Origin of the sequence: Thalassobaculum sp. (genome assembly GCF_040219615.1) — a bacterium.
Taxonomy (GTDB): Bacteria; Pseudomonadota; Alphaproteobacteria; order Thalassobaculales; family Thalassobaculaceae; genus Thalassobaculum_A.
The window spans coordinates 1-115,343 of the sequence record NZ_JAVJSE010000029.1; the positions used below are offsets into that span (position 1 = coordinate 1).

General features: G+C 71.2%; 92 protein-coding genes (1 of these 92 running past the window's edge). 45 read left to right on the plus strand and 47 right to left on the minus strand.

Translation table 11 applies throughout. The features are described from left to right. The 4 genes from RIC31_RS15095 to RIC31_RS15110 form a co-directional block, all read right to left on the minus strand. On the minus strand, positions 1-795 hold a 795-nt coding region (locus RIC31_RS15095; protein WP_350109161.1), incomplete at its 3' end, for a transposase. A gap of 209 nt (positions 796-1,004) precedes the next feature. Next, a complete protein-coding gene (locus tag RIC31_RS15100) occupies positions 1,005-1,172 on the minus strand; it encodes a YdcH family protein (RefSeq protein WP_350109164.1) in 168 nt (55 codons plus the stop codon). A 136-nt stretch (positions 1,173-1,308) separates the two neighbouring features. Next, a complete protein-coding gene (locus RIC31_RS15105) occupies positions 1,309-2,664 on the minus strand; it encodes an amidase (protein WP_350109167.1) in 1,356 nt (451 codons plus the stop codon). Beyond that, complete coding sequence (locus RIC31_RS15110) at positions 2,664-3,332, minus strand: DUF2848 domain-containing protein (protein ID WP_350109170.1); 669 nt, start codon at positions 3,330-3,332, stop codon at positions 2,664-2,666. The genes RIC31_RS15105 and RIC31_RS15110 overlap by 1 nt, the downstream gene beginning before the upstream one ends. 166 nt (positions 3,333-3,498) lie before the next feature. On the opposite strand from RIC31_RS15110, the gene RIC31_RS15115 reads away from it, so the two are divergent. From RIC31_RS15115 to RIC31_RS15135, 5 genes are read left to right on the plus strand one after another with little or no spacing between them, the layout of a single operon-like run. Continuing rightward, complete coding sequence (locus tag RIC31_RS15115) at positions 3,499-4,167, plus strand: haloacid dehalogenase type II (RefSeq protein ID WP_350109173.1); 669 nt, start codon at positions 3,499-3,501, stop codon at positions 4,165-4,167. 5 nt (positions 4,168-4,172) lie between these two features. Next, a complete protein-coding gene (locus tag RIC31_RS15120; protein WP_350109176.1) occupies positions 4,173-4,874 on the plus strand; it encodes a GntR family transcriptional regulator in 702 nt (233 codons plus the stop codon). After that, complete coding sequence (locus RIC31_RS15125) at positions 4,871-5,701, plus strand: GNAT family N-acetyltransferase (RefSeq protein WP_350109179.1); 831 nt, start codon at positions 4,871-4,873, stop codon at positions 5,699-5,701. Before RIC31_RS15120 ends, RIC31_RS15125 begins: the two co-directional genes overlap by 4 nt. A 12-nt stretch (positions 5,702-5,713) precedes the next feature. Further along, positions 5,714-6,880: an NAD(P)/FAD-dependent oxidoreductase gene (locus RIC31_RS15130; RefSeq protein ID WP_350109182.1), complete on the plus strand. Its 1,167-nt coding sequence runs from the start codon at positions 5,714-5,716 to the stop codon at positions 6,878-6,880. A 57-nt stretch (positions 6,881-6,937) separates the two neighbouring features. Continuing rightward, positions 6,938-7,951 carry an alpha/beta fold hydrolase gene (locus tag RIC31_RS15135; RefSeq protein ID WP_350109185.1) on the plus strand — a complete coding sequence of 338 codons (1,014 nt, stop codon included), beginning with the start codon at positions 6,938-6,940 and terminating at the stop codon, positions 7,949-7,951. 15 nt (positions 7,952-7,966) lie between these two features. Here RIC31_RS15135 and RIC31_RS15140 read toward each other — a convergent pair whose 3' ends face one another. From RIC31_RS15140 to RIC31_RS15150, 3 genes are all read right to left on the minus strand, one after another. After that, positions 7,967-8,803, minus strand: coding sequence for an alpha/beta fold hydrolase (locus RIC31_RS15140; RefSeq protein WP_350109188.1), 837 nt, complete (start codon positions 8,801-8,803; stop codon positions 7,967-7,969). A gap of 201 nt (positions 8,804-9,004) precedes the next feature. Beyond that, positions 9,005-10,177, minus strand: coding sequence for a 4-hydroxybenzoate 3-monooxygenase (gene pobA / locus RIC31_RS15145; protein ID WP_350109191.1), 1,173 nt, complete (start codon positions 10,175-10,177; stop codon positions 9,005-9,007). Positions 10,178-10,229: 52 nt separating this feature from the next. Further along, the gene (locus tag RIC31_RS15150; protein WP_350109194.1) at positions 10,230-10,670 is read right to left on the minus strand and encodes a MarR family winged helix-turn-helix transcriptional regulator; all 441 of its coding nucleotides are present in this window, start codon (positions 10,668-10,670) and stop codon (positions 10,230-10,232) included. A 302-nt stretch (positions 10,671-10,972) separates the two neighbouring features. Here RIC31_RS15150 and RIC31_RS15155 point away from each other — a divergent pair, with 302 nt between their 5' ends. Then, a complete protein-coding gene (locus RIC31_RS15155; protein WP_350109197.1) occupies positions 10,973-11,854 on the plus strand; it encodes a DMT family transporter in 882 nt (293 codons plus the stop codon). Here RIC31_RS15155 and RIC31_RS15160 read toward each other — a convergent pair. The 3 genes from RIC31_RS15160 to RIC31_RS15170 form a co-directional block, all read right to left on the minus strand. Beyond that, the gene (locus RIC31_RS15160; protein ID WP_350109200.1) at positions 11,833-13,653 is read right to left on the minus strand and encodes a tetratricopeptide repeat protein; all 1,821 of its coding nucleotides are present in this window, start codon (positions 13,651-13,653) and stop codon (positions 11,833-11,835) included. The two genes, RIC31_RS15155 and RIC31_RS15160, sit on opposite strands and share 22 nt — an antisense overlap. A gap of 4 nt (positions 13,654-13,657) precedes the next feature. After that, positions 13,658-14,731 carry a pseudaminic acid synthase gene (gene pseI / locus RIC31_RS15165; RefSeq protein ID WP_350109203.1) on the minus strand — a complete coding sequence of 358 codons (1,074 nt, stop codon included), beginning with the start codon at positions 14,729-14,731 and terminating at the stop codon, positions 13,658-13,660. Between the two features lie 98 nt (positions 14,732-14,829). Next, entirely contained in the window at positions 14,830-15,294 is a 465-nt protein-coding gene (locus RIC31_RS15170; protein WP_350109206.1) for a GNAT family N-acetyltransferase, read from the minus strand. Positions 15,295-15,368: 74 nt separating this feature from the next. On the opposite strand from RIC31_RS15170, the gene RIC31_RS15175 reads away from it, so the two are divergent. The 5 genes from RIC31_RS15175 to RIC31_RS15195 all read left to right on the plus strand — a co-directional run bounded on the left by RIC31_RS15175 (position 15,369) and on the right by RIC31_RS15195 (position 18,848). Beyond that, positions 15,369-16,136 (plus strand): cytidylyltransferase domain-containing protein, encoded by a 768-nt coding sequence (locus RIC31_RS15175; RefSeq protein WP_350109209.1) that lies wholly within the window; start codon positions 15,369-15,371, stop codon positions 16,134-16,136. Then, the gene (locus tag RIC31_RS15180; RefSeq protein ID WP_350109212.1) at positions 16,129-16,755 is read left to right on the plus strand and encodes a pseudaminic acid biosynthesis-associated methylase; all 627 of its coding nucleotides are present in this window, start codon (positions 16,129-16,131) and stop codon (positions 16,753-16,755) included. The genes RIC31_RS15175 and RIC31_RS15180 overlap by 8 nt, the downstream gene beginning before the upstream one ends. 62 nt (positions 16,756-16,817) lie before the next feature. After that, positions 16,818-17,591: an aspartate/glutamate racemase family protein gene (locus tag RIC31_RS15185; protein ID WP_350109215.1), complete on the plus strand. Its 774-nt coding sequence runs from the start codon at positions 16,818-16,820 to the stop codon at positions 17,589-17,591. Positions 17,592-17,601: 10 nt separating this feature from the next. Then, positions 17,602-18,366: an aspartate/glutamate racemase family protein gene (locus tag RIC31_RS15190; RefSeq protein ID WP_350109218.1), complete on the plus strand. Its 765-nt coding sequence runs from the start codon at positions 17,602-17,604 to the stop codon at positions 18,364-18,366. Further along, a complete protein-coding gene (locus tag RIC31_RS15195; RefSeq protein WP_350109221.1) occupies positions 18,363-18,848 on the plus strand; it encodes a MaoC family dehydratase in 486 nt (161 codons plus the stop codon). The genes RIC31_RS15190 and RIC31_RS15195 overlap by 4 nt, the downstream gene beginning before the upstream one ends. A 22-nt stretch (positions 18,849-18,870) precedes the next feature. Here RIC31_RS15195 and RIC31_RS15200 read toward each other — a convergent pair whose 3' ends face one another. Further along, positions 18,871-19,449, minus strand: a complete 579-nt coding sequence (locus tag RIC31_RS15200) for a peroxidase-related enzyme (protein ID WP_350109224.1) — start codon at positions 19,447-19,449, stop codon at positions 18,871-18,873. A 375-nt stretch (positions 19,450-19,824) separates the two neighbouring features. Between RIC31_RS15200 and RIC31_RS15205 the strand changes: the two genes are divergently transcribed. Then, positions 19,825-22,251, plus strand: coding sequence for an ABC transporter substrate-binding protein (locus RIC31_RS15205; RefSeq protein ID WP_350109227.1), 2,427 nt, complete (start codon positions 19,825-19,827; stop codon positions 22,249-22,251). 15 nt (positions 22,252-22,266) lie between these two features. Here the strand turns inward: RIC31_RS15205 and RIC31_RS15210 are convergent, their stop codons facing one another. Then, entirely contained in the window at positions 22,267-23,634 is a 1,368-nt protein-coding gene (locus tag RIC31_RS15210) for a glutamine synthetase family protein (protein WP_350109230.1), read from the minus strand. Between the two features lie 108 nt (positions 23,635-23,742). On the opposite strand from RIC31_RS15210, the gene RIC31_RS15215 reads away from it, so the two are divergent. Then, positions 23,743-24,390, plus strand: a complete 648-nt coding sequence (locus tag RIC31_RS15215) for an RraA family protein (RefSeq protein WP_350109233.1) — start codon at positions 23,743-23,745, stop codon at positions 24,388-24,390. Positions 24,391-24,574: 184 nt separating this feature from the next. On the opposite strand, the gene rpmB is transcribed toward RIC31_RS15215, so the two are convergent. Beyond that, positions 24,575-24,868, minus strand: a complete 294-nt coding sequence (gene rpmB / locus RIC31_RS15220) for a 50S ribosomal protein L28 (RefSeq protein ID WP_350109236.1) — start codon at positions 24,866-24,868, stop codon at positions 24,575-24,577. Positions 24,869-25,277: 409 nt separating this feature from the next. On the opposite strand from rpmB, the gene RIC31_RS15225 reads away from it, so the two are divergent. Further along, complete coding sequence (locus tag RIC31_RS15225; RefSeq protein ID WP_350109239.1) at positions 25,278-26,276, plus strand: galactose-1-phosphate uridylyltransferase; 999 nt, start codon at positions 25,278-25,280, stop codon at positions 26,274-26,276. Positions 26,277-26,290: 14 nt separating this feature from the next. Here RIC31_RS15225 and RIC31_RS15230 read toward each other — a convergent pair whose 3' ends face one another. Next, positions 26,291-27,787: a matrixin family metalloprotease gene (locus RIC31_RS15230; protein WP_350109242.1), complete on the minus strand. Its 1,497-nt coding sequence runs from the start codon at positions 27,785-27,787 to the stop codon at positions 26,291-26,293. 145 nt (positions 27,788-27,932) lie between these two features. On the opposite strand from RIC31_RS15230, the gene RIC31_RS15235 reads away from it, so the two are divergent. Next, positions 27,933-28,412, plus strand: a complete 480-nt coding sequence (locus tag RIC31_RS15235; protein ID WP_350109245.1) for a YbaK/EbsC family protein — start codon at positions 27,933-27,935, stop codon at positions 28,410-28,412. Positions 28,413-28,549: 137 nt separating this feature from the next. Here RIC31_RS15235 and RIC31_RS15240 read toward each other — a convergent pair whose 3' ends face one another. Beyond that, positions 28,550-29,062 (minus strand): Lrp/AsnC family transcriptional regulator, encoded by a 513-nt coding sequence (locus RIC31_RS15240; protein ID WP_350109248.1) that lies wholly within the window; start codon positions 29,060-29,062, stop codon positions 28,550-28,552. Positions 29,063-29,251: 189 nt separating this feature from the next. Here RIC31_RS15240 and RIC31_RS15245 point away from each other — a divergent pair, with 189 nt between their 5' ends. Then, positions 29,252-29,605 carry a ribbon-helix-helix domain-containing protein gene (locus tag RIC31_RS15245; RefSeq protein ID WP_350109251.1) on the plus strand — a complete coding sequence of 118 codons (354 nt, stop codon included), beginning with the start codon at positions 29,252-29,254 and terminating at the stop codon, positions 29,603-29,605. A 10-nt stretch (positions 29,606-29,615) separates the two neighbouring features. On the opposite strand, the gene RIC31_RS15250 is transcribed toward RIC31_RS15245, so the two are convergent. The 6 genes from RIC31_RS15250 to RIC31_RS15275 form a co-directional block, all read right to left on the minus strand. Continuing rightward, on the minus strand, positions 29,616-30,476 hold the full coding sequence (locus tag RIC31_RS15250) for a TIGR01459 family HAD-type hydrolase (RefSeq protein ID WP_350109253.1): 861 nt from the start codon (positions 30,474-30,476) through the stop codon (positions 29,616-29,618). Between the two features lie 17 nt (positions 30,477-30,493). Further along, positions 30,494-31,594, minus strand: coding sequence for an EAL domain-containing protein (locus tag RIC31_RS15255; protein ID WP_350109256.1), 1,101 nt, complete (start codon positions 31,592-31,594; stop codon positions 30,494-30,496). A gap of 103 nt (positions 31,595-31,697) precedes the next feature. Beyond that, on the minus strand, positions 31,698-32,771 hold the full coding sequence (locus RIC31_RS15260; RefSeq protein ID WP_350109259.1) for a quinone-dependent dihydroorotate dehydrogenase: 1,074 nt from the start codon (positions 32,769-32,771) through the stop codon (positions 31,698-31,700). A gap of 600 nt (positions 32,772-33,371) precedes the next feature. Continuing rightward, the gene (locus tag RIC31_RS15265; RefSeq protein WP_350109262.1) at positions 33,372-34,658 is read right to left on the minus strand and encodes an EAL domain-containing protein; all 1,287 of its coding nucleotides are present in this window, start codon (positions 34,656-34,658) and stop codon (positions 33,372-33,374) included. 6 nt (positions 34,659-34,664) lie between these two features. Further along, positions 34,665-35,654, minus strand: a complete 990-nt coding sequence (locus RIC31_RS15270; protein ID WP_350109265.1) for a sensor histidine kinase — start codon at positions 35,652-35,654, stop codon at positions 34,665-34,667. Further along, on the minus strand, positions 35,647-35,886 hold the full coding sequence (locus RIC31_RS15275) for a DUF6894 family protein (protein WP_350109268.1): 240 nt from the start codon (positions 35,884-35,886) through the stop codon (positions 35,647-35,649). Before RIC31_RS15275 ends, RIC31_RS15270 begins: the two co-directional genes overlap by 8 nt. A 306-nt stretch (positions 35,887-36,192) precedes the next feature. Here RIC31_RS15275 and RIC31_RS15280 point away from each other — a divergent pair, with 306 nt between their 5' ends. The 5 genes from RIC31_RS15280 (at position 36,193) to RIC31_RS15300 (ending at position 41,368) form a co-directional block, all read left to right on the plus strand. Next, on the plus strand, positions 36,193-37,026 hold the full coding sequence (locus RIC31_RS15280) for an MEDS domain-containing protein (RefSeq protein WP_350109270.1): 834 nt from the start codon (positions 36,193-36,195) through the stop codon (positions 37,024-37,026). Positions 37,027-37,353: 327 nt separating this feature from the next. Next, positions 37,354-38,352: a hydroxyectoine utilization dehydratase EutB gene (eutB, locus tag RIC31_RS15285; RefSeq protein ID WP_350109273.1), complete on the plus strand. Its 999-nt coding sequence runs from the start codon at positions 37,354-37,356 to the stop codon at positions 38,350-38,352. Next, positions 38,345-39,337: a cyclodeaminase gene (locus RIC31_RS15290; RefSeq protein ID WP_350109276.1), complete on the plus strand. Its 993-nt coding sequence runs from the start codon at positions 38,345-38,347 to the stop codon at positions 39,335-39,337. Before eutB ends, RIC31_RS15290 begins: the two co-directional genes overlap by 8 nt. Then, entirely contained in the window at positions 39,321-39,854 is a 534-nt protein-coding gene (locus RIC31_RS15295; protein WP_350109279.1) for an Lrp/AsnC family transcriptional regulator, read from the plus strand. Before RIC31_RS15290 ends, RIC31_RS15295 begins: the two co-directional genes overlap by 17 nt. Before the next feature lie 128 nt (positions 39,855-39,982). Continuing rightward, a complete protein-coding gene (locus RIC31_RS15300) occupies positions 39,983-41,368 on the plus strand; it encodes an aminotransferase (protein WP_350109282.1) in 1,386 nt (461 codons plus the stop codon). A 10-nt stretch (positions 41,369-41,378) separates the two neighbouring features. Here RIC31_RS15300 and RIC31_RS15305 read toward each other — a convergent pair whose 3' ends face one another. The 4 genes from RIC31_RS15305 to RIC31_RS15320 all read right to left on the minus strand — a co-directional run bounded on the left by RIC31_RS15305 (position 41,379) and on the right by RIC31_RS15320 (position 45,315). Next, positions 41,379-42,182, minus strand: a complete 804-nt coding sequence (locus RIC31_RS15305; RefSeq protein WP_350109285.1) for a putative hydro-lyase — start codon at positions 42,180-42,182, stop codon at positions 41,379-41,381. A gap of 93 nt (positions 42,183-42,275) precedes the next feature. Next, positions 42,276-43,655 carry an FAD-dependent oxidoreductase gene (locus RIC31_RS15310; protein WP_350109288.1) on the minus strand — a complete coding sequence of 460 codons (1,380 nt, stop codon included), beginning with the start codon at positions 43,653-43,655 and terminating at the stop codon, positions 42,276-42,278. A gap of 66 nt (positions 43,656-43,721) precedes the next feature. Beyond that, positions 43,722-44,168: a PadR family transcriptional regulator gene (locus RIC31_RS15315; RefSeq protein WP_350109292.1), complete on the minus strand. Its 447-nt coding sequence runs from the start codon at positions 44,166-44,168 to the stop codon at positions 43,722-43,724. Between the two features lie 61 nt (positions 44,169-44,229). Then, the gene (locus tag RIC31_RS15320) at positions 44,230-45,315 is read right to left on the minus strand and encodes a TauD/TfdA family dioxygenase (protein WP_350109295.1); all 1,086 of its coding nucleotides are present in this window, start codon (positions 45,313-45,315) and stop codon (positions 44,230-44,232) included. 132 nt (positions 45,316-45,447) lie between these two features. Between RIC31_RS15320 and RIC31_RS15325 the strand changes: the two genes are divergently transcribed. Next, complete coding sequence (locus RIC31_RS15325; protein ID WP_350109297.1) at positions 45,448-46,356, plus strand: LysR family transcriptional regulator; 909 nt, start codon at positions 45,448-45,450, stop codon at positions 46,354-46,356. Positions 46,357-46,384: 28 nt separating this feature from the next. Here RIC31_RS15325 and RIC31_RS15330 read toward each other — a convergent pair whose 3' ends face one another. Next, complete coding sequence (locus RIC31_RS15330) at positions 46,385-47,293, minus strand: LysR family transcriptional regulator (protein ID WP_350109300.1); 909 nt, start codon at positions 47,291-47,293, stop codon at positions 46,385-46,387. Positions 47,294-47,454: 161 nt separating this feature from the next. Between RIC31_RS15330 and RIC31_RS15335 the strand changes: the two genes are divergently transcribed. From RIC31_RS15335 to RIC31_RS15375, 9 genes are all read left to right on the plus strand, one after another. Beyond that, positions 47,455-49,086, plus strand: coding sequence for an ABC transporter substrate-binding protein (locus RIC31_RS15335; RefSeq protein WP_350109303.1), 1,632 nt, complete (start codon positions 47,455-47,457; stop codon positions 49,084-49,086). Between the two features lie 4 nt (positions 49,087-49,090). Beyond that, positions 49,091-50,116: an ABC transporter permease gene (locus RIC31_RS15340; protein ID WP_350109306.1), complete on the plus strand. Its 1,026-nt coding sequence runs from the start codon at positions 49,091-49,093 to the stop codon at positions 50,114-50,116. Beyond that, a complete protein-coding gene (locus RIC31_RS15345; RefSeq protein ID WP_350109309.1) occupies positions 50,113-50,985 on the plus strand; it encodes an ABC transporter permease in 873 nt (290 codons plus the stop codon). The genes RIC31_RS15340 and RIC31_RS15345 overlap by 4 nt, the downstream gene beginning before the upstream one ends. A 4-nt stretch (positions 50,986-50,989) precedes the next feature. Further along, the gene (locus RIC31_RS15350) at positions 50,990-51,406 is read left to right on the plus strand and encodes a hypothetical protein (RefSeq protein WP_350109312.1); all 417 of its coding nucleotides are present in this window, start codon (positions 50,990-50,992) and stop codon (positions 51,404-51,406) included. Positions 51,407-51,410: 4 nt separating this feature from the next. Beyond that, complete coding sequence (locus tag RIC31_RS15355; RefSeq protein ID WP_350109315.1) at positions 51,411-53,078, plus strand: dipeptide ABC transporter ATP-binding protein; 1,668 nt, start codon at positions 51,411-51,413, stop codon at positions 53,076-53,078. Positions 53,079-53,104: 26 nt separating this feature from the next. After that, positions 53,105-54,898 carry an allophanate hydrolase gene (gene atzF / locus RIC31_RS15360; RefSeq protein ID WP_350109318.1) on the plus strand — a complete coding sequence of 598 codons (1,794 nt, stop codon included), beginning with the start codon at positions 53,105-53,107 and terminating at the stop codon, positions 54,896-54,898. A gap of 121 nt (positions 54,899-55,019) precedes the next feature. Beyond that, positions 55,020-55,388 carry a response regulator transcription factor gene (locus tag RIC31_RS15365; protein WP_502990128.1) on the plus strand — a complete coding sequence of 123 codons (369 nt, stop codon included), beginning with the start codon at positions 55,020-55,022 and terminating at the stop codon, positions 55,386-55,388. A 16-nt stretch (positions 55,389-55,404) separates the two neighbouring features. Beyond that, complete coding sequence (locus RIC31_RS15370; protein ID WP_350109324.1) at positions 55,405-55,668, plus strand: hypothetical protein; 264 nt, start codon at positions 55,405-55,407, stop codon at positions 55,666-55,668. After that, entirely contained in the window at positions 55,668-58,403 is a 2,736-nt protein-coding gene (locus RIC31_RS15375) for an ATP-binding protein (protein ID WP_350109326.1), read from the plus strand. The genes RIC31_RS15370 and RIC31_RS15375 overlap by 1 nt, the downstream gene beginning before the upstream one ends. Positions 58,404-58,570: 167 nt before the next feature. Here the strand turns inward: RIC31_RS15375 and RIC31_RS15380 are convergent, their stop codons facing one another. The 5 genes from RIC31_RS15380 to RIC31_RS15400 form a co-directional block, all read right to left on the minus strand. After that, positions 58,571-59,323, minus strand: coding sequence for an ABC transporter ATP-binding protein (locus RIC31_RS15380; RefSeq protein ID WP_350109328.1), 753 nt, complete (start codon positions 59,321-59,323; stop codon positions 58,571-58,573). Continuing rightward, on the minus strand, positions 59,320-60,075 hold the full coding sequence (locus tag RIC31_RS15385; RefSeq protein ID WP_350109330.1) for an ABC transporter ATP-binding protein: 756 nt from the start codon (positions 60,073-60,075) through the stop codon (positions 59,320-59,322). Before RIC31_RS15385 ends, RIC31_RS15380 begins: the two co-directional genes overlap by 4 nt. Positions 60,076-60,085: 10 nt before the next feature. Continuing rightward, positions 60,086-61,252 (minus strand): branched-chain amino acid ABC transporter permease, encoded by a 1,167-nt coding sequence (locus tag RIC31_RS15390; RefSeq protein WP_350109332.1) that lies wholly within the window; start codon positions 61,250-61,252, stop codon positions 60,086-60,088. 3 nt (positions 61,253-61,255) lie between these two features. Then, on the minus strand, positions 61,256-62,272 hold the full coding sequence (locus RIC31_RS15395) for a branched-chain amino acid ABC transporter permease (RefSeq protein ID WP_350109335.1): 1,017 nt from the start codon (positions 62,270-62,272) through the stop codon (positions 61,256-61,258). A 108-nt stretch (positions 62,273-62,380) separates the two neighbouring features. Continuing rightward, positions 62,381-63,724 (minus strand): substrate-binding protein, encoded by a 1,344-nt coding sequence (locus RIC31_RS15400; protein ID WP_350109338.1) that lies wholly within the window; start codon positions 63,722-63,724, stop codon positions 62,381-62,383. A gap of 220 nt (positions 63,725-63,944) precedes the next feature. Here RIC31_RS15400 and RIC31_RS15405 point away from each other — a divergent pair, with 220 nt between their 5' ends. Then, positions 63,945-65,525, plus strand: a complete 1,581-nt coding sequence (locus RIC31_RS15405) for a helix-turn-helix domain-containing protein (RefSeq protein WP_350109341.1) — start codon at positions 63,945-63,947, stop codon at positions 65,523-65,525. Between the two features lie 16 nt (positions 65,526-65,541). On the opposite strand, the gene RIC31_RS15410 is transcribed toward RIC31_RS15405, so the two are convergent. The 7 genes from RIC31_RS15410 to RIC31_RS15440 form a co-directional block, all read right to left on the minus strand. Continuing rightward, positions 65,542-65,958, minus strand: coding sequence for a response regulator (locus RIC31_RS15410; protein WP_350109344.1), 417 nt, complete (start codon positions 65,956-65,958; stop codon positions 65,542-65,544). Continuing rightward, entirely contained in the window at positions 65,955-68,153 is a 2,199-nt protein-coding gene (locus RIC31_RS15415; RefSeq protein ID WP_350109348.1) for a hybrid sensor histidine kinase/response regulator, read from the minus strand. Before RIC31_RS15415 ends, RIC31_RS15410 begins: the two co-directional genes overlap by 4 nt. 117 nt (positions 68,154-68,270) lie before the next feature. Further along, positions 68,271-69,692 carry a M20 family metallopeptidase gene (locus RIC31_RS15420; RefSeq protein ID WP_502990129.1) on the minus strand — a complete coding sequence of 474 codons (1,422 nt, stop codon included), beginning with the start codon at positions 69,690-69,692 and terminating at the stop codon, positions 68,271-68,273. Positions 69,693-69,774: 82 nt separating this feature from the next. Beyond that, entirely contained in the window at positions 69,775-72,882 is a 3,108-nt protein-coding gene (locus RIC31_RS15425) for an efflux RND transporter permease subunit (RefSeq protein ID WP_350109351.1), read from the minus strand. After that, positions 72,882-73,958, minus strand: coding sequence for an efflux RND transporter periplasmic adaptor subunit (locus tag RIC31_RS15430; protein WP_350109354.1), 1,077 nt, complete (start codon positions 73,956-73,958; stop codon positions 72,882-72,884). The genes RIC31_RS15425 and RIC31_RS15430 overlap by 1 nt, the downstream gene beginning before the upstream one ends. Positions 73,959-74,118: 160 nt before the next feature. Then, entirely contained in the window at positions 74,119-74,394 is a 276-nt protein-coding gene (locus RIC31_RS15435; RefSeq protein ID WP_350109357.1) for a DUF6200 domain-containing protein, read from the minus strand. A gap of 56 nt (positions 74,395-74,450) precedes the next feature. Beyond that, a complete protein-coding gene (locus RIC31_RS15440; protein WP_350109360.1) occupies positions 74,451-74,825 on the minus strand; it encodes a DUF6312 domain-containing protein in 375 nt (124 codons plus the stop codon). A gap of 431 nt (positions 74,826-75,256) precedes the next feature. Between RIC31_RS15440 and RIC31_RS15445 the strand changes: the two genes are divergently transcribed. From RIC31_RS15445 to RIC31_RS15475, 7 genes are all read left to right on the plus strand, one after another. Continuing rightward, the gene (locus tag RIC31_RS15445) at positions 75,257-77,035 is read left to right on the plus strand and encodes an ABC1 kinase family protein (RefSeq protein WP_350109363.1); all 1,779 of its coding nucleotides are present in this window, start codon (positions 75,257-75,259) and stop codon (positions 77,033-77,035) included. A gap of 84 nt (positions 77,036-77,119) precedes the next feature. Then, on the plus strand, positions 77,120-78,013 hold the full coding sequence (locus tag RIC31_RS15450; protein ID WP_350109366.1) for a methyltransferase domain-containing protein: 894 nt from the start codon (positions 77,120-77,122) through the stop codon (positions 78,011-78,013). A 12-nt stretch (positions 78,014-78,025) separates the two neighbouring features. After that, entirely contained in the window at positions 78,026-79,207 is a 1,182-nt protein-coding gene (locus tag RIC31_RS15455) for a cytochrome P450 (RefSeq protein WP_350109369.1), read from the plus strand. 25 nt (positions 79,208-79,232) lie between these two features. Then, positions 79,233-89,771 (plus strand): non-ribosomal peptide synthetase, encoded by a 10,539-nt coding sequence (locus tag RIC31_RS15460; protein ID WP_350109372.1) that lies wholly within the window; start codon positions 79,233-79,235, stop codon positions 89,769-89,771. Positions 89,772-89,993: 222 nt separating this feature from the next. Beyond that, positions 89,994-90,965: a TRAP transporter substrate-binding protein gene (locus RIC31_RS15465; RefSeq protein ID WP_350109375.1), complete on the plus strand. Its 972-nt coding sequence runs from the start codon at positions 89,994-89,996 to the stop codon at positions 90,963-90,965. A gap of 89 nt (positions 90,966-91,054) precedes the next feature. Continuing rightward, complete coding sequence (locus RIC31_RS15470; RefSeq protein ID WP_350109378.1) at positions 91,055-91,567, plus strand: TRAP transporter small permease; 513 nt, start codon at positions 91,055-91,057, stop codon at positions 91,565-91,567. A gap of 15 nt (positions 91,568-91,582) precedes the next feature. Beyond that, a complete protein-coding gene (locus RIC31_RS15475) occupies positions 91,583-92,890 on the plus strand; it encodes a TRAP transporter large permease (RefSeq protein ID WP_350109381.1) in 1,308 nt (435 codons plus the stop codon). Positions 92,891-92,918: 28 nt separating this feature from the next. On the opposite strand, the gene RIC31_RS15480 is transcribed toward RIC31_RS15475, so the two are convergent. Continuing rightward, on the minus strand, positions 92,919-93,284 hold the full coding sequence (locus RIC31_RS15480; protein ID WP_350109384.1) for a cupin domain-containing protein: 366 nt from the start codon (positions 93,282-93,284) through the stop codon (positions 92,919-92,921). An 18-nt stretch (positions 93,285-93,302) separates the two neighbouring features. Beyond that, the gene (locus tag RIC31_RS15485; protein ID WP_350109387.1) at positions 93,303-94,199 is read right to left on the minus strand and encodes an NAD-dependent epimerase/dehydratase family protein; all 897 of its coding nucleotides are present in this window, start codon (positions 94,197-94,199) and stop codon (positions 93,303-93,305) included. Between the two features lie 272 nt (positions 94,200-94,471). Between RIC31_RS15485 and RIC31_RS15490 the strand changes: the two genes are divergently transcribed. The 4 genes from RIC31_RS15490 to RIC31_RS15505 all read left to right on the plus strand — a co-directional run bounded on the left by RIC31_RS15490 (position 94,472) and on the right by RIC31_RS15505 (position 98,874). Further along, positions 94,472-95,278, plus strand: a complete 807-nt coding sequence (locus RIC31_RS15490; protein WP_350109391.1) for an IclR family transcriptional regulator — start codon at positions 94,472-94,474, stop codon at positions 95,276-95,278. Between the two features lie 23 nt (positions 95,279-95,301). Next, positions 95,302-97,107 (plus strand): thiamine pyrophosphate-binding protein, encoded by a 1,806-nt coding sequence (locus RIC31_RS15495; protein WP_350109394.1) that lies wholly within the window; start codon positions 95,302-95,304, stop codon positions 97,105-97,107. After that, entirely contained in the window at positions 97,104-97,952 is an 849-nt protein-coding gene (locus RIC31_RS15500) for a sugar phosphate isomerase/epimerase family protein (RefSeq protein WP_350109396.1), read from the plus strand. The genes RIC31_RS15495 and RIC31_RS15500 overlap by 4 nt, the downstream gene beginning before the upstream one ends. A gap of 172 nt (positions 97,953-98,124) precedes the next feature. After that, positions 98,125-98,874 (plus strand): SDR family NAD(P)-dependent oxidoreductase, encoded by a 750-nt coding sequence (locus RIC31_RS15505; RefSeq protein ID WP_350109399.1) that lies wholly within the window; start codon positions 98,125-98,127, stop codon positions 98,872-98,874. 6 nt (positions 98,875-98,880) lie between these two features. On the opposite strand, the gene RIC31_RS15510 is transcribed toward RIC31_RS15505, so the two are convergent. Both RIC31_RS15510 and RIC31_RS15515 read right to left on the minus strand, forming a co-directional pair. Next, on the minus strand, positions 98,881-99,390 hold the full coding sequence (locus RIC31_RS15510) for a nuclear transport factor 2 family protein (protein ID WP_350109401.1): 510 nt from the start codon (positions 99,388-99,390) through the stop codon (positions 98,881-98,883). 14 nt (positions 99,391-99,404) lie between these two features. Continuing rightward, a complete protein-coding gene (locus RIC31_RS15515) occupies positions 99,405-100,151 on the minus strand; it encodes a thioesterase II family protein (protein WP_350109404.1) in 747 nt (248 codons plus the stop codon). Positions 100,152-100,329: 178 nt separating this feature from the next. Here RIC31_RS15515 and RIC31_RS15520 point away from each other — a divergent pair, with 178 nt between their 5' ends. After that, complete coding sequence (locus RIC31_RS15520; protein ID WP_350109406.1) at positions 100,330-100,608, plus strand: hypothetical protein; 279 nt, start codon at positions 100,330-100,332, stop codon at positions 100,606-100,608. 109 nt (positions 100,609-100,717) lie between these two features. Then, positions 100,718-101,944, plus strand: coding sequence for a cytochrome P450 (locus RIC31_RS15525; RefSeq protein ID WP_350109408.1), 1,227 nt, complete (start codon positions 100,718-100,720; stop codon positions 101,942-101,944). A gap of 183 nt (positions 101,945-102,127) precedes the next feature. On the opposite strand, the gene RIC31_RS15530 is transcribed toward RIC31_RS15525, so the two are convergent. The 5 genes from RIC31_RS15530 to RIC31_RS15550 all read right to left on the minus strand — a co-directional run. Beyond that, positions 102,128-103,273, minus strand: coding sequence for a hypothetical protein (locus tag RIC31_RS15530; RefSeq protein WP_350109410.1), 1,146 nt, complete (start codon positions 103,271-103,273; stop codon positions 102,128-102,130). Positions 103,274-103,279: 6 nt separating this feature from the next. After that, positions 103,280-103,525 (minus strand): acyl carrier protein, encoded by a 246-nt coding sequence (locus RIC31_RS15535; protein ID WP_350109412.1) that lies wholly within the window; start codon positions 103,523-103,525, stop codon positions 103,280-103,282. A 226-nt stretch (positions 103,526-103,751) separates the two neighbouring features. Next, positions 103,752-105,629, minus strand: coding sequence for an HAD-IIIC family phosphatase (locus RIC31_RS15540; RefSeq protein ID WP_350109414.1), 1,878 nt, complete (start codon positions 105,627-105,629; stop codon positions 103,752-103,754). Beyond that, positions 105,629-112,006, minus strand: coding sequence for a type I polyketide synthase (locus RIC31_RS15545; protein ID WP_350109417.1), 6,378 nt, complete (start codon positions 112,004-112,006; stop codon positions 105,629-105,631). The genes RIC31_RS15540 and RIC31_RS15545 overlap by 1 nt, the downstream gene beginning before the upstream one ends. After that, positions 111,993-115,343, minus strand: partial view of an SDR family NAD(P)-dependent oxidoreductase gene (locus RIC31_RS15550; protein WP_350109420.1) — the 3' portion only. It continues 8,658 nt past the right edge of the window; only the last 3,351 of its 12,009 coding nucleotides appear in the window; the start codon falls outside the window, past its right edge — the gene reads right to left on this strand; the stop codon is at positions 111,993-111,995. The genes RIC31_RS15545 and RIC31_RS15550 overlap by 14 nt, the downstream gene beginning before the upstream one ends.

The window sequence follows — 115,343 nt, forward strand, 5'->3', positions numbered from 1 at the left end:
CACCTCAATGACATTGCCGAGCGCCTCAACGACAGACCCCGGAAAATCCTCGACTTCCTCACCCCAAACGAGGTCTTCCAAAACTAGTCGCCGATGATCAGACCACGCCACAGAACGTTGCACTTCAAAATTGACACCGCCCGGCCCCGGCTTCTGTCGCTTGAGGCGGCGCCCGGTCAGCGACTCCAGGCGCCCGAGGAACTCGTCGTCGCCGATCGGCCGGCCGACGCTCTCGGCCCGACGCAGCGCCTGCATCGCCTCGGGATCGTCATCCGCCGCCAGCAGCCCCGCGAAGTCGGGATAGCGCTCGCGCACCGGCGCCGTGTCGGTCAACCCGTCCCCGGCGGCGCCGCGGCCGACCGGATGGCCGAGCTGGGCGTGGACACTCGACCAGCGCCAGTCCTCCGGTCGCGCGACGAGACCGGCCCGCACCGGGTTGCGGGCGGCATAGCGAAGCGCGGCCATCAGGTGCGATTCGTCCATCGCCACGCAACCGAAGCGGCCCTGCCAGAAATGCCCGCTGCGCCCGAGCCGCGCATGAATCCGCCCGGCATGAGCGCGGTGCACGCGGGAGAGCGCGCGCCGGAGGCCGTCCCCGTCGGTCGGCGTAAGGATCAGGTGCACATGGTTCGGCATCAGCACCCAGGCCCACACCCCGACCCCGGCGGTGCGGCATTCGGCCGCCAGCCGGTCCAGGTAGAAGCGGTAGTCGCCATCGTCGAAGAAGGTCTGCGCCCGGCCGTTGCCGCGCTGGGTGACGTGGTGCGGGATACCGGGGATAACCGTACGTGCCATCCGAGCCATCGGCGAACCCTGGCAGCCGGATCAGCCGGCGTCAATCAAGTGCACTGTCACCGAAATATCCACCGAAATATCGGGGAACGCTTCCGCCGGGGAACGCTTCCAGCGGCACATAGCAAAGCCCGCCTTCCGAGCCGAAAGGCGGGCTTCGGGTGCCGGTCCCGTCCGCCCGGGGCCGGCGATACTGTCCGCTTGGGGTGTGGCTAGACCTTCTCCAGGCGCGCTATCTCGTCCTTGATGGCGAGCTTCTTGCGCTTAAGGTCGTGGATAACCGCATCGTCGGGGTGGGGGCGCCGTTCTTCCTCCTCGAGCTTCGTCTCAAGAGACGCATGACGGGACAGAAGCGTATCGATCCGATCGATGGTGGTCATACGCACCTCCTTTCCTCGGTTCCGGACGGGATCGGCCCGGACTCAACAGGCTACGCCTCTGCACGTGAGGGCGTAAAGCGGAGGGTGCAAGTTCTTTGTCCGGCCCGCGAAACGTCGCGCCCCGGGCGGCCACCGATCAGCGGAACAGCGCCTCCACGGCGGCGGCGACCGACAGCAGCCGGTCGTCCGCCATGGTCTCGCCGACCAGCATCAGCCCGACCGGCGCCGAACCCGATTCGTGGACCGGCACGCTGGCCGAGCAGCGGTCCAGGAAGTTGCCGACCGAGCAGTTGCGCAGCATCAGGTTGTTGACCTTGGCGTAGACCTCGTCGCTGGCCTCCAACTCGGCGATCGGGGCGGCGACCCGCGCGGTGGTCGGCATCAGGATCGCGTCGAACGGCGCCGTCACGGCGTTGCAGGCGGCCTGGATCTCGGCCCGCCGCCGCAGCAGGGTGATGTAGTCGACGGCACTCTGCTCGGTGGCCCGGAGGATCCGCACCAGCACCCGGGGGTCGAACAGGTCGGGCGCGCGCAGCACATGGCGGGCATGCGCCTCGTAGCACTCCGGCGCCACCAGCCCGCCCTTGGCGTTGGCCTCGCCGATCTGCAGCAGTTCGCGGAACGGGATCTCGGTGACCACCGCGCCGGCCGCCGACAGCTTCGACAGCGCCGCCTCGAAGCCGTGCGCGGTGGCGCCGTCCAGGTCCTCCAGTACCACGCTCTGCGGCACCGCGAAGCGCAGGCCGGCGACCGGGCGGCGGGCGATCGGCCGGACCGGCTCGCCGGCCATCACCTGGTGCACCCGGGCGGCGCAGGCGACGGTCGGCGCCAGCGGGCCGATCGAGTCGAGCGAGGTCGACAGCGCGCAGGCGCCGGCCGTCGGCACCCGGCGCTGGGTCGGCTTGAAGCCGGCGAGGCCGCACAGCCCGCTCGGGATGCGCACCGAGCCGCCGGTGTCGGAGCCGATGCCGACGGTGGCCATGCCGTCGGTCACGCTGACCGCCGCCCCGGCCGACGAGCCGCCGGGGATCCGCCGTGTGTCGCGGTCCCAGGGATTGGCCGGCGTGCCGTAATGCGGGTTCAGGCCGACCCCGGAATAGGCGAACTCGGTCATGTTTGTGCGCCCGACCAGCACCGCGCCGGCGGCCCGCAGCCGCGCCACCACCGGGGCGTCGGCCTCGGCCGGCGGCTGGTCGGCCAGCACCTTGGAGCCGGCCATGGTGACCTGGCCGCGCAGGTCGAACAGGTCCTTCACCGAGATCGGCAGGCCTTCCAGCGGCCGCGCCGGCACCCCCGCCCGGCGCAGCCTGTCGCTCGCCTCGGCCTCGGCCCGCGCGGTGTCGGGCATCATCCGCACGAACACCCGGGCACCCTCCCCGGCGCTGTCGGCGGCGCGCTCCAGCGCGGTCTCCAGCATGGCGGAAGCACTGGTCCGCCCGACCTCCAGGTCGGTCAGCAGGGCGGCGATCGGGGTCAGGGGCGCGAAGCTCATCAGCTCACTTCCGGCAGGGTTTCGATGGAATAGGCATGCTCGACCGCGGCCCCGCTCTCGGGGTCGGACAGCCGCATGGCGAACCGGTCGGCGTGGCGGATGCCGCCGGAGACCGGCACCGTGCCGCACAGCATCACGGTGCCCGGCTTCAGGCCGCCATAGCCCTCCACCAGCTCGAGCAGCGGCCGGATCATCGCGAAGGTGCCGGTCTGGTAGACGACCTCCCGGCCGCCGATGGTGGCGCGGCTCTCCAGGGTCAGGCGGTCCATCCAGGGGCCCGGCTCGACCGGCCAGGCGGCGGTCGCCAGCACCTTCGGGCACATCTGCTTGGAGACCGCGATCGAGTAGCTCTCGACCTTGCGGTCGGTGTGGTCGGAACCGACGGTCAGCAGCAGCCCGTCGTCGGTCGCGATCAGCACCGGCTCGACCTCGCCCGAGCTGTCGCGACCCAGCACCTGGACCGTGTCGCTCTGCACCACCTGGGCGGCGGCGACGCGGTAGTAGAGCGGCACCTTGCTCGGCCCCGGCACGCCGATCGCCGCCAGTTCCTCGATGTGGTGGTCCAGCGCCGCCTTGTCGCGCCCGGTCCAGCCGGCCACCACGCAGTCCCGGACCCGCACCGAGACCGCTCCCGCCGGCGTCGTAAAGCTCAGAACCCGTCCGCTCATCTCGCTCCTCCCCGGAACCCGACCCGGAATCGCCGGACGATAGCCTCGCCGCCGGCTGCAAGGAAGCCCGGCAGAACGAAGTGTCGACCGTGATGTTGTTCGATTGTTGACAATCCAACAAACCGACGGCATGGTCCCGCCTTGTTCAGTCCAATGCGAGGAATCCATGCCGTCTTCGTCGATCCGCTACGTGTCCTTCGATTGCTACGGAACGCTGACGAACTTCCAGGTCGGCGACCTGACCCGCGGGCGGCTCGCCGACCGGGTTCCGACCGACCGGATGCCGGCGTTCCTGGAGGACTTCACCGCCTACCGCTTCGACGAGGTGCTGGGCGCCTGGAAGCCCTATGCCGAAGTGCTGCACCGTGCGCTCGAGCGGGTGTGCAATCGCTGGGCCGTCACGTTCCGGCCGGCCGACGCGCAGGCCATCGTCGACGCGGTCCCGGGCTGGGGTCCGCATGCCGACGTGCCTGCGGCCCTGGCCAAGGTGGCGGAGAAGCTGCCGCTGGTGATCCTGTCGAACGCTGCCGACGCGCAGATCCAGTCCAACGTCGCCAAGCTGGGCGCGCCGTTCCATGCGGTGCTGACCGCCGAGCAGGCGCAGGCCTACAAGCCGCGGCTGCAGGCCTTCGAGTACATGTTCGACACCCTGGGCTGCGGCCCGGAGCACTTCATGCATGTCTCGTCGAGCCTGCGCTACGACCTGATGTCGGCCAGCGACCTGCGGATCGGCCGGCGGGTGTTCGTGGAACGCGGCCACGGCCCCGGCAACCTGGCCTACGGCTACCAGGAGATCGCGGACCTGGGCGGGCTGCCCGGCCTGCTGGGGCTGTGACCGCCATGGCCCTCGCCCGGCGCCCGCTGGCGCGCGCCACCCTGTCGGTGCAGATCGCCGAACGGATCCGCGACGACATCCTGTCCGGCGCCTACCCGCCCGGCGCGCAGCTGCACGAGGTCGAGCTGGCCGTCGGCTTCGGCGTCAGCCGCGGACCGCTGCGCGAGGCCATGCAGCGACTGGTGCAGGAGGGCCTGCTTCGCAGCGAGCCGCACCGCGGCATGTTCGTACCGGACCTGACCGAGGCCGACCTGCTGGACGTGTTCTTCGTGCGCACCACCCTGGAGGTCGCGGCGCTGCGCCGGGTGGCCGCCGGGGACCGGCGTCGCGCGGTGGCCGACACACTGGCCGGGATCGCCGACCGCATGGACCGGGCGATGAAGGCCGGAGACTGGGCGGCCGGCGGCGAGCTCGACTTCGCGTTCCACCGCAGCCTGGTCGACGCCGCCGGCAGCGAGCGGCTGTCGCGTACCTACACCACCGTCCAGGCCGAGACCCGGCTCTGCCTGCACCGGCTGATGGGCGGCTACCGCAGCAGCGCGCATCTCGCGGTCGAGCACCACCGGCTGGCCGGCCTGATCGCCGAAGCCCCGGTCGAGGCCGCGGTCGCGGAACTGCAGAAACACCTCGCCGATCCGGCCCGCTACCTGCGCAAGGTCCGCGCGGCCGCCCAAAGTGGCCACGGCTCTTCCGAACAGACCAGATGACCGACGCCACCACCTTCCCGGCCGTCGGGCCGGCCGATCTCGACGCCGTCGCCGCCCTGGTCGCCGAGGTGCGCTGGCCGCATCGGCCGGTCGACATCGACGCGCTGATCCGGCTCGGCCACGGCCGGCTGGTGTGCGACGGCGACGACACGCTGGGCGTCGGCCTCTGGTGGGGCTTCGGCGACGCCCTGGCCCGGCTCGGCCTGATCATCGTCTCGCCCGGCGCCCAGGGACGCGGCCTCGGCCGCAGGCTGGTCGAGGCGCTGCTGGCCGACGCCGCGCCGCGCCCGGTCACGCTGCTGGCCACCCGGGCCGGCCGGCCGCTGTACGACCGCCTCGGCTTCGTCGCCACCGGCAGCGAGATCGCCCAGCATCAGGGCGAGTATCGGGGAAGCACGCGGCGCGACCCGCGGGTCCGCATCGCCGTGCCGGCCGACCTGCCGGCGCTCGACCGGATCGACGCCGCCGCCTTCGGGACCGGGCGCCGCCCGGTGCTCGACGAGCTGATGACCCCCGGCCGCACCGCGGTGCTGGTCGATGGCAACGAAATCGCGGGCTATGCGGTCGAACGGCCGTTCGGGCGCGGCACCGTCATCGGCCCGGTGGTGGCGCGCGACGAGGCCGACGCCATCGCCCTGTTCGACGCGCTGGCCCGGCCCGGCTTCCTGCGGGTCGACCTGCCGACCGATGCGCCAAGATTCGCCGCCCATGTCTCCACCGCCGGCTTGGCCTTCGACAGCGCCTCGCCGGTCATGACCCTCGGCGCGGTCCCGGCTCCGGCCGGGCCGCATCGGATCTTCGCGCTCGCCAGCCATGCGCTGGGATAGGAGAGGAACGCCATGTACCGCAGCATCGTGATCGGTCGCGGGCTGATCGGCAGCGCCGCCGCCCGGCACCTGTCGGAACTGTCCGACGGGATCGCCCTGCTCGGCCCGGACGAGCCGGTGGAGCGCGCCACCCATACCGGCGTGTTCGCCAGCCACTACGACGAGGGCCGGATGACCCGGGTGGTCGACCCCGACATGGCCTGGGCGATCACCGCCAGGCGCTCGATCGACCGCTACGCCGACCTGCAGGCGCGCAGCGGCATCGCCTTCTTCACCGAGTCCGGCTATCTCGGGATCGGCGGGCCCGGCGCCGACTATATCGCCCGCTCCGAGGCGGCCGGCCGCGAACTCGGCGCCGACATCACCCGGCTCGACGCCGCCGGCATCCGCACCCGATTCCCGTTCGTGAACGTGCCGGACGACGCCGACGGCCTGCACGAGGGCCACAACGCCGGCCATCTCAGCCCGCGCGCCATGGTGCGGGCCCAGACCGCGGTCGCCCGGCTGCAGGGGACCGAGATCGTCGCCGACCACGCCACCGCGGTGCGGGCGGTGCCGGGCGGCGTCGAGGTCGAGACCGCCGGCGGGCAGACGCTGCGGGCCGAGCGGGTACTGGTGGCGGCCGGCGCCTTCACCGACGCCTGCCGGCTGGTACCGGTCGACCTGAAGCTGCGGGTGTTCGGCCGCACCGTGGTGCTGGCCCGCATCGACGACGACATGGCCGCCGACTTCCGCGGCATGCCGACCATGGGTCATGCCGAGACCGGCGCCTACATCCTGCCGCCGATCCGCTATCCCGACGGCAACAGCTACCTGAAGATCGGCATCGGCACGACCGGCGACGCCAATCTGCGGTCGCTGGAGGACCTGACGGCCTGGTTCAAGGGCCCGGGCTCCGAGGCCAACCGCCGCGACTTCCAGGCCTTCCTGACCGACCTGCTGCCGCCGCTGGCGCGCTGCCGGGCCTGGCACACCGACACCTGCGCGGTGGCCTGGACCGCCACCGGCCTGCCCTATATCGACCACGTCCTCGACGACCGCATCGCCGTCGCGGTCGGCGGCAACGGCAAGGGGGCGAAATCGTCCGACGATTGGGGCTGGCTGGCGGCCCGGATGATGGCCGGGTTGGACTGGGACCATCCGGTGGAGAAGGAGCGGCTCAGAGTGCCGCGGGGTTGAAGGCAGGCAACGGCTTGCCCCTTGCCCGGCGCTCCCGCGTCTGCCCCACTACCGCCCATGACACAGTTCCAGAGCATCGGCGACCTGCCGCTCCGCCTGGGCGGCACGCTGCGTGACGCCCGGCTCGCCTACGTATCCCTCGGCACCCTGGCGCCCGATGGCCGCAACGCCGTGCTGATGACCCACGGCTACACCTCCTCGCACGAGTACATTCTGGGCGGGGCGGCGGCGTCGGCGTCGGAGGGCAGCTGGGCCGACCTGGTGGGGCCGGGCAAGGCGATCGACACCGACCGGTATTTCGTCGTCAGCTCGACCATGCTGGGCGCCCCCTTCGGCTCGACCGCGCCGCGCAGCCCGAACCCGGACGGCGGGCGCGCCTACGGCCCGGATTTCCCGGCGATCACCCTGCCCGACATCGTCGCCGCCCAGCGCCGGCTGCTGGACGCGCTGGGGGTCGAGGGACTGGTCGCGGTGATCGGGCCGTCCTACGGCGGCTTCCAGGCCTTCACCTGGGGGGTGGAGTACCCGGACTTCATGAAGGGCCTGGTGCCGGCGGTGACGGCGCCGAACAGCCGCGCCATCGACATCGACGCGACCGAGGCGTTCCTGGCCCGCGACCCGAACTGGAACGACGGCCACTACTACGAGGCAGGCGGCATCCTCGGCACCATGACCGCACTGCGCGAGGACACGCTCAGGCGCTACGGCCTGGACGAGGCGCTGCAGGCCCGCCTGCCCGACAAGCCGGCGCGCGACGCCGAGATCGCCCGGATGGCCCGGGACTGGGCGGCGGCGGCCGACGGCCACTCGTTGCTGGTGCTGGGCCGGGCGATGAATTCCTACGACGTGCGGCCCGACCTGGCGAAGATCCGGGCCAGGGTGCTGTACGTGCTGTCGCGCACCGACAAGCTGTTCCCGCCGTCGCTGGCGCCCGAGGTGATGGCGGCGCTGACGGCCGCCGGGGTCGACGCGACCTACGTCGAGATCGACAGCGAGCACGGCCACCTGGCGTCCGGCAGCGACGCCGCGAAATGGGAGCCGGCGCTGCGGCGGTTCCTCGCCGCACTGTAGCGCCGGCTCCGGTCTTCATGCTTCGATGAAGGCCAGCAGATCGGCATTGATGACGTCGGCGTTCACCGTGCACATGCCGTGCGAGTAGCCTTCGTAGACCTTCAGCGTGGCGTTCTTCACCAGCTTGGCCGACAGCAGGGCGGAATCGGCGATCGGCACCACCTGGTCGTCGTCGCCGTGCATCACCAGGGTCGGGACCGCGACCGCCTTCAGGTCGTCGGTGAAGTCGGTCTCCGAGAACGCCGCGATGCCGTCGTAGTGGGCCTTCGCCCCGCCCATCATGCCCTGCCGCCACCAGTTCTGGACGACACCCTGCGAGACCTCGGCGCCCGGCCGGTTGAAGCCGTAGAACGGGCCGGCCGCGACGTCGAGGTAGAACTGCGCGCGGTTGGCGGCGAGTGCCGACCGGAACCCGTCGAACACCTCGATCGGCAGGCCGCCGGGGTTGGCGGCGGTCTTCAGCATGATCGGCGGCACCGCCCCGATCAGCACCAGCTTGGCGACCCGCCCGGCCTGCTGGCCGTGCCGCACCACGTAGTGCAGGGCCTCGCCGCCGCCGGTGGAATGGCCGATGTGGACGGCGTTGCGCAGGTCGAGGCGCTCGACCACGGCGGTCACGTCGGCGGCGTAATGGTCCATGTCGTGGCCGTCTCCGACCTGGGTCGAGCGGCCGTGGCCACGCCGGTCATGGGCGATCACGCGGTAGCCCTTGCCGGTGAAGAACACCAGCTGGGCGTCCCAGTCGTCGCCGCTGAGCGGCCAGCCGTGGTGGAACACCAGCGGCCGGGCATCCTTCGGCCCCCAGTCCTTGTAGAAGATCTCGACGCCGTCCTTGGTGATGACCGTGCTCATGGTCGGTGCTCCGTGGTCGATCGCGTGGCGGGAGAAGGCGCAGTCCGCATGCACTGCCGGACACCGGACCGGCCGCAGATCGAGCCGTTCGCCGAGCCGGGCCCGGCGGGCGAGCGGCAAGGTCGGAAGGCCCGGCGTCGACCGCAATCATATCTTGAGACGGGCCCGGCGCGAGCCCCGGTCGGCGACCGGCCGCGAGAGTCAGTACGGCAGGCCGACGTAGTTCTCGGCCATCGCGGTCATCGCCGCGGTCGAGCCGAACAGGTAGTCGAGTTCGGCGTGCTGGATGCGGTGGCCGAACGAGCCGTCCGCCGGGAAGCTGTGCAGCAGGGTGGTCATCCACCAGGAGAACCGCTCGGCCTTCCAGATTCGTCTGAGCGCCCTCTCGGAATAGGCGCGCAGCCCGTTCTCGTCGCCGTCGTGATAGTGGGCGATCAGCGCCCGGCTGAGATAGTGCACGTCCGAGGCCGCCAGGTTCAGACCCTTGGCGCCGGTCGGCGGCACGATGTGCCCGGCATCGCCGGCCAGGAACAGCCGGCCGTGGCTCAACGGCTCGGCGACGAAGCTGCGCAGCGGCGCGATCGACTTCTCGACCGACGGTCCGGTCTCCAGCCGCGCCGCCACTTCCGGCGGCAGGCGTCGCCCCAGCTCCTCCCAGAACCGGTCGTCGCTCCACTCCTCCACTTCGGTCGCCAGCGGCACCTGCACGTAGTAGCGGCTGAGGACGTCGGAGCGCAGCGAGCAGAGCGCGAAGCCGCGTTCGTGGTTGGCGTAGATCAGCTCGTGATCGACCGGCTTCGTGCGCGACAACACGCCCAGCCAGCCGAACGGGTAGACCTTCTCGTGCTCGACGATCCGGTCCTTCGGGATCGACTGCCGGCCGACCCCGTGGAAACCGTCGCAGGCGGCGACGAAGTCGCAGTCGACGCGGAAGGCCTCGCCGCCCCTGTGCCAGGTGAGGAAGGGCCGATCGGTCTCCAGGTCGTGCGGGGTGACGTCCTCGGCCTCGTGGATCACCACCCCGCCCATGGCGTCGCGGGCCTCGTACAGGTCGTGGGTCACCTCGGTCTGGCCGTAGACCATCACCGTCTTGCCGCCGGTCAGGCCGGCCAGGTCGAGCCGCTCGAGGCGGCCGTCGAAGGCGAGGTTGACGCCCTCGTGGACCTGCCCTTCGGCGTCCATGCGCTCGCCGACCCCGGCGGCCCGCAGCATGTCGGCCAGGCCCTGCTCCAGAACGCCGGCGCGGATCCGGCTCAGCACGTACTCCCGAGTGCGCCGCTCCAGCACCACGGTGTCGATGCCGGCACGGTGCAGGATCTGGCTCAGCAGCAGGCCCGACGGCCCGGCGCCGATGATTGCGACCTTGGTTCTCATGTCCCCTCGCTCCCGATGCTGCCCGGCCCGGAACACCCGGCGCCGGACGCGTTCAGCCGCCGCGGCCGCCGGCGATCGTGTCGACGTTCCGACGCATGATCCGCATGACCCGCAGGAATGCCTCCAGGTCCTCCGGGTCGACCCCCTCGATCAGCCGTCGCTCGCGCTCAAGCGCAACCGCCAGCACCCGGTCGTGCAGGCGGTAGCCTTCGTCGTTCAGCCACCAGACCTTGCGGCGCGGATCCTGCTCCGGCGCCTCGAATGCCAGGCAGCCAAGGTCGTGCAGGCGCGCCAGGGCCCGGCTGGTCGCTCCCTTGTCGAGGGCTACCAGCTCGCAGATCCGGGATGCCGGGATGCGCGGCTCGCTGGCGAGCGTGGCGATCGCCCGCCACTCGACGATGCCGATCCCGAAGCGCTCGAGGTAGATCTGGGAGGCGCCGCGCGAGAGCGCGTTGGTCACCGACGCCAGGAAGTACGGGACATAGGCGGTCACGTCGATGACCGGCCGCCCGTTCCGTTCCGTCGTAGGCGCCGACAACCGACCGTCCGGACAGGCCGGCCCGGCGGCGGCCCTTCCGTGTCTCGCCTCGTGCTGAACCATCGGCCCGCCATCCATGGCTAGCGAGTTGCGATATCAACTGAAACTATCCGGCAGACAGTTGCGATGTCAACCGAACAACAGGAAGCCACCCCCTCGCCGCGCTTGCCACGTGTTGCACCGCACCCTACGGTGCCGGCATGCCATCCGGCACCGCGTCCTCCCCCGCACCGGCCAGTCCCGGAAACCGAGACACGTTGATCGCCTTCCTGTTCATGGGGGTTTCGATCACGCTGCTGCCGTTCATGAACGTGGCGGCCAAGTACCTGTCCACCGACTACCCGACCACCATGGTGCTATGGGCCCGCTACACCGGGCACCTGGTGTTCATGATGGCAATGTTCATGCCGCGGCGCGGGCTCGGCCTGCTGCGCGCCAGCCGGCCGGGCGTGCACATCGTCCGCTCGCTGCTGATGTTCGTGTCGACGGTCTGCTTCTTCACGGCGCTGCGCTGGATCGACGTGCCGACCGCCAGCGCGATCAACTTCACCGGGCCGCTGATCGTCACGGCCCTGGCGGCGCCGATGCTCGGCGAGAAGGTCGGCCCGCGGCGCTGGGCGGCGGTCGGCGTCGGCTTCGTCGGTGCCATGATCATCATCCGGCCCGGCGGCGCCGAGACCCACTGGGCGATGCTGCTGGTGCTGGTCACCGCCCTGACCTACGCGATGTACCAGATCGTCACCCGCAAGACCTCGACCGCCGACACGCCGGAGACCTCGATCACCTACATCGCGGTGGTCGGGGCCGTACTGTCGTCGCTGGTGGTGCCGTTCGACTGGGTGACGCCGGACAATGCCGTCGACGTCGGGCTGTTCTGCCTGCTCGGCCTGATCGGCGGCATCGGCCACTACTTCATCATCCGGGCCTTCCAGCTCGGCGAGGCGTCGCTGCTGTCGCCGTTCGCCTACGGCCAGCTGATCATGGCCACGGTCCTGAGCTTCCTGGTGTTCGGCACCTTCCCGGACCTGTGGACCTTCGTCGGCGCCGGGGTGATCGTGGTCAGCGGCCTGTACATCACCTACCGCGAAACCCACCGCAAGGTGACGGTCACCCGCGATCAGCCGTCGTCGGGGACCTGAGCCGCCCAGGCCGCGAGGTCGTCGGCGACCCGCGTCACCAGCGGCTCCCACGGCTCGACCTGGGCCTTGCGATACGGCCGGACGGTCGGGAAGCCCGGGTAGCGATCGGTCCCGAACTCCAGGAACACCGGCGTGTTGTAGAGCAGCCAGTTCGGCACCCCGACCGCGGCGGCGATCCAGCCCAGCGTGCTGGACGGGCAGATCACCACGTCGAGCTGCGAGACCAGTGCCATCACCCCCTCGATGTCGGCGGTGGTGTCGAGGCCCGGAATCACCGCCACCGGGCGGTCGATGCGCTGCAGCTCGTCCTGCCAGCCGGTGCCGTATTGCAGGCACACGAAGCGGGCGCCCGGCACCCGCAGCACCGGATCGAGGGCCGGCAGCCCAGGATAGTGCACGTTGCGCATCTCGGTCAGGCGCCGGCTGCGCCATGACAGCCCGACCTTCAGCCCGGGGCCGAGCCGGTCGAGCTCGCGGCGCATCGCCGCCACCCGGTCGGGATCCGGCGTCAGCCAGGGTCCGGCGGCGGCGTCGAGCGCCGCGACCGACGGGCGGAACCAGCGCATCAGGGCGCCGGCCTCGATCATGACGTCGGGCTTCAGCTCGGGCGGAATCCAGCCGTAGTGCTGTACCGGACGGCTGTGCGTCCCGCGGCGGTCGTAGGGATGGACGAACACGTCCGGGAACGAGCGGCGGAACAGGGTCACCAGCCGCTGGTCGCACTCCAGCACGACCCTGCCCGCCGCCTTCACGACGTCCGCCACGCAGCTCGCGAACAGCAGTTCGTCGCCGATGCCCTGGTCGGCGGTGATCAGCAGGGTCCGTCCGGCCAGGTCGTCACCGGACCAGCGTGGTGCCGCGTCCACGCGCCTCACGGCGCTGGACTTCTGCCACAGCGCATCGTAGTCGGCCCAGCCCCGGGCGAGGTCGCCGGCGGCCAGCAGATGGATGCCGCAGCGGAACCGCAGCTGGGGATTCCCCGGATCCGTCTCGACCGCCCGCTTCGAGTATTGCGTCGCGGTACCGGGATCGCCGCTCGCGAACGCGGTCTCGGCCCGGCCGGCCCAGGCGCTGCCGAATCCCGGCCGGATCTCGACCGCATGCCGGAAGCAGCGGTCCGACAGCTCGACCTGCAGCCGCACCAGGTATCGATAGCCCAGATCATTCCAGGGCTCCGCGAGGCCAGGGTCCAGCAGCACCGCGCGCCGAAGGTGATGCTCGGCTTCCTCGTAGCGCTCGGCTTCGACGAGCACCGACCCGAGATTGGTCCGCCGCACCGCCAGCATCGGGCGCACCGCCAGGGCCCGGCGATGCGACTGCAGGGCGCGATCCAGGTCGACGTTGACCCGCTCCAGGGCACCGAGACCGCCCCAGGCCTCGTCATGCGCCGGCTCCAGCACCAGCGCCCGGCGCAGGCTTCGCCGCGCCTCCTCGCTCCCGGAAAGCCAGGGCAGCGAGGCGCCGAGATTCGCCAGGGCGTCGGCATAGAGCGGGTTGATCCTGACCGCCTGACGGAAGAACTCGACCGCCTTCGGGGCCTGGCCGAGCGCCCGCAGGACCATGCCGAGGTTGTTGCGATACTCCGGTACGTTCTGGCGCTGGGCGATCGCCGCGCGGATCAGCGGCTCCGCGCCCTGGTGGTTGCCGAGCTGGTGCAGCACCAGCCCCAGCAGGTGCAGGGCGTCGGCGTGCTTCGGGTCGCGCTTCAGCAATTGCCCGTAGATCGCGGCCGCCTCGCGCAGCCGGCCGACCCGGTGCAGGTCCAGCCCCCGGGTGATCGACGGCGCTGCCGGCTGCATGCCGCTAGCCATCCAGGCCCGGCACCCCGCCCTCCACCATGTCGGCGGCAAGCGGCTCGCCGCGGGTCAGGTCGCGGGCCGCCCGCCGGCCCAGCACCGCGTCGAGCCACTTCGGCGCCATTCCGAGGGCCGGCCGGATCGACCGGACCGACGCCTCGGTCAGCGGCTCGCCGGCCCGGACGTCGGCGACCACGTAGAGCGAGCGCCGGAACTTCAGGGTCTTCTTCTCGGACTCGGTCGGGCCGTAGGCCGGTGTCCCGACGGCGGCATGGGCGACCCGGGCGTCACGGACCAGCCGGGCCAGTTCCTCGGGCTCCAGCGAGAACGCGCTGTCGACCCCGCCGTCGGCGCGCGCCAGGGTGACGTGCTTCTCGATCAGGCTCGCCCCCATCGCCACCGCCTGGGTGGCGATGGCGGTGTCCATGGTGTGGTCGGACAGCCCGACCACCGTGCCCAACCGGCGTTCCAGGTCGCGGATGGTCGCGAGATTGGCCTCCTCCGGCGGGGTCGGATAGGCGCTGACGCAGTGCAGGACGCAGATCGCGGTCGCGCCGGCGCCCCGGGCGGCGGCCACCGCCTCCTCGGTCTCCTCGAGGGTGGCCATGCCGGTCGAGATGATCATGGGCTTGCCGGTGCGCGCCACCCGGCGGATCAGCGGCAGGTCGACGATTTCGGGCGAGGCGATCTTGTAGGCCGGCGCGTCGAGCGACTCGAGAAGCTCGACGGCGGTCGGGTCGAACGGCGCCGAGAACACCGTGATCCCGAGCTCGTGCGCCCGCGCGAAGATCGGACCGTGCCAGTCCCACGGGGTGTGCGCCTCGTCGTAAAGCTCGTACAGCCGGCGGCCGTCCCACAGGCCGCCATGCACCAGGAACTCCGGCCGGTCGCAGTCCAGGGTGATGGTGTCGGCGCGATAGGTCTGCAGCTTCACAGCATCGGCCCCGGCCGCCTTGGCGGCCTCCAGGATGCGGAACGCCCGCTCGATGTCGCCGTTATGGTTGCCGGACATCTCGGCCACGATATAGGGAGGCTGGTCCGGCCCGATGCGGCGCCCGGCGATGCTGAACTCGGCTGCCACGTGTCATCCTCCGTCGGGATCCCGGTGCGACCCTGCCGGGGACGATACCGCCCAACCGGCAGCAGTTGAAGCGACACGACCGAGCCGGCTGCCCGGCGTCAGTTGCGCCAGCGGTAGATCAGCAGGTCGTCCTTGCGGTCGGTCGCGACGAAGCCGCAGCGTTCGAACAGCCGCAGGCTCGGCCCGTTCGAAGGGCGGATCATGGCCGTGATCGCGTCGCCCGGCCAGATGCGGGCCGTCTCCGCCAGCGCCGCGTGCAGCATGACCGCCCCGACCCCTCGGCCGCGCATCGCCGGGGCGACGGTGATCGACAGCTCGACCGGCCCGCCGGCATTCCGCACGGCCGAGACCGTCCCGAGCCTCTCGACACCACGCTCGGCGATCCAGATCCGCCGATTCGCGTCGGCCAGCGCCCGGAGCAGCCAGGCATCATGCGACTCGCGGGAGATCTCGGCTGTGTTCCGCGAATTGGTCCGGGTCACCGGGTCGTTGCGCCACGCCAGCAGATCGTCGGCGTCACAGGCCTCTGCGAGGCGAAGCGTCAGCGTGATGCCCTCTGTCATGACCGGAGTCTAGCGCCTTGCGGCGGGTCCCGCGACGGCGTGGTAGGGTCGGCCCACCAAAAAGGGGAAGCCGCGTGACCGTCGCCGCCGTCGTCCAGGCCCGCATGACCTCGACCCGCCTGCCGGGCAAGGTGCTGCTGCGCGCCGCCGGCCGCGAGATGCTGGCACACCAGATCGACCGGGTGCGGCGCGCCGGCACGGTCGACGCGATCTGCATCGCCACCACCGTCAATGCCGAGGACGATCCGGTCGCCGCCCTGGCGCAGCGCGAGGGCGTCGCCGTGTTCCGCGGATCCGAGCACGACGTGCTGGACCGCTTCGTGAGGGCGGCCGGCCATGTCGGCGCCGAGGTCGCGGTCCGCCTGACCGGCGACTGCCCGCTGACCGACCCGGCGCTGATCGACGCGGTGGTCGGGGTGTTCCGGTCCGCAACTCCGCCGGTCGACTACGCCTCCAACAGCTTCCCGCGGACCTGGCCGGTCGGGCTGGACGTCGAGGTGGCGTCGATGGCCGCCTTGCGCGTCGCCGCGGCCGAGGCCGACGATCCCTACGACCGCGAGCACGTGATGCCGTTCCTGTACCGCCAGCCGCAGCGGTTCCGCACCGCCGGCTATCCGGCGCCGTCCGACCTGTCCGGCTATCGCTGGACCCTCGACGAAGCGTCCGACTACACGCTGATCCGGACGATCCTGGAAGCGTTGCTGCCGGCCAACCCGGCCTTCGGCTGGCGCGATGTGATCGCGCTGCTGGAAGCGCATCCCGAGTGGCGTAGTCTCAACGCCGGCGTCGCCCAGAAGCAGCGGCGCTACGAGCAGCAGGGCAGCGGGGTGGCCGATGGCTGAGGCATGGAAGACCGAGCAGGAAGCGTTCTGGAGCGGCGCGTTCGGCGACGATTATGTCGACCGCAACCGCGGCGAGGCCCTGGCCGCCGGTCGGACCCACATGTTCTCGAACGTGCTGCGCCGGGCCGGGCGGGTGGCCTCGGCGGTGGAGTTCGGCCCGAATGTCGGGCTCAACCTGGTATCGCTGCGCCGCCTGCTGCCGGCGATCGAGCTGGCGGCGATCGAGATCAACGCCAAGGCCGTGGAATCGCTTCGCCGGATCGACGGCCTGACGGTCCACCACGGCTCGATCCTGGAGCGCCACGTAACGCGGACCTATGACCTGGCGTTCTGCTCGGGCGTGCTCATCCACATCAACCCGGACGCCCTGCCGGCGGTCTACGACAACCTTTACGCCGCTTCCGGCCGGCTGGTCCTGCTGGCCGAGTACTACAACCCCGCCCCGGTCGCGATCCCGTACCGCGGTCATGCCGAGCGGCTGTTCAAGCGCGACTTCGCCGGCGAGATGCTCGACCGCTTCCCGGACCTGCGGCTGGTCGACTATGGCTTCCAGTATCACCGCGACCCGAACTTCCCGGCCGACGACCTGACCTGGTTCCTGATGGAGAAGACGCGTTAGCCGCATATGCCGGGCAGCGGGCGGTGCATACTCCCCCGGCACACCCGAAGAGGACTCACCCCATGCCGAAGGTACTGGTCATCGTCCCGTTCCCGATGGACGCGGACAACCTCGACAAGCGCCGGGCGCAGATGAAGTCGGTCCGGCTCGGCCCCGACATCGCCTTCGACTTCAAGCCGGTCGCCATCGCGCCCGCCAACTACGTCAGCGCGCAGGACGCCCTGCTCGCCGACATCGGGATCCTGGAGGCCGGGGCCGCGGCCCAGGCCGACGGCTACGACGCGGTGTGCATCGACACGGTCAGCGATTCCGGCATGAACGCGCTGCGCTCGATGCTCGACATCCCGGTGATCGGCCCGGGCCGGCACGCCATGCTGGCCGCCCTGATGCTCGGCGAGAAGTTCTCGGTGGTCTGTATGTGGGACCGCTGGCGGCCGCTCTACACCAAGACCCTGGCCGAGCTCGGGCTCGAGCACAAATGCGCGTCGATCCGCTCGGCCGACCTGCAGCCGAACAACCAGGAACTGCTGGGCGGCCGCGAGGACGAGGTGTTCCCGGTGCTGGTCGAGGTGGCGCTGCGATGCGTCGATGAGGACCGGGCCGACGTCATCGTCCTGGGGTCCACCACCATGCACGAGGCGCACGCCTACATGGCCGAGCGCCTGCCGGTGCCGGTGATCAACCCCGGGCCGCTCAGCTACCGGCTCGCCGACGCCGCCATCCGCCTGCGGCTGAGCCATTCCAAGACCACCTATCCGACCCCGCTGACCCCGCGCCCCGGCCCGATCGCCGCGATGGGCGCGGCGGCCCGATCCGTTAAGTCTCAGGCGCGATAGGACACGCCCCATGCCCAGGATCCTGGTGATCAACCCGTTCCCGCTGGACGAAGCCGGCGTCGCCCGGCGCGCCGCCCAGAGCGGCCATGTCGCCCTCGACCCCGGCACCGAGCTGGTGTACCGGCCGGTCAGGTTCAGCTCGGTGTCGTTCATGAGCCCGCACGACTGGCTGCTGATGGACCTCGGGGTCTACGAGGCCGGGCTGACCGCCGAGCAGGAGGGCTTCGACGCGGTCGTCATCGACACCATGAGCGACAGCGGCATGGCGGCCCTGCGCTCGGTGCTGTCGATCCCGGTGATCGGCCCCGGCAAGGCGTCGATGCTGTACGCCCTGACCCTGGGCGCGCGATTCTCGGTGCTGGCGCAGTGGAAGCCGGCGCTGCCGCGCTACCGCAAGGTGATCCGCGACTACGGCTTCGACCGGCAATGCGCGTCGGTGCGGTCGTTCGACGTCGAGCCGGATTTCGTGAACCTGACCGAGGGCAAGGAGGACCGGACCTTCCCGATCATGCTGGAGGTCGCGATGCGCTGCGTCGAGGAGGACGGCGCCGACGTGATCTGCCTCGGCTCCACCACCATGCACCAGGCCGCCGAGTACCTGGCCGAGCGCCTACCGGTGCCGCTGGTGAACCCCGGGCCGCTCAGCTACAAGCTGGCCGAGACCTTCCTGGCGGCCGGCCTCAGCCACAGCCGCAAGGCCTATGCCGCGCCGCTGGTCCGCAGGGACGAGTTGGTCCACGACATCGTCGCGGCCGCCTCCGGGGCCGGCACATGACCACGGTCGACAAGGATTTCGATCCCAAGACCCACCTGGCCGCGCCCCAGCGCTGGTTCGAGGACTTCGCGGTCGGCGAACGCTACCTGCTGCCCAGCCGCACCGTCACCGACGCCGACTTCGCGGCGTTCCGAACGGTGTCGGGCGACAACCACCCGATCCACTACGACGTCGAGTACTGCCGGGCCCGCGGCCTGCCGGGGCTGCTGGCGCACGGCCTGCAGGTCGCCTGCTTCGCCGCCGCCGGCGCCGGCCGGTTCCCGCACGAGACCTCGGACTCGCTGGTCGCCTTCCTGGAGCAGTCGTCGAAGTTCCTGGGCCCGGTGGTGGCCGGCGACACCCTGTACCCGGCGCTGGAGATCGCCGCGCTGACCCCGCAGCGAACCACCGGGGTCATCGCGATGTCCGCGACCATCCACAACCAGCGCCGCGAACTGGTCATGACCGGCGAGCACCGGTACCTGGTGAGGAAGCGGCCCTGACCGCGGCCGGCCGCGCTCCGGCTCAGCCCCGGCCGAGCGCGTAGAACTCGGCGTTCGGTCGCATGTCGGTGACGTTCGCCAGCCGGTTCGACAGGGCGAAGAATGCCGCGATGGCGGCGATGTCCCAGGCGTCCTCCTCGCTGAAACCATGGGCGGCCAGGGTTGCCAGGTCGTCGTCGCCGACGGTGTGCGCGGCCTGCGAGACCTTCACCGCGTAGTCGAGCATCGCCTTCTGCCGCCCGGTGATGTCCGCCTTGCGGTAGTTCACCGCGACCTGGTCGGCGATCAGCGGGTTCTTCGCCCGGACCCGCAGGATCGCCCCGTGCGCGATCACGCAGTACTGGCACTGGTTCAGGTTGGAGGTCGCGACCACGATCATCTCGCGTTCGGCCTTCGTCAGGTTGCCGGGCCGGTCCATCAGCGCGTCATGATAGGCGAAGAACGCCCGGAACTCCTCGGGCCGGTGGGCCATGACCAGGAAGACGTTCGGGATGAAGCCGGCCTTCTCCTGGACCGCGAGAATCCGCTCGCGGATGTCCGCCGGCATATCGCCGAGCGCCGGTACGGGGAAGCGGCCGATCCTAGGCTCGGTCGTCGTCATATGCGTGTCTCCATGGCGGTTTGTGCAGGACACCCGGGAAGCCGCACTCGGATGCCGTTGGTCCGCAGCCGTCGAGCTCGACCGGGATGCTCCTTTACGAGTTGTTAATGAGGCAATCGACATAAATGTGGTCCGTGAGGTCCTCGGCCGGAACCGGCCACGGACTCAGACTGCCGGAGCCGAGTGCTTGTCCATGGCCCTCCTGTCCAGCCCAGCGCGACCGCGGAAGGCGGTGGGGTTCCGGTGAGGCGTTACGGCCGTCCGGCCCTGGCGTTGCTCTCCTGCCTCGCTGTACTTCTCCTCGGTTTGAGTGCGCCGCGCGCCGAACCCGCCCCCGCCGAGCCCGCCCCCGCCGAACCCGCACCAACGGAGCGGGTGACCGTTCAGCTCCACTGGCTGCACCAGTTCGAATTCGCCGGCTTCTACATGGCGAAGCAGAAGGGTTTCTACCAGGCGGCCGGGCTGGACGTGGATCTCCTGCCGTTCCGGCCGGGAGACACGGATGTGGTCGGCACGGTGACGTCCGGCCGGGCCGAGTACGGGGTCGGCTACTCGTCGGTGCTCTACGACTACTTCAACGGCCGCCCGGTCGTCGCCCTCGCCGCCCTGCTGCAGGACTCGCCCCTTGTCCTGATGACCAGGGACGAGCCCGGCCTGCGGCAGCCGCAGGATCTTCGCGGCAGAAAGGTCATGATCGGCGGGGATGCGCTGAACTCCGCGTCGATCATGGCGCTGCTGTTCGCGCACGGGCTGGGCAAGAACGACATCATCCGCCAGGAGCACAGCTTCGACATCGGCGACCTGATCGCCGGGCGCACCGACGCCATGACCGCCTATCTCAGCAACGAGCCCTTCCACATGCAGGAACGGGGGGTCGGCTACCGGTTATTCGACCCGCAGGAGGCCGGCTTCTCGTTCTACGGCGACATCCTGTTCACCAGCCGGGACGAGGTCCAGAAACATCCCGAGCGGACCCGGGCCCTCGTCGACGCCACCCTGAAGGGCTGGGAGTACGCTTTCGCGCATATCGACGAGACCATCGGCGTCATCATGCGCGACTACAACACGCAGCGGAAATCCTACGAGAGCCTTCAGTTCGAGGCGAAGGCGCTGCAGCCGCTCGCCATCGGCGCCGAGAAGCGGATCGGCGAGTTCAACCTGCTGAAGCTGGAGAAGATCGCCGACGCCTATCGGCTCATGGGGCTCGGACTCCCGTCCCTGCGTCTCGAGGACTTCGTCTGGGAGGGCGCACGGAGCTGGGCCCGACGGCGGCCGACCTTCACCGACGCCGAGCGCCGGTTCATCGAGGCCATCGAGGTGAAGGTCGCGACAACGACCAACTGGGCTCCGTTCTCCTTCGTCGACTCCGATAGCGGCGCGGCCACCGGCATCGGCCAGGAGTTCTGGCAGAAGATTGTCGACACCGCCGGTCTCAGGCAGACACTGACGCCGTTCGACAGCTTCGTCGAGGAAGTCCAGCAACTCCGGAACCGCGCGCAGGACGTGATCTACAGCGCGGGTCTCACCAGGGAGCGCGAGGAGTTCGCGCTGTTCTCCAATCCCTACGCCTCGTTCCCGCTGGTGTTCGCCACGTCCAAGAACGAGAACTTCATCTCCAGTCCCGCCGCGCTGGACGGCAGGACGGTGGCGGTGGGCCGCAACTTCACGGCTCACAAGATGATGGCCGAGGCCTACCCGAATATCCGCTACCTGCCCGTGGACGACGTGGTGAGCGGGCTGCAGGCGGTCTCGAAGGGAGACGCCTATGCCTTCGTCGACGTCATGCCGGTGGTGGCGTACTCGATCAACACCTTCGGCTACACCAACCTGAAGATCTCCGGCGACACCGGCCTGATCTACGACCTTCGCGTGATGGTCCGAAAGGATTATCCGGAACTGGTCTCGATCGCGAACAAGGCGATTTCCCTGATCACGCCGGCGGAGAAAGCCCAGATCATCGACCACTGGGTCAACGTGGAATATCAGAGCGGCCCGAACATCTCGGAATACTGGCCGCACTTCGCCTTGGCCGGCGTCGGGTCGACGCTCCTGTTCCTGTGGCTGTTCGTGACCAAGATCCAGGCCGACCGGGCCAACCGGGCGAAATCCGAGTTCCTGGCGTTGATGAGCCACGACCTGCGTACCCCGCTCAACGCGGTGATCGGCTTCACCGACATGATGCGCGGCCAGGTCTTCGGCCCCCTGGGGCACCCGCGCTACGTCGAATACGCGCACGACATCCACTACAGCGGCACGTTGCTGGTCAGCCTGATCAACGACATCCTCGACCTGTCCAAGGTCGAAGCCGGAAAATACGAGCTGAGCGAAGAGGATCTCGATCTGCACGCCCTGGTCTCGGCCGCCATCTCCCAGTGCGCCGTCCTCGGCTACCGGTCACGCATCGTCGTCGAGAGCCGGACGCCGGAAGGGCTTCCGCAGTTGCGCGGCGATCGGCGGGTCCTGAACCAGATCCTCAACAACATCATTTCGAACGCGGTCAAGTTCTCGAAGGACGGGGGACGGGTCGAGGTTCGCGTCCGGCTCGACGACCGCGGCGCGCTCGTCGTCGAGGTCGAGGACAACGGCGACGGCATGTCCACGTCGGAACTGAAAAGGGCCCTGCGGCCGTTCGAACAGGCCGACAGGAACGACGTTCGCCGGGCCCAGGGAACCGGCCTGGGTCTCTATCTCTGCCACCGGTTCATGAAGCTGCTGTCCGGCCGGATCCAGATCGACAGCACCGTCGGCGTCGGCACCACGGTCGCGCTGGTGTTCCCGCCGGAACGCACCGTGAAGGCCTGACGGAACGCCCCTTCGTCAGATGATCTCGAAGTAGCGCTGCATCTCCCAGTCGGTGACGTGGCGGCGGAACTCGCGCTCCTCCCACTCCCGGGTGGCGGCGAAGTGCTCGACGAAGGCGTCGCCGAACAGGGCGCGGGCCGGCTTCGACTTCTTCAGGCGCTGGGCGGCGTCCCACAGGGTGCGAGGCAGCGCCAGCCTGGCCGGGTGCTTGCGGTCGTAGGCGTTGCCGACCACCGCCGGCCCGGGCTCGACCTTGTTCTCGATGCCCCACAGGCCGGAACCCAGGGCCGCCGCCATCGCCAGGTAGGGGTTGGAGTCGGCGCTGGCCACCCGGTACTCGACCCGCTGGGCGGCCGGCGAGCCGGTGATGACGCGCAACGCCGTCGTGCGGTTCTCGACCCCCCAGGTCGAATCGGTCGGCGCCCAGAACCCCGGGATCAGCCGGGTGTAGGCGTTCACCGTCGACGCGGTCATCGCCAGCAGCTCGGGCATCAGCGCCTGCTGGCCGCCGACGAACCAGCGCATGGCGTCGGACATGGTGTCCGCCGCCTTGGCGTCGTGGAACACCGGCGTGCCCGTGGCGTCGGTCAGCGACAGGTGGACGTGGCCGGACTGGCCCGGATAGTTCATCGACCACTTCGACATGAAGGTCGCCATGATCTCGTGGCGCTGGAAGAACACCTTGGCGAAGGTCTTGAACAGCGCCCCGCGGTCGGCCGCCTCGAGCGCGTCGCAGACCTGGATCGCCGCCTCCATGACGCCCGGGCCGGTCTCGGTGTGCAGCCCCTCGATCGGGATGCCCATCTGCTCCATCGCCTCGATGAAGCTGAGATGCAGGTCGGCATGCACCGACGAGCGCAGCGCCGAGTAGCCGAAGAAGCCGGGGGTCAGCGGCTTCAGGTCCTTGTAGTTCTTGGCGCGCACCGAGTCGGGCGTCTCGTCGAACAGGAAGAACTCGTACTCGCAGGCCGCCTTGACGCCGAAGCCCATGCCGGCGGCCTTGTCGATCATCCGGCGCAGCGTCGCGCGCGGGCAGACCGCCTCCCACTTGCCGGCGAACTCGCCCAGCAGGAACAGCATGTCGCCCTCGAACGGCACCTCGCGGCAGGTCTCCGGCAGCAGCCGCACCTCGGCGTCGGGATAGCCGGTGTGCCAGCCGGTGACCTGGACGTTGTCGTAGAGCTGGTCGTTGCTGTCCCAGCCCAGCACCACGTCGCAGAAGCCGAACCCCTTGTTCAGGGCGCCGGCGAACTTGTCGCGGCCCATCCACTTGCCGCGCAGGATGCCGTCGATGTCGAACACCCCGACCTTGACGTGGCTCAGCCGCCGCTCGTCCACCACTGCCAGCGCCTGCTCCGCGGTTTTGACCTCGCTCGGCTCCATGGGTCACAGTCTCCCGGTAAAGTCACCGGCGCCCCCGCGCCGCCCGCCCGCACTCTAGCCAGAACCACGGCGCCACCGGAAGCGCCGAACCCCGAGGGAAGGAACGCCATGACCGATCTCGCCGACCGGCTCGCCGCCTGCTACGCCAGTGCCGTGCACGACGTGCTGCGTGCCAGGGGCTACGGCAACCAGGTGCTGCCGACCTCGATCCGGGCGCTCGACCCGACCCGGCGGGTCGCCGGCGAGGTCTACACGATCTCCGGCCATGTCGATCAGACCCTGTCGCGCCACGAGACCCTGCTGCGCTGGAGCCGGGTGCTCTCGCAGGTGCCCGGCGGCAAGGTCCTGGTGTGCCAGCCCAACACCAAGGCGATCGCGCTGATGGGCGAGCTGTCGGCCCAGGCGCTGACGGTCAAGAAGACCCGCGGCTACGTGGTCGACGGCCACTGCCGCGACACCGACTTCATCCTGGAGATGGGCTTCCCGGTGTACTGCGAGGCCAACACCCCGGCCGACATCGTCGAGCGCTGGACCTACGACTCCCTGGGCGAGCCGGTGACCATCGGCACGGTCACGATCCGCTCCGGCGACTGGCTGCTCGGCGACCGCGACGGCGTGGTCATCATCCCCCAGGAGATCGCCGAGGAGACGGTGGCCGAGACCGAGGCCGTGATGAGCACCGAGGGCGAGATGCGCAAGGCCATCATCGACGGCATGGACCCGGAGCGGGCCTACCTGAAGTTCGGGAAGTTCTGAGCGACACGGCACGGTCGCATCGAGGCAATCGCAGCGCGTAGGTCGGGATGCTGCTACCGGACTGACGGTCGCCGACCCGGCATCGGCGCCGGGCGCCTCGTCGCCCGTCGGAACGGATCCCCGAGCCCGAAACGACGACGCCCGCCTTGCGGCGGGCGTCGGAACTCTCGGAGCGGCAGGCCGGTCAGGCGGCGATGCGCGCCTGCACCTTGGCGATCCGCTTCTTCAGGCGCCGGGCCTCCAGCGACAGGTCGGCCACCTTCGCCTTGGCGAGGAAGGCGTCGAGGCCGCCGTTGTGCTCGATCGTCCGGATCGCGTGGGTCGACAGCCGCAGGCGGATCATCTGGCCGAGCGCATCGGACAGCAGCGCCGTCTCCTGCAGATTCGGCAGGAAGCGCCGACGGGTCCTGTTGTTGGCGTGGCTGACGTTGTTGCCGGTCATCACGCCCTTGCCGGTCACCTGGCAGCGTCGCGCCATGGGTCGCTCCTTCGTCTCGGTCCGGGGGCCGGATGCCGCCGCGAACCACACAAACTGGGACGCCGCCCGAGGTCAGGCGGCGAAGAGCGGGCGGTATACGCGACCCGCCTGCGGGCGTCAAGCGGGCGGAGATGCCGTTCGAACCGCCGGAGCGGCCGGGCGCGCCGCGACCTCCGGTGACACCGCGGGATTGACGCAGATCATGGCCGCGACCGGCGGCCGAGGCCAGCGTTCGTGCGGGCAATGGACCGCTCGCACGGTACCGGGCGAGCGGTCCGGCCCCGGTAGAGCCGGCAGCGGTTGCGGTGCGGCGGATGCGGGACCCGAGGGAGGAAGCGATGGCCGAGGATGCGTCGCGGGCCAGCCGGTTCGAGCGGAGGATCGGCCGGCCTGAAGACTTCACGGCCCGATGAGCGAGTACCGCCAGGACGGGACCACCGGCGCCTGGGTCGTGATCGCGCCCGAGCGCAACCGGCGACCGCTGAGTCACGGCAAGGCGGCGGGCCATCCTGGTCCGGGTCACGGGGGCGCCTGCCCATTCTGTCCGGGCAACGAGCGCCTGTTGCCGCCGATCATCGAACAGGCGGCGGCCGACGGCACGCCGGGCTGGTCGACGCGGGTCGTGCCGAACAAGCACCCGGCGCTGCAGCCGAAGGGCGATATCGGCCCGCTGACCGTGAGTCATCAGCAGCGGCTGGCCGGCTTCGGCTATCACGAGGTCATCATCGAGTCGCCCCGCCACGACAGCGGTCTCGCGACCTTCTCGGATCCTGAACTGGCAGCCGTCATCCGCACCTGGCAGGCCCGCTACGCCGAGCTGTCGGCACGGCCCGGCATCGAGGCGGCCTTCGTGTATCGCCGGTTCGGGGGCGCTTCCGGCGGCTCGCTGTCCCACCCGCATTCGCAGGTCATCGCGACCGCGATCGTGCCGCCCTGGGTCGCGGTGCAGGCCGGCTGGGCCCGCGAACGGCACGCCCAGGTCGGCCGCTGCGCGACCTGCGAGGAACTCGGCCACGAAGCGAGCGACGGCCAGCGCGTGATCGAGGTGACCAGGCGGTTCCTGGTGGCGGTGCCGTTCGCCGCCAAGAGCCCCTTCGAGCTGCGCGTCACGCCGTTCCGCCACCAGCCGTCCTTCGCCGACGCGACGGCGGCCGAGATCGAGGATCTGGGACCGATCCTGCGGCGGGCCGCGGCCAGGCTGCGGGCTGCGCTCGGCAATCGCACCTGCAACCTGGTGATCGGCTCGGCCGCGTCGCACGCGCTCGACCCCGCCAGCGCCCACTGGTCGCTCAGCATCGTCCCGGACCTGTTGCGCCCCCACGGCTTCGAGCTCGGCTCCGGCCTGCCGGTCAACCCCTCCCGCCCGGAGGACGACGCGGCGGCACTGCGTTCCGCGCGGGTCGACTGAAGCGGCCGGCCGGCTCAGCCGATCAGGATGTCGAAGCTGTTGAGGCTCGCCACCGAATAGTTCTGCAGCGTGACGGAATGCCCGCCGCCGAGGTCGATCACCACGTCGGTCCCGCTCTGGGTCGCCCGCGCGATCACGTCGGAGGCACTGGCGATCCCGGACGAGTTCACGTTGCTCTGCACCACCAGGTAGTCGGTGAAGAAGGTGAAATCGGAGATCGTGTCGTTGCCCGTGGTCTCGGCCATGTAGAACCGGTCGAAGCCGTCGCCGCCGATCAGCAGGTCGTCGCCGCGGTTGCCGTACAGCGTGTCGTCGCCGCTGCCGCCGCTCATGGTGTCGTTGTCCTGCCCGCCGAACATCTTGTCCGCCGAGGCACCGCCGCTCAGCAGGTCGCCGCCATGGTTGCCGTAGATCAGGTCCTGGCCGTTGCCGCCGACCACCGTATCGGCCCCGACCCGATAGGCGAGCGGCTGGTCGCTCAGGGAACCGCTGCTCTGCGGCCCGTCGTTCTGACCGCCGTAGAGGGTGTCGTTTCCGCTGCCGCCGCTCAGCAGGTCGGAGCCGATGTTGCCGTAGACAAGGTCGTTGCCGTCGCCGGCCAGCACCGTGTCGGTACCGGACCCGGCCGCCACCCCGTCATTGCCGCCGAACACCGCGATGTAGTCGGCGCCGTCGCGGGCGTGGATGTACTGGGTGCCGCTGTCGCCGCTGAAGGTCTCCGCGGAATCGCTGCCGAAGGTCAGGTTGCCGATCGTGCCGGTGCCGGAGAAGCCATAGAGGTAGCGCGCCGCCAGGATGTCGTAAGGACCCACGGACGTCGGGTAGACCACGCTGCCGTCGGTGTACGACATCACCGTGTTGTCGGTGTTGTCGACGCTGCTCGACAGATACGGCCCCTCGTCGCTGGACGAATACGCACCGGGATGCTTGAGGCCGATGGCGTGCCCGACCTCGTGCATCAGCGTCAGGTAGCCGAAGCCACCGACCTCCGGGCTGGTGTTGTAGGAGAACAGGTTGCTGATCCAGACGTCGCCGCCGATCGCGCTGGCCGACGGGTAGTAGGCGTAGCCGGCCGAATCGGTCTGCGCGTTGGAGCCGAACCGGATGGTCCCGCCGTCACCGGCGTCGGCGACCTCCACGAAGCTGATGGTGGCGACGTCCGACCACTCGGCCAGGGCCAGGCGGGCCGCCGCCTTCATGGTGGCGTTGAACTCCGCGAAGGTGGTGTCGCCGCTGTTGTAGCTCGGGTTGGCGCTCATGAAGGAATAGGTGACCGTGACCGCCTCGCCCATCAGGTTGGACGAGCCCCACTTGTAGGCCGTGCCGGCCACCAGGGCGTCGATGGTGCCGTCGCCCGAGGATTCCGACGTCGACAGCGCATGGCGGGTCTGGTCGAAGAAGACGGGTCCGCCGGAGCCGGTGAACGCGCCGCCCGCCCCGCAACCGGCGCATCCGCACAATCCGACCGAGGCGAGCTCCAGAACGTGCCCGAAGCTCATGCCGTCACCCATCCGTGGTTTCCCCGATCATGCTGGGGGTGGCGACCGGGGGGGTCAAGGAGATTGCCGCCGCCCCGTCGCCGTCGCGGTCGCGCGTCGCCGTTGTCAGGCATCTCCGACTCGGATACAGCGGAACGCTGCCAATGGAGCCGAGCCGATGCCCCTGAAACCGAGTGCCCAGCGTGTCCAGGACCTGCTCGCTGCGCGCGGCCTGGCCCTGACGGTCGTCGAGATGCCGGACTCCACGCGAACCTCGGCCGAGGCCGCCGCCGCCTGCGGCTGCACGGTCGCGCAGATCGGCAAGTCGATGGTGTTCCGCGCGGCGGACAGCGGCCGGCCGGTGCTGGCGGTCGCGAGCGGCGTGAACCGGGTCGACGAGAAGAAGCTGGCCGCCGCCCTGGGAGAGCCGCTCGGCCGCGCCGACCCCGACTTCGTCCGCGCCTCGACCGGCTACGCGATCGGCGGCGTCGCGCCGATCGGCCACACGGTCGCCCCGAAGGTCTATCTCGATGCCGACCTGATGGCGCTGGAGCGGATCTGGTGCGCGGCCGGCACCCCGAACGCGGTGTTCGAGCTGACCCCGGCGGACCTGCTGGCGATCACCGGCGGCACCGTGCTCGATCTCCGGAAGGACTGACCCTTCGTGGCCCTGCGCTGCGCTTCGGGCGCCTCAGGGCGAAAGATCCAGGATATCGGCGCAAGACGCATTGCCCTGTCGCCCTGAGGTGCCTGTCACCCTGAGGTGCCCGTCGCCCTGCGACGGGCCTCGAAGGGTCAGCCGGTGCTCTCGTAGGCGATCGGCGGCAGCTGCGGCCCGACCCGCACGCTCGGCCCGGCCATCACCATCTTCGCCTTCACCGGCGACGACAGCACGATCGAGGTGGTGGTCTCGCCGTAGGTGCGGAGCTGGGCGATCACATGCTCCAGATGCACCATCGACGACACGATGACCTTGATCATGTAGCTGTCCTGGCCGGTCACGTGATGGCACTCCTGCACTTCGGCCAGGGTGTGCGCCATGGTGGCGATCCGGTTGTGGTGCTCGCCGGTCACCTTGAGATGGATGAACGCCGTCGTCGGATAGCCGAGCTTGGACGGCTCGACCAGCGCGCGGTAGCCGGTGATGACCCCGGAGTCCTCCATGCGGCGCACCCGCTCGGCCACCGCCGGCGACGACAGCCCGACCCGGCGGCCCAGCTCGCTGTAGGACAGCCGGGCGTCTTCCTGCAGAACCCGAAGCAGTTGCCAGCCGACCTTGTCGAGCTGGCCTTCAAGCTCCCCCGCCATTGCCTAAATCCTTTAAATTTCAATAGCGTAATTATTGTATTGGATTCCCGTACGACGCACAAGAACTAGCCGGAAGAGCCCAAGTCCTCGTCGATCCCCCGGCATTGTCGAGCGGACTCCCGATCAGGCGCCAACATGGTTAACATGGCCGGGTGACTGGGTTCCACCGATCGCAGACCCTGAGATCTCATGATCTCCTGGAGCGAGGAGGCCGCGCTGACGAGCCACAGCAACACCTGTCACCGGCTGCGCCGGAACGTGACGATCACCGGCCGGCGCACCAGCGTCAGCCTGGAAGGCCATGTCTGGGACGGCCTGCTCGAGGTCTGCCGCCGCGAGGCGATCGGCATCGACGCGCTGTGCACCGAGGTCGACCGCCACCGCGACCGCTCGTCGATGTCGTCCTCGCTGCGGGTCTTCCTGCTGCTGTACTTCCGGACCATGGCCGAGGTCCTCGAGCATCGTCCGGACGACCGCGACGGCCTGCTGGGCACCACCCTGGACGTGTTCAGAACCGGCGAGCGCACCGGCCAGGCCGCCTGACCGGGAGCCGCTACCAGCCCAGCCGGTCGGCGACCCAGAGCGGCTGCGGCCCGGGCACCGCCAGGAACGCCCGCAGCCGCTCGTCGGCCAGGCGGCCGGCGACCAGCAGGTCGTCGCAATGCACCCCGTCGGCCAGCATCAGCGAATCGAGGCCGGCGGCGACCGCGCCGGCCACGTCGGTCGCCCGGTTGTCGCCGACCACCAGGACCCGGTCCGGCCGCGCGCCCAGCACCTCGATCGAGCGCGCGAACACCGGCGCATGCGGCTTGCCGTGGTAGTGCACGCGCCCGCCCAGCTCCTCGTAGCGCTGCGCCAGGGCGCCGGCATGGATCATCTTGACGCCCTGCTCGTAGACCACCTTGTCGGGGTTGGCGCAGATCATCGCCAGGCCGCGCGCGGCGCCGCGGGCCAGCGCCGCCTCGTAGTCGGCGACCGTGTCCAGGCCGCTGCGCGGGCCGGCGTTGAGGATCCAGTCGGCCGCCTCCAGCTCCGGCGTCGACTCGAACCCGGTGCCCGGCAGGATATGCGCGAACCGGCCGGGGTCGAAGCCGAAGGCCAGCGGGCCGAGGCCGGCATGGAAATCGTCCGGCCGGTCGCGCAGATGGCGGTGGCACTCGCCGCCGGAGGTGATCACCTCGCGGTACAGCGCCGCCGGGATGCCGATGCCGTCCAGGCGCTCGGCGACCACCGCCGCCGGGCGCGGCGAGTTCGACAGCACCACCACCGCCTTGCCGGCCGCCGCCAGCCGCTGCAGCACCGCCACCGCCTGCGGATAGGCGGCACCGCCGTCGTACAGCGTGCCCCAGACGTCGAACACGAAGCCGTCGTAGCGGTCGGCGATCGCCGCCAGGCCGTCGATCCTCTCGAACATGCGTTCCTCGTGGTGTGTCAGCGGGACCCGGCCAGCGGCCGCGGCTCCCCGAAAAGGTATCCCTGGCCAAAGTCGACGCGCAGTTCCAGCATGTCGAGCAGCATGTCCTCGCTCTCGATCTTCTCGACGATCAGGTCCATGGCGTTGCGGTCGAGCGCGCCCTTCAGCGCCCGCATGTCCAGGATCGGGTCGTCGCCGCGCGCCAGCTCGTGCAGCATGTGGGCGCCGACCTTGATGTAGCGGAAGCCCTGGGAGGCCAGGTCCTCCAGGTCCAGGTCCATGTCGGTCACCTGGTCGAGCGAGAACCGGTAGCCGAAGCCGCGCAGGCGCTGCAGGTTCACCCGCGACACGTAGTCGCCGACGGCGATGCTGGCCTGGTCGAACTCGAAGATCAGGGTCTCGGCGAGCTGCCGGTTCTCCGCCATGAAGGCGATGAAGTCCTGGAAGAAGTCGGCGTCCGCCAGCGACTCGCTGGAGATGTTGCAGAAGAACCCGACGTCCGGCTGGTCGCGGCGGGCCCGGCGCACCAGCTGCACGCAGCGCACCAGCAGCAGGTTGTCGATCGCCGCCACCAGCCCGGCCCGTTCCGCCACCGGGATATACTGCTCGGGCATGATCAGCCGGCCGCCCTCGGTGACGATCCGCGAGAAGCACTCGTAGAACCGGCGCCGGCGCTGCGGCAGGCTGACCACCGGCTGCAGGTACAGCTCGACCTTCTCCTCGCGCAGGCCGCGCTCGACCGCCTCCAGCAGCTGGGCCTCGCCCAGCACCACCGCCGGCGCGGTCGCGTGCTTGATCTCGGCGCCGGTGCCGGCCCTGGAATCCGGGGCCGCCAGCACCTTGCCGACCGCCGCCTCCTTCTTCTCCGACAGCTGCCGCAGCAGCCCGCCCAGCACCTTCAGCTCGGACGACAGCTTCTCGGCGTCCGGCATGTCGTCGAGCCGGATCCGCATGGTGTCGAGCTCGGCCCGGGCCGCCTCGACCTCGACATGCAGGCCGTCGACGTCGCGGGTCAGCTCGCGGACCCGGGTCTCCAGAACCCGCGCCCGCAGCCGCTGGGCGACCGCGACGTGCAGCACCGCGCAGAACACCGCGAGGCCGCCGCCGGCCGCGACCACGATCGCCGGCGCAAGCCCGAGCCAGTCGGCCGCGACGGCGGCGACACCGGCGAGCGCGAGATAGACGACGGCGATCAGGACGTGGCCGAGTATGGCGATGCTCCTATCCGTGTGCGAGCCGCTCGGCGTCCCGGCCGACCGCGTCCTCGATGCGGGTGAGGCCGTCCGCCCGCATCAGCGCCGCAAGCTCGTCGCGGATCCGGCGGAACAGCCCCGGACCGTTATACACCAGCGCCGTGTACAGCTGCACCAGCCGGGCGCCGGCCCGGATCTTGGCATAGGCGGTGGCGCCGTCCTCGATCCCGCCGACCCCGACCAGCGGCAGCCGGCCGGCGGCCGCCAGGTGGGCCCGCGCCAGCACCCGGGTCGACGGGTCGAACAGCGGCCGGCCGCTCAGGCCGCCGGTCTCGGCCCGCGCCGCGCCGCGCAGCGACTCGGGCCGGGCGACCGTGGTGTTCGACACGATCAGGCCGTCTATGCCCTGCGCCACCGCGGTCTCGACGATCGCCTCGAGCTGGCCGTCGGACAGGTCGGGCGCGATCTTCAGCAGCACCGGCGGCGCGTTCAGACCGCAGGCCTCGCCGCGCGCCTGCAGCGCCGCCGCCAGCAGCCGGCCGAGCTGGCCCTCGCCCTGCAGGTCGCGCAGCCCCGGGGTGTTCGGCGACGACACGTTGATGGTCACGTAGTCGGCCAGGGGGGCCAGCATCCGCATGCCGTAGACGTAGTCGTCGACCGGGTCGGGCGTGTCCTTGTTGGCGCCGATGTTGATGCCGACGATCCCGGTGCGGCGCTCGCGGTGCGCGAGCCGGGCCGCCGCCGCCTCCAGCCCGTCGTTGTTGAAGCCGTTGCGGTTGATCACCGCGCGGTCCTCGGGCAGCCGGAACAGCCGGGGCCGCGGGTTGCCGGCCTGCGGGCGCGGCGTGACGGTGCCGACCTCGACCGCCCCGACCCCGAGTCGCAGCAGCCCGCGCCAGCACTCCGCCGACTTGTCGAAGCCGGCGGCCAGGCAGACCGGGTGCGGGAAGTCGAGGCCCAGCACCCGCTGCCCCAGCCCGGCCGGCACCGGCGAGCGGTCGAGCGGCCCCAGCCCGGCGCCGAGGCTGCGGACGGTGAGGCGGTGCGCGGTCTCCGGGTCGAGGCAGCGCAGCGCCGGCATGGCGAGATCGAACAGCGTCATGGCGCCGGACGGTAGTCGGCGCGGCGGGCGGCGGCAAGCGGGTGGGTGGGGGTGAGCGACGGGTTCGACCCTAAGGGGTCGTTTGCTCGTTGGACGCTCCTAAGGTCAACGGCGCAGGAGCAGACGTTCGCACCGGCCCCGTTGCTGTCCGTCACGCACCGTTTGACCGAGAATCGGCCGATTCAGGCGGAATCGCCTCGGTGGCAAGCAACTTCCCGGGAGGCTCGGAGGAGCAACCGCTGTCCCTCCGTGCATCTTCCAGGAAAGCTGATTGGCTTGTGCCGCCAATGCACGGTCGTCGTAATCGTCAACCGGCTGGTAGACATGTGCCGGATCGGCCAACGCTCCAGCACCATCGTCCGCCTCGACAGAGTCCGGATCGACCGAAACTGCGCTGATCAGCACGCTGGCCTGGTCTTCTATTATGTACCGACGCCGTCGCCACGGGCGGCATCCGAATTTTGGGTGGTTTGGCCGAGTTTCCCGCTCCCTCTGCCACCAGCCCATTCGGCAAGGACCGTCGGCAGCGCTGGCAGGGGGGTGCCGTATCGACTGCGGGTTATCATGCCCATTGGCATGAGACCCTGGGCCTGCCGCCGTTCAAGTTCCAAGGCCATTGGCGCAATGCGGCGTCCAGTGATACGCGGTCTTGGGCTCGGCCGTAGGCAGGGCGACCGCGCGGCCATCGACGTAGTGGGCACGTGCCTTCTGCGCCGCCTCCAGGATGCCAACCGTATCGGCGCCTTGGACGAACACCTTGAGGTTGAGCGCGGAGGCAGCGGTGACCAGGCGCGTGAGCGAGGTCGTGGCCTGCCGGACGTTGCGTGGCAGTGACTTGGCATCGACCGAGACACCGAGCAGGCGCACCACCGCCAGCTCTTGAAGCTGGCCGCCGTTCGACGGCAGTTCAACGATCACGCCACGGCCATAAGGCCTGAGCGCGAGTGCGATCTCGACCAGGCGGGCGGCCGGCGTGCCGTTGGCGGCACCGTGCACTTCGAACAGCAGGAAGCGCTTGTAGTGCTCGGGAATCTGACGGCACAGGTCGAGGTACTTCTCCCGTGCCGCGCGGTTGCTCAGCGAGTTGAAGTTCACCGGTACCAGCATCTGCGCCATGCCGTCGGCGTTCAGCAGCCGGTCGAGGGCCTTGATCGCCCGACCGACGATCAGACAGTCGAGCTCGTGCAGCACGCTTTTCAGTTCCTCGGGCGTCGTGACATCGGCCAGGCGCTGCATGGCGTGCGTACCGGTCTGCTCGTTCAGCATGGCCCGATAGCCCGTGACGGCGCCGCGCGACGAGTGCCAGATCGGCGCGAAGCGGACGCCGGCGGTGCGCACCAGCTCGGTGCGCCAAGCCCGCGCCGCGGCCTCCGCCCGTTCGCGCATGTGCCGCAGCTCGAGGGCGATCGTCTCGGCAACCGATTCCGCTCCGCCATTGTCGATGTCGGCCCATTTCAACTCGGCGACGGTATGGTCGACCTGCAAGCCGATCTGCGGCGTCTGCCGGGCCAACATCGAGGCGATCTCTTCGCCGATCGACTTTGTCTTGGCCTCCGCGTGGGCCTTGTCGGGCGAGGCGAAGCATAAAACGAAGGTATCGTCGCCGTGGCGCTGGTACGCATCCTCATCTGAGATATGTCGTTGGATGGTCTGCTCGGCGATGCGGCAGGCGATGTCGGCCACCGCGCTCCAGCGCGCGCCCAACTGCTGCTTGATCTCCGCCATGCCGATCAATTGGATGCTGCCGGCCATGATCGTCGGTGAAATGGCCGTGCGCATCTCGCCGAGAGGTCGGCGGCGGACCGCCGCTCGGGGCGGCGGTGTGTCGGCGGTCAGCGCGAGCAGCATGCGCGCGAGCTTCTTCAAACCGGTGCGAACCAAGGCCATGGCGCGCTACCTCTCGCCGGTCAGGCGGCAAGCGCACGCCGGCAGGATCGCCGTTACCGCGGTGCCGCATCCGGGACGGCTGTCGATGCGCAGCTCGCCGCCGTGCAGCCGCACCAGGCGCTCCGCGAGCGGCAACCCCAGGCCGATTCCGCTGTGGCGGCGGGTCATCGATCCATCGATCGAGCGGAACGGCTGCATCGCGACGACGACCTGGTCTGGCGTCATGCCAGTACCGGTATCGGTCACCTCGAAGGCGACGGCATCGCCGTGTCCAGTGGCGCCGATGCTGACCCGACCGTCTTGTCCGGAAAACGTGATGGCGTTCGACAGCAGGTTGGTCAGCGCCTGCTTCAGCCTGTCCGGGTCCGCCGCGATCGGTGGGACGGTCGAAGGTCGCACCACCAGCTCGACCTTGGCAGCCTCGGCCTGCGCGGCGACCGATTGGGCGCATTCCTCGACGATGGCCTGCGGCTCAACGCGGCGCGGCCGCAATTCGAGCTGTCCGGCGGCAAGCTGTGACAGGTCCAGGGTGGCGTCCACGATCGACAGCACCCGCTCTCCGCCGGTGCGGATATGGCTGACGTAGTCGACGTAGCGCCGGTCGCCCAAAGCGCCATGAACCTCGCTCAGGATCAGCTCAGCGAAGCCGATCACGGCGTTGAGCGGCGTGCGCAGTTCGTGGCTCATGGTGGCCAGGAACTCGGTCTCGGCCCGAGCCATGGCTTCCGCCTGGACTTGAGCTGCGACCGGATCGGCCGGCGACGGCGTGGCCTGGGCCGCCATGGACGGCCTGGCGTCGCCAGGCGTTCCCTGCCCCAGCGCGAGTCCGGCGGAGATAGACGATGCCACCGCCGCGACCAGTGATCCGGCGACGATCAGGCGATGAGAAAGTGACGGCAAGCCGTCGCCAGCCGGGTCGGCCAGCGTGGCGGCGAGCGTCACGAGGGCTGCGGTGACCGCAACGGAGGCGACCGTCGCCGGCTCCAACCTAGGCATCGCGACGCTCCAAGATTGCGGCGGCCACAACGACCGAAACACGGCCGATCACGCTGCCGCGCTCGTCCCGGACGCTGATGGCAAAGCCGAGGTGGAAGCCGTCGCTGCACCCGATTTCGGCGCACATCGTCACGGCCTGCAGCATGGCCGCGCTGTGGCCGGGCAAGGCGATGCCTCCTGGATCATCGTCCGTGCCTCGCTCGCCGTGGATCTGAAAGAAGTAACGCCGCATCGATAGTCTCCGCCAATTTGCGTAGACCTGGGGCGTCGGCGCCGTGAGGAAAACTTGTAGTATTACGAGTAAACGCCGATACTGGTAAAAGTACGGGGGTACTCGAACCGATCTTGTCGGGATGGTGTTTCGCGGTCGCTTCGAGCAACCGGTTGCGTTCGGTGCCGCCGCGGCGAAGGCGATCGGCTCAGACGCCAGGAGGGCAATATGCCCCGAACAAGCGCGACCGCACATCGCAACGGTGGAACCGCCGGACGTGAGCCGAGCGGACCCAAGGCGAGCGCGTCCGCGGAGGTTGATCCGTCAATGCGGCAGAGCGGCATCCGCGTGGTGGGCGAGGTGCCGTGGGGCAGCCATATCTGCATCTTCTACGAGACCAAGGAGGATCTGCTCGATACCGCGGCGGCCTATTTCAAGGCCGGCCTCGCGAGCAACGAATTCTGCATCTGGGCAATCTCGACGCCGATCGGCGAGGCGGAGGCCAAGGCCGCGTTGCGTCGCGCGATCCCCGACCTGGAGGTGCAGATCAAGGCCGGGCGGATCGAAGTTCTCCAAGGCACCGACTGGTATCTGCGCGGCAACCAGTTCGACCTGCAGCGAATCACCGGCGGCTGGAACGAGAAGCTGCGCGGCGCGCTGGACCGGGGCTTCGACGGCATGCGGGTCAGCGGCAACGCGTTCTGGATCGAGTCCAACCACTGGCAGGCGTTCTGCGAGTACGAACGCGAACTCGACCGTTCGCTTGCCGGGCAGCGGATGGTAGTGCTCTGCACTTACTCGCTGCAGGCCAGCCGAGCGGTCGACCTGTTGGACGTGGCGCGCGCACATAATTGCTGCACTGCGCGACGCAACGGCGAATGGGAATTCCTGGCGACGCCGGAGCTGCGGCAGGCCAAACAGGAGATCGAACGGCTGCAAGGCGCGCTCGGCGTGCTGTCCAAGCCGTTCCCGGGACATGAGCTACTGACGCCGCGCGAGCGCGTCGCCCTGGCGCAGATCGTTCGCGGCGCCTCCAGCAAGGAGGCAGCGCGCATGCTCGGCATTAGCCCGCGCACCGTCGATTTCCACAGGGCCAACGTGATGCGCAAGCTCGGCGCCAGGAACGCCGCCGACCTCGTGCGCCGGGTGCTCGGAGATTGAGGGGCGCGGAATGTATCGCCCTGGGCGTATCCGGCTCTTGATCGAACCGGTCGTGGATGGCCCCCCGGACGAGCTGGCTGGTATCCATCTATCCAGTCAATGGCTGCCCAGTCGGCGACGAGCCGGTCTCGGTTTCAGGTGCGAATGGCTCCTCCCCGCCCACTGCCGCCGAATGACACGACGGAAAGCAGGGGCAATCGCCGGGCACGGCTCGAACCGGCCTGGCCCAGCGCATCTTCCCAAGGACTCCGCGACTGCACCCTCACCCTCTCTCGGTTAGTCTCACCGCCTTAACCCCACCGTTGCGCACCCCGAGGCCGGAAGCCGATGACCGACGTCACCCTGCAGTCGATCTACGCCGCGCGCCGGGCGATCCACGGGGTCGCCTGCCGGACGCCGCTGGTCCCGGCCTACGCGCTCGCCGGCGGCGACGGGCTCGACCTGCGGCTCAAGCTGGAGACCGCGCAGCCGACCGGCGCGTTCAAGCTGCGCGGGGCCGCCAACGCCGCCGCCCGCCTCGCGCCCGACGCGCTGCGGCGCGGCGTGGTCTGCGCCTCGACCGGCAACCACGGCCGCGCCGTCGCCTTCGCCGCCCGGCGCCTGGGCGGCCGCGCGGTGGTGTGCATGTCGCGGCTGGTGCCGGAGAACAAGCTGGCGGCGATCCGCGCGCTCGGCGCCGAGACCCGGATCGTCGGCGACAGCCAGGACGAGGCCCAGGTCGAGGTGGCGCGGCTGGTCACCGAGGAGGGGCTGAGCGAGATCCCGCCCTTCGACCACCCGGACGTGATCGCCGGCCAGGGCACCATCGGCCTGGAACTGCTGGAGGACTTACCCGAGCTGGACACGGTCGTCGTGCCGCTGTCCGGCGGCGGGCTGATCGCCGGCATCGCCCGCGCCGTGAAGAGTGCGGCCCCCGCGGTCCGGGTGATCGGGGTCAGCATGACCCGCGGCGCCGCCATGCAGGCCAGCCTGGCCGCCGGCCGGCCGGTCGACGTGCGCGAGGAGCCGACCCTGGCCGACTCGCTCGGCGGCGGCATCGGGCTCGACAACCGCTGGACCTTCCGGATGGTGCGCGAGCTGGTCGACGAGGTCGTGCTGTTGAGCGAGGCCGAGATCGCCGCCGCCATGCGCCGGCTGTTCCTGGAGGAGGGCTGGGTGGCCGAGGGCGGCGGCGCCGTCGGCGTGGCGCTGCTGCAGGAACCGCACCGTGCGCTGCTGGGCCGGCGGGTCGCCATGATCGTCTCCGGCCGCGGCATCGACATGGAGCTGTTCCGGCGGGTGGTCGACGGCGAGGTGCCGTTCGAGAAAGGAGTCGCCGATGGCTGAGGTCCTGGTCCTGACCGAGCGCGAGCTGCGCGGCTGCGTCGCCCTCGACCTGGAGGCGGTGGAGATCGTCGAGCGCGCCTTCGCGGCACTCGGCGACGGCAACGTGGTGATGCCGCCGGTCCTGTCGATGGCGATCGAGGAGCGCCACGCCGAGGTCGACGTGAAGACCGCCTATGTCCCCGGGCTCGACGGCTTCGCCATCAAGGTCAGCCCCGGCTTCTTCGACAACCCCAGGCGCGGGCTGCCGAGCCTGAACGGCATGATGATCGTGCTGAGTGCCGAGACCGGCATCGTCCAGGCCGCCCTGCTCGACAACGGCTACCTGACCGACGTGCGCACCGCCGCCGCCGGCGCGGTCGCCGCCCGGCACCTGGCGCCGAAGACGGTGCGGCGCGCCGGGGTGCTGGGCGCCGGGCTGCAGGCCGAGCTGCAGATCCGCGCCCTGGCGCTGGTCCGCCAGGTTCCCGAGGTGCTGGTCTGGGCGCGCGACCCGGCGAAGGCCGCCGCCTGGGCGGCCCGCATGGCCGATGCCCTGGGGGTTCCGGTGACGCCCTGCGCCAACGCCGAGCAGGTGGTGCGCGGCTGCGACGTGGTGATCACCACGACCCCGTCCCGCAGCCCGCTGGTCGAGGCCGACTGGCTGCACCCCGGCCTGCACGTCACCGCCATGGGCTCGGACGCTCCGGACAAGAACGAGCTGGCCCCGGCGGTGCTTGCCCGGGCCGACCGGTTCGTGTGCGACCGCCGCAGCCAGTCGGTGGTGCTGGGCGAGCTGCGGAGCGCGATCGCCGCCGGCGCGGTGCCGGCGGACTGGCCGGTCGACGAGCTCGGCGAGATCGTGGCCGGGCACAAGCCGGGGCGCCGGTCGGCCGACGAGATCACGGTCTGCGACCTGACCGGCACCGGGGTGCAGGACACCGCGATCGCGACCCACGCCCTGCGGGTCGCCCGGGCGAGCGGGGCTGGCCATGCCGTCCAGAACTAGGGGCGGCCCCCCGCAGCTCGATCGCCCCCGCCTGGATCGCCACGACATCGGCATCCTGAAGGCGCTGATGCGCGACGGCCGGATGACCAAGGCCCGGCTCGCCGAGACCGTGAACCTGACCGCCAGCCCGTGCTGGGAGCGGCTCAGGCGGCTGGAGGAGTCCGGGGTGATCGCCGGCTACGCCGCCCGGGTCGACGTCAAGAAGCTGGCCCCGGCGACCGTGGTCATGGTCGAGCTGGCGCTGCGCCAGCACCGGGCCGAGGATTTCGAGCGCTTCGAGCGAGCGGTCCGGGCGATCCCGGAGATCGTCGAGTGCCAGGCCACCGGCGGCGGCGTCGACTACGTCCTGAAGGTCATGGCCCCCGACGTCGACGCCTACCAGCGGCTGATGGACGGCCTGCTGGCGCGCGACCTGGAGATCGAACGCTACTACAGCTACATCGTCACCAAGACGGTCAAGGAGACGGCGGAACTGCCGCTCGACCGGCTGCTGGGGGCCGCCGACGCGGCATCGTAGCCGCAGAGGAATCGTCTGCGACCGCGCCGCCGCGCAGACGATCCGTCGGCGATCCGGCCGGAGTTCAGCGGCACCCTCTGCGTCCGATCCCCTACCCTGCCGGCTCGCGACCGGAACGGGGGTGCACCATGGACGACATGCCGACGACCAACGACCTGGAGACCATCGACCGCGCCCGGGTGTTCCACCCGTCGACCCACGCCGCGCAGTTCGCCCGCGGCGAGGCGCCGAGCCGGATCGTCACCGGCGGCTCCGGCATCCGGATCCGCGACCGCGACGGCCGCGAGAGCCTGGATGCGTTCGGCGGCCTGTACTGCGTCAACGTCGGCTACGGCCGCCAGGAGATCGCCGACGCGATCCACGCCCAGGCCTCGCAGCTGGCCTACTACCACGCCTATGCCGGGCACTCGAACGAGCAGATCATCCGGCTGTCCGACCGCATCGTGCGCTCCGCCGGCATGGGCATGAGCCGGGTCTACTACGGCCTGTCCGGCTCCGACGCCAACGAGACCAACGTCAAGCTGGTCTGGTACCTGAACAACGTGCTCGGCCGGCCGGAGAAGAAGAAGATCGTCTCGCGCTGGCGCGGCTACCACGGCTCCGGGATCATGACCGGCAGCCTGACCGGGCTGAAGCTGTTCCACGACGCCTTCGACCTGCCGCTGGCGCCGGTGCTGCACACCGCCTGCCCGCACCACTGGCGCGGCGCCGAGCCGGGCGAGAGCGAGCGCGACTACTCGAAGCGCCTGGCCGCCGAGCTGGAGGCGCTGATCGAGGCCGAGGGCCCGGAGACGGTCGCGGCCTTCATCGGCGAGCCGGTGATGGGCACCGGCGGCATCATCCCGCCGCCCGAGGGTTACTGGCAGGAGATCCAGGCGGTGCTGAAGCGCCACGACATCCTGCTGATCGCCGACGAGGTGGTGACCGGCTTCGGGCGCACCGGCCGCTACTTCGGCTCGCACACCTACGGCATGGAACCGGACCTGATCACCATCGCCAAGGGCCTGTCCTCGGCCTACCTGCCGCTGTCCGGGGTGATCGTCGGCGAGCGGGTGTGGCAGGGCCTGGAGCAGGGTGCCGACCAGCTCGGGGTGATCGGCCACGGCTGGACCTACTCGGCGCACCCGGTGTGCGCGGCGGCCGCCAACGCCAACCTGGACATCGTCGAGGCTGAGGATCTGACCGGCAACGCCCGCGACACCGGCGGCTATTTCCAGCGCCGCCTGCACGAGACCTTCGACGGCCACCCGATGGTCGGCGAGGTGCGCGGCGTCGGGCTGCTGGCGGCCATCGAGTTCGCGCCGGAGAAGCACGGGGCGTCGCGCTACGACCCGGACCTCAAGGTCGGCCCGAAGGTGGCGGCGGCGGCGCTGGAGGAGGGCCTGATCGCGCGGGCCATGCCGCAGGGCGACATCCTCGGCTTCGCGCCGCCGCTGGTGATCACCCGCAGCGAGGTCGACGAGGTGGTCGAGCTGACCCGGCGCGCCGTCGACCGGGTGCAGCAGTCACTCTGAAGGCGACGCCTCAGAGCGCCGCGAACTCCGCGTTCAGCCGGTCGGTGACCAGCATGCAGCCGGGCGCGTGGGTGATGCAGAAGTCGACGCCGGCGGCCTGCAGGGCGGCCTGCGGGGTGACGCCGCAGGCCCAGAACACCGGGGTCTCGCCCGGCTCGATCTCGACCGCATCGCCGTAGTCGGGCGCGCCGAGGTCGCGGATGCCGATCGCCGCCGGGTCGCCGATATGGATCGGCGCGCCGTGCACGCTGGGGAAGCGGGCGGTGATCTGGGCGGCGCGCAGCGCGTCGGCCGGCCTGAACGGGCGCATGCTGACCACGGTCGGCCCGCGGAACGGCCCGGCCGGCTCGGTCGGGAGCGAGGTCCGGTACATCGAGACGTTGCGCCCGCTGTCGACATGGCGCAGCCGCAGCCCGGCCGACACCAGCGCCTCCTCGAACGAGAACGAGCAGCCGAGCACGAAGGCCACCAGGTCGTCGCGCCACAGCCCGGCGATGTCGTGCGGCTCGTCGGTCAGCGCGCCGTCGCGCCACACCCGGTAGCGCGGCACGTCGCTGCGCAGGTCGATGTCGGCGCCCAGCGCCGGAATCCCCGGGTCGCCCGGCTCGCCGACCCCGATCACCGGGCAGGGCCGCGGGTTGCGCACGCAGAACCGCAGGAAGTCGAAGGCCCAGCGCTCCGGCAGGATCACCAGGTTGCCCTGCACGAAGCCGGGCGCCATGCCGGCGGTCTGGCCGCGATGCCGGCCGGACCGGGCGGCGGCGCGGGCGTCCCTGCCGGTCTGCGGCACGGGAGCGGTGTCGGGAGCGTTCATGGGCCGGGCGATCCTCCGATGGCGGGATGATCCGGATCGCACGATATATCGGTCCGGCCGGCGATGGGTACCCCCGTCGGGCGCATCCGGCGCTCAGGCGGCGGCGCAGCCGCATCCCGCCGTTCCGGCCGCCTTCGCCTCGGCGTCGGCGACGCAGCACGCGTCGGCACCCACCGGTGCCGGGCCGCCGCAGCAGCCGCCCGCAACCTCGACATCGGCCGGCGCACTGCACACCCCGGTCTCCGGCAGCACCAGCTCGACCCGCGACGCCGCCTCGACATCGCCCGCCAGCCAGGCCGCGATCGAGCGGACCTGCTCGTAGCCGGTGGCCATCAGGAAGGTCGGGGCCCGGCCATAGGCCTTCATGCCGACGACGAAGAAGTCCTTCTCCGGATGCGACAGCTCGCGGGCGCCGTGCGGGCGCACCGTACCGCAGCTGTGCAGGTTCGGGTCGATCATCGGGGCCAGCGCGACCGGCGCCTCCAGCCACGGGTCGAGGCCGAGGCGGATCTCGCGCAGGATGTCCAGGTCCGGCCGGAAGCCGGTGGCGCCGACGATCTCGTCGACCAGCACCGAATGCGGCTCGCCGCCGCTCAGCCCGGCCACCCGCAGCGGCCCGCCGGCCTCCTCGACCGCACGGATCCGGAACGGCATGAGGAGCTGCAGCCGGCCGGCGTCGACGGCCGCACGCACGCGATTGCCGAGCTCGCCGCGGGCCGGCAGCGCGTCGGCCGACCCGCCGCCGAGCACGGTATCCAGGCGGTCGCGGCGCAGCGCCCAGATCACCCGGGTCCCGGGCGCCGTCGCCTGCAGATCCAGCAGGTCCAGAATGACGTTCATGGCGGAGTGGCCGCTGCCGACGACCAGCACCCGCCGGTCGGCGTAGCGCGCCCGGGCCTGGCCGAGGACGTCCGGGATGCCATAGGCGATGCGGTCGGCGAACCGGTCCTCGCCCGGCACCGTCACGCCGCCCGAGCCGAGCGGGTTGGGCGACCGCCAGGTGCCGGAGGCGTCGATCACGGCGCGGGCTGCGACGGTGCTGCCGTCGGCGAGCCGGATCTCGAAGGGCTGCGTCTCCCGCCCCTCGGTCCTGACCTTGTCAAAGTCCTTGCGCCCGACGGACAGGACCCTGCTGTCGAAGCGCAGAAAGGGCCGGATCCAGTCGAGACGCGACAGCGGCTCCAGATAGTGCGCGACGATCTCCGCCCCGGTCGGCAACCGCTCGTCCTCCGGTGCGGTCCAGCCCGCCGCCGCCAGCAGGCGCCGCGCCGCCGCGTCGATGCAGTAGCGCCAGGGCGAGAACAGCCGGACGTGGCCCCATTCCCGGATCGCCGCCCCGACCGCGGCGCCGGCTTCCAGCACGACGAACGGCAGCCCGCGCTCCGCCAGATGCACCGCGGCGGCCAGGCCGACCGGCCCGGCCCCGATGACCGCCACCGGCAGCGTCCCGACGATCTTCCTGTTCGCAGCCACGTCCCGTTCCTCCAGCTTGGCCATCGATGCATCGATGGGTGATATATCGAGTGAAATAAAAAGCCGTCAGCCGCATCCCGCCGGCAGGCAGCCTTCCGGCCCGCAGGCATCGGCGCCGCCGGCGGCGATGCAGGCGCCGACCTCGCTCCACGCCTGCACGGCAACCCGGAACGCCTCTCGCCCCCGGTCGGTGATCGCGTAGACCTTGCGGTGCCGGCCGCCGACCACCTCATGCTCCACGGTCACGTACCCGCCGGCCTCGAACTCCTTGAGGACCGGATACAGCGCGCCCGGAGTCGGCGAGCAGCAGCCCTGGGTGGTCTGCTCGACCGCCTTGCCGATCTCGTAACCGTGCAGCCGGCGGCGATTCAGAACACACAGGATGAAGAACTTCGACAGGCTCATCTTGATGAGCCCGTTCCAGTACCGTGGGTCGGTGTAGTCGACCTCGCCGCCCTTCAGGGCCGTCGCCGCTCGTGCCGGTTGCGCTTGCATGCCGAACGGATAGCGCATCGGAACCCATACATCAACAGGTAATATATCGCCCATCGATATATTGGCCGACTGCCGGTCGCTACGCGTAGGCCCGGGTGAACGGATCGTCCGGAATCACCGGTTCCGCGGTCGCCGGCACGCCGCCACGGCGCGTTCCGACCTCGATGTTGATCCACTTCTCGGCCAGCGCCGGCGCGAGGGTCCGCCCGTCCGGCAGCGACAGCCACAGCCGCATCAGATGCCGCCGCCGCTCCGGCTCCGGCCAGTCCTCGTAGGCGGTGCGCGAGTGGAAGATCACGTGGTTCTGCAGGAACTGGATGTCGCCCCGCTCGAACTGCAGCCGCAGGCAGAACGCGTCCTCCTCGCAGATCGCATAGTACAGGTCCAGCGCCTCCCGCTGGGCGTTCGACATGCGCGGCGCCTCGGGAAACCGGGCCAGGGACTCGATGTACTGCCGCACCGGCGAATAGCCGGTGAACTGACCCCGGTGCCAGTTGAACAGCGGGACGCCGAACCACGGCAGCTTGCCTGCCGGCACCTCGCCGCGCCGGTCCATGTAGACCGGCCTGTACAGTTCCGGCAGCAGGTCCGGACGCCGCCGCATCAGTTCGTCGTGCACGGCGATGCCGCTGACGATCATGCTCTCGCCGCCGGTCCTGGCCCGGTTGACGCAGAGCAGGGCGACGACGTCGCAGGAATCCGCGTGGAAGCAGAGTTCGGCGTTGGTCTGGGTGATCCGCTTGTTGGCGTCGCCGACGGCGTCGCCGACGTCGATGACGTGCCCGACCAGGTGACCGTTGCGATTCTGGGTGACCGGGTCGCCGATGTGGCGGCACAGCCCCCAGTAGATCCGCATCAGCGTCTCCCGGTCGTAGCGCTCGACCGGCAGGCCCTTAATGTAGCCGAAGCCGAGCCCCGACCGGATCTGCGCACGCAACGCGCCGAGCCGGGTGGTCAGGCGGTCGAGCGGAAACTCGTCCCGGCCGATCTCCAGGATCGTCAGGCCCCGCTCCCGGGTGAACTGCACGGCGGCGTCGATCTCCTCGAGGTCCCCGGCCTCCAGCCGGCAGTTCCAGTCGTCGCGCGCCAGAACCTGCGGCACCGTCCAGGCGAAGCTGCCGCCGATCGGCCCGGCCGGCATGGTCGGAGTGTCGGAGTCGTTCATGGCGGATCCCCCTCGGCGCTGATTTCGGCGCGCCAAGCATTCGCCCGTTCCGGCAATCGGAAAAATTTTTCTTTCTGATCAAGGCTATTTCGAATTCTATGGGAGAAGCAGTTTCCAAGCGGGGAACAGACGGTGCGCCGTCATCTGCCGAGCCTCGAACGTCTGCGCACGCTGCGCGAGGTTGCACGCACCGGCAGCTTCTCGGCCGCCGCCGAGACGCTCGGCCTGACCCAGCCGGCCGTCAGCAACCAGATCCGGCAGCTCGAGCAGGAGGCCGGCGCCCGCCTGCTCGAGCGCATCGGCAGGAACGCGCGACCGACACCGGAAGGCATGGCCCTGATCGCCGCCGCCGACCTGGTTCTGGGCGTCATCGAGGACGCGCTCGACGAGATTCTGCGAATGCGGGCCGACGTCGCCGGCGGGCTGGTCCTGGCGACCGGCGCCACCGCAACGCGCTACCTGTTGCCGGATGTGATCTCCGATCTGACGGCCCGGCACCCTGCCATCGACCTGCGCATCGTCACCGGCAATACCGCCGACCTCGTTACCGGCATCCGCGACGGATCGATCGACATCGGGCTGCTGACCGCGCCGGTCGAAGGCCCGCAGATCGAGCAACGCTTCCACTATCGCGACCATCTGCTCTGCATTGCGCCGCCGGGGCAGGCTCCGGCCAAAACGACGGTCGGGCCCATGGACCTCGAAGGACACCGGCTGGTCCTGTTCGACCGGGCCGGCTCGATCCGCCGGGCGATCGACGGCTGGCTCGATGCCGCCGACCGCGCCCGGATCAGGATCACGGACATCGGCAGCTCGGATGCCCAGGTGGCCTATGTCGGGTCGGGCTTCGGCTGGTCGGTGATCTCGGAGATGGCGACCCGCGAGGCGGCGGCCGCGGGCCTCGTCGAGGTTCGGCGGCTCGATCCGCCGATCTACCGCGACCTGGTGCTGGCATGGCGGCGGGACCGCGAGTCGCTGCCGGCGATAGCCGCCGCGCTGGCCGTCTTCGGCGAATACGCCGAGCCGAACGGTTGCCTGTAGCCGACCCGAGGCTGACGACCGGCGGCCCTCATGCCACGTCGAAGCTGCGCTGCAGCTCGGTCACCAGCTGGTCGGCGAAGCGCGCCGAGGCGACCGGCAGCGCCCGGTGGCGCAGCTGCCCGAGCAGCAGCACGCCGGCCGGCACGTCGCGCGCGTCGACCGGCGCGCTGACCAGGTCCCCGGCATGCACCGGCGGCTGCAGGCCGATCGGGATCTGGAACGCCAGGACCGCCTCGTTGGCGGCGTAGTGCCGCAGGAATTCGAAGCTGTCCGACTCCAGCGTCGGCGTCAGGGTTTCCCCGCGCCGGGCCGCCGCCTGCTCGAGCAGCTGGCGGACCCCGTAGGGCACGGTCGGCAGGCACAGCGGATAGCGCTGGACGTCGCGCAGCCGCAGGGTCTCGCGCCCGGCCAGCGGATGGGTCGGCGCCATCACCGCATGCACCGCCTGGCGGACCACCGCCAGGGCCTGGAACTCGGCGAGCCGCACCGGCTCGAACACCAGCGCCAGGTCGCAGCGGTAGCTGGTCAGCTCCTGCTCGGCGGCGGCCCGGTCGCGCGGCAGCACCGAGAAGGTCACCGCCGGATGCGCCCTGCGGTAGGCGGCGATCTGCCGGGGCAGGAAATACGGCAGCAGGGCCTGGCTGCAGGCGATCGAGACATGGCCGCGGCGCACGCCCTCCAGGTCGGCGATCCGCGATTTCAGCCGGTCGAGGTCGGAGATCTGGCTGCGGATGTGGTGGATCAGCAGTTCGCCGACCGTGTTGAGCCGGACGCCGCGCGGCAGGCGTTCGAACACCTGCGCCCCGAGTTCCTCCTCGAAAGCCTGGATGCGCCGGTTCAGGGCCGATGGCGTGATGTTCAGGGTCTCCGCCGCCTTCCGGATCGAGCCGACTTTCGAGACCTCGTCGATGAACCGGTAGGTGACCAAGTGCCTCATCGAACGCGCCTTCTCGCCTAGTGATGCGTTTTTTGCACCGTTTCGCGACGATAATAGCAGAAGACGGAAACACTCGCCCTCCCTAGCGTCACCTCCAGGACATGGCCCCGACGGGTGGCGGGAACCGCGGCGTCGCCGGCCGCCACAGAGGAGCACGCGAGATGACGGAAATCGGAGTGAAGACGGGGACTTCGCGGCGCAGCTTCCTGAAGATGTCGGGCTCGGCCGCGGCCGGCGCCGGGGTGCTGCCGTTCCTGCGGGTGCTGCCCGCCTCGGCCGCCGCCGGCGACACCCTGGTGGTGGTCACCGGCGACACCGTCAACAGCCTGGACCTGCACCGCACCGGCACCAACCGGGCGAGCTACCAGGTGGCGGTCAACTGCTACGACCGGCTGGTGTCGTTCGGCACCAAGACCATGCCGGACGGCAGCCTGTCCTACGACTACGCGATCATCGAGCCGGAGCTGGCGGAGAGCTGGGAGATCACCGACGCGGCGATCACCTTCAAGCTGAAGCCGAACGCCACCTTCTGGGACGGCAGCAAGGTGACCGCCGAGGGCGTCCGCTGGTCGTTCGCCCGCGCGGTCTCGGTCGGCGGCTTCCCGACGGTGCAGATGAAGGCCGGGCTGCTGCAGAAGCCGGAGCAGTTCGAGGCGGTCGACGAGGCCACCTTCCGGATCCACCTGCTGCGGCCGTCCAAGCTGACCCTGCCCGACCTGGCGGTGCCGGTGCCCTTCGTCATCAACTCCAAGGTCGCCAAGGCGAACGCCACGGAGAAGGATCCGTGGGCGATGGAGTACCTGCACAAGACCCCGGCCGGGTCCGGCGCCTTCAAGGTGGCGCGCTGGGATGCCGGGCAGCAGCTGGTCTACGAGCGCAACGACGCCTGGGTCGGCGGGCCGCTGCCGGGCGTCAGGCGGGTGATCGTGCGCGAGGTGCCGAACCCGTCGAACCGGCGCGCCCTGCTGGAGCGCGGCGACGTCCAGGTGTCGTTCGACATCCCGAACAAGGACGCCCAGGAGCTCGCCGGCAAGGACAGGGTCTCGGTCTACAGCACGCCGGTCGAGAACTGCATCCACGCGGTCGGGCTGAACCACGGCTTCGGGCCGTTCAAGGACGCCAACGTCCGCAAGGCGGTCGCCTGGTCGATCCCCTACGAGGACATATTCCAGACCGCCGCCTACGGCCGCGGCGCCAAGCTGTGGGGCGGCGGCGACGCCATCGACGGGATCGACTGGCCGCGCAGGTTCCCCTACGGCACCGACATCGACAAGGCCAAGGACTTCATGGCCCGCAGCGGCTTCGCCACCGGCTTCGAGGTGCCGCTGTCGATCAGCCTCGGCCTCGCCGACTGGATGGAGCCGACCGCCCTGCTGATCCAGGAGAACCTGGCCAAGATCGGTATCAAGGCGACCATCGAGAAGATCCCGGGCGCCAACTGGCGGACCGCCGCCCTGGTCGAGAAGCGGCTGCCCCTGCACCTCGAGAACTTCGGCGGCTGGCTGAACTACCCCTGCTACTACTTCTACTGGGCGTACAAGAAGGGCCACCTGTTCAACTCCTCGAACTACGACAACCCCGAGGTCGAGACCCTGGTCGACGAGACCCTGGACATGCAGGTCTCGGACCCGGAGTACGCGCCGAAGATCAAGCGGCTGTTCGAGATCGCCATCGAGGACCTGCCGCGCATCCCGCTCTGGCAGCCGGCGCTCAACGTCGCCACCAACGGCGCCTCGGGCTACGAGTACTGGTTCCACCGCCAGCTCGACGCCCGCAGCCTGAGCCGGACCTGATCCGATGGCCGGGCGCGCGCGGACCATTGCCTCCCGGATCGCCCAGGCCATCCCGGTGGTGGTCGGGGTGGTGATCGTCACCTTCGTCCTGACCCGCGCGCTGCCCGGCGACCCGGCGGTGTTCTTCGCCGGGGCCGCCGCCGACGAGCAGTCGATCGCCGAGATCCGTGCCGCCCTCGGCCTCGACAGGTCGCTGCCCGAGCAGTTCGGGATCTATGTCCGGCAGCTGCTGCAGGGCGATCTCGGCCAGTCGATCTCGACCGGACAGCCGGTGCTGGAGGAACTGGCGCGGCGCCTGCCGGCCTCGCTGGAACTGACGCTCACCGCCCTGCTGCTGTCGATCTCGGTGGCAGTGCCGCTCGGCATCCTGGCCGCCACCCGGCCGGGCTCCTGGGCCGACCACCTGTGCCGGGTGCTGGTGACCGCCGGGGTGTCGCTGCCGACCTTCTTCACCGGCCTCGCCCTGATCTACGTGTTCTACTACCTGCTCGGCCTGGCCCCGACGCCGATCGGCCGGCTCGACTTCGTCTACCTCGACCCGCCCCGGATCACCGGCTTCTTCCTGGTCGACGCGGCCCTGGACGGCGACTGGGAGACCTGGGGCGGGGCGGCCAGGCAGATCGTGCTGCCGGCCATCACCCTGGCGCTGTTCACGCTCGCCCCGATCTCGCGGATCACCCGGGCCTCGATGCTGCAGGCCTTGTCGTCGGACTTCATCCGGACCGCGCGGGCCGCCGGCCTGACCCGGGTGACGGTGGTGTACCGCTACGCCTTCCACAACGCGATGCTGCCGGTGCTCACCACCCTCGGCATGGTGTTCTCGTTCACCCTCGGCGCCAACGTGCTGGTCGAGAAGGTGTTCGCCTGGCCCGGCATCGGCTCCTACGCGGTCGACGCCCTGGTGGTGTCCGACTACGCCGCGGTCCAGGGCTTCGTGCTGGCGATGGCCATGCTGTTCGTCGCCCTCAACCTCGCGATCGACATCGCCTACACGCTGATCGATCCGCGTATCGGGTTCGAAAGCCGATGACCGACACCCCGATCCCCGCCCCGTCCGGGTCGACCCTCCGGCACGTCGCCTACGTGCTGCGCTCCAACCCGGTCACCGGGCTCGCCTTCGGCATGCTCGGGCTGCTGCTGTTCGCCGCCCTGCTCGGCCCTCTCGTCGCGCCCTACGATCCCTACGCCTCGAACGCCGCCCACGCCATGTCGCCGCCGTCCTGGGACCACTGGTTCGGCACCGACAACCTCGGCCGCGACGTGTTCAGCCGGGTGCTGGTGGCGACCCGCCTCGACCTGGCGATCTCGGTCTCGGCGGTCGCCCTGTCCTTCGCGGTCGGCTCGGTCCTGGGGGCAGCCGCCGGCTACTGGGGCGGCTGGACCGACCGGGTGCTGAGCCGGATGCTGGACACCGTCATGGCGTTCCCGCTGTTCGTGCTGGCCATGGGCATCGTCTCGGCGATGGGCAACACCATCGAGAACGTGGTCTACGCCACCGCCATCATCAACGTGCCGTTCTACGCCCGGCTGGTGCGGGCCGAGGTCAATATCCGGCGGGAGTCCGGCTTCGCGCTGGCCGCCAGGCTGTCCGGCAACCCCGACTGGCGGGTGCTGGCGCTGCACATCTTCCCGAACGCCCTGCCGCCGACGATGGTGCAGGTCTCGCTCAATCTCGGCTGGGCGATCCTGAACGCCGCCGGCCTGTCGTTCATCGGCCTGGGCGTGCGGCCGCCGACCGCGGAGTGGGGTATCATGGTCGCCGAGGGCGCCAACTTCATCGTGTCGGGCGAATGGTGGCTCGCGGTGTTCCCGGGCCTGGCCCTGATGCTGGCGGTCTTCACATTCAACCTGCTGGGCGACGGTCTGCGCGACATGGTCGATCCCCGCATGAGGACGTGACGCCATGGCAAGCAAGCGCCCGTCGCTGCGTGGGTACCGGCTCGGCCGCGCCGAGGGCGGCGCGTTCGTCCGGAATGACGGCCTTAAAGTATTCGTCATTCCGGACCGGGCCGCCGAAGGCGGAACGGAGCCGGAGCCCCGCCCGCCGCCCCGTCCCATCCGGCTCGGCCGCGCCGAGGGCGGCGCGTCCGTCCGGAATGACGGCCTTAAAATATTCGTCATTCCGGACCGGGTCGCCGAAGGCGGAACGGAGCCGGAACCCCGCCCGCCGCCCCGTCCCATCCGGCTCGGCCGCGCCGAGGGCGGCGCGTCCGTCCGGAATGACGGCCTTAAAGTATTCGTCATTCCGGACCGGGCCGCCGAAGGCGGAACGGAGCCGGAACCCACCCGCCGCTCCGTCCCGTCCGCGCAAGTGAGGTGACGCCATGGCCCTGCTCGACATCAAGGACCTCGCCGTCGCGTTCCGCACCCGCCGCGGCACCGTCGACGCGGTGCGCGGGGTCAGCTTCTCGGTGGCCCGTGGCGAGACCCTGGCGATCGTCGGCGAGTCCGGCTCTGGCAAGTCGGTGACCTCCTATGCGCTGATGCGGATCCTCGACGCCGGCGGCAGCATCAAGGCCGGCGACATGACCTATGGCGGCGTCGACCTGCGGAAGGCCTCGGAGCGCGATATGGCCGACCTGCGCGGCCGCGAGATCTCGATGATCTTCCAGAACCCGCGCGCCGCCCTCAACCCGATCCGCAAGGTCGGCCGGCAGATCGAGGACGTGCTGCTGCGGCACGGCCGGGCGACCCGGCAGAACGCGCGGGCCAGGGCGATCGCCGCGCTCGAGGCGGTGCGCATCCGCGACGCCGCCGAGCGCTACCACGCCTACCCCTTCGAGCTTTCCGGCGGCATGTGCCAGCGCATCGTGATCGCGCTCGCGCTGGCCTGCGACCCGAAGCTGCTGATCGCCGACGAGCCGACCACCGGCCTGGACGTCACCACCCAGAAGGCGGTGATGGACCTGGTGGCCGAGCTGATCAGGGAGCGCCAGCTGAGCGCCATCCTGATCACCCACGACCTCGGCCTGGCGGCGGCCTACTGCGACCGGGTGGCGGTCATGCGCAACGGCGAGTTGGTCGAGCAGGGCGACGCCCGGGCGATCTTCGCGGCCCCCCGGCACCCCTATACCCGCAAGCTGGTCGCGGCGACCCCGCGGCACGGCGTCGGGGTGCGCGAGCTGCTGCCGCCGGAGCTCCGGACCCCGGTCCCCGTCAACCGGACCGGCGACCGGGCACTGCTGTCGGTCCGCAACCTGACCAAGACCTTCGAGCGCGACGGCAAGACCGTGCACGCGGTCAGGGACGTTTCCTTCGACATCCTCGAGTCCGAGAGCGTCGGCCTGGTCGGCGAATCCGGCTGCGGCAAGTCGACGACCTCGGCGATGATCATGCGGCTGCTCGACCCGACCTCGGGCGAGATCCTGTTCGCCGGCGACGACCTGGCGCTGACCCCGTCGAAGAACTTCGCCCGCGACCCGCGGCGGGCCTCGCTGCAGCTGGTGTTCCAGGATGCCACCGACAGCCTGAACCCGCGCTTCACCGCCCGCGACTGCATCGCCGACCCGCTGGCCCGGCTCGGCGGCCTGGGCCGCGCCGCACGCCGCGACCGGATCGACGAGCTGGCCGACCTGGTCGGCCTGCCGCGCCCCCTGCTCGACCGGTTCCCGCACCAGCTCTCGGGCGGGCAGAAGGCACGGGTCGGGATCGCCCGGGCGATCGCGCTGGAGCCGAAGCTGCTGATCCTGGACGAGCCGACGGCGGCGCTGGACGTCTCGATCCAGGCGGTGGTGCTGAACCTGCTGGTCGACCTGAAGGAACGGCTGGGCATGAGCTACCTGTTCGTCAGCCACGACCTGCACGTGGTCCGGCTGCTGTGCGACCGGATCGTGGTCATGCGCGGCGGCGAGATCGTCGAGCAGGGCCCGAGCGAACGGGTCATGACCGCTCCCGCCTCCGACTACACGCGCAGCTTGCTGGCGGCGGTGCCGACACCGCCGCGATCCGATCCGCCGGCGGAGAGCGCGACGACCGCCGCCGCCGCATCCTGACCGCCCACAGTCCCGAGAGACCCACGATGCCGGACCTTCCGTTCGACCTCGCCTCCCTGCGAGCCGCCTATGCAACCGGTACCACGCCCGTCGACGTCGTCGAGGACGTGTACCGGCGGATCGCGGCGCATGCCGATCCCGGCGTGTTCATCCACCTGCTGCCGAAGGAGCAGGCGCTGGCCGCCGCCCGCGCGCTGCCGCCCTTCGCCGACGCGGCCGACATGCCGCTGTGGGGCATCCCGTTCGCCATCAAGGACAACATCGACCTCGCCGGCGTACCGACCACCGCCGGCTGCCCGGCCTACGCCTACACGCCGGAGGCGGACGCCCATTGCGTCGCCCGCCTGCGGCGCGCCGGCGCCATCGCCATCGGCAAGACCAACCTGGACCAGTTCGCGACCGGCCTGGTGGGCGTGCGCTCGCCCTACCCGATCCCGCGCAACGCGATCGATCCGGCGATCGTGCCCGGCGGCTCCAGCTCGGGGTCGGCGGTGGCGGTCGCCGCCGGCCTGGTCGGCTTCGCGCTCGGCACCGACACCGCCGGGTCCGGCCGGGTGCCGGCGGCGCTGAACAACATCGTCGGCCTGAAGCCGAGCCTGGGGATGCTGTCCTGCGGCGGCGTGGTGCCGGCATGCCGGAGCCTCGACACTATCTCGATCTTCGCGCTGACGGTCGCCGACGCCCATGCCGTGCTCGCCGTCGCCGCCGCCTTCGATCCGGCGGACGCCTATTCGCGGCCGCTGCCGGTCCGGCCGCTGTCGCCGCCGCCGCCGGCCCTCCGGATCGGCGTGCCGGATCCCGCCGGCCGGCGGTTCTTCGGCGACACGGTGCAGGCCGCGAGCTTCGCAGCATCCCTCACGCAGCTCGAGGCGATGGGCGCCGACATCGTCGAGCTCGACTTCGAGCCGCTCTATGCGGTCGCCGAACTGCTGTACGACGGCCCCTGGGTGGCCGAGCGCTACGCCGCGATCGAGGCGATGATGCGCGACCGTCCGGAGGCCGTGCACCCGGTGACCCGGCAGGTGATCGCCAAGGCCGAGAACTACACCGCCGTCGACGCGTTCCGGGGTGTCTACCGGCTGATGGAGCTGAAGCAGCGGGTCGCACCGGCGCTGGCCGCGGTTGACCTGCTGTGCGTCCCGTCGATCCCGACCTTCGTCACCCGGGCCGACCTGGAGGCCGACCCGCTGGGCCCGAACACCCGGCTCGGCACCTACACCAACTTCGTCAACCTGCTCGACCTGTGCGGCATCGCGGTCCCGGTGGCGCCGCGGTCCGACGGCCGGCCGGGCGGCGTCACGCTGCTGGCGGCCGCCGGGCGGGACCATGCGGTGGCCGGGCTGGCCGCGGCCCTGCACGCCACCGCCGGCGTCACCTGCGGTGCCACCGGGCATCCGGTACCGGCGGCGGCGCCGGCAATCGCCGGGGCGGGCCCCGACGAGATCGCCCTGGCGGTGGTCGGCGCCCATATGAGCGGACTGCCGCTGAACGGCGACCTGACACGGCTGGGCGGCCGCTTCCTGCGGCGTACCCGCACGGCCCCCTGCTATCGCCTGTATGCCCTGCCCGGCGGGCCGCCGCACAAGCCCGGCCTGGTCCGCCACGACGACGGCGCGGCCATCGAACTCGAAGTCTGGGCCCTGCCCGAGCGGGCGCTCGGGGCGTTCCTGCGGACCGTCCCGGCACCGCTCGGCATCGGCACCCTCACGCTCGAGGAGGGCTCGCCGGTGAAGGGCTTCCTGTGCGAGGCGATCGGCGTTCGCGAGGCCGCCGATATCACCGTGCACGGCGGTTGGCGGTCCTTCCTGGCGGCACGGTAGCGGGCCGGCACGCCACCGCCGCGACAATCCCGTTCCTCAGGCCCCGCGGGCCGGGTACACTCGGGTGGGGCGACAAGCGGCAAAGCAAGCCGCGGCCGGGTTCCCGAGGGGGAGGATGGGCGTGTCGGCACGGGTTCTGATCGCCGAGGATGAGCCGAATCTCGTGGAGTCGCTGAGTTTCATTCTCGGCCGGGAAGGCTGCGTGGTGTCGGCGGTGTTCGATGGCGAGTCGGTCATGGAGCGGCTGCGGACCGACCGGCCGGACGTGCTCGTGCTCGACGTCATGCTGCCGCGCCGCACCGGCTTCGAGGTGCTGAAGCTGATCAAGACCGATCCCGGCCTGAGCGGCATCCCGGTCATGGTGCTGACCGCCAAGGGCCAGGAGCGCGACCGCAAGACCGCCGAGGATCTCGGCGCCGACGCCTTCGTCACCAAGCCGTTCTCGAACCAGGACGTCGTCGATCGTATCAAGCGGTTGGCGGGCGGCTGACCGCGGAGACGGCGGCATGTCCTGGCAGAAGGCACGCGACGGCATCCTGGTGCTGACGCTGTTAGGGGCGCTCGGGTTCCTGCCGCCGATCCTGCCGTTCTTCGACCGGCCGATCAGCCTGTTCGGCGTGCCGCTGATCGTGGTCTACGTGTTCGGCGCCTGGCTGGCCCTGATCGGGCTGGCGCTCTGGCTGTCGTACCGGCTGCCGCGGCACATCGCCCGAACCGGCGTGACGAATCCCGACGACTTCCCCCCGACACCCGGCGAGGGACCGGGCTGATGCTCTCCGCCAATATCGTGCTGTTCACGGCGCTGGCCTACGTGGCGGTGCTGTTCCTGGTGGCGTTCGTCAGCGACATGAAGTCGCGCAAGGGCTGGCTCGGCCTGGTGCACTCGCCGATCGTCTACACCCTGTCGATCTCGGTCTACTGCACGTCCTGGACGTTCTACGGCGCGGTCGGGTCGGCAGCCCGCAACGGACTGGAGTTCGCGACCATCTATCTCGGGCCGACCCTGGTGTTCGTGGGCTGGTGGTTCCTGCTGCGCAAGCTGGTGCGGATCGGCCGGATCCACCGGACGTCCTCGATCGGCGACCTGATCTCGTCGCGCTACGGCAAGAGCACCTCGCTGGCGGTTCTGGTCACCCTGATCGCCGTCATCGGCACCACCCCCTACATCGCCCTGCAGCTGAAGGCCGTGACCGCCAGCTTCCAGGTGGTGGCCGAGGCCACCGACACCTCGCTGCTCGGCATACCGACCCGCGACATCGACATCCGCACCGGGTTCTGGGTGGCGGTCGGCATGGCTGCCTTCACGATCCTGTTCGGCACCCGCAACATCGACGCCAACGAGCATCACCACGGTGTTGTCGCGGCGATCGCGCTGGAGGCCCTGGTCAAGCTGCTGGCCCTGCTGGCGGTCGGGCTCTACGTGGTGTTCTGGGTCGCCGGCGGCGTGCCCGAGGTGTTCCGGATGCCGGCCGCGGCCACGGTGCTGCAAGGGCCGGAGACCTTCGGCACGCGCTGGGTGGCGCTGACCTTCCTGTCGGCGGCGGCGATCGTCTGCCTGCCGCGGCAGTTCCAGATCACCGTGGTCGAGAACGCCGACGAGAACCACCTGCGCACCGCCGGCTGGCTGTTCCCGCTGTACCTGTTCCTGATCAGCCTGTTCACCCTGCCGATCGCGATCGTCGGGCTGACCACCCTGCCGCCGGGATCGAACCCGGACATGTTCGTGCTGACGCTGCCGATGCTGCACGACCAAAGCGCCCTGGCGCTGCTGGTGTTCATCGGCGGGTTCTCGTCGGCGACGTCGATGGTGATCGTGGCCAGCATCGCGCTGTCGATCATGGTGTCGAACCACATCGTGATGCCGATCGCCCTGCGGCTGCCGTGGCGCCGGAGCGCCGGCGTCAGCGGCGACGTCAAGACGCTGCTGCTGGTCAGCCGGCGGATCAGCATCGCCATGATACTGCTGCTCGGCTTCGCCTATTTCGTCGCCAGCGCCCGCTCCGACGCGCTGGCGGCCATGGGCCTGATCGCATTCGCCGGCGTCGCCCAGTTTCTGCCCAGCCTGATCGGCGGGCTCTACTGGTACCAAGCGTCCAAGACCGGCGCCTTCGTCGGCCTGCTGGCCGGGGTGCTGGTCTGGGGCTACACCCTTCTGCTGCCCAGCTTCGAGGGCGGCGCCCTGCCGGCCAGCCTGTTCGACCACGGCCCCTGGGGCATCGCCGCGCTACGGCCGCAAGCGCTGTTCGGCGCGGTCGGCGTCGACCCGCTGGTGCACTCGCTGTTCTGGAGCCTCGGGATCAACGTCGCGCTGTTCGTGCTGGTGTCGCTGCTGCGCGACCAGAAGCCGCTGGAGCGGCTGCAGGCGACGCTGTTCATCGACGTGTTCCGCAACCCGGCGGACAACGAGGCGCGGTTCATCCGGCGCTCGGCGGCGATCGACGACCTCTACATCCTGGCCCAGCGCATCCTGGGCACCGAGCAGGCACACCGGCTGTTCCGCGACTTCGCACGCCAGCAGGGCAGCCGCGACGACCTGCCCCAGCCGGACACCGAGTTCATCGCCCATCTGGAGCGTCAGCTCGCCGGCGGCATCGGCGCCGCCTCGGCCCGGGTCATGGTCAGCCAGGTGATCACCGGCGAGACCATCAGCCTGGACGAGCTGATGCGGCTGGTCGACGAGACCCAGCAGGTCATCGAGTACAGCCAGCAGCTCGAGCACAAGTCGCAGCAGCTGCAGACCACCGCCCGGCAGCTGCGCGAGGCCAACGAGCGGCTGCGCGCCCTGGATGCCCAGAAGGACGACTTCCTCAGCCAGGTCAGCCACGAGGTCCGCACCCCGATGGCCTCGATCCGCTCGTTCTCCGAGATCCTGCTCTCCGGCGCCGACCTGACGTCGGAACAGTCGAAGCGGTTCCTCGAGATCATCCACAACGAGACCCTGCGGCTCACCCGGCTGCTCGACGAGATCCTGGATCTCAGCCACCTCGAGCGCGGAGAGTTGACCTGGACCCTGGAGCCGATCGACGGTTCGGCGGTGCTGGCCCGCGCGATCGAGACCTGTCAGGGCATGGCCACCGGTGTCGACGTCGAGGTCCACGACGGGGCGGGAGCGATCGAGGTTCTCGGCCATGGCGACCGGCTGGCCCAGGTGTTCATCAACCTGATCTCCAACGCCATCAAGCACAACACCGGGCCCGGCCCGCGGCTGAGCATCCGCAGCGCCGTGGTCGACGGCCGCTTCGTGGTCGACCTGCAGGACAACGGGCCCGGCATCGCCGCAGCCGAGCGCGAGCACATCTTCAGCAAATTCGCACGGGCCTGGACCAGCGACCGCTCGTCGACCGCCGGCGCCGGGCTCGGCCTGGCGATCAGCCGGGCGATCCTGCGGCGCATGAACGGGACCCTGGACCTGATGCCGGCCAGCGGTCGCGGCGCCTGCTTCCGGGTCACGCTGCCGCTGCACCGCAACGCCGGCCAGACGCCGCGTGCCGCCGCCGAGGGCTGAGCCGGCGAAGGCCGGGCGGGGCGCCCGCCGTGCCGTGGATCCCGGGTCGCGCTGCCGCATCCGGGACGAGTGCGACGACTTGCCCCCGCATCGTCGTCGTCACCGTCCTCGACGGAGCCTACCCCGGCGCGCGGACGAACCGGGACCCACGGCACGGCGGGCGCCGTTCAGATCGCCAGGTAGCGGTGCCTGAGGTCGGCGTCCTCGAGCACTTCCTTGGCGCTTCCGTTGAACACGATCTCACCCATGTCGAGGATCAGCGCGCGGTCGGCCAGCTGCAGGGCGGCAATCGCGTTCTGCTCGACGATGATCGTGGTGATGCCGAGGCCCTTGACCTCCAGCAGGATCTTCTCGATCTCGCGGACGATGGTCGGGGCCAGTCCCTCATAGGGCTCGTCCAGCAGCAGCAGCTTGATATCCCGGGCCAGCGCCCGGGCGACCGCCAGCATCTGCTGCTCGCCGCCGGACAGGGTCACGGCCTCCTGGGTGCGGCGCTCGGCGAGCCGCGGGAAATGCCCGTAGATCCGCTCCAGGGTCCAGCCGATCGGTTTGGCGACCTGCGAGAGGGTCAGGTTCTCCTCGACTGTCAGCCCGGCGATGATGCGGCGGTCCTCGGGCACCAGCTGGATGCCCTGGCGGGCCGCCTCGAACGACTTCATCGGGTGGATGGCGGTACCGTTCAGCCAGATCTCGCCCTGCATCAGCGCCGGCTGGTCGGTCCGCGCGATGGCCCGGAGCGTCGAGGTCTTGCCGGCACCGTTGCGCCCCAGCAGGGCGACGATCTCGTTCTCGGCGACGTCGAACGACACGCCCTGAACGATGTAGGATTCGCCGTAGTAGGCGTGCACGTCGCGGACGCTGAAATACGCATCCCCGGTGGCGCCGGTCGCGGCGGGTTCGGCGAGTGTCGCGTCGCTCATAGGTGGGCCCCTCCCAGATAGGCTTCCTGGACCTTCGGATTGCCCTTGATGGCCTCCGGTTCGCCCTCGGCGATCACCGTTCCCTGCGCCATCACCGAGATCGTATGGGCCAGGGTGAATACCACCGTCATGTCGTGCTCGATCACGATCTTGGTGATGCCGCGCTCGCCGATGCGCTGCAGCAGGTCGATGGTGGCGTTGGTATCGGCCCGCGACATGCCGGCGGTCGGCTCGTCGAGCAGCAGCAGCTTGGGATCCTGGACCAGGCACATCGCCAGCTCCAGGCGCCGCTTGTCGCCGCGCGACAGGGAGCCCGCATGCATGTGCCGCTTGTCGGCCAGCCCGACGTCCTCGAGCACCGCCTCGGCATGGTCGGTGACCCCGGCATGGGTGTCGACCCGCGACCACAGATCCAGCCGGAACCCGCCGTCGCGCTTGGCGAAGGCCGGGATCTTCACATTCTCGATCAGCGACAGGTCGGCGAAGATCTCCGGCGTCTGGAACACCCGGGCGACGCCGGCCTGGTTGATCTGGTGCGGCTGGATTCCCAGCAGCGACCGACCGTTGAAGGTCACGCTGCCGGTATCCGGCCGCAGGCGGCCGACGAAGCAGTTCAGCAGCGTCGACTTGCCGGCCCCGTTCGGGCCGATGATGGCGTGCACCGTGCCTTCCTGGACCTTCAGGTTGACCTGATTCAGCGCCCTGAGGCCGCCGAAGTCCTTGCACACGCCCTGAACGTCGAGAATTCCCATGACCGTCCCCTCAGCTCGACCGGTTGGCGCGTGAGCGGCCCAGGCGCGCGGTCACCCGCGACACCCCCTCCATGACCCCGCCCGGCAGGAAGATCACGATCAGCATGAACACCACGCCGAGGGTCAGGTGCCAGCCCTCGCCCACGAACGGATGCACCAGCGCGACCATCAGGTTCTGCAGGGTCTCGGGCAGGAAGTCGAAGATCCGCCCCAGCACCTGGTCGTTGAAGGCCGAGAAGATGTTCTCGAAGTACTTGATGATCCCGGCGCCCAGGACCGGCCCCAGCAGCGTCCCGCTGCCGCCGAGGATGGTCATCAGCACCACCTCGCCGGAGGCCGTCCACTGCATGCGCTCGGCGCCGGCCAGCGGGTCGACCACCGCCATCATCGAGCCGGCGAGCCCGGCATACATGCCAGAGATCACGAAAGCCGCCAGGGTGTAGGGCCGGGTGTTGAAGCCGGTGTAGTTCATGCGGTTCTGGTTCGACTTGATGGCCCGCAGGGTCATGCCGAACGGCGACCGGGTGATCCGCATCGCCACGTAGTAGGCGACGATCAGCATCAGCGCGCAGAGATAGAAGCCCGTGTAGCCGGTGGTCACCATTCCGAACAGGGTGGTGCTCGGCAGGCCCGCTTCGGCCGGTCCGTCGAGGATCCGCGGGTCGTTCAGCGCGAGTTGCAGGCCGGTCTCGCCGTTGGTGATCGGCGTGAGCACCGAGTAGGCGAGGTTGTAGGACATCTGCGCGAAGGCCAGCGTCAGGATCGAGAAGTAGATGCCGGTCCGGCGCAGGCTGACATAGCCGATCAGCAGCGCGAACACGCCGCTCGCGACGACCCCGAGGACCATCGCCGGGATCACGTTCATGGTCAGCAGCTTGAACGACCAGACCGCGGCGTAGGAGCCGACCCCGAGAAAGGCCGCATGGCCGAACGACAGGTAGCCGGTCAGCCCGAACAGGATGTTGAAGCCGATCGCGAAGATTCCGAAGATCGCGAACTTCTGCATCAGGTCCGGATAGGACGCGCCGATCGGCGCCAGCCAGATCGGCATGGTCAGCACGGCGGCCGCGAAGACCAGGAACTTGACGTGGTCGGTTCGGCTCGACACGGTCCCGCCGGTGGACAGCGCGGGGGTGCCGGTTCCGCGGCGCAGCGAGTCGACGGTGGCGGCGCTCATGTCTCAGCCCTCCATGACGCCGCGGCGGCCCAGCAGGCCACGCGGACGGACCTGCAGCACGACGACGGCCACCAGGTACACGATGATCTGGTCGATGCCCGGGATGATCGACTTCACCTCGTTCATCGACGCGAAGGACTGCAGGATTCCGAGCAGGAAGCCGGCCAGCACGGCGCCCTCGAGCGAGCCCATGCCGCCGACCACCACGACCACGAAGGACAGCACCAGGAAGTCCATGCCCATGTGGTAGTCGGGCGGCAGGATCGGCGTGTACATCATGCCGGCCAGCCCGGCGACCACGGCGGCGATCCCGAACACGATGGTGAACCGCCGCTGCACGTCGATGCCGAGCAGCCCGACGGTCTCGCGGTCCTGCATGCCGGCACGGACCACCATGCCGAAGGTGGTGAAGCGCAGGAACGCGAACACCCCGGCGATGATCGCCAGCGAGAAGCACAGGTAGAGCAGCCGCCAGTACGGATAGATCAGGCCGGACCCGAGGCCGAGCCAGGCACCGACGTCGGCGCTGCCGGAGACCACGTCCGGCGCCGGCGTCGGAATCGGATTGGCGCCGAACACCGAGCGGACGATCTCCTGGACCACGATCGCCAGCCCGAAGGTCACCAGGATCTGCTCGGCGTGGCTGCGCTTGTAGAAGAACTGGATCAGCCCGCGTTCCATGATCAGGCCGATCAGCAGCATGACCGGGACCGTCAGCAGGACCGCCAGCGGCACCGAATAGTCGATCAGCGCCCGGCCGGTGTCGCCGAACCAGATCTCCAGATACGGCACCTCCTTGAACGCCTTGAAGAAGGTGACGCTGGTGTCCTCGATCTGTTTCGACAGCGTCAGCAGCTTCTGCATGGTGACGGCGCAGAAGGCCCCGAGCATGAACAACGCGCCGTGCGCGAAGTTGACGACCCCGAGGGTGCCGAAGATGAGCGTCAGCCCGAGCGCGATCAGCGCATAGGCACCGCCCTTGTCGAGCCCGTTAAGGGCCTGAAGAACCAACGCATCCATGACGTCACAACCCCGCCTGCTGACCGTCCCATAGGCACCGGAGACACCGGAACGGGCCGCCCGTCGAATCTCGACGGGCGGCCCGGCCGGTATTCCGTCGGCTCAGGCTCAGACCTTGTACGGCCCGAGCTCGCCGCCGAAGATCTTCGGGTCGTAGGTCACCTGCTCACGCGGCACTTCCTTGACCACTTCGAGCAGGTCGAACTGGTTGGTCGGGTTCTGATTGCCGCGCACCACCAGAACCTTCTTGAAGCACTGGTGATCCTCGGCGCGGTACAGGGTCGGACCGTTGCCCATGCCGTCGAACTCGAAGCCCTCGAGGGTCTTGATGACCTCCGGCGGGTAGAAGGTGCCGGCCTGCTCGCAGGCGTTGGCGTACAGCAGGGCCTGGACATAGCAGGTGTGGGCGGCCTGGGACGGCGGGAAGCCGTATTCCTGGCCGAACGACTTCACGAACGCCTGGGAGCCCTCGTCCTTCAGCGACCAGTGCCAGTTGGTGGTGCCGAGGATGCCCTTCACGTTCTCGCCGGCGCCCTGCGCCATCAGGCGCGAGTACAGCGGCACGATGACCTCGAACTTCTTGCCGTTGACCATCTTGTCGCGGAGCCCGAACTGCACGGCCTGGGTCAGCGAGTTGACCATGTCCTTGCCGTAGTGGTTCAGGATCAGCACGTCGGCGCCGGAGTTCAGCACCGGCGTGATGTACTGCGAGAAGTCGCCGGCGCCGAGCGGGGTGCGAACCGCATTCACGGTCTGCCAGCCGAGAGCCTCGGTGGTGTTCTTGATCGACTCCTCATGGGTCCAGCCCGAGGTGTAGTCGGCGGTCAGGTGATAGGCCCGGCGGTCGGTGCCCATCTCCTCCTTCAGCACCGGACCGAGCGCCGCACCGGACATGTAGGCGTTGAAGAAGTGCCGGAAGCCATAGCGCTTCTTGTCCTTGCCGGTGGTGTCGTTGGAGTGCGTCAGGCCGGCCATGAAGACGACGCCCATCTCCTGGGCGAGCGACTGCACCGCGACCGCCACGCCGGACGACGAGCCGCCCGAGAACATGATGACGCCGTCCTTCTCGATCATGCGCTTGGCCGAGGCCCGCGCCGCGTCGGACTTGGTCTGGGTATCGCCGGTGACGTACTCGACCTTCTTGCCGAGCACACCGTTCCCCTTCAGGGACTTCGGATTCATGGTGTTCAGCATGCCGCCGTCACCCTCGCCGTTGAGGTGCTTGACGGCCAGCTTGTAGGCCCGCAACTCGTCCGCGCCCTCGTCGGCATAGGCGCCGGTCTGCGGCACGTTGAAGCCGAACTTCACGCTCTTGGCGCTGCCCGGGTTGTTGCGGAACTCCTCGGCCCAGGCGCCCTTGACGAAGAAATTCGGCGCCGCCAGCCCGGCAGTCACCGCGACGCCGCCCTGCAGCAGCCGACGGCGATTCACATTCCTGTCGAAAATATTCATGTCGTTCCTCCCTTGGATGTGCCGAACGCGGCGCCCTCGCGGCGGCGGGGCGTCTTGATCGCGCGCTACATCGACCGCACCGTACCGGAGGAGAAAATGCGGTCAATAACTACTTGATAAATATTGAGTATTGTGTAAATGTTTGTTCGTTAATAAGGCATGCTGTGTCAAGATGTGACAACCGGACACGCCGATCGGCCTGTGCGGGAGGGGTGTGGGGATGGCGCGTCAACTGACCGGATACCGGATCCGCGAGCGGCGGAGACAACTCGGCCTCACCCAGGCCGGGGTCGCCAAGCAGGTCGGGATCTCGCCGTCCTATCTGAACCTGATCGAGGCCAACAAGCGCGCCATCGCCGGGGCGACGCTGCGCCGCATCACCGAGATCCTGGACCTCGACCCGGACACCCTGACCGGGCGCACCGAGCAGCGCATGATCGACGACCTGGTCGAGCTGGCGGCCGAGCCGATGCTGCGCGACCTCGAGCTCGACGGTGCCTCGGTCGGCGACCTGATCGGCCGGCACCCGACCTGGGCGGCGGCGCTGCTGGCATGCTGGCGGGCCTACCGGGACCAGGCGCAGACCGCGGCCGCGCTCAGCGACCGCCTGAACCAGGACCCGGCGCTGGCCGACGCGGTGCACCAGCTGCTCACCCACGTCACCGCGGTGCGCTCGACCTCCGAGATCCTGGCGACCACCGACGACCTGCCGCCCGACATGCGCGACCGTTTCCACAGCATCCTGTCGAGCGAGAGCGCGCGCCTGTCCGAGGTGACCCAGGCGCTGGCCGCGTTCTTCGACAAGCCGCACTCGCGCACCCGCTCGATCACCGTCGCCGAGGAGGTCGACGACGTCATCATCGAGCGCGAGAACCATTTCCCGGCCCTGGAGCAGGCCGCCGACGAACTCGCCACCGGCGTACGCCGGCACGGCGACATCCTGTTGGGCGCGTTGCCCCGCTACCTCGCCGACTGCCACGGCGTGACGATCGAGAACCGACCACCGGCCGAGGCCGGCGCCGACCGCTACCGCAACTTGTGCGCCTACGACGCCGACTCCCGCACCCTGGTGTTCCTGGACCATGCCTCGATCGCCACCCGGCAGTTCCAGATGGCCCGGCTGGCGGCCGAGCTCGGCGCGAGCGACCCCATCGAGCGCGAGATCGACGATCCGCGGCTGACCTCGCCGGCATCGCGCGCCCAGGCGTTCCGGGCGCTCGCCTCCTATACCGCCAGCGCCATCGTGTTTCCCTACGACCGCTTCCATGCCGACGCGGTCGACGTGCGCTACGACATAGAGGTGCTGCGGCAGCGCTACCGCGCCAGCTTCGAGCAGGTCGCGCACAGGCTGGTGACCCTGCGTCGGCCCGGCAGCGAGGGAATCCCGTTCGGCTTCCTGCGCTCCAACCCCGCCGGCTTCACCACCAAGCGGTTTCCGCTGCCCGACCTGCCGCTGCCACGGCACGGCCACGGCTGCCCGCTGTGGGCGATCTACGGGGCCTTCCAGACCCCGGGCCGGGTGCAACGCCAGCTCGTGCGGTTCCCGGACAACGCCCGCTACCTGTTCGTCGCCGGGACCGTGACCAAGCAGCCGGCGAGCTTCCACGAACCGCCGGTCCCGCACGCGGTGATGCTGGCCTGCGACGTCATGCATGCCGACAAGACCGTGTATGCCGATGGCCTCGACCTCGGCAGCGCGGGCCGGACCGCGATCCCGGTCGGCCCGTCCTGCCGTCTCTGCCCGCGCCTCGACTGCCTGCACCGGGCCGAGGAGCCGATCGTCGGGCGCAGCGGAGCGTGAGCGCGCCGGCGTCCGCCTAGTGTCGGCGCGGCGCAGTCAGGACGGCGTCGATCCGGGTCTTCAGCGCCTTCAGGGTCGGCGGCTTGACGATGAACGCGTCGACCCCGGCGGCAACCGCCGCGCGCACCGTCTCGGACTCGTTGTGCGAGGTGAGGAACACGATCGGGATCGCCCGCACCGCGCCGGACCGGGTGCGGCGCAGCGCCCTGAGGAAATCCAGCCCGTCCATCGGCTCCATCTCGATGTCGCAGACGACGAGGTCGGGCAGCCGCGCCATGCACGCCTTCAGCCCGGCCTCGCCGTCGTCCGCCTCGCGCACCGAGCCGAGCCCGATCACCCGCAACGCCTGGACGATCAGGCTGCGCTGGAAGGCGTCGTCCTCGATCACAAGCGCATCCAGGCCCTCATAGGCGATGTCCGGTCCGGTCGTCACGGCGCGGCGTCCTCCCGATGCATCCGTTCCCGCAGCACCTCCCGCAGGCGCGCCACCTCGCGGGCGACCGCCGCCCGCTCCGCCGTGCCGTCGCCGGACGCCGCCTCGAGCCCCGCGCAGGCCGCAGCCAACGACCGCGCCCCGACCGCCGCGGCAGCCCCGCGCAGGGCGTGGGCCACCGCCCGGCGCCGCCGGGCGTCGCCGGTCGCCGCCAGCTCGTCGACGCCCTCGGCCAGGCGCGTCTGGAACCGCGCGAGCACGTCGGCCAGCATCGCCGCGTCGCCGCCGCACAGGGCCTCGAGCTCACCGGTATCGAGGATCGCACCGGCGTCGTCCGCCGGTTCCGGCGTGGCGGCCGGCCGATCGGCACCGGACAGCACCGTCGCCAGCCGGTCGAGCGCCACCGGCTTGACCAGCACGTGATCGGCCCCGGCGCGCAGCGCGCGCTCGATCTCTTCGGGCAGGCCCGACGCCGTCATCATCACCAGCATCGGTCGCCGCCGCGCGAAGGCCGGCTCCCCGTGCAGGGCCTCCAGCAGGCCGAGGCCGTCGAGCCCGGGCATGTGCCAGTCGGTCACCAGCACCTGCCAGCGGTCGGGCTCCGCGGCCCAGGCCCGCAGCGCCGCGGCGCCGTCCTCGACGACAACGGCCCGGCAGCCGAGCCGGTCGAGCTGGCGGCCGATCACCCAGCGGTTGGTCGGGTCGTCGTCGGCGACCAGCACGTCGAGGTCGAGTGCCGGCCGGCCGGCCGCCGGCACCGCCGGGCGCGCCGCGGCCACCGCGGCGGGCAACGGCACCACCAGCGTGAACTCGCTGCCGCGGCCGGGCGTGCTGGCCACGCCGAGGGTGCCGCCCATCAGCTCGGCGAGTTCCCGCGCGATCGTCAGCCCCAGCCCGGTCCCGCCGAACCGCCGGGTGGTGGAGGCGTCGGCCTGCTCGAACGGGCGGAACAGCCGCGCCATCGCCTCCTCGGCGATGCCGATGCCGGTGTCGGCGACCCGGATCGCGACCGTCTCCCGGCCTTCGCCGGACGGCTCCGCCGCCACCGTCACCGCGCCATGCGCGGTGAACTTCACGGCGTTTCCGAGCAGGTTCAGCAGCACCTGCCGCAGCCTGGCCTCGTCGCCGACCACCGTCTCCGGCAATGCCTCGGACACCGTCACCGACAGCGACAGGTCCTTGGACCGGGCGAGCGGCCCCACGCAGTCGGCCGCGGCCTGCAGCAGCTCCGAGAGCCCGAACGGCGCCGACACGAGCTCCAGCTTGCCGGCCTCGATCTTCGACTGGTCGAGGATCTGGTTCAGGAGCTCCAGCAGCGCGCCGCCGGACCGCCGGATGACCGACACCATGTCGCGCTGGTCGGCGACGAGCGGCGTCGCCTCCAGCAGCTCGGCGGTCGCCAGGACGCCGTTCATCGGCGTCCGGATCTCGTGGCTCACCGTCGCGAGGAACCGGGACTTCGCGGCACTTGACGCCTCGGCCGCCCGGCGGGCGGCAGCGAGCATGCGCTCGCGCTCCAGCCGGAAGCTCATGGTCCGACGCACGAACGCGACCGCGATCGCCCCGGCGACCGCGATCAGGAGCGCCCCGGCGACCGACGCGAACAGGCCGATGCGCCGATAGGAGCGGGCGCTGTCGGACACGTCCAGATAGGCCTCGAAGGCGCCGATCACGCGACCGCCGGCGGCGCCCCGGGCGTGCACCGGCACGTAGGTCTCGGCGACCACCCCGGCGTCCCCGCCGTCGGCCGGCGCCACCGCTTCGAGGGCGGCGTGCGGGCTGCCGCGCAGAACCTCGCTGGCCCAGTAGCCCGAGACGTTGACCCGGCCGATCTCGGACGGATCCGAAGCGGCGATCACCCGGCCGTCCCGGTCGAAGATCAGAAAGGCCTGCAGCCCGCCCAGCCGGGACGCGAGCTCGATGGTGCGCCGGTCGCGGGCCGACAGCTCGCCGCCCTGGAACACGGTGTCGACGGTCTCCAGCGACTCCAGGAGGCCGTTGGTCCAGCGCAGCCCCTCGGCGATCGCGTCGCGTTCCAGCATCGTCGTCTGGATGCGGTCGACCGCCAGCACCAGCAGCCCCGCCGCCAGCGACAGTACCCCGACGATCAGCAGGATCAGCGCCCGCGGACCGTGGTCGCCCCGAAGCATTCCGGCGGCTGCGCCGGCAGACGTCTCGGTGGCGGTGATCGACACGGGGCACTCCCGGATTTCCAGTCCCGCCGGACCCTGCCATCCGCCGCCACCGCAGCGAATGACATGGATCAAGCGGCCGGACTGACAGGCGGCCGAAATCCCACCTGGTTCGGGACCTCAGTGCGTGCCGGGCAGCGGCGGGTCGACGTCGTCCGGGATCGGGTTGACGAACGGCGTGCCGACCAGGCGCTCCCGGAAGTCGGCCTTGGCCTTCTCGACCAGCACGGGGTCGCGCAGCAGTTCCGCCGCCGTCGAGGCCATCGCCTTGGCGGCATGCTCCATGCCCTTGTGCGCCGCCGGCGCCTTGCCCTGGGCGACCAGCTGCCAGGAATGGCCCGGGGTGCCGATCGCCACCGTGGCACCGCGCATCTGGACCGTCGGGACCACCCAGCTGACCGTTCCGACGTCGGTCGACCCGACCGAGCTGCCGTCGCCGGCGCCGAGCGGGTAGATCGCGTCGACCAGCGCCAGACCCTTGCGCGGCTTCATGCCGAAGCGCTGGAACGACGCCGCGATATCCTCGTCGCTCAGGGTCGCCTGGAACTGCGCCGCGAACGTCCGGTCGGCGTCGTCGAAGGGCGGCGGGCCGAGGCGCTCCAGGTGGCTGTGCATCAGTTCCTCGAGCGGGGTGTTGCCGACCAGGTTGGCGTCGCCGCTGACGATCCGGCACTCGACCGCGGTCTCGGTCATCAGCGCGGCCCCCTCGGCGACCTTCTGCACCCGCCTAACCAGCGCCTGCAGCTGCGGCAGGTCGCGGGCCCGTACCAGGTAGCGCACGACGGCCCGGCCCTGGACCACGTTCGGTGCGGTCCCGCCGGCGTCGAGCAACGCGTAGTGGATGCGGGCCGAGCTCGGCATGTGCTCGCGCATGTAGTTGACGCCGACATTCATCAGCTCGACCGCGTCCAGCGCGCTGCGCCCGAGATGCGGCGAGGCGGCGGCGTGCGACGACCGGCCGGAGAAAAGGAAGTCCATCTCGTTGCAGGCCAGTGAGATCGGCGTGTTGACCCCGGCGAACGGACCGGGATGCCAGGAGATCGCCACGTCGACGTCGTCGAAGCAGCCGGCCCGCACCATGAAGCCCTTGGCCGAGCCGCCCTCCTCGGCCGGGCAGCCGTAGTAGCGCACCCGCCCGGGCAGGCCGTTGGCCGCCAGCCAGTCCTTCACGGCGGTCGCAGCCAGCAGCGCCCCCGAGCCGAGCAGGTTGTGGCCGCAGGCATGGCCGTTGCCGCCGGCCTCGACCTCGCGGCGCTCCGCCACCCCGGCCGCCTGGCTGAGCCCCGGCAGGGCGTCGAACTCGCCGAGGATGGCGATCACCGGCCCGCCTTCGCCGGCCTCGCCCATGACCGCGGTCGGCAGGCCGGCGAGGCCGCGCTCGATGCGGAACCCCTCGGCCTCCAGCATGGCCGCGTGCTCGGCCGAGGAGCGCTCCTCGGCGTAGTTGAGCTCCGGCATCCCCCAGACCCGGTCGCTCAGCTCGAAGAACCGCTCGCGCTTGGCCTCCACGAGGGACCAGACCTCGTCGGTGTTCCTGATCATGACATGGGTGTTCCGGGACAGCTTCGGACAAGGCTGCATGAGACGCCGCGTGGCGGCGCCGCGCAAGCCGCTGCGCGCCGGATCAGGCCTTGGCGGTCCCGCCGCCGGCCGGATCCAACGAGCCGTGCAGCAGGCGCCGGGCCTCGGCGTCGCTCGGCGCCTCGACCAGCGGCCTACGGACCTTGCGGGTGGCGAGGGTGTAGGTGGCCGGCACCACGAACAGCGACAGCAGGGTGCCGACGATCAGGCCGCCGATCAGCACCACGCCGATCTGCAGGCGGCCGTTCGAGCCCGAGCCGACGTTGTAGATCAGCGGCAGGGCGCCGACGATCATCGACACCGTGGTCATCAGGATCGGCCGCAGCCGGGTGACCGAGGCTTCCATCGCCGCCTCGCGGATGCTCCGGCCCTCGTCGCGCAGCTGATTGGCGAACTCGGTCACCAGGATGCCCTGCTTGGCGACCAGCCCGACCAGGGTGATCAGGCCGATGCCGCTGTAAAGGTTCAGGCTGCCGCCGGCCTCGACCAGGCCGAACAGGCTGCCGAGCACCGAGAACGGCACCACCAGCAGCACGATGAACGGGTCGCGGAAGCTCTCGAACTGGGCGGCCAGGAAGCCGTAGATGAACAGGAAGGACAGCAGGAACACCAGGCCGGCGGTGGCGTCGGCGTCCTTGAGCTGGCGCGACGGCCCGGTCCAGTCGATCGTGTAGCCGGCCGGCAGCACCTTGCGGACCGCCGGTTCCAGCTCGGCCAGCACGGTGCCGAGCGAGGCACCCGCCGTCACTGCCGCGGACAGCGTCGCCGAGCGCTGGCCGTCGAAATGCGCCAGCTGGTCGGCGCCGACGTCGTGCGACAGGGTCACCAGCCGGCGCAGCGGGATCAGCCCGCCCTTGTCGTCCGCCACCTCCACCAGGCCGATGCCTTCCTCCTGGCTGACCACCCGGTCGTCGAGCTCGACGATCACGTTGTAGTTCCGGGTACCATAGGTGAAGGTCGAGACCCGGTAGTCACCGAGCGCGGCCGCCACCGTGTTCGCCAGCGCGGTCACGTCGACCCCGAGGTCGCCGGCCAGGTCGCGGTCGATCTCGACCGACAGCCGCGGGGTGGTGAGCCGCAGGTTGCTGGTCGGGCCCGACACCCCGGTCACGCTCGCCGCCGCCGCCAGCACGTCGTCCATCACCGCCGCGAGCGCCGGGTAGTCGCCGGTCGACTTGATCACCATCTGCACCGGCAGCTGACCGCCGCCCGACAGCACGCCGGGATCGACGACGCTGATGTCGATGCCGGGCAGGACCCGCAGCGCCGGCTCGATGGCGGCCCCGATCTCGGCCGCCGACCGGCTGCGCTCGGCGAGCGGCTTCAGCAACAGGATCGCGTAGCCGGACCTGGAGTCGGGACTGCCGAGCAGGATCAGCGTGCCGGCCCGTTCCGGCACCGTGTCGTAGACCGCGGCGATCGCCTGGCCGTTCGCCTCCAGGGTCGAATAGGCCGACCCGGGCGCGCCCGAGAAGGTCGCCATCACGTAGCCCTGGTCCTCGGTCGGGGCCAGCTCCGACGGCAGGGTGCGGGCTGCCGCCACGGCGACTGCACCGACCGCCACGAACACCACATAGACCACCCAGCGCTGGGCCAGCGCCCCGTTCAGGATGCGCCGGTAGCCGTCCTCGAGCACCGTCATCGGGCGGCGACGCCGGCCGGCAGGCCGCGGCTTGTCCGGCATCAGGATGCGCGAGCACATCATCGGCGACAGGGTGCGCGAGATGAAGCCGGACAGCACCACGGCCGCCGCCAGCGTGAAGGCGAACTCCTGGAACAGGGCGCCCATCAGCCCCGGCAGGAAGCCGATCGGAAGGTAGACCGAGGCGAGGGTGAGCGTGGTCGCGACCACCGCGAAGCCGATCTCGCGGCTGCCGACGAAGGCGGCGGTGATCGGGTCGAGGCCGCGGCCGATGTGACGCTGGACATTCTCGACGTCGACAATCGCGTCGTCGACCACCAGCCCGACCGACAGCACGATCGCCAGCAGCGAGAAGATGTTCAGGCTGTAGCCCATCACCATCATGAAGGCGAGCGTGCCGATCAGGGACAGCGGGATGGTGACCACGGTGACCGCCGAGGCCCGCCACGAGCCCAGGAACAGCACCACCACCACGATCACCAGGCCGACCGCGTCGCGCAGGGTGGCGAACACCTCGTCGACCGACTGCCTGATCGACTCGGTGCTGTCGAAGAACGGCTCGATGGAGACGTCGCCCGGCAGCGACTGCCGGACCTCCGGCAATGCCTTCATGACGGCGTCCGAGACGGCCAGCGCGTTCGCGCCCGACTGCCGCAGCACGCCGACCGCCAGTCCCGGCTTGCCGTCGATCAGCACGCCGGTGCGGATGTCGTCGGCCTCCACCGTCACCGTGGCGATGTCCTCCACGCGCACCAGGTAGTGATCGGACGACCGCAGCACGATCCGGCGGAAGGCGTCGGCCGTGGCGAGCGCGGTGTCGGCGATCACGTCGATCCGCAGGCCGGCCTCCTCGACGCTGCCGGCCGGCACGACCGCGCTCTGCCGGATCACCGCCGAACGGACCGCCTCGGGCGTCAGCCCGTAGGCGTCCATCCGGATCGGGTCGAGCTTGATGTGCATGGCGTATTTGCGCTCGCCGAGCAGCATCACCGATGCCACCCCGGGCAGGGTCGACAGCGGTGTGCGGATCACCGAGTCCATCACCTCGGTCAGTTCCATGGCCGAGCGGCCGGTGCCGGTGAGCGACAGGTAGAGGATCGGCGCGGCATCGACGCTGAGCTGCGTGACCACCGGCGACAGGGCTTCGGTCGGCAGTTGGTCGGCGATCGCCGCCACCTGGGCGCGCACCTCGGCGACCGCGGCCGACGCCTGCACGTCGCCCTTGAAGGTCACCGTGACGGTGCTGAGCCCGGACGCGCTGACCGAACTGAAGTAGTCGACCGCGTCGATCGAGGACACGGCATCCTCGATCCGGGTGGTGATCTCGACCTCCACTTCCTCGGAGGCGGCACCCGGATAGGAGGTCGTGACCGTGGCCAGCGGCACCTCGAACTGCGGCAGTTCGCGGACCGACAGCTGGGTGAGCGCATACAACCCGAGCACGGCCAGCAGGGCGTTCAGGATGATCGCGAATACCGGGCGGCGGATGAAGAAGTCGGAGAGCTGCATCAGCTCTTACCCGGCGTGCCGCCCTCGACCACCCGGACGGCCGAGCCGCTGCGGATGTTGAACCGCCCGCGGGTCACAACCGCGTCGCCGGCGGCCAGGCCGGCGCGGATCTCGATCATGTCGCCGTTCTCGGTGCCGAGTTCGACCGCCACCCGCTCGGCCTTGCCGTCCTTGATCCGGTAGACGTAGTTCCCGGTCAGTTCGTAGACCAGCGCCTCCTTCGGCACCAGCAGGGCGCCCGGCCGCTCTGCCAGGGTCAGGGTGAGGCGCGCGAACATGCCCGGGCGCAGCACGTCGCCGGCGTTCGGGATCTCGCCGCGCAGCTCCATGCTGCGGGACGCCTCGTCGAGTTCCGGGTCGATGAACGACACCACGCCCTCGGCCGGTTCGGCCACGCCGTCGATCTTGGCCGTGAACACGGAACCAGTCCGGACCTGTTCGACGACACTGCCGGGAAGATGGAAGTCCACGTACAGGACCTCGGTCGACAGCAGCGTCATCACCACGTCGCCCGGCTGCACATAGGAGCCGACATCGTAGCCGGTGCGCCCGACCCGGCCGCCGAACGGCGCCGTGAAGGTCCGGTGCTCGACCTCCACCTCGCTGCGGGCGACCGTCGAGCGAGCGGCGGCGACCCCGGCCCTGGCCTCGTCCAACTGCGACTGGGCCACGATGCCGCGTCCCGACAGGGCCTTGGCGCGATTGAACTTCTCGGTCTCGAACTGGAGCTGGGCCCTGGCGTCCTCCAGGGCGGCCTTCTCGATGGTCGAGTCCAGGACCAGCAGGACGTCACCCTCCGCGACCCTGCCGCCCTCCTGCGCCGGCAGGGCCACGATGTGACCGGTCTCCGGCGGCGTCACGTCGACCTTGTACTGCGCATACAGGGTGCCGACGGCTATCAGCCGGTCGACCGCCGTCCCGATGGCGACCGGTGCCGTCGCCACGGCGATCGCGACCGATGCCGTGTCGGTGGTGGCCGACTGCCTGCGGCCGACCGTCTCGTACCAGAACACGCCGGCTCCAGCAGCCGCCACGGCCGCCAGCGAAACCACGATCCCGATCAGCCTGCTTCGCATGTTCTCCGTGCCGGCAAGCATTTGCCGCAGGATCGTCGCACGGCGTCCCCTGGATCGCGAACTCAATCGACGACGCCGTCCCGGCCGGTGCTGCCGCCTTGCGACCTGCCCCTCCGGTGTCCCCCAGGCTGGTCAGCCGGCGACGGCCGGCAAGAACCACTCAGTCGTCGTCGTCATCGTCGTCCATCATGCCGCGGAGGCTCCACTCCTCCCGCACCACGACGACGACGGTCTGCGCGTCGGCATTCAGCACGCCCTGCTCCTGCAGGCTGGCGACGGCATCCTCGACCTTCTCCATCAGGCGACCCTCGCCCTTGCGGAGCTTCTTGACGCGCTTGCGCCGATGCTCGCCGAGGTCGAGGACGCAGACGATCCCGGATTCCGGCTCGTCGGCGGGTTTCTTGGCTTCCGCGGTCGCGGCGGTGGCAGCACTCATTGCCCGATCCTTTCCGTGATTGCGCCCCGGCTGGGCCGGCGGACGGTCTCAAGCGTTCACTTCGACTTCCGGATGACCTTGCGAAGATTGCGGCCGAGATCGCGGATCCAGCCGTTGCGCTTCTCCCGGTTCGAGTGGTCATGCAGCGCCAGGTACATCGACAGCGCACGGGAGCGCCGGCGGGCGTATTTGCGGACCCGCCGCTCCAGCGGACGCAGCCACTTGGACTGCTTCTTGCGCGGCCCGAGTTCCTCGGTCAGCACACCGCGCCACGCCCGGCCGGTGGGCTCGATCGCGACGAACTTCATGCCGATGTCGTCCAGCACGTCGTCATCGTCGGACACATAGACCTCGCGGGAGCGACGCCGCCCGGCCGCATCACGCCGGATCACCACGATCCGCTCAATATCGTCGCTAAGCCTCAGACTCATGGCGCCGTGCCTCCTCTTGCCGCCGTCCACGCCCTGCCAGTCCGGTCGAAGCATAGCGCCAACCGGGCCGGGAAGCCACGGCCGCGATCACAACGTCTCGCTGCAACGGCATCCCGTCGACCGACGGCCACCACTGCGTCGGAAAGGCGCCGCGGGACGTCGGTTTCCTGCACGACATGGAACCATGAACCCGCCGTCCCGTCGACGTGAATTGCGCCGGCGATGCTTGCAACCGTCAATCCTGACAGGTCACTATGGCCACCGAATCGTCGCCGGCCGGCCGAACCGGGCCGACGGCGACGCCGGGCGACATCGGGCGGCGTCGATACTGCCTGACTACACGAAATGAGCGATCGCGATGACGCGCCGACCGCGACCCGGCATGCTTGGCCGGACGACCTGCCCCCGACCGGCCGACGGCGGCCCAGCCCATGCTCGATGAGACCCTGCTGCCGACGCTCCTCGAACGGGCGAAGGAGCGCCAGCCGGTCGAAATCCGCGAGCCGGACCCGGAACCCCGGTTCGCGTTCGCCCGGGTGCTCGGGAGCTTCGGCGGCCACATCCTGGGCTGCTGGTTCAAGAAACTGGCCGGGCGCAGCGATCCGGATGCCGAGGCGGTCCGGCTGCGCCAGGTGTTCGAGAATCTCGGCGGGCTGTGGATCAAGATCGGCCAGTTGGCCTCGCTGCGCACCGACGTGTTCTCCGAGCCGACCTGCCGGGAACTCGCGAGGCTCCAGCATCAGGCCATCGGCTTCCCGCTGCCGCTGGTCGAGGACATCCTCCGACAGGTCTACGGCGCCGAACTCGATTCGATCTTCCAGTACTTCTCGGAGGAGCCGATCGCCGCCGCCTCGATCAGCCAGGTCCACCTCGCCCTGCTCCGGGAACCGAACGTGGTGGTGGCGGTCAAGGTGCGGCGACCGACCGCCGAACGCTCCTTCCTGCGCGACCTCAGGCACATCAAGCGGCTGATCGGGATCATCGACTTCCTCGGCATCGGCGAGCACCTGCATCTCGACGACGCCCTCTGGGAACTCGAGCAGATGGTCCGCGAGGAGCTCGACTTCCGCTTCGAGGCCGCCAACACCAAGCGGATGCGCAAGAGCCTCAAGGACCACAACGTCTACGTCCCTCGGGTGTTCCGGTCGGTCTCCAACCGGCTGGTGCTGGTGACCGAGTTCATCGACGGCGTGCTGATGTCGGACTTCATCCGGATCGGCCAGAACGATCCGAAGCGGGTCGAGCACTGGTGCCGGGTCAACAACGTCGATCCGGAGAAGGTCGGCAAGCGACTGTTCCGCTCGGTGCTGCGCCAGATCCTCGAGGACAACCTGTTCCACGCCGACGTCCATCCCGGGAACATCATCCTGCTGCGCGACAGCAGGTTCGTGCTGATCGACTTCGGCACCATCGGCTTCTGCGAGCGCGAGATGCTGGCGAACTACAAGGTCAGCCTGCAGGCCATGGCCCAGAAGGACTTCGGCAAGGCCGCGGAGGTCATGCTGCGGCTGGCGATCGCGCCGCCGTCGCTCGGCGACGTCAAGAACCTGCGCCGCGACCTGGTGCGGACCTACCGCGACTGGGAAGGGCGCACGCACCTGACCGGGGTCGGGTACCACGAGCGCTCGCTGGGCGCCGCCGGTGCCGAGGCCGGCCGGATCATGACGCGCTACCGGGTGACCCTGAGCTGGGCCTTCATGCGGATCAACCGGACCTGGACGACCATGGACGCGTCGCTCAGCTACCTGATCCCCAACGCCAACTACATCGAGCTGTTCAGCGGCTATTTCGAGGCGTCGAGGCGCCGGCACATGGCGCCGCGGCGGGTGCTGCGCGGGGTGGTGTCGACGGTCGGCCGGGTCGCGTCCCGGGTCGACGAGTACAACGCGGCGCTGGAGCAGCTGGTCCGACGGCAGCAACTGTACAGCACCATCATCGGCAGCACGTCGGAACGCATCGTCCGGGCGATCACCACCTTCCTGCGGTTCGTCCGGCTGATGCTCACGCTGGCATTCTCCGCCGGGCTGGTTTCCTTTGTGATCCTGCACCACGACAGCCTCGTACCCGAACACGAGCCGATCTTCCTCGACCGGTTCGCCAAGCAGCTCGAAGGCGTTCCCTACGAGTGGTGGTGGGTCATCCTGACGGTGCTGATCGCGGCGAACTTCGCCTTCAAGAAGATCGTCCGGCGGCTGGAGAACCGGCCCTGATGCCGCAATCGACAGTGGCGCCGCCCGGTCACCGGTCGCTATGGTAACGGGCGATCGGCATTCGCCAGCGAGGAGCGCCAGCGCATGACCGCCGGGTCTACGGCCAGCCGCCTCAGGGAGACATGGGGCTACCTGCGCTGGTTCTACTGGCCGTTCGGGGCGATGTCCGCCAGGGACATCTACGAACTGGTCTCGACCAACGCCTTCAGCAACGACGGCCTCTACCTGAACCTCGGCTACTGGAAGGACGCCGACACCATCGACGAGGCCTGCGAGGGCATGGCCCGGCTGCTGGCCGAGAGCGCCGGGTTCCGGCCCGAGGACACGGTGCTGGACGTCGGCTTCGGGTTCGGCGACCAGGACATGTTCTGGGCCGAGAGCTTCGGTGTGAAGCGCATCGTCGGCCTCAACATCACCCCGTCGCAGGTCGAGACCGCCCGCCGGCGCGTCCGGGAGCGCGGGCTGGCGGACCGCATCGAACTGCTGGAGGCGTCCGCGACCGACATGCCGCTCGAGCCGGCGTCGGTCGACAAGGTGGTCGGTCTGGAATGCGCCTTCCATTTCGACACCCGCGAGCGCTTCTTCCACGAGGCCTTCCGGGTGCTGCGCCCCGGTGGCCGGCTGGTGCTCGCCGACGTCGTGCCGAACGCGCCGCTCCCGCCCGGCCTCGGGCGCCGGATCCAGCGGATGAACTGGAACACCTTCTCGAAGAAATACTCGGTGCCGGCGGCCAATGCGGACAGCCACGACGGCTACCGCGGCAAGCTGGAGGGCGCCGGGTTCCGGGACGTCCGGATCGAGTCGATCCGCCATCACGTCTACCCCGGGCTGCACGCCTACATGAAGCGCGACCCGCGGATGCTCGCCCGGTTTCACCCGCTGGCGCGGTTCCCCTACAAGATGACCCTGCACTTCGATGCCGACCGGGTCTACTCGGCCTACGACTACGTGCTGGTCAGCGCCGAAAAGCCGGCCTGACGGACGGCCGCCGTGGATACCGCAGGCATCACCGGCTTCGACCTCATGGACCCCGGGGTCCATGCCGATCCCTATCCGACCTACCGCTGGCTGCGCGAGCATGCGCCGGTCTACCGGGTGCCCGGTGCGCCGCTGTGGGTGCTGTCGCGCCATGCCGACATCGAGCAGGCGCTGCACGACCACCGGACCTTCTCCTCCGACCTCGGCATGAAGGTGCCGCTGATGTCGATGGTAATGAAGGACCCGCCGGACCACACCCGGCTGCGGCAGACCGTCAACCGCGCCTTCACGCCGCGCAACATCCAGCACCTGGCGACCCGCATCGAGGCGGTCGCCGAGGACCTGGTCTCGGGGCTGGCCGGCCCCTGCGAGTTCGTGCAGGCCTTCGCGAACCCGCTGCCGGTCACGGTGATCTGCGAGATGCTGGGGGTGCCGCTGAAGCACCGGGCCCGCATGAACCGGTATGCCCGCGACGCCCTGCTGGCCAGCTTCGCCGCCACCGGCATGGGCAGCGCCGAGCTGCGGGCCGAAGCCGAGGCCGGGCTGGCCCGGCTGATGGAGATCCTGGACGAGGCGATCGCCCTGCACCGGGCGTCGCCGAAGGACAACATCATCTCCGCCCTGGTGGCCGAAGAGGCGCGCGGCGTGGTCGACCACGGCGAGCTGCGCCACCTGTGCGCACTGCTGCTGATCGCCGGCCACGAGACCACCGCCAACCTGCTGGCCAACGGCGCCCACATCCTGGCCCGCGACCCCGACCTCTCGGCGCGGCTGCGGGCCGACCCGGCGCTGATCGCCGGCTTCGTCGAGGAGCTGGCGCGCACCAGGCCGCCGCTGCAGCGGCTGATGCGCCGCACCACGCGGGACGTCGAGATCGCCGGCACCACGATCCCGGCGGAGTCCTCGGTCATGCTGCTGCCGGGCTCGGCCAACCGCGACGACAACGCCTGGGACGACCCGGAGGGATTCCGCATCGAGCGCGACAACCGGCGGCACCTGGGCTTCGGAACCGGCATTCACGTCTGCCCCGGCGCCTCGCTCACCCGGCTCGAGGCGCGCATCGCTTTCGCGGTATTGTTGAAGCGCACCCGGACGATCCTGCCGGACCCGAATCGTCCGCCGAGCCCGATCGTGGGTTACGGGGCGGGAAGTCTCGGCTGGAATCAGCTACCATTGATCGTGGAACCGCAATGACCAGAAGGTCGGCAGAGCCGCCGCGATGAACGACCAGACCGTCCAGATGACGCCGCTGCAGAAGGCAGCCGTCGCGCTGAAGGCGCAGCGCGCCCGGATTGCCGAGTTGGAGCAGGCGGCCTCGGCACCGATCGCCGTGGTCGGCATGGGCTGCCGGTACGCCGCCGGCGGCGACGATCCGGACGCCCTGTGGCGGGCGCTGGAGGACGGCCGCGACGGCAGCCGCGAGGTCCCGCGGGACCGCTGGGACCTGGACGCGGTCTACGACCCGACGCCGGGCGTGCCGGGCAAGATGTATGTCCGCAAGAGCTGCTTCATCGACGGGGTCGACCGCTTCGACCCGCTGTTCTTCCGGATCTCCCCGCGCGAGGCGGTCGGCATCGACCCGCAGCAGCGCCTGCTGCTGGAGGTCGCGTGGGAAGCGCTGGAGGATGCCGGCATCCCGCCGCCGTCGCTGGTCGGCAGCCGCACCGGCGTGTTCCTCGGCATCAGCACCAACGACTACTCGGCGCTGCTCAGCCGCACCGCCCACGGCTCCGGCAGCAACGCTACCGCCGGCGCCGGCAACGCCGCCAGCGTGGCGTCCGGGCGGCTGTCCTACAGCTTCGGCCTCCAGGGCCCGTGCATGGCGGTCGACACCGCCTGCTCGTCGTCGCTGGTCGCCACCCACCTGGCGGTCAAGGCGCTGCGCAACCGCGAGTGCGGCCTGGCGCTGGTGGCGGGCGTCAACCTGATGCTGGCGCCGGACATCACCATCAACTTCTGCCAGGGCCGGATGCTGTCGCCGGACGGCGCCTGCAAGACCTTCGACGCCGACGCCGACGGCTATGTCCGGGGCGAGGGCTGCGGCGTGGTGGTGCTGAAGCGGCTGTCCGACGCGCTCGCCGACGGCGACCGGGTGCTGTCGGTGATCCGCGGCTCCGCCGTCAATCAGGACGGCCGCAGTGCCGGGCTGACCGCGCCGAACGGCCTGGCCCAGGAGGCGGTGATCCGCCAGGCCCTGGCCGACGCCCGGCTGGAGCCCGGCGCGGTCGACGCCATCGAGGCGCACGGCACCGGGACCGCGCTCGGCGACCCGATCGAGATGCACGCGCTGAAGGCGGCGTACGGCGACCGCGACCGGCCGCTCTACGTCGGCTCGATCAAGACCAACATCGGCCACACCGAGGCCGCCGCCGGGGTCGCCGGCATCATCAAGGCGGTGATGATGCTGCGCCGGCAGGTGGTGCCGCCCAGCCTGCACTTCACCCGCTTGAACCCGCATATCGACCTCGGCGGCGCCGACTTCCGGGTGCCGACCGGCCGCCTCGAGACGCGACTGGAACGGGTCGGGGTCAGTTCCTTCGGGTTCAGCGGCACCAACGTCCATGTGGTGCTGGAGGCGCCGCCCCGGCCCATGGAACTGCCGTCCGGGACCGAGCCCGCCGCCGCGAACACCACCGCGCCCCGGCTGCTGATCTCGGCCCGCACCCCGGAAGCGCTGGCCGAGCTGACCGCCCGCTACCGGCGGTTCCTGGCCGAGACCGACGAGGATTTCGCCGACATCTGCCATACCGCCGCGGTCGGCCGGGCCCGCCTGCCCTGGTGGATCTGCGTCGAGCGTCCGGAGGACCTCGCCAACGCCACCCCGAGCAACGATCCGCACCCGGTACTGCCGGAGACCCACGGCCGGCGGGTGGCGCTGCCGACCTACGCCTTCGAGAACACCCGCTACTGGGTCGACAGCGCGCCCGGCCCGGCCCCGGAGCCCCAGCCTGCGCCGGAACCGGAGCCGGACGCCCCGGCCGGCACCCACCCGCTGCTCGGCCGCAGGCTGTCGCTGCCGCTGTCGACCGAGGCGCGCTGGGAGGCGACGGTCGACACCCGCCGGCCCGGCCTCGGCTTCCTCGCCGACCATGTGGTCGACGGGGTGCCGGTCATGCCGGCCGCGGCCTTCGCGGAGATCGCCCTGGCGGCGCGGCCGGGTCACGATCTGGTCGACCTGCGCCTTCCCGCCCCGCTGCGAATGCCCGACGGCACCTCGCGCCACCTGCAGACCATCGTCGGGGCCGACGGGGCGCTGCGCATCGTCGGCTTCCAGCCGGATTCCGACGCCGCCACCGTGCACGCCACCGGCCGCCTGGAGCCGGCGGTCGCACCGCAGTTCGCGCCGACCCCGGAACCGGGAACCACGATCGCCCCGGAGGCGGTCTACGCCGCCATGGAACGCCTGGGGGTCCGGCACGGCCCGGCGTTCCGGCTGCTACGCTCGGTCCGCCACGGCGAGGGCGTGGCGACCGGCGTGATCGACGCCCTGGCCCCGGGGTCGTTCGGCGTGCATCCGGTCGCCCTCGACGCCGCGCTGACCCTGGTCGCCGCAGCCCTGCCGGAGGTCGACGACGCCCTGCTGGTGCCGAGCCGGGTCGGCCGGGTCAGCCTGATCCGCCCGCCGTCCGGCCCGTTGACCGCGACCGCCATCGCCGCCCGGCGCGGCGACCGGGTGACCGCCCGGGTGACCCTGGGCGACGCCGACGGGGTCTGCCTGCTGGTCTCCGACCTGGTGTTCGAGCGGGCCGCCCCGTCCCGGGCATCCGGGCTGTATGAGCCGGTCTGGGCGGAGGCCGCCGCCGACGCTGGCGGGCCGCCGGCCTTCTTCCCGGCGCTCGGCGACCTGGTGGCTGCGCTGACCGCCGACGGCGAGCGCCTGGCCGAGACCAACGGCATGGCGGCCTACGCCGAGGCCGGCGAGGCGCTGGAGCGGGTCGCCACGCAGTACGTGCTGGTCGCGCTGCGCCATCGCGGCCTGCGGCTGGAGGCCGGCCGGCAGTTCGGGTTCGGCGCGCTCGCCGAGAGCCTGGGGATCGCCGAACGCCATCACCGGCTGTTCCGCCGGATGCTGGAGATGCTGCGCCAGGACGGCATCCTCGAAGCCCACGGCCGGCGCTGGACCGTCCTGGAGGCGCCGCCGGAGGCCGATCCCGAGCCGGCCGCCGCCGCGGTCGAGGCGCGGTTCCCGCAGATGGCCGGCGAGATCGCGGTGCTGCGCCGCTGCGGCGCCGCCCTGGCCGGGGTGCTGGCCGGCGAGGTCGACCCGCTGACCCTGCTGTTCCCGGCCGACGACGCCGGCGCCGGGGCATTCTATGCGGACTCCGGCTATGCCCGCACGGTCAACGGCCTGCTGCAGTCCGCCGCCGCGGCGCTGGCCGGGGCCACGCCGCCCGGCCGGCCGCTGCGCGTGCTGGAGGTCGGCGCCGGCACCGGCGGCGCCACCGGGGCGGTGCTGGACGGGCTGGGCGACTCGCCGCGGGCCTACACCTTCACCGACCTGTCGGCCGGCTTCCTGTCGGCCGCCCGCGACCGCTTCGGCGCCGAGGCGATCGCCACCCGGATCCTCGACATCGAGGCCGACCCGGCCGACCAGGGCTTCGCCGCCGGCGAGGCCGACATCGTGCTGGCCGCCAACGTGCTGCACGCCACCCGCGACATCGGCCGCAGCCTGGCGCATATCCGCGGCCTGCTGGCCCCGGGCGGGGTGCTGATGCTGGTCGAGAGCTCGAGCCCGCGGCGCTGGGTCGACATCATCTTCGGCCTGACCGAGGGCTGGTGGCGGTTCGAGGACAGCGACCGCCGGCCCGACCACCCGCTGCTGTCGCCGGACGGCTGGCAGGCGGCGCTGGCCGAGGCCGGATTCGAGCCCGGCCCGGTCGCGGGCAGCGACGTCATCCTGGCCCGCCGGCCGCCGGAGCCGATGGCGGCCACCGGCGCCGGCATCGGGTCCTGGGCCCTGACCGGCGATCCGGGGCAGTGCGGCGACCTGGGCGAGGCGCTGGCGGCCGCCGGCGAGACCATCGCCTATCCGTCGCTGGCCGACCACCGGGTCCACGTGGTGCCGCCGGCCGCCGCCGACGAGGCGGCGCAGACGGCACTGCTGCGTGATCTGGTCGCCCTGGCGAGGGAGGCGGCCGACAGCGCGGTGCCGCAGCGCCTGACCCTGGTCGCCTCCGGCGCGCCGGGCCATGCCGGGCTGTCCGGCTTCGTGCGAACCCTGGCGATGGAGGAGCCGGCCCTGGCCCCGCGCCTGCTGCTGGATCCGCCGGATGCTGCGACCCTGGCCGGGGAACTGCTGGCCGACCGCGGCGACGACGAGGTTCGCTGGATCGACGGCCGCCGCCGGGTGCTCCGCATCGCCCCGGCCGCGGCGCCGCGCGGCCCGGCGAAGATCGGGGGCACCTGGCTGATCACCGGCGGCTTCGGCGGGCTCGGCCTGGCGGTCGCCCGCTGGCTCGCCGTGCAGGGGGCCGGCCGTATCGCCCTGCTGGGCCGCAACCCGCCGGAGACCGTCGCGGATCTCGGCATTCCGGTCGACGTCCACCAGGGCGACGCCGCCGACGCCGAGCTTATCGACCGCATCCTCGACGGCCTCGGCGACGTCGAGGGCGTGATACACGCCGCCGGCAGCCTGGCCAACGCGCCGGTCGCGGCCCAGAGCGAAGGCACGATCGCCCGGGTGCTGCACGCCAAGATCGGCGGTGCCGTCGCCCTCGACCGCGCGACCCGCGCGCTGGCCGGGCGCGGCCGGCCGGTCCGCCACTTCGTGCTGTTCGCCTCGGCCGCCGGGGTGCTCGGCTCGGCCCGGCAGTCCAACCACGCCTTCGCCAGCAGCTTCCTCGACGGCCTCGCCCATGCCCGGCGGGCCGACGGGCTGCCGGCGCTCAGCCTCGACTGGGGGGTGTGGCGCGAGATCGGCGCCGCCGCCCGCATGGGATTCGACGAGCAGGCCGACCAGCTCGGCCTCGGCAGCATCGTCCCGGCCGACGGGCTGGCGGCGCTCGGCAGCGCCCTGGCGGCGTCGCAGGCCCAGCTGCTGGTCCTGCCGTCGGTCGACTGGCCGGCTTTCCTGGCGAATTTCGAAGGCGCGCTACCCTCGCTCTACGCCGAGGTCGCGGCAGCCCCGGTGCCGCCGCAGCCGGTGGCAGCCGCCGTGACCGTCCCGAGCCCGCCGACGGCCGCGGCGCCGGCCGCCGGCGCCGTCGACCGGGTCGCCGGCATCGTCTCCGACATCCTCGGCCTGGCCGGCCAGCACGTCGACCGCCGGGCGCCGCTGCATGAATTCGGCCTGGATTCGCTGGTCGCGGTCGAGATCAAGAACCGGGTCGAGAAGGAACTCGGCATCCCGGTCTCGGTGCGCGACCTGATCGAGGGCGCCTCGATCGAGGCGATCGCCGGCAACGCTCCGGCGGGACCGGACGACGGCCACGCCCGGTTCAAGGAGATCCGCGACCGGGTCGAGGCGATCGTCGCGCAGATCCTGGGCCTGACCGGCACCGTCGACGTGCGGGCGCCGCTGTACGAGATGGGCCTGGACTCGCTGGTGGCGGTCGAGATCAAGAACCGTGTCGAGAAGGAACTCGGCGCGCCGCTGTCGGTCCGCGACCTGATCGAGGGCGCCTCGATCGAGAGCATCGCCGAGACCGTCGCCGGCGGCGGCACAGCCGATGCCGACCCGCCGGTCGCCGGCGCCGCGAGGGTGATCCTGCCCGACCCGGCGAACCGTCACGCGCCGTTCCCGCTGACCGAGATGCAGCAGGCCTACTGGCTGGGCCGGCGCAGCGACGTCGAGCTCGGCAATGTCGGCTGCTACCTCTACACCGAGTTCGACACCTCGGTGGTCGACGTCGAGCGCGCCGAGCAGGCCTTCAACGCGCTGATCCGGCGGCACGACATGCTGCGCGCGGTGATCGGCCCGGACGGGCTGCAGCGGGTGCTGCCGGAGGTCCCGTACTACCGCTTCGAGGTGCTGGACCTGCGCGGACAGTCGGCCGACGAGGCGCTGGACCGGTTGCGGCGCGAGCTGCCGCAGCGCCTGGTCGACCCGGACGTCTGGCCGCTGTTCGACGTGCGGGTGACCGTGCTGGACGACCGGGTCCGCCTGCACACCGGCTTCGACCTGATCGCGCTCGACGCCGCCAGCATCTTCGCGCTGCGCCGGGAATGGGGCCGGCTGTACGACGATCCCGAGACGGTCCTGCCGGAGATCGGCCTGAGCTTCCGCGACTACGTGCTCGAGGAGCAGGCCTATCGCGACACCGCCGCCTGGAAAGCCAGCGAAGCCTACTGGCGCGAGCGCGCGGCGACCCTGCCGGGCGGCCCCGACCTGCCGCTGGCACGCGACCCGGCGACCCGGGACCGGCCGAGCTTCGCGCGCCACCGCGTGGTGGTGCCGAAGGCGGCCGCCGAGGCGCTGAAGCGCCAGGCCCAGTCCCGCAACCTGACGCTCTCGACCCTGCTGGCGGCCGCCTATGCCGACACCCTGGCGGCGTGGAGCCGGTCGGCGCATTTCAGCCTGACGGTCACCTCGTTCAACCGGCCGCAGCACCACCCGGACATCGGGGCCCTGCTGGGCGACTTCACCTCGACCATCCTGCTGGAGGTCGACGCCCGCGCGCCCCGCTTCCAGGACCGCGCCGCCCGCCTCGCCCGCCGGCTGTCGGAGGACCTGGAGCATTCGGCGGTCGGCGGCGTCCATGTGCTGCGCGAGATGAACCGCCGCAGCGGCGGCGAGCCGGGCCGCGGCATCCGTTACGTGCCGGTGGTGTTCACCAGCGCGCTCGGCTTCCGGCGGCCGGGCTCGCTGGACGCCGAGGAGACCGACGCCACCGGCTGGGACCGGCTCGGCACCACCGTCTACAACGTCTCGTCCACCCCGCAGGTCTGGATCGACCACCAGATCTCCGAGGAGGACGGCAACCTGCTGTGCAACTGGGACACCGTGGTCGGGCTGTTCCCGGACGGCATGGTCGAGGCGATGGTCGAAGCCTATGGCCGGCTGCTGCATGACCTCGCCGAGGGCGACGGCTGGGACCGCCCGGTCCGCGACGCGCTGCCGGCCGCCCCGCGCGCCGCGTTCCGACCGGTCGACGCCAGTGGCCTGCTGCACCAGGCGTTCGAGGAGCAGGCGGCGCGGGAACCCGACCGGGTCGCCGTGATCGCGCCGGACCGGGCGCTGACCTACGGCCAGCTCGACAGCGCCGCCACCCACCTGGCCTTCTCGATCTCGGAGCAGCTGTGCGGCGCCGAGGCGGCCCGCGACCGGCTGGTGGCGGTGTGCTTCCCGAAGGGCTGGCGGCAGATCGTCGCCTGCCTGGCGGTCCTGAAGGCCGGGGCCGCCTACCTGCCGATCGACCCGTCGCTGCCGGCCGAGCGCCGGCGCCTGCTGATCGAGCAGGGCGAGGCCCTGGTGCTGGACTACGACGACGACGTCGACGACGCCCTTGGCGCGGCCCGGCGCGGCGAGCCGCTGCCCGGCCTGGCACCGATCGAGGGCGCCGACCGCCTGGCCTATGTGATCTACACCTCCGGCTCTACCGGCCAGCCGAAGGGGGTGATGATCGACCACCGCGCGGCCCTGGCCACCGTGCGCGAGGTCAACCGGCGCTGGAAGGTCGGGCCGGACGACCGCGCCATCGGGCTGTCGGCGCTGAATTTCGACCTGTCAGTCTACGATATCTTCGGCCCGCTGAGCGTCGGCGGCGCCCTGGTGCTGCCGGACCCGGCCGCCAGCCGCGACCCGGAGCGCTGGGCCCGGCTGCTGGTCGAGCACCGGGTGACCCTGTGGAACACCGTGCCGGCGCTGATGGCGATGCAGGTCGAGCACGGCCTGCCGGCCGGCCACGCGCTGCGGCTGGTGATGATGAGCGGCGACTGGGTGCCGCTGGACCTGATCCCGCGGCTGCGCGCCCAGGCGCCGGACGCCCGGCTGGTGGCGCTCGGCGGTGCCACCGAGGCGGCGATCTGGTCGAACGCCCACGAGATCGGCGAACCCGACCCGGACTGGCCGAGCGTGCCCTACGGCACGCCGCTGGACGGCCACATGCTGCATGTGGTGAACGACCGCGGCGAGCCGTGCCCGGACTGGGTGGTCGGCGAGATCGAGATCTCCGGCCAGGGCCTGGCGCGCGGCTACTGGCGCGACACGGTGCGCACCGACGAGCGGTTCCGGGTCGACCCGGCGACCGGCGAGCGCCGCTACCGGACCGGCGACCTCGGCCGGTACCGGCCCCATGCCGGGTCGCCCCCCGACGCGTCGACGCCGATCGAGTTCCTCGGCCGCGAGGACTTCCAGGTCAAGATCCAGGGCCACCGCATCGAGCTCGGCGAGATCGAGGCGACCCTGGCGACCCATCCGGAGGTCGCCCAGGCTGTCGCGGTGACCGCGACCGAGGGCGGGCGCGCCAGGTCCCTGCACGCCTTCGTGGTGCCGGAAGGCGGCGGCACCATGGAAGCCGCGGACTACCGGGCGGTCGCGGCCGCCGCACAGGCCGCCGCCGAGGCCACCGCCGTGGCGATCTCCGCCGACGACTACGCCGCCCTGTCCGACCGGCTGTCCGACAATGCCGCCGCCGCCGCCGCCGCCGCCCTGCGCCGGCTCGCCGGCCCGGATGCATTGCCGTCCGCCGAGGCGCTGATCGCCGACCACGGCGTCGCTGCCCGCTACCGCGCCTGGCTGGCCCGCATGCTGCCGGAGGTCGCCCGGGTGGGATGGGACGCCGAGCCGCTGCCGTTCGAGAGCGTCGACAGCGTCAACCGCCTCGGCTTCGGGTCGGAGGCACTGGGGCTTCTGGACATGGTGACCGGCAGCCTGGCGGACATCCTGACCGAGCGCCGGCACTCCTCCTCGATCTACCTGTCCGCCGCCACGCCGGCGGTCTACGAAACGCTGTTCGCCGGGCCGAACGCGACGATCGCCGCGGCGGTGACGGCCCTGGCCGCGGAGCGACCGATCACGGTGCTGGAGGTCGGCGGCGGCCTCGGCACCACCCTGGAGGCGATCGCGCCGGCACTGCCGGACGGCCGGGTCCGCTACCGCTTCACCGACGTCAGCCGGCACATGGTCAACCGGGCGCGCGAGCGCTTCGGCGACCGCGGCTGGGTGGCGTTCGACGTCCTCGACTTCGACCGCGAGCCCGAGGGCACGCCCGACGCCTTCGACGTGGTGATCGCCAGCAGCGCCCTGCATGCCGCCGCCGACGTGCGGCGCACGCTGGCGATCCTGCGCCGCCACCTGAAGCCCGGCGGCCTGCTGGTCCTGTCCGAGCAGACCCGGTTCTTCCCGTGGTTCGACCTGAACATGGGCCTGCAGGCCGGCTTCGACACCCGGACCGACCGCGACCTGCGGCCCGACCATCCGCTGCTGGACCGCGACACCTGGCTCGCGCTGCTCGCGGACACGGGACTCGACGCGGTCGCGGTCCCGCGCGCCGAGGGCAGCCTGACCGACCGCATGGGGCTGGACGTCATCCTGGCGGCCGCGCCGGCCGTCCCCGAGGTCGCCGACGGGTTCGAGGAGCGGCTGCGGGCCCATCTCGCCGACCGGCTGCCGGCCTACATGGTTCCGCAGTCCCTGACGGCGATCGACCGCCTGCCGCTGTCGGCCAACGGCAAGGTCGACCGCGGCGCGCTTCGGCGCCTGGTCGGGACGCAGCCGCAGCCGGACGGCGGCGCCGGTCCGCTCGACGCCCTGGAGGCGACAGTCGCCGAGGTGGTCGCGGAACTGCTGCAGCGGGACGACTGCCCGCCGGACCGCTCGCTGTTCGAGCTCGGCGCCACTTCGCTGACCATGGTGGCGCTGCAGCGGCGGCTGAGCGAGCGGCTGGGCCGGACCGTGCCGCTGCAGGCGATCTTCGAGGAGCCGACGGCCCGTAGCCTGGCGCGCGCGATCGCCGACGGCCGCGCCGGCACCCATGCCATGGTCGTGCTCGAGCCCCGGCCCGACGACACCCGGCCACGGCTGTTCATGATGCCCGGGATCATGTCGCTGCCGTTCTACCTGCGTGGCATGGCGGCGGCGCTGGCCGACGACGTCGCCCTGGTGTCGGCGCAGCTGCCGGGCCTGCTCGGCGACGAACGGCCGATCGACAGCATCGAGGCACAGGCCGACTACGCGCTCGACGCGATCCGCCGGATCCAGCCGCACGGGCCGTATCTGGTCGGCGGCCACTCCTTCGGCGGCTGCGTGGCGATCGAGGTCGCCCGGCGGCTGCGCGATGCCGGCGAGGCGGTGCCGCTGCTGCTGCTCGGCGACACGGTTCGCACCCGCACCGACCTCGCCGCGTTCCAGACCGACGCGGTGGCGCACGAGGCGCTGGCGCGGGCGCTGTACGCGCTCTACGGCGACGCGCTTCCCGGTTCCTACGAGGACCTCGCGCGGTTCGGTGCGACCGAGCGGATGCGCCGGATCGTCGACGCCGTGACCCGGGCCGGGCTGCTCGGCCCGCTGGCCCTGCCGGTCGACCGCATGGTGGCGATGTTCAAGGCCAACTGGCGGGCGCTCGGCGCCTACCGGCCCGCGCCGATCCCGGGCGACGCCACGCTGATCCGCACCGAAGGCGGCTTTCCGCCGGAGTTCCTGGACCACGAGCCGGGCGACTCGCTGGAAGATCCCGGCCTCGGCTGGACCGAGCTGGTGCAGGGCCGGCTCGAGATCCGGACCATGCCGGGCGACCACCTGTCGATCCTGGACGGCGACGGCCTCCCGTTGATGGCGCGGCTGGTCGGGCAACTGGTAGGTGCCGCGACCGGACGCTGAGCGGCACACGCCGGCGAGGCCAAGGGTGGCGCGGACATGGCGGTTGAAGAACCTGCCTTGTACCGCCGGCGCAGCCTGCTAGGGTCGGCCGATCCAATGAAGGATCCGCATCCAGTCTTGGCTTCGGGGCCTGTTCGGGCCGGATATTCCGGCCCTGGAAGGTCGACCTCTCTCCTCGATTGCGACCCCAAGCGGATCCCGCAACAAATACGGGAGTTCATCATGCGCAAACTGTTCGCTTCCGCCTTGACTGCTGGCGCGCTGGCCCTGGCATCACCGGCGATCGCCGAGACCTGGGACATGCCGACGCCTTACCCGGACAGCAACTTCCAGACCAAGAACGTCCATTGGTTCGTGGACCGGGTGAAGGAACTCTCCGGCGGCAAGCTGACCATCAACGTCCACAGTGCCGCGTCGCTGTTCAAGATGCCCGAGATCAAGCGCGCGGTCCGCTCGCAGCAGGCGCCGATCGGCGAAGTGCTGATGAGCGTGCACGGCAACGAGAACCCGATCTGGGAAGTTGACGGCATTCCGTTCCTGGCGGCCGGCTACGACAACGCCTGGAAGCTCTGGCAGGCGCAGAAGCCGTTCGTGAAGGAGCTGCTGGCCAGCGAGGGCATGATGCCGCTGTACGCGGTCGCCTGGCCGGGCCAGGGCCTGTACGTGCAGCAGGAGATCGAGAGCCTGGACGCCATGCAGGGCGTCAAGTTCCGCGCCTACAACGCCGCCACCTCCCGGATGGCCGAGCTCATGGGCTCGATCCCGACGACCGTCCAGTACGCCGAGGTGCCGCAGGCGTTCTCGACCGGGCTGGTGTCCGCCATGCTGACCTCCGGGGCAACGGGCGTCGACGTGAAGGCCTGGGACTTCCTGAAGGTCTACTACGACACCAAGGCGATGCACCCCAAGAACATGGTGTTCGTCAACCAGGCGGCGTTCGACGCGCTGCCGGCGGACGTCCAGAAGGCGGTGCTCCAGGCCGCCGACGAGGCCGAGAAGCGCGGCTGGAAGGAATCCGAGAAGGTCGCCTCCGACACCGTGAAGACCATGGCCGACAACGGCATCAAGGTGCCGGAAGCGGGTGCCAAGCTGGTCGACGGTCTCAAGGGCGTCGGCGACACCATGACCAAGGAGTGGCTGGAGAAGGCCGGCGACAAGGGCCAGCAGATGGTGGACGCCTACCGTAAAATGTAGGACTGCGCCGTCGCGTGGAGCCGCCGGACCGCCAATGGTCCGGCGGCTTCCCATTTCGCCCGGAATCCAGCGAAGGAACGCCCACCGTCATGCTCCGTCGCACCCTAGACGCGCTGTATCTCGCCTGCGCCGCCCTGGCGGCGGTTCTGCTCGCCGGCATCGGCGCCCTCATTCTGGCGCAGATCGTCGGCCGGTTCTTCGGCATCCTCGTGCCGTCCGCGAACGAGATCTCCGGCTTCTTCCTCGCCACCTCGACCTTCCTGGCGCTGGCCTACAGCTTCCGCGCCGGAACCCATATCCGGGTCACCCTGCTGCTCTCGCGGCTGCCGCTGGGCCTGCAGCGCGTCGCCGATGCAGTGGTCGTGGCGGTAGCGGCGGTCCTGTCCGGCTACTTCACCTGGTACACCTATCGCCTGACTGCCGAGAGCTGGCGCTACGGCGACCTGTCCGACGGCCTGATCGGCGTGCCGCTCTGGATTCCCCAGGCCTGCATGTGCCTCGGGCTGGTCATGCTGACCATCGCCGCCCTCGACGAACTGGTGGCCATCCTGCGCGGAAAGACGCCGAGCTTCGAGAGCTCGGACGGCGCCGTACACGAATAATCGGGGACCTGCCGCGTGGACATTGCAACCGCATCACTGATTCTCGCCGGCGCCCTGCTGGTCCTGCTCGCGACCGGGCTGTGGGTGGCGATCGCCCTGTTCATCGTCGGGCTGATCGCCATGGGGATGTTCACCAGCGCGCCGGCGGGCGCGATCATGGCGACCACGGTCTGGGGATCGATCTCGACCTGGACGCTGACCGCCCTGCCGCTGTTCATCTGGATGGGCGAGATCCTGTTCCGGACCCGGCTGTCGGAGGACATGTTCAGCGGGCTCGTCCCCTGGCTGACGCGCATTCCGGGCCGGCTCCTACACGTCAACATCCTCGGCTGCGCGGTGTTCGCCGCGGTCTCCGGCTCCTCGGCGGCGACCGCCATCACGATCGGCAAGATGTCGGTCCCCGAGCTGACCCGCCGCGGCTATGACGAGAAGCAGATCATCGGCTCGCTGGCAGGCTCGGGGACACTCGGCCTGCTGATCCCGCCGTCGATCATCCTGATCGTCTACGGCGTCGCGGCCGAGCAGTCGATCATCCGGCTGTTCATCGCCGGAATCATCCCCGGCCTCCTGCTGGCGGCCCTGTTCATGGGCTACGTGGCGGCCTGGTCGCTGCTGAATCCCGATCGGGTACCGCCGGCCGACCGGCGCTACACGCTGGGCGAGAAAATCGCGGCGTCGCGCCGGCTGATCCCGGTGATCCTGTTGATCGTCTTCGTGATCGGCTCGATCTATGCCGGATGGGCGACCGCCACCGAGGCCGCCTGCCTCGGCGTCGTCGGCGCCCTCGGCCTGTCGGCCGCGACCGGAACCCTGTCCTGGGCAACCTTCCGGGACAGCGTGATGGCGGCGACCCGCACCAACTGCATGATCTGCTTCATCCTGGCCGGCGCCGCCTTCCTGTCGACCGCGATGGGTTTCACCGGCATCCCGCGCGGGCTCGCCGTGTGGATCCAGGAGCTGGGCCTGTCGCCCTACGCCCTGCTCGCCGCGCTGACCCTGTTCTTCATCCTGCTCGGCTGCTTCCTCGACGGCATCTCGGTCGTGGTGCTGACCGTGGCGGTGATCCTGCCGATGGTCGAGGCCGCCGGCATCGACCTGCTGTGGTTCGGCATCTACGTCGTGCTGGTGGTGGAGATGTCGCAGATCACCCCGCCCGTCGGCTTCAACCTGTTCGTGATCCAGGGCCTGACCGGCCGCGACATCCTGTACATCGCGCGGGCGGCGCTGCCGTTCTTCCTGCTGATGTGCCTGGCGGTGGTGATCCTGGTCGCGTTCCCCGACCTGGTCACATGGCTGCCGGAACTCGCCACGCGGCGGAGTTGAGGCCCCAGCGGTCCGCGGCCAGCGACCGTCACTCGTCCGTCGGCGGGGTGGTGAGCACCAGGAACACCAGATCCTCCAGCCCCGAGTTGTAGATCGCGTGCTCGACCCCGGGCGGGATGAAGATGACGTCGTGGCGGCGCACCACGTAGCGCTCGCCGTCCAGCTCCATCAGGCCCTCGCCCTCGAGCACGTGATAGATCTGCTCCTGCACCTTGTGCTTGTGCGGCTTGACGTAGCCCTTGGGCTGGTAGCTGGAGATCCGGTAGTCGAATCCCCTGGTCCGGTTGTTCTCCGGCGTCACCAGCAGCTTGGAATGGGCGTCGAAATGGTCCGGCATGGTCTGCCAGAGCGTCTCGACGATATTGGCGATGGTGGCGCCGTTGCGTTCCTGCATGGTCGTTCCCTCCTGGGGTCAGCCGTAGAGCACGCGCCGCAGATCATGCGCGGCGCGGAAACCGAGACGCTCGGCCGCGGCCGACAGGTCGTAGAGCGGGGCGTGCGGCTCGACCCGGTACAGCGCCGGGTCGCGCAGGTCGGTCTCGCGCCCGGTCCGCGCCCGCAGCCGCTCCACCGTCGGCTCCGGCGCAAGCGTGGTCGGGCCGCAGACGAAATACGGCCCGAAGCCCGGGTCCGCGGCCTCCAGGGCGCAGCGGTAGGCGACCGCCACGTCGCGCGGGTCGACATAGTGCCACATCGGGCCGCCGCCGGCCGGCTGCCGGCCACCCGCCGCCGGGCCCCTGTAGCCGGTCGGGTCGGCGGCGCGCGCCTTCACCTCGGCCTCGAACTCGGGATACAGCACGTAGACCGGACGCAGCACCACGACCTCCAGCTTGCCGCGATCGGCGAAGCTGCGGGCCATGTCCTCGCACAGCTTCTTGCTCAGCGCGTAGGGGTCGGTCGGCCGCCGCGGATGGGCGGCGTCGACCGGCAGGTAGTCGGGCGGGATCATCGCGCCCTCGAACACCGTGAAGCCGATCACCGAGTCGCTGGAGGTCACGACGACCCGCTTCACCCCGGCCCTCTCGGCGGCCTCCAGCACGTTCCAGGTGCCGACCACGTTGGTCTGGACGATCTCGCGGCCGCTGCCGCTCCACACGTTCGGGCGGGCGGCGATGTGGACGACCGCATCCTGTCCCTCGCAGGCCCGGGCGACCGTATCGGCATCCTCGATGCTGCCCCGGAGATGCGGGATGCCCTCGGCCGGCAGCAGGTCCAGGCCGGACACCCGGCATCGGTCCTTCAGCTCGGCCACCGCATAGCCGCCCAGCAACCCGCCGGCCCCGGTCACCAGAACGTTCTGGAAGCGCATGTGTCTCCTCCGCATATCGGCGCCCGTCGCTTCGTGGGTCCCGGATCGCGCTTCGCTTGTCCGGGATGACGACGGGGGGAGGTGAACCCTTGGCTCGCTCCCCTTGTCGTCATCCCGGCGCGGATCGCCACAGGCGAGACGGATCCGGGACCCACGACGCGACGGGCACCCGTTCGTTGCCCTCATCGTTTCGCAAGACGAAACATCTTGTCAATTTCAGAAACCCATGTTTCGAATTAATCGCACTGAAACCCGCCGCCGGGAGGCGCGACGTGACCGAGGCCGACCGAGACCCCTACCTGATCGGCTCGCTCCGCAAGGGGCTGGAGGTGATCGACTGCTTCGCCCAGCGCGAGAGCTGGAGCCTGACCGAGCTGACCGGCCATCTCGGACTGAACAAGGCCACCGTCTTCCGGATCCTGCACACCCTGCAGGAGTCCGGTTACCTGGCGAAGGACGAAGACACCGGCCGCTACCGGCTCGGCATGCGGTTCTACTCGCTCGGCACCACCGCGGTCCGCCACGAGCAGCTGAAGTGGCAGGCCCTGCCGCCGCTGATGGACCTGGCCGAGAGCACCGGCGAGACCGTCTATGTCGGCATCCTGTACGAGGGCGACGCGGTCTGCGTGCAGATCGTCGACGGCACCGAACTGGTGCGCATGCATTCCTTCGTCGGCAAGCGCAGCCCGGCCCATGCCAGCGCGCTCGGCAAGGTATTGCTCGCCCACATGCCGGACGCCGAGGTCGACGCCTATGCCGCGACCTACGGGCTGAAGCGCCTGACCGACAACACCATCACCGACCCGGCGCGGTTCCGCGAGGAACTGCGGCGGATCCGCGAGCAGGGCTACGCGCTGGACGCCGAGGAGATGGCTCCCGGCCTGCGCTGCATCGGCGCCCCGATCACCGACCACACCGGGCGGCCGTTCGCCACGATCAGCCTCTCGGCCCCGGCCGACCGCATGGCACCGGAGCGCATCGTCGCCCTGGTGCCGCAGATCAAGGCCGCCGCCTTCGACATCTCGCGGATGCTGGGGAGCCCCGGCCTGCACCGGCGGACCCCCGGCTCCGCCGCCTGAACGCCTTACGAGGGAGACCACCCATGACCGAAAAGACCCGCGCGCTGCAGAACGGCGCCGACATCATCGTCGACCAGCTGTGCAAGGAGAACATTCCCTACCTGTTCGGGGTCTGCGGCCACGGCAACGTCGGCTTCCTGGACGGCGCCTACAAGGCCGCCAACCGGATCAAGACGATCTCGGTGCACCACGAGCAGTCGGCCGGCTACATGGCCGACGCCTACTGGAAGGTCCGCCACGAGCCGGCCGCGACCTTCACCTCCTGCGGGCCGGGCTCGGCCAACCTGGTGGTGGCGCTGGCGGCGGCGATGATGGACTCCTCGGCCTTCCTGGCGATCACCGGCAACGTGCCGACCGACCAGTTCAACAGGAACCCGTTCCAGGAGACCGGCCAGTTCTACCAGGGCGACTTCCCCTCGGTGATCCGGCCCTACGTCAAGCGCAGCTACCAGCCGACCCGGGTCGACATGGTGCCGCTGGCGGTCCGCCAGGCCTGCCAGCTGATGCGCAGCGGCCGGCCGGGACCGGTGAACCTGGACGTGCCGCTGAACGTGTTCGTCGAGGAGGACGAGGTCGAGGTCGCGCAGCCGATCCATCACATGAAGCAGCGCTCGCCCGGCGCCCCGGCCGACCTGGCGGCCGCCGTCGAGATGCTGCTGGCGGCCGAGCGGCCGGTGATCATCGCCGGCCAGGGCCTGATGCTGAGCGAGGCGACCGAGGCGCTGACGGCCTTCGCCGAGGTCGCCCGGATCCCGGTGGTGACCAGCCCGAACGGCAAGGGCGCGGTCGACGACCGCCACGAACTGGCGTTCGGCACTATCGGCCGCAACGGCACCTATGCCGGCAACGAGGCCAGCAAGGGCGCCGACGTGATCCTGGCGCTCGGCTTCAGCTTCGACGACCGCGCCACCAGCGCCTGGCTCGAGGGCTACACCCTGGCGATCCCACCGTCGCGGCTGATCCAGATCGATATCGACACCTTCGAGATCGGCAAGAACTATCCGGCCGAGCTCGGCATCGTCGGCGACGCCCGGGCCAGCCTGGAGATCATGGTCGAGCAGGCCAGGGCGCGGCTGACCGGTACCCCGGAGCGCACCGCCGCCTGGCTGAACAAGCTGCAGGGCGACCGGGCGATCTGGAACAAGTACCAGGCCCAGTTCATCGCCTCGGACCAGATGCCGCTGCGCCCGGAGCGGCTGATGCACGCGCTGTCGAAGTCGCTGCCGGACAACGCCATCGTCGCCTCCGACGTCGGCGTGCACCACAACTGGGTGATCCAGATGCTGGAGACCCGGCGGCCGCGCCAGCTGATCCACAGCTGGGGATTCGCCGCCATGGGCTTCGCTACCTCGGGCATCCTCGGCGCCAAGCTGGCGGCCCCGGACCGGCCCTGCGTGGCGGTGGTCGGCGACGGCTCGTTCCTGATGACCCCGCACGCCCTGCTGACCGCCGTCGAGTACGACATCCCGGTGGTCTGGGTGGTCTGGAACAACAACGGCTACTGCTCGATCCGCGACCTGCAGGTCGGGCTGTTCGGCGGCCGCGAGCTGGCGACCGGCTTCATCCACGACGCCAGCCAGGAGCTGTTCAGCGCCGACTTCGCGATGATGGCCAGGTCGATGGGCGTGGAATCGGCCCGGATCGACGAGGCCGGGGCGCTCGAGGACGCGCTCGACCATGCCATCCGGGCCAACAAGCCCTACCTGCTGGAGGTCCCGGTCGACCGTGAGATCCGGCCGGTCGGCACCGGCAGCTGGGAGCTGCCGCCGCTGCCGAATCCCGAGCCGAATTTCCGCAAGGCGCTCGAGGCGGCGGGGTTGAAGGCATGAGCGCCGGGGCGCAACCGGGCTGGCCGGTCGGGATCCACACCTACTCCTACATCTGGACCCTGTCGGCCCGCGACACCCTGGGCCACCTGGCGGACCAGGGCTACCGGCTGGTCGAGCTGCTGGTGAACCGGCCGCATCTGTGGCCGGAGGAGCTGGACGCCGGCGAGCGCCGCGCGGTGGCGAAGCTGCTGTCCGACCGCGGCCTGCGGGTGGAGGTGCTGAACCCGCCGAGCCTGGACCTGAACCTGGTCAGCCCGTCGCCGCAGATGCGGGCGATGACCCGGGCCCACTACCGCGGCGTGATCGAGCTGGCGGCCGACTGGGGCGTGCCCTGGGTGCTGGTGGTGCCGGGCAAGACCCACCCGCTGCTGCCGGCCCCGTCCGAGCTGGTCTGGGGCTGGTTCGAGGAGGCGGTGACCGAGCTCGACCGGCTGGCCGAGGACAGGGGCCTGGGCATCTTGCTCGAGAACATCCCGATGGCGTTCCTGCCGACCGCCGACGGGCTGATGCAGGCGATCGACCGGCTCGGCAACGACCGGCTCGGCATCTGCTACGACGCCGCCAACGCCACCTTCGTCGGCGAGTCGCCGGGCGCCGGCCTGAGGCGGGCCGCCCCGCGGGTGAAGGTGGTGCACCTGTCCGACACCGGGCTGGCCAAGTGGGACCACGCCTGCATCGGCACCGGGGTCGTGAAGTTCGACGAGGTGGCGGCGGCGATGCGCGAGACCGGTCTGCAGGTCCCGACCATGCTGGAGATCATCTCGCCGGACGGCGACCGGGACATCCGCCGCAGCCACGCGGCGATCGCCGGGCTCGGCTGGGAGGCGGTGCCCAACGGAGCCTGACCAGACGGAGCGGCGGGTGGGTCCCGGATGCGCGCCGCCTGCGGCGACCCGCTCCGGAATGACGAGAAAATGGCAAGGCACCCCTCCTTTGTCGTCATTCCGGAGAGGGCGCGCCAGCGCCCGGCTCCGGAACCGACGAAGCGACGGGCGCCATGACGGGAGGAACAACAGGATGACCGATCAGTTCAGCGTCGCCGGCATGAACGCCGTCGTGACCGGGGCCGCCGGCGACATCGGGCGGTGCCTGGTGGCCGGGCTGCTGGAAGGCGGCGCCACGGTGGTCGCGGTCGACCGCGACACGGCGGGTCTCGATGCCGCGAAGGCCGCCTGGGCCAGCGACCGGGTGACCACCGCCGCCTGCGACATCACCGACGAGGCGGCGGTCGACCGGCTGTTCGCCGAGGCGGTGCCGGCGAACCTCGACCTGCTGGTCAACAACGCCGGGGTGCTGATGCGGGCGGCGCCGGAGGACACCGAGTTCGCGCGCTGGCGGGCGCTGATGAGCGTCAACGTCGACGCCGCCTTCCTGTGCGCCCGCGCCGCCGGCCGGCTGATGCGGCCGCGCGGCAGCGGCGCCATCGTCAACATCTCGTCGATCGCCTCGATCAAGGCGCTGGACGGCCGGGTCGCCTACTGCACCTCGAAGGCCGCGATCGCCCACATGACCCGGTCGCTGGCCCTGGAATGGGGGCCGCACGGCATCCGCAGCAACGCCATCGCGCCCGGCTTCATCCGCACCCGCATGAACGCCGACCTCAGGGCGATCCCGGAGAAGGCGGCGGCGATGACCGCGCAGGTGCCGCTGAAGCGCTTCGCCGAGCCGGAGGAACTGGTCGGCCCGCTGCTGTTCCTGGCCTCGCCGGCGGCGCGCTACGTCAACGGCCACATCCTGTTCGTCGACGGCGGCCTGCAGGTCACCTGAGCGACCTCACCCCCGCAGCCAGTCCGGCGAATGCGCCAGCAGGTCGGTGCGCGGCAGCGGGTGGTCGAGCGGCAACGGGTCGACGCGCAGGCGGGTGAGTCGCAGGAAGCAGAACCTCCACACCCCGTCGTCCCGGCGGTATTCCTCCTCGTAGTGGCCGAGGCCGTGGAAGCCGCGCCGGCCGGGCGCCTCCTTCGGGCTGCGGCCGCCGCCCAGCTCCACCAGGTCCATCATCGCCCACACCCCGCGGGCGCGGCCGGGCGCCGTGAACTCGATCTCCGGCATGTGGCAGTGGTGGATGGTGACGGCGTCGGTCAGCCGCGCCGTGATGCCGGCGACGAACTGGTCGGCGTTCGAGCCGGTCGGCGCCGAGCCGAAGCCCTCGAACACCGTGTCGTCGGCGAACAGGGCGCGCAGCCGCTGCCACTGCTTGGTGTCGAGGTAGCGGCAGTAGGCTGCCTTCAGCCGCTTGATCTCCTCGAGCGCCAGCAGGGTCTCCAGGTCGTGCGCGCGCATGCGGTCTCTCCTTGTCAGGTCTCGCGGTGTACGGCTTCCTCGGCCAGCGCGCGGGCGAACCGCTCGGGGCGCTCGGTCAGGTAGAAATGCCCGCCGTCGAACAGCCGGCGGGTCGCCGGCCCGGACGCCAGCCCGGCCCAGCCGTCCATCTGCGCGGTCTGCGGGTCGTCGCGGCCGCCCCAGATCGCGATCGGCAGATCCAGTGGCGGCTCATCTGAATATCGATAGGTCTCGAACACCGCGAAATCGGCCTTCAGCACCGGCAGGAAGATCCGCATCAGCTCCGGCTCGCCGCGGATCACCGCCGGGATGCCGTCGTAGCGCCGGGTCAGCTCGTGCACGAACTCGTCGTCCGGCAGCCTGTGCAGGTCTAGTTCCGGTGCCGGGTAGTTCGGCGGCCGCCGGCCCGACACCACCAGCCGGCGCGGCAGGGCGTGGCCGGCGCGACGCAGCGCCCGGCACAGCTCGAACCCCAGGAACGCCCCCATGCTGTGGCCGAACAGCACCCAGTCGCGGTCCCGCACGGCCGCGGCGACCGCCGGCAGCAGGGCGTCGACCAGCGTGTCCGAGCGCCGGTGCGGCGGCTCCGACAGCCGCTTGCCGTGGCCCGGCAGCTCGACCGCCAGCAGTTCCAGCTCGTCCGGCAGCAGGCCGGCGACCGGACGGAACACGGTCGGCCCCGCGCCGGCATGCGGGATCGCCACGATCCGGGTCGTGGCCGTGGGGTTGGGATGGTAGCTGACGAGCCAGTCGGAGGTCATGGGATGCAACGGGTCGGAGGCACGGCCGGGTTCCGGTTCCCTAGCATCTCCGCGACCCGCCTGTCGCGCCCGGCCCGGCGGTTCCCCGGATGGCGACGTCGGAATCGTGGACCCTCGGCGGCCGCCTGGGGCATTCTGGCGTGCGGCACTTGGAGCCTGCCCGAAGGAGAAGCGGACAATGCCCTGGGGGGCGGTAAGGATCGACGGCCCGCCGGGCCGCGACGTCTACATCAACGGCAACTACGGGGAACCCGCCGGCCAGACCGGCGGTACTTTCGCCGTGCAGTACGGGAGCAATTGCTTCGAGACCGTCGACGCCCTGTTCCGCGTGGACCTCGCGGCCGACGCCGTGGTCAACGATGCGCGGGCGAATGTCGTCGCGGTTCTCGCCCCGGTATTCCCGCCACGCCCGACCCCCCTGACCCCGAACCAGGCGGCCCCGACGGACTGGCTCTGACGGGGATGTCCGGCGGGTCGGGCCTGGCGGAAACGCCAGTGCCGTCTGTCGTGCGCAGCATGGCCGTGCCAGACTGGCCCGGCATCCAGACCAGCCCCGCGGGGACGCCATGAACCAGGTTGGACGCGCGGCCTTCCGGCCGCTCGACCCGGAGATCCGCGAGGACCCCTACCCGACCTACGCCCGGCTGCGGCGCGAGCACCCGGTGGCCTGGGCGACCACGCCGGCCTCGGGTTATCTCGGATTCTGGTTCGTCAGCCGCTACGACGACGTGGTCGCCGGCCTGAAGGACAACCGGTTCGGCCGCGAACTGATGAAGGTGTTCCCGGCCGAGGCGTTCCCGCCGATCCCGGAGGCGCACAGGCCGCTGTACGGCATGATCGCCAACTGGATGCTTTTCAAGGACCCGCCGGACCACGCCCGGCTGCGCCGCATCGCCGCCCCGGTGTTCACGCTGCGGGCGGTCACCGGCATCCGGCCGCGGCTGGAGGCACTGGTCGCGGCGGCGCTCGACCGGCTGCCGGCGAGCGGCGCGGTCGACATCGTCTCCGACTTCTCCTCGCCGCTGTCGATCGACATCGTCTCCGACCTGCTGGGAGTGCCGGAGCGCGATCATCCGCTGATCCGCGGCTGGGTGCGCGAGATCACCCTCGGCCTCGATCTGGTACGCACTCCCGAGCGGATCCTGGCCGCCAGCGCCCGCGCGACCGAGCTGATCGAGTATTTCCGCGGCCTGGTCGCCGCCCACCGGCGCGGCACCGGCGACACCCTGATGGACCTGCTGGTGCAGGCCCGCGCCAACGGCGAGTACCTGGACGACCAGGAGCTGCTGGCCTCGGCGGTCTTCTTCCTGTTCGCCGGCCACGAGGCGTCGTCGCTGCTGATCGGCAACGGCCTGAAGGCGCTGGCAGCGCATCCCGACCAGTACGCCGCCTTCCGCGACCGCCGGGTGCCGGCCAAGGCCCTGGTGTCGGAGCTGATGCGCTACGACAGCCCGCAGCAGATCGCCTTCCGCCACGCGCTGGAAGACGTCGAGTTCCGCGGCACCGCCATCCGCAAGGGCCAGACCATCGGCTTCGGCCTGGGGGCAGCGAACCGCGACCCGGCGACCTTCCCCGACCCCGACCGCCTGGACCTGGCGCGCGACGACAGCCGGCACCTGGCCTTCGGCATCGGCATCCACACCTGCGCCGGCTCCAACCTCGCCAACCTGGAGGCCGAGATCGTGTTCACCGAACTGGCCAAGCGGCTGCCCGAGCTGAAAGTGGTCGGCCACGAGCGCCAGGAGAGCATCCTGGTGCGCGGGCTGACGAAGCTGTTCGTGGCGATGGATTGACGCCGGGGCGGCGGGTGGGTTCCGGCTCAGCCGCGCCGGGGCGGCACGTCTGTCCGGAATGACGATGGGAGGGGCGCGGACACGCCGGTCCCCACCCCAGGACGTCGTTCCGGACGGGACGGACCGCGTGGGCGGGCCGGATCGAGCCGGAACCCACCCACCGCTTCTTCGCCCCCACCCGATTCAGATATTCGCCAGCAGCCGCCCCGCCAGCGCCCCCATATCGATCCCCTCACGCCCCTCCGGCGAACAGCCGATCAGCTGCAGCCGCCCCTCGTCATAGGTCAGCATCACCACGTCGCCGCCGCCGCGGGCCGAGCTCAGCACGACCTGCATGGGATGCCCCGCGCCGATGTCTTCCGGACGGCGATACGTCGGGAAGCCGCTGATCGTCACCGCCGACGGCTCCGGCACGAAGCCGCCGCCCTCGCGCAGCAGGGCGCGCGGCAGGATCAGCAGGGCGTCGCCCGCCTCGCCGGCCTGGATGCGCTCGAAGATCCCGCCGCGCACGCCGCGCGCCGCCTCCCAGAACTCGCCGGCAGGGTTGTCGGCGAACACATGCGAGACCGCGACGCCGGGGCCGTCCGGCAGCGGCGGGCGCACGAAGCGGCTCATGTCGACCGCATGCGCCACCCGTCCGGCGCCGAGCAGGTCGCGCAGCGCCACCGCGACCGCGCCGTTCAGCGAGGCGCCCTCGTCGTCCATCCGAGCCTGCAGGGCCGCGGTGTCGTCCTCCGTCAGCCGCACCACGTCCAGCCGGCTGCGGCCGGGCGGCGGCAGCACCGCCGCCAGCCGGTCGAGGCCGATCGCCTCCCACCGGGCACTCGCCCGGGACAGCCACCACTCGTCGACCAGGTCCAGCGACTCCTCGCCGCCGTAGAGCTTGGCGGGCAGCACCTCCTCGCAGGCCGGGGCCATGTCGCCGGGCCAGGTGCCGGCCAGCAGGTGGTCGGCCAGCCACTGGCCGGTGCGGTAGTCGGCGACCGCGTGGTTGACCGCCAGCACCACGGTCGAGGCGTCGTCCTGCTGCAGTACCGCGGCGTGCCAGGGCGGGTGGCCCTCGGTGCCGACCCGGCGGTCGAGCAGGCGCTCGGTCACCGCCGGCCACTCGCCGCCGGCGATCTCCTCGACCTCGCCCGCAGCATCGGTGACCGCCCAGCGCGGCCGCCGGTGGCGGTCGAGCGCGACCATCGGCACCGTGAAACCCGTACCCACCAGCGCGTCCGGCTCGACCCGGCCGGACGTCCGGGTGACGATCACCGTGTTCATGGGCGCGCCCCAGTCCATCAGCCAGAACTTCGCCTCGTTGGGGCTGAGCAGGCGGTCCATGAGGCTTCAGGCGGCCTTGCGGGCCAGCAGCTCGACCATCTGGCCGACATTCTCCAGCCGGCCCACCTCGGCGGCGTTCAGTTTGACGGCGAACTCCTTCTCGACCGCCAGCACCAGGGTGATGTGCATCAGCGAATCCCACTCGTCGACGTCCTTCGCGGTCATCGTCGGAAACACCGTCAGTTCATCGTCGTCGAACACGTCGCGGAACACCTCGGTCAGCCGCGCCATGATCCCGTCCTGCACCGTCATGCTCCCTCCTTCTGCCGGGTCACTTTTGTCGCGTCGGTTCGCTCGCGTGTCGGAGCGGCGGGTGGCTTCCGGAGCCGGGCGCTCACGCGCCCCCTCCGGAATGACGGCGTATGAGAAATGGTCGTCATCCCGGAGGGACCGCGCCAGCGGGCGGCTCCGGGACCCATGAAGCGACGGGCCTCACGAAGCCCATGAAATTCCGAGACATTCCGAAGCGATCGCATATCTACGCTTCCGCCTCCCGCACATGGGTCTTCCAGCCGTCCGGCCGGTCGGCCACCTCAAACGACCAGCGCCGCTCGTCGTCGTCGCCGTCGAGGGGCACGAAGCCGAGCCGGTCGTACAGGCCGGCCACCAGGGCGTTCTTCGGCGACTTCACGTAGCGCCCGACGATGGTCGCACAGCCGCGCCGCCGTGCCCGCGCCAGGGTCTCGTTCGCGATGAACTCCTCGACCGTGCGGCCCAGCACCCGGCAGCTCATCGCCCAGCAGTCGACATGCAGCGCATCGCCGTCCCGGCGCAGAACCAGCACCGCGATCAGCCCGTTGTCGCCGAACCTGTCGGCGAGATGAACCCGGACGACGTCGGTATCCTCGCGCGCAGCCAGCCGCTCGACCTCGCGCTCGGTCAGCCGGGTGCCGGTCAGGTGGAACTGGTTGGACTTGTTGATCAGCTGGGCGATGCGCGGCAGGTGGAACTCGTCGACGCCGCCGACCGTCGCGGTCATGCCGAGGCTGACCAGGTAGCCGTCCATGTCGACCGCGCTGCGCGACAGCTCGACCCGCCTGGCGTTGTCGGCGTAGTAGCGGGCGCGCTGCCCGTCCTCGGCCGAGAACGCCACCGCCTCGAAGCAGCCGGCCCGGGCCAGGGCCTCGACGTAGTGCGCCGGGTCCTCCGGCATCTCGACGACCTCGACCATCGGCAGGGCACGGCGCACAAGGTCACGCTCGGCCGGGTTGTCGTCGACGAGCACCAGGGACTCCAGGCCGATCGACAGGGTCTCGGCGACGTCCTGGATATTGTCGGCCTTGTTGGTCCAGTTCGCTCGGAACACCGCGATGTCGTCGAGCCGCAGCACCATGTCCGGGTGACTCTCGAACGGCGCCCTCGCCGCCGCCTCCTCGTTCTTGCTGACGACCGCCAGGATCACCCCGCGTTCCTTCAGCGCCTTGACGTGGCGCTGGAACGCCACGAAGGCCTCGCCGTCGGCGCCGCTGCCGAGCGCGATGCCCGCGACTCCGTCGTCGCCGACCACGCCGCCCCACAGCGTGTTGTCCAGGTCCAGCACCAGGCATTTCCTCGCCAGCCCCATGGCGCCGGCCAGCAGGCGCGAGGCAGCCGCCGCCACGCTGCCGGTCGCGTCCGGCGCGAAGGCGTGCTTGGAGTGGTGCCAGTAGCGCGGGTCGGTCCAGCGCGCCCGGCCCCACAGGCTCGACACGTGGTCCAGGTCGAACACCGCCACCCCGGCCGGTGCGGCGGCGGCCAGCCGGGCGTTGTACAGCCGGAGCGCGGTGCGCGAGCCCCAGGCGGTCGCCCCGGCCAGGTTGCCGAACGGGTCGTCGGCCGGGATGTCGGCGTTGTTCTGCAGCACCAGGGCGTCCAGCCGCCCGGCCAGCACCCGCCACAACGCCGTGCGCTCGGCGACCGCCGCATCGACCGCCGCCTCGACTGCGGCCGCCGTCGCCCCCGGCCCGGCCGCGACCGCGACGTCGCGGTGGGTCGAGAACAGCCACACCACCTGCGGCCGGAACGCGTACAGCTCGCTGCCCGGGTCCAGCACGGTCTGCGCGACCGTGTCGTAGGGCGCGACATGGATCTCTGCGGCGAAGCCCGACGCCGCCAGCCAGAACCGCAGCACCTCGGCAAGATGATCGACCGTGCTGCCGGCCAGGATCGCCAGCTTCAGCGGCCGCAGACCGAGGCCGGCCGCGTCGACCTTGGCAAAGGCGCGCGCGACCCGCGCCTGGTCGGTGAAGTCGTCCCCCGGCCGCACCGCGGCCCGCAGCGCGGCGAAGGCGCCGGCATGGTCGCCGGCCGCCAGCGCCGCCCTGGCGTGCGCCACCGCCTGCCTCGATCCCCCGCCGCCGTCCGCCGCGCCGTGCATCACCCGCCCCCGAGATTGGCCAGCTCGGCGTCGAACAGGGCCTCCAGCTCGGCGTCCGACATCGCGGTGATCTCGGCGTCGTAGCTCGGCTCCGGCGGCAGTGGCGCAGCAGCCGTTGGGACCGGCGAGATATCCAGCAGCTCGGCCGCGAAATGCTCGGCCAGGGCCGCGACGCTCGGGTAGTTGAACAGCAGGGTCGCCGGCTGGGTGGCGCCGAGCGCCGCCGAAAGCCGGTTGCGCAGCTCCAGCGCCAGCATGGAGTCGAGGCCGAGCTCGTTCAGGGCCTGGGACGGGTCGATCCGGCCCGGCTCGGCGACCCCCAGCACCGCCGCCGCCTCGGCCAGCAGCAGCTCGGCCAGCAGCGCGCCGCGTGCCTCCGGCGCGACCGCCGCCAGCCGGGCCGGGATGTCGGTCGCGGATGTCGCTGCGGTCGCCGCGGAACCGCGGGCAGGACGCGGCGCCCGGCGCACCGCCGTGGGCCGGAACCGCTGCAGATAGGCCGGCACCGCGTCGCCGTGGCCGGCCAGGAACGCCGGCCAGTCCAGGTCGACGAAGCCGACCTGCCCGCGGTCGCCGGCCATCGCGCGGGCCAGCCCGTCCAGGCCGTCCTCCGGCCGGATCGGCCGCACCCCGCTGCCGGCCATCGCCTCGGCATAGGCGCCCTCGACCACCGCCCCTGCCTCGCCCCAGCCCCCCCAGTTGACGCTCAGCCCCGGCAGCCCCGCCGCCCGCCGGGCGCGCGCCAGGGCGTCGAGGAAGGCGTTGGCGGCGGCGTGGTTGGCCTGGCCGAGGTTGCCGATCAGCGACGCCGAGGTGGAGAACAGCACGAAATGCTCGAGGTCGCGGCCACGGGTCAGGCGGTCGAGGATGCGGGCGCCGTCGACCTTGGCGGGCAGCACGCCGGCGAACGCCTCCCAGGACTGCGCCACGATGGCGCCGTCGGCGACACTGCCGGCCAAGTGGAACACCCCCTTCAGCGGCCGTCCGTCGGCGTCTATTTCGGCCAGCAGCGCGGTCATCGCCGCCTCGTCGGCAACGTCGGCCACCCGCGGCTGCACCGCCGGGCCGAGGGCGGCCAGCCGCTCCGCCAGGGCCGGATCGGGCTCGCGCCGGCCGGCCAGCACCACCGCCCCGGCGCCGTGCCGGACCAGCCAGCCCGCCAGCAGCGGGCCGAGCCCGCCGAACCCGCCGGTGACCAGATAGGTTCCACCGTCGTCGAAGGCCGGCTCGGCCGGCGGCAGCGGGTGCGGCGCCAGCCGGGCCGCCAGTCGCTCGCCGCCGCGCCACGCCACTTCGGCCTCGCCGTCCGCCGCCGACAGTTCGCGCAGCAGGCAGGCGACCGGGTCGTCGTCGCCGGGATCGAGGTCGACGCGCCGGCAGCCGAGTTCCGGCAGCTCGAGCGCTGCCACCCGCCCGAAGCCGGTCAGGCTCGCACCCTCGACTCCGTCCAGGGCGGCCTCCCCGGTCTGCGCGCCGCGGGTCACCAGCAACAGCCCCTCGCGCCCGGCCCCGGCCATGGCGCGGGCCAGGTCAAAGGCGTCGCGTAGCGGCTGCTGGTCCGGCGCGTCGACGCCGCCTGTATGGACCACCGTCGCCGGAGCATCGGCCAGTGCGGCCAAGGCTTCCGCGGCAGCCAGCGCCCGGGCCGCCTGCCCGCGCGCGACCAGCGCCGCCGCCAGGCCCTCGGCCAGGTCGCGGGCCGGGCCGTCGCGGCCATCATGCGCCGCCAGGACCGGCGTCGGGTCGAGCGCGCGGGCCAGGATCACCGTCTGCCGGCCCTCGGCGTCGGCCCCGACCGTCTCGACCGCCGCGAAGCCTTCCCCGGCCAGCAGCGCCCGCCAGCGCTCGGCCGGCAGCAGCGCATGGTCCGGGCGCAGGTCGGTGTCGGTGAACCGCCACCAGCCCTCGGTCAGGCCGAACACGATGTCCCACCAGCGCTGCGGCGCGGTGCTCTCGACCAGCAGCAGCAGGCCGCCCGGCGCCAACGCTTGCCGGAGGTGGCGCAGCGACTGCCTGAGATCGGCGGTGGCATGCACCACGTTGGCGGCGACCACCACATCGGCGGCACCGGGCGCGAAGCCCTGGCCGGCCGGCTCGCGCTCCAGGTCCAGCAGCTCGAAGCGGATGCCGGCGCGGTCGCCGAAGCGCTTCTCGGCCGCCGCCAGGAAGCCCGGCGAGACGTCCGTGAAGCGGTACTCGCAGCCGTCCAGCCCAGGCAGCAGCGCCGCCGTGGTCGCCCCGGTGCCGGCGCCGACCTCCAGCACCCGCGGGCGATGCTGCGGGCCGCGCCGGGCGGCGGCGGTCTCGAGCGCCCTGGCGGCGATGGCGTTGGCGGTCTCGGCCAGGCCGCCGCCGCCGTAGATCGAGGACGATCCGTCGGCGAACAGCAGTTGCAGCGGGTCGGCCTCGCCGCGCAGCACGCCGGTCAGCCCGGCGCCGCAGCGCTCGACCAGGTCGACCTCGAGCTGGTTGTCCGGATAGGTGGCGCGCAGCCGCGATGCCAGGGTGAAGCTGTCCTCGCCGTCCGCCGCCGCGGCCAGGACGAACAGCCGGCGGAAGAGTCGGGCGTGCCGCGGCTGCACGCCGACCGCCGCCGGATCGCCGTCACCCGTCGCGCCCAGGGCCGTCAGCGCGTCGCGGGCATAGGCGGCGGCCAGCCGCTCCAGGTCGTCGGCCAGCCCGGTCGCCGGCAGGGCCGCGATCCGCGCCGCCGCCTCCTCCGCCGCCGGGGCCGCCAGCGCCGCCGGATCGGCCCAGTCCGGATCGGGCAGGTTCGCCGGCACCCATTCGACGGCCAGCAGCGAGTCGGTCACCGGGTCGCGGGGCGTCGGGGCCGCCACCCGCTTGATCTGCAGGCCGTCGACCGCGGCCAGCACCGCCCCGTCGGCGTCGGTCAGCACGAAATTCCCGACCGCGACCTCGCGGCTCGGCCCGCTGTCGGCGATCCGGGCATGGCAGAAGAACCGCTCGCCCGGGCGGCGCCAGACCCGCACCCGGTCGACCGACAGCGGCAGGAAGCCGCCGGCCGTGCCCTCGCCGGTGAAGGTCGCGCCCAGCAGCTGGAAGCAGGAATCGAGCAGCGCCGGATGGATCGGCAGCTGCCCGGCGCTCTCCGCCAGGGCCGACGGACGCAGGATCTCGGCCAGCGCCTCGCCGTCGCCGCGCCAGATCGCATGCAGCCCGCGGAAGCTCGGGCCCAGGTCGATGCCACGGTCCCCCAGCATGGCGAACAGTGCATCGGGGCCGTCCCCGTCGGCGGCCAGCCGGGCCCGCATGGCGTCCAGGTCGAGGGGATCGGGCGCCGTGCCCACCTCGGTCTCGAGGCGGCCGCTCGCATGCAGCGTCCACTCGCCGTCCCCGCCCAGGCCATTGACGGTGTAGGCCCCGTCCAGCTCCAGCACGCACTGCATGGACACGCCGTCGTCCGGGACGGTCAGCGGCTCGGCGAACACCAGGTCGGCGACTGCCGGTGCCGCCTGCCCCCGCGCCTCGGCCATGGCGAGGCCGAGCACGGCATGCATGGCGCCGGGCGCCACCACCTCGCCGAACACCACGTGATCCGCCAGGAACGGCATGGTCCCGGCATCCAGCCGGGCCTCGTACAGGGTGGCGGCCACCGGCGAGGCGATCCGCCCGCCCAGCAGCGGGTGCTCCATGGACCGGCGCGGGACCGACGGTCCCGAGGACCGGGGCTCCGGCCAGTGGCGGTCGCGCCGGAACGGGTACAGCGGCGCCGGCGCGCGGCACCAGCCGTCGCCGTGATAGGCCTGCCACTCGACCGGCGCGCCGAGCGCGTACAGCCGGGCCAAGGCCTCGGCCACCATGCGGCGGTCGTCGGCGCCGCGCCTCAGGCTGGGCAGGTACGTTGCCTGACCGTCCACCGACCGCCCGAGGGTCGACAGCACCGGGTGCGGCCCGACCTCGACCAGCACCCGGCAGCCGCGGTCGAGCACCGCGCGCAGCCCGTCGGCGAAACGCACCGCGCCGCGGGCCTGCCGGCGCCAGTAGCCGGCCTCGAACCGGGTGACGAAGCCGCCGGTCAGGTTGGATGCCAGCGGCAGCCGCATCGGCGTCCAGGCGACCGCGTCGGCCGCCCGCTCGATACCGTCCAGGCAGGGGTCCAGCACCGGCGAGTGGAAGGCGGTCGCCACCTCCAGCCGCTGCGCCGTCAGCCCGGCCCGCTCCAGCCGTTCGAGTGCCTGGGCCATCGCCGCGGTATCGCCGGCGATCACCGTGCTGGCCGGGCCGTTCAGTGCGGCGATCACCGCCCCGGTGCCGTCGATCGCCCGCTTCACCTCGGCCTCGGGCGCCAGCACCGCCGCCATGCCGCCGAAGCCGGCGCGCTCCTGCATCAGCCGGCCGCGCTCGGCGATGAAGGCGATGCCGTCCTCGACCGACACCGCGCCGGCCACGCAGGCCGCCGCCACCTCGCCGACGCTGTGGCCGAGCACCGCCGTCGGCTCGACGCCCCAGCTTCGCCACAGCGCGGCGGTCGCCACCTCGACCGCGAACAGCAGCGGCTGCACCAGTGCGGTGCTGTCGAGCGCGGCGCCGCCGTCCCGCAGCCACGCCGACAGCGGCCGGCCGAGCCGGTCTCCCAGGGCCTCGTCGCAGCGCTCGATCACGTCGCGGAACGCCGGCTCGCCCAGCAGTCCGCGGGCCATGCCGGGATACTGGCAGCCCTGGCCGGTGAACAGGAACGCCACCGCCGGCGCCTCTGACGCCCGTTCCGGCACCGCGGCGGCCAGGGCCTGGCGTGCCTCGCCCGGATCCGCCGCCGCGACCGCCAGCCGGTGCGGGTGATGGCCGCGGCCGGCCGACAGGGTCGCGGCCAGGCCCGGCAGGTCGACGGCAGGGTCGGCCAGCGCGGCGTCGACTGCCGCGCGCGACGCCTCCAGCGCCTCCGGGTCGCGCGCCGACAGCGCCAGCACCTGCACCGGCCGCACGGCGGCGGGACGGGCCTCCACGGGCGGCGGTTCGGCGACGATCACATGGCCGTTGGTGCCGGAGAACCCGAACGAGCTGACCCCGGCGACCCGACGGCCTTCCCAGGCCACGGTCGCGGTCGGCACCCGGAACGGGAAGCCGTCGGCGGCGATGTGCGGGTTGAGCGCCCGGAAGTTCAGATGCGCCGGGATCCGGCCGCGCTCGGCCGCCAGCGCCGCCTTGATCAGCCCGGCCATGCCGGCCGCCGATTCCAGGTGGCCGATGTTGGTCTTCACCGAGCCGACGAAGCGGTCGCCGTCATCTCCGAACACGGTCGCGAGGGCCCGCGCCTCGATCGGGTCACCGAGCGGCGTGCCGGTGCCGTGCATCTCGACATACGAGACCGCGTCGGGCGCGATCCCGGCATTGCCCAGGGCCGCCCGGATCACCGCCGCCTGGGCCGGGCCGTTCGGCGCCGTCAGGCCGTTGGAGCGGCCGTCCTGGTTGACGGCGCTGCCCAGCACCAGGGCGTGGATGCGGTCACCGTCGGCCAGCGCGTCGGACAGCCGCTTCAGCACCACGACGCCGCAGCCCTCGCCCCGGACATAGCCGTCGGCAGCGGCGTCCAGGGTCTTGCAGCGGCCGTCGGCGGCCATCATCCGGGCCTTGCTGAAGCCGATGGTCAACTCCGGGCTCAGGATCAGGTTGACGCCGGCGGCGAGGCCGAGCCCGATCTCGCCGCTGCGGAGCGCCTGCACCGCCAGGTGCACCGACACCAGCGACGACGAGCAGGCGGTATCCACCGTCATCGCCGGGCCCTGCAGGCCGAGGGTGTAGGACAGCCGCCCGGCGGCGACCGCGGCGGAGTTGCCGAGGCTGGCATGAGCGTCGATCCAGTCGACCCCGTCCTCGCGGTCGGCCAGCACCTGGGCGTAGTCGGTGGTGCTGAGGCCGACATACACCCCGGTCTGGCTGCCGGCCAGGCCATCGGGCGGGATCGCCGCGTCCTCCAGCGCGTGCCAGGCAGTCTCCAGCAGCAGCCGCTGCTGCGGGTCGATGCCGACCGCCTCGCGCGGCGAGATCCCGAAGAAGCCGGCGTCGAAGCGGTCGACCCCGTCGACGAAGCCGCCCCAGCGGCTGTTCATCTTGCCGGGCGCGTCCGGGTCCGGATCGTACAGGGCGTCGACGTCCCAGCGCTCGCGCGGGACCTCGGAAATGGCGTCGCGGCCCTCGTCCAGCAGCCGCCAGTAGCTCTCCAGGTCCGGCGCGCCGGGGAACCGGCAGGCCATGCCGACGATGGCGATCGGCTCGCGCGCCCGGCCCTCGACCGCCTCCAGCCGCTGGCGCATGCCGGACACCGCCGCCAGCGCGCGGCGCAGCTGGGTCGCGGTGTCGATCGGGGCACTGTCGACCGGGGGATCGGTCCGCGTCTGTGCCTCAGAATCCGGCACGATCCACCTCCAGCATCAGGGCCCGGGCGAGTTCCTCCTCGGACATCGTATCGGTGTTTCCTATCTCTGGCCCGTCGCCCGGCGCGACTGTCGCTTCGGCACCGGCCGCCGGCAGCGATCCGGCCATGCGCTCCAGCATGAACCCGGCGAGCGCCTGCACGGTCGGATAGTCGAAGATCAGGCTGGCCGGCAGCCGCTCGCCCGACAGGGCCGCCAATGTGTTGCGCAGCTCGACCGCCATCAGGGAATCCAGGCCGTATTCGTTCAGCGCCCGCCGCGTGTCGATGCCGGTTGCCGGCAGCGACAGAATGGCGGCGACCTGGTCGCGGATCGCCGCGCGCAGCACCGCCGCGCGCTCGGCCTCCGGCACTCCGGCCAGCCGGTCGCGCAGGGTCGCCGCCGGCGCCTCCGCCCTCGCGGCCGGGCGCGACAGCGGCGCGGGCAGCACCACCGCCTGGGCCGCGTCGCCGGCCAGCAGGGCTTCCAGCGCCGCCAGCGCCTGCACCGGGTCGAGCGCCGTGCCGGTGCGGCCGGCCGCCATGCCGGCCCCGCGCCACGCCCCCCAGTCGACCGCCAGCGCCGGCAAGCCCTCGGCCCGGCGGCGATACGCCAGGGCGTCCAGGCCGGCGTTGGCGGCCGCGTAGTTGGCCTGCCCGGACGAGCCCAGCACCCCGGCGGCTGACGAGAACAGCACGAAGTGGTCGAGCTTCCGGCCGCGGGTCGCCCGGTCGAGCGCCAGCGCGCCGCCGAGCTTGCCCGCCATGACCGCACGGAACCGGTCCTCGGACATCTGGTCGAGCACGCCATCGTCGAGCGCGCCGGCGGCGTGGAACACCCCGGCGAGGGGACGGTCGATGCCGGCGAGCAGCGCGTCGACCTGCGCCGGGTCCGCCATGTCGGCGGCGGCGAACCGGACCGCGCCCCTGCGGCGCAACGCCCCCAGCACCTCGGGCTCCGGCGCCCGGCGGGCCGCCAGCACGACCTCGCCCGCGCCCCGCGCCAGCAGCCAGCCCGCGACCGCCAGGCCGACGCCGCCGGTGCCGCCGGTCACCAGGTAGGCGGCGTCGCCGCGCAGGAAGCGGCGGGTCAGGGCGATCCGGCCGATATGCCGGGCCTGCTGCATGAAGCGGTAGGCGCCCTCGGCATCGGCCATCGGGAAGGTCGTGACCGGCAACGGCGCGAGCGTTCCGTCCGCGAACTCCGCCATCAGGTTTCGCCAGAAGGCGCCGACGGCTTCCGGATCGCGGTCGATCTCGGCGTCGAGCGCGATCCGGCGGTAGTCGACGTCGGGACGCGCGGCCTCGGCCTGTACGTCGGTCCAGACCCCGGCCTTGCCGGCCTCCAGGAACCGGCCGCCGGGCCTGAGCACCTGGAAGCCGCCGGCGATCAGCTCGCCGCTCAAGGAGTTCAGGACGATGTCGACGCCCTCGCCGGCGGTGTGCGCCATGACGTCGGCGACGAAGGCCGGCGAGCGCGAATCCGCGACGCAGGCGATACCGAGGTCGCGCAGATACAGCCGCTTCTCGTCCGACCCCGCGGTGGCCAGCACCTCGGCGCCGGCGGCGTGCGCGACCTGGATGGCGGCGAGGCCGAGGCCGCCGGTGCCGGCATGCACGAGCACCCGCTGCCCCGGCCCGACCTTGCCGTCGCGCCGCAGCGCCCAGGCGGCGGTCAGGAACACCGTCGGCACCGTCGCCGCCTGCTCGTCGCTCCAGCCCGCCGGGACCGGCAGCACCAGCGGCGCCTTGGCGGCCACATGGCTGGCGTGGCAGCCGGGCGCCACCGCCATCACCCGCTGGCCGACCGCGAACCCGTCGACGCCGTCGCCGAGCGCCTCGACCACGCCGGCACACTCGCCGCCCAGCCGGCCGCCTTCGCCGGGGTAGCTGCCGAGCGCGTTCATGACGTCGCGGAAGTTCAGCCCGGCCGACGTGACCGCGATCCGCAGCTCGCCCGGCCCCGGTTCCGGCAGGGTGCAAGGCCGCCGCGCCAGGTCCGCCAGCCGCCCGCTGTCCGGCCGCTCCAGGGCGAACACCCCGCCGGGGCCGGCTGCCGGCCGCGGCTCGACGGTGCGAACCAGCACCCGGCCGCCGCGCACCGCCAGCACCGGACCGTCATGCGCCAGGGCCATGACGATGCCGTCCGGATCGCCGTCGACCAGCAGCGGGTCCAGCCCGGGATGCTCGCGGGCGACGGTCGCCACCAGCCCGGCCAGCGCGCCGGACGTGATCGACGTAAGGTCGGTGTCGTCCGGGAATGCCGCAGCACCCCTCGCCACGACCACCAGCCGCGGCGGCGCGTCACGATGCGCAAGCTCGACCGCCAGTTCCGCCAGCGCCGCGCAGGCGGCGGCGACATCCAGACCCGCCGGCGCCGACCACAGCACCGCCTCGGCCGCGTCGACGCTCTCGGCCAGGGCGATCCCGGCCGCCCGGATCGCCGCCGCCAGGTCCGGTGCCGGACCGCCCGCCAGCAGGACACGTCCGGGCAGCGCCCGGGACGGCACCGCCTCCCGCCACACTAGGTCGTGGACCGTGGCCGGCCGCGACGCCGCGCCGCGGGCCGGGACTAGCCGCAGGGCCTCGACCCGGGCCACGGTCGCGCCGTCGGGCGCCAGCAGCGTCACGTCACCGATCAGCTCGCCCCCGGCACCGGCGCGCAGCCGGCTCCAGGCCCACAGCTCGCGGCCCGCCGGCGCCCCGGTCCAGGCCATGCGGTCGAGCCGGCCCGGCAGGTGGTCCTCACCGGCGACCTCGACGCCGCGCGCCGCCGCGCCGAGGCTCTGGAACGCGCCGTCCAGCAGGCTCGGATGCAGGCGGAAGCCGGTGGCGTCGAGGCCGTCCGGCAGCACCAGCCGGGCCAGCGCCTCGCCGTCGCCCTGCCATAGCCCGGCGATCGGCCGGAAGGCCGGGCCATAGGCCAGGCCGCGGGCCGGGAACGCCTCGTAGAACGCCGCAACGTCGACCGGGCCGGGGCAGCGCCCGCGCAGTACATCCAGGTCGACGGCTTCGCCCGCCGGCGTATCGGCCAGCGTCGCATCGGCTACCGGTCGCCAGTCGTCGCCGTCCAGCGGCGTCGCCTCGATCGCGATCCGGCCGCCGTCCCGTTCGGTCACCACCAGCTGTGGGGTGTCGAGCGCCAGGATCCCGCCGAACCGGACGTCCGCGATCGCCACCGGCCCGTCGCCGGCCGCCGACGCCAACATCTCCAGCATCGCCGCCGCCGGCAGGGTCGCGGCACCGCGCACCACGTGATCGGCCAGCCAGGGCAGCGCCTCGACCGACAGCTCGGCCTCGTACTGCCGGCGCCGGGCCGGTCCCCGCCGCGGCGCGCCCAG

Excerpts from the sequence above, each read along its gene's own strand:
- RIC31_RS15520 (WP_350109406.1), top strand. The coding sequence starts at position 100,330 with ATGCCCTGGGGGGCGGTAAGGATCGACGGCCCGCCGGGCCGCGACGTC.
- RIC31_RS15540 (WP_350109414.1), bottom strand. The coding sequence starts at position 105,629 with ATGCACGGCGCGGCGGACGGCGGCGGGGGATCGAGGCAGGCGGTGGCG.
- RIC31_RS15260 (WP_350109259.1), bottom strand. The coding sequence starts at position 32,771 with ATGACGCTGTTCGATCTCGCCATGCCGGCGCTGCGCTGCCTCGACCCG.
- RIC31_RS15535 (WP_350109412.1), bottom strand. The coding sequence starts at position 103,525 with ATGACGGTGCAGGACGGGATCATGGCGCGGCTGACCGAGGTGTTCCGC.
- RIC31_RS15180 (WP_350109212.1), top strand. The coding sequence starts at position 16,129 with ATGGCTGAGGCATGGAAGACCGAGCAGGAAGCGTTCTGGAGCGGCGCG.
- RIC31_RS15290 (WP_350109276.1), top strand. The coding sequence starts at position 38,345 with ATGGCTGAGGTCCTGGTCCTGACCGAGCGCGAGCTGCGCGGCTGCGTC.
- RIC31_RS15135 (WP_350109185.1), top strand. The coding sequence starts at position 6,938 with ATGACACAGTTCCAGAGCATCGGCGACCTGCCGCTCCGCCTGGGCGGC.
- RIC31_RS15485 (WP_350109387.1), bottom strand. The coding sequence starts at position 94,199 with ATGCGCTTCCAGAACGTTCTGGTGACCGGGGCCGGCGGGTTGCTGGGC.
- RIC31_RS15225 (WP_350109239.1), top strand. The coding sequence starts at position 25,278 with ATGAGCGAGTACCGCCAGGACGGGACCACCGGCGCCTGGGTCGTGATC.
- RIC31_RS15185 (WP_350109215.1), top strand. The coding sequence starts at position 16,818 with ATGCCGAAGGTACTGGTCATCGTCCCGTTCCCGATGGACGCGGACAAC.
- RIC31_RS15525 (WP_350109408.1), top strand. The coding sequence starts at position 100,718 with ATGAACCAGGTTGGACGCGCGGCCTTCCGGCCGCTCGACCCGGAGATC.
- rpmB (WP_350109236.1), bottom strand. The coding sequence starts at position 24,868 with ATGGCGCGACGCTGCCAGGTGACCGGCAAGGGCGTGATGACCGGCAAC.
- RIC31_RS15300 (WP_350109282.1), top strand. The coding sequence starts at position 39,983 with ATGGACGACATGCCGACGACCAACGACCTGGAGACCATCGACCGCGCC.
- RIC31_RS15465 (WP_350109375.1), top strand. The coding sequence starts at position 89,994 with ATGCGCAAACTGTTCGCTTCCGCCTTGACTGCTGGCGCGCTGGCCCTG.
- RIC31_RS15435 (WP_350109357.1), bottom strand. The coding sequence starts at position 74,394 with ATGAGTGCTGCCACCGCCGCGACCGCGGAAGCCAAGAAACCCGCCGAC.
- RIC31_RS15480 (WP_350109384.1), bottom strand. The coding sequence starts at position 93,284 with ATGCAGGAACGCAACGGCGCCACCATCGCCAATATCGTCGAGACGCTC.
- RIC31_RS15170 (WP_350109206.1), bottom strand. The coding sequence starts at position 15,294 with ATGACAGAGGGCATCACGCTGACGCTTCGCCTCGCAGAGGCCTGTGAC.
- RIC31_RS15510 (WP_350109401.1), bottom strand. The coding sequence starts at position 99,390 with ATGCGCGCGCACGACCTGGAGACCCTGCTGGCGCTCGAGGAGATCAAG.
- RIC31_RS15425 (WP_350109351.1), bottom strand. The coding sequence starts at position 72,882 with ATGCAGCTCTCCGACTTCTTCATCCGCCGCCCGGTATTCGCGATCATC.
- RIC31_RS15330 (WP_350109300.1), bottom strand. The coding sequence starts at position 47,293 with ATGAGGCACTTGGTCACCTACCGGTTCATCGACGAGGTCTCGAAAGTC.
- RIC31_RS15395 (WP_350109335.1), bottom strand. The coding sequence starts at position 62,272 with ATGGATGCGTTGGTTCTTCAGGCCCTTAACGGGCTCGACAAGGGCGGT.
- RIC31_RS15440 (WP_350109360.1), bottom strand. The coding sequence starts at position 74,825 with ATGAGTCTGAGGCTTAGCGACGATATTGAGCGGATCGTGGTGATCCGG.
- RIC31_RS15130 (WP_350109182.1), top strand. The coding sequence starts at position 5,714 with ATGTACCGCAGCATCGTGATCGGTCGCGGGCTGATCGGCAGCGCCGCC.
- RIC31_RS15450 (WP_350109366.1), top strand. The coding sequence starts at position 77,120 with ATGACCGCCGGGTCTACGGCCAGCCGCCTCAGGGAGACATGGGGCTAC.
- RIC31_RS15235 (WP_350109245.1), top strand. The coding sequence starts at position 27,933 with ATGCCCCTGAAACCGAGTGCCCAGCGTGTCCAGGACCTGCTCGCTGCG.
- RIC31_RS15215 (WP_350109233.1), top strand. The coding sequence starts at position 23,743 with ATGACCGATCTCGCCGACCGGCTCGCCGCCTGCTACGCCAGTGCCGTG.
- RIC31_RS15100 (WP_350109164.1), bottom strand. The coding sequence starts at position 1,172 with ATGACCACCATCGATCGGATCGATACGCTTCTGTCCCGTCATGCGTCT.
- RIC31_RS15380 (WP_350109328.1), bottom strand. The coding sequence starts at position 59,323 with ATGAGCGACGCGACACTCGCCGAACCCGCCGCGACCGGCGCCACCGGG.
- RIC31_RS15270 (WP_350109265.1), bottom strand. The coding sequence starts at position 35,654 with ATGCCTAGGTTGGAGCCGGCGACGGTCGCCTCCGTTGCGGTCACCGCA.
- RIC31_RS15275 (WP_350109268.1), bottom strand. The coding sequence starts at position 35,886 with ATGCGGCGTTACTTCTTTCAGATCCACGGCGAGCGAGGCACGGACGAT.
- RIC31_RS15105 (WP_350109167.1), bottom strand. The coding sequence starts at position 2,664 with ATGAGCTTCGCGCCCCTGACCCCGATCGCCGCCCTGCTGACCGACCTG.
- RIC31_RS15405 (WP_350109341.1), top strand. The coding sequence starts at position 63,945 with ATGGCGCGTCAACTGACCGGATACCGGATCCGCGAGCGGCGGAGACAA.
- RIC31_RS15305 (WP_350109285.1), bottom strand. The coding sequence starts at position 42,182 with ATGAACGCTCCCGACACCGCTCCCGTGCCGCAGACCGGCAGGGACGCC.
- RIC31_RS15265 (WP_350109262.1), bottom strand. The coding sequence starts at position 34,658 with ATGGCCTTGGTTCGCACCGGTTTGAAGAAGCTCGCGCGCATGCTGCTC.
- RIC31_RS15350 (WP_350109312.1), top strand. The coding sequence starts at position 50,990 with ATGGCAAGCAAGCGCCCGTCGCTGCGTGGGTACCGGCTCGGCCGCGCC.
- RIC31_RS15195 (WP_350109221.1), top strand. The coding sequence starts at position 18,363 with ATGACCACGGTCGACAAGGATTTCGATCCCAAGACCCACCTGGCCGCG.
- RIC31_RS15385 (WP_350109330.1), bottom strand. The coding sequence starts at position 60,075 with ATGGGAATTCTCGACGTTCAGGGCGTGTGCAAGGACTTCGGCGGCCTC.
- eutB (WP_350109273.1), top strand. The coding sequence starts at position 37,354 with ATGACCGACGTCACCCTGCAGTCGATCTACGCCGCGCGCCGGGCGATC.
- RIC31_RS15340 (WP_350109306.1), top strand. The coding sequence starts at position 49,091 with ATGGCCGGGCGCGCGCGGACCATTGCCTCCCGGATCGCCCAGGCCATC.
- RIC31_RS15200 (WP_350109224.1), bottom strand. The coding sequence starts at position 19,449 with ATGACGACGACCGAGCCTAGGATCGGCCGCTTCCCCGTACCGGCGCTC.
- RIC31_RS15530 (WP_350109410.1), bottom strand. The coding sequence starts at position 103,273 with ATGGACCGCCTGCTCAGCCCCAACGAGGCGAAGTTCTGGCTGATGGAC.
- RIC31_RS15160 (WP_350109200.1), bottom strand. The coding sequence starts at position 13,653 with ATGCAGCCGGCAGCGCCGTCGATCACCCGGGGGCTGGACCTGCACCGG.
- RIC31_RS15500 (WP_350109396.1), top strand. The coding sequence starts at position 97,104 with ATGAGCGCCGGGGCGCAACCGGGCTGGCCGGTCGGGATCCACACCTAC.
- RIC31_RS15460 (WP_350109372.1), top strand. The coding sequence starts at position 79,233 with ATGAACGACCAGACCGTCCAGATGACGCCGCTGCAGAAGGCAGCCGTC.
- RIC31_RS15400 (WP_350109338.1), bottom strand. The coding sequence starts at position 63,724 with ATGAATATTTTCGACAGGAATGTGAATCGCCGTCGGCTGCTGCAGGGC.
- RIC31_RS15140 (WP_350109188.1), bottom strand. The coding sequence starts at position 8,803 with ATGAGCACGGTCATCACCAAGGACGGCGTCGAGATCTTCTACAAGGAC.
- RIC31_RS15505 (WP_350109399.1), top strand. The coding sequence starts at position 98,125 with ATGACCGATCAGTTCAGCGTCGCCGGCATGAACGCCGTCGTGACCGGG.
- RIC31_RS15315 (WP_350109292.1), bottom strand. The coding sequence starts at position 44,168 with ATGCGCTATCCGTTCGGCATGCAAGCGCAACCGGCACGAGCGGCGACG.
- pobA (WP_350109191.1), bottom strand. The coding sequence starts at position 10,177 with ATGAGAACCAAGGTCGCAATCATCGGCGCCGGGCCGTCGGGCCTGCTG.
- RIC31_RS15280 (WP_350109270.1), top strand. The coding sequence starts at position 36,193 with ATGCGGCAGAGCGGCATCCGCGTGGTGGGCGAGGTGCCGTGGGGCAGC.
- RIC31_RS15120 (WP_350109176.1), top strand. The coding sequence starts at position 4,173 with ATGGCCCTCGCCCGGCGCCCGCTGGCGCGCGCCACCCTGTCGGTGCAG.
- RIC31_RS15430 (WP_350109354.1), bottom strand. The coding sequence starts at position 73,958 with ATGCGAAGCAGGCTGATCGGGATCGTGGTTTCGCTGGCGGCCGTGGCG.
- RIC31_RS15335 (WP_350109303.1), top strand. The coding sequence starts at position 47,455 with ATGACGGAAATCGGAGTGAAGACGGGGACTTCGCGGCGCAGCTTCCTG.
- RIC31_RS15240 (WP_350109248.1), bottom strand. The coding sequence starts at position 29,062 with ATGGCGGGGGAGCTTGAAGGCCAGCTCGACAAGGTCGGCTGGCAACTG.
- RIC31_RS15210 (WP_350109230.1), bottom strand. The coding sequence starts at position 23,634 with ATGGAGCCGAGCGAGGTCAAAACCGCGGAGCAGGCGCTGGCAGTGGTG.
- RIC31_RS15230 (WP_350109242.1), bottom strand. The coding sequence starts at position 27,787 with ATGGGTGACGGCATGAGCTTCGGGCACGTTCTGGAGCTCGCCTCGGTC.
- RIC31_RS15115 (WP_350109173.1), top strand. The coding sequence starts at position 3,499 with ATGCCGTCTTCGTCGATCCGCTACGTGTCCTTCGATTGCTACGGAACG.
- RIC31_RS15375 (WP_350109326.1), top strand. The coding sequence starts at position 55,668 with ATGCTCTCCGCCAATATCGTGCTGTTCACGGCGCTGGCCTACGTGGCG.
- RIC31_RS15420 (WP_502990129.1), bottom strand. The coding sequence starts at position 69,692 with ATGATCAGGAACACCGACGAGGTCTGGTCCCTCGTGGAGGCCAAGCGC.
- RIC31_RS15345 (WP_350109309.1), top strand. The coding sequence starts at position 50,113 with ATGACCGACACCCCGATCCCCGCCCCGTCCGGGTCGACCCTCCGGCAC.
- RIC31_RS15110 (WP_350109170.1), bottom strand. The coding sequence starts at position 3,332 with ATGAGCGGACGGGTTCTGAGCTTTACGACGCCGGCGGGAGCGGTCTCG.
- RIC31_RS15495 (WP_350109394.1), top strand. The coding sequence starts at position 95,302 with ATGACCGAAAAGACCCGCGCGCTGCAGAACGGCGCCGACATCATCGTC.
- RIC31_RS15250 (WP_350109253.1), bottom strand. The coding sequence starts at position 30,476 with ATGTTCGAGAGGATCGACGGCCTGGCGGCGATCGCCGACCGCTACGAC.
- RIC31_RS15190 (WP_350109218.1), top strand. The coding sequence starts at position 17,602 with ATGCCCAGGATCCTGGTGATCAACCCGTTCCCGCTGGACGAAGCCGGC.
- RIC31_RS15320 (WP_350109295.1), bottom strand. The coding sequence starts at position 45,315 with ATGAACGACTCCGACACTCCGACCATGCCGGCCGGGCCGATCGGCGGC.
- RIC31_RS15445 (WP_350109363.1), top strand. The coding sequence starts at position 75,257 with ATGCTCGATGAGACCCTGCTGCCGACGCTCCTCGAACGGGCGAAGGAG.
- RIC31_RS15370 (WP_350109324.1), top strand. The coding sequence starts at position 55,405 with ATGTCCTGGCAGAAGGCACGCGACGGCATCCTGGTGCTGACGCTGTTA.
- RIC31_RS15125 (WP_350109179.1), top strand. The coding sequence starts at position 4,871 with ATGACCGACGCCACCACCTTCCCGGCCGTCGGGCCGGCCGATCTCGAC.
- RIC31_RS15470 (WP_350109378.1), top strand. The coding sequence starts at position 91,055 with ATGCTCCGTCGCACCCTAGACGCGCTGTATCTCGCCTGCGCCGCCCTG.
- atzF (WP_350109318.1), top strand. The coding sequence starts at position 53,105 with ATGCCGGACCTTCCGTTCGACCTCGCCTCCCTGCGAGCCGCCTATGCA.
- RIC31_RS15355 (WP_350109315.1), top strand. The coding sequence starts at position 51,411 with ATGGCCCTGCTCGACATCAAGGACCTCGCCGTCGCGTTCCGCACCCGC.
- RIC31_RS15245 (WP_350109251.1), top strand. The coding sequence starts at position 29,252 with ATGATCTCCTGGAGCGAGGAGGCCGCGCTGACGAGCCACAGCAACACC.
- RIC31_RS15515 (WP_350109404.1), bottom strand. The coding sequence starts at position 100,151 with ATGACCTCCGACTGGCTCGTCAGCTACCATCCCAACCCCACGGCCACG.
- RIC31_RS15390 (WP_350109332.1), bottom strand. The coding sequence starts at position 61,252 with ATGAGCGCCGCCACCGTCGACTCGCTGCGCCGCGGAACCGGCACCCCC.
- RIC31_RS15295 (WP_350109279.1), top strand. The coding sequence starts at position 39,321 with ATGCCGTCCAGAACTAGGGGCGGCCCCCCGCAGCTCGATCGCCCCCGC.